Source organism: Acinetobacter higginsii (genome assembly GCF_000369845.1).
GTDB lineage: Bacteria > Pseudomonadota > Gammaproteobacteria > Pseudomonadales > Moraxellaceae > Acinetobacter > Acinetobacter higginsii.
On sequence record NZ_KB850214.1, the window covers coordinates 21,363 to 136,705 of the forward strand.

Annotated in this window: 112 protein-coding genes and 1 pseudogene (1 of these 113 only partly in view); 42 read left to right on the plus strand and 71 right to left on the minus strand. The window is 40.4% G+C overall.

Translation table 11 applies throughout. The features are described from left to right. Positions 1 to 444: 444 nt before the first annotated feature. From F885_RS12295 to F885_RS12260, 8 genes are all read right to left on the minus strand, one after another. On the minus strand, positions 445 to 1,866 hold the full coding sequence (locus F885_RS12295) for a P-loop NTPase family protein (RefSeq protein WP_005315449.1): 1,422 nt from the start codon (positions 1,864 to 1,866) through the stop codon (positions 445 to 447). Between the two features lies 1 nt (position 1,867). After that, positions 1,868 to 2,155 (minus strand): DUF2523 family protein, encoded by a 288-nt coding sequence (locus tag F885_RS12290; RefSeq protein WP_005315451.1) that lies wholly within the window; start codon positions 2,153 to 2,155, stop codon positions 1,868 to 1,870. Further along, positions 2,148 to 3,692 (minus strand): virulence factor TspB C-terminal domain-related protein, encoded by a 1,545-nt coding sequence (locus F885_RS12285; protein WP_005315452.1) that lies wholly within the window; start codon positions 3,690 to 3,692, stop codon positions 2,148 to 2,150. The genes F885_RS12290 and F885_RS12285 overlap by 8 nt, the downstream gene beginning before the upstream one ends. Positions 3,693 to 3,846: 154 nt before the next feature. Next, positions 3,847 to 4,122 (minus strand): hypothetical protein, encoded by a 276-nt coding sequence (locus tag F885_RS12280; protein ID WP_005315462.1) that lies wholly within the window; start codon positions 4,120 to 4,122, stop codon positions 3,847 to 3,849. 20 nt (positions 4,123 to 4,142) lie between these two features. Next, a complete protein-coding gene (locus F885_RS12275; protein WP_005315463.1) occupies positions 4,143 to 4,346 on the minus strand; it encodes a hypothetical protein in 204 nt (67 codons plus the stop codon). Between the two features lie 411 nt (positions 4,347 to 4,757). Next, positions 4,758 to 5,075, minus strand: a complete 318-nt coding sequence (locus tag F885_RS12270) for a hypothetical protein (protein WP_005315467.1) — start codon at positions 5,073 to 5,075, stop codon at positions 4,758 to 4,760. Then, positions 5,075 to 6,214: a replication initiation factor domain-containing protein gene (locus F885_RS12265; RefSeq protein WP_050560231.1), complete on the minus strand. Its 1,140-nt coding sequence runs from the start codon at positions 6,212 to 6,214 to the stop codon at positions 5,075 to 5,077. Before F885_RS12265 ends, F885_RS12270 begins: the two co-directional genes overlap by 1 nt. 116 nt (positions 6,215 to 6,330) lie before the next feature. Further along, entirely contained in the window at positions 6,331 to 6,549 is a 219-nt protein-coding gene (locus F885_RS12260; protein ID WP_005315471.1) for a hypothetical protein, read from the minus strand. A 108-nt stretch (positions 6,550 to 6,657) separates the two neighbouring features. On the opposite strand from F885_RS12260, the gene F885_RS12255 reads away from it, so the two are divergent. From F885_RS12255 to F885_RS12220, 8 genes are all read left to right on the plus strand, one after another. Next, entirely contained in the window at positions 6,658 to 6,864 is a 207-nt protein-coding gene (locus F885_RS12255) for a hypothetical protein (RefSeq protein WP_005315474.1), read from the plus strand. A gap of 34 nt (positions 6,865 to 6,898) precedes the next feature. After that, complete coding sequence (locus tag F885_RS12250) at positions 6,899 to 7,153, plus strand: hypothetical protein (protein ID WP_005315483.1); 255 nt, start codon at positions 6,899 to 6,901, stop codon at positions 7,151 to 7,153. Between the two features lie 252 nt (positions 7,154 to 7,405). Beyond that, the gene (locus F885_RS12245; protein ID WP_005315487.1) at positions 7,406 to 8,041 is read left to right on the plus strand and encodes a CDP-alcohol phosphatidyltransferase family protein; all 636 of its coding nucleotides are present in this window, start codon (positions 7,406 to 7,408) and stop codon (positions 8,039 to 8,041) included. 10 nt (positions 8,042 to 8,051) lie between these two features. Beyond that, positions 8,052 to 9,800: a bifunctional alpha/beta hydrolase/class I SAM-dependent methyltransferase gene (locus F885_RS12240; RefSeq protein ID WP_005315490.1), complete on the plus strand. Its 1,749-nt coding sequence runs from the start codon at positions 8,052 to 8,054 to the stop codon at positions 9,798 to 9,800. A 13-nt stretch (positions 9,801 to 9,813) separates the two neighbouring features. Then, positions 9,814 to 11,181 (plus strand): phosphatase PAP2/dual specificity phosphatase family protein, encoded by a 1,368-nt coding sequence (locus F885_RS12235; RefSeq protein ID WP_005315493.1) that lies wholly within the window; start codon positions 9,814 to 9,816, stop codon positions 11,179 to 11,181. Further along, positions 11,178 to 11,600 (plus strand): hypothetical protein, encoded by a 423-nt coding sequence (locus F885_RS12230; RefSeq protein WP_005315495.1) that lies wholly within the window; start codon positions 11,178 to 11,180, stop codon positions 11,598 to 11,600. The genes F885_RS12235 and F885_RS12230 overlap by 4 nt, the downstream gene beginning before the upstream one ends. Positions 11,601 to 11,607: 7 nt before the next feature. Then, the gene (locus F885_RS12225; RefSeq protein ID WP_005315503.1) at positions 11,608 to 12,258 is read left to right on the plus strand and encodes a lysophospholipid acyltransferase family protein; all 651 of its coding nucleotides are present in this window, start codon (positions 11,608 to 11,610) and stop codon (positions 12,256 to 12,258) included. Continuing rightward, positions 12,255 to 13,199, plus strand: a complete 945-nt coding sequence (locus F885_RS12220) for a phosphatidate cytidylyltransferase (RefSeq protein WP_005203555.1) — start codon at positions 12,255 to 12,257, stop codon at positions 13,197 to 13,199. Before F885_RS12225 ends, F885_RS12220 begins: the two co-directional genes overlap by 4 nt. A gap of 6 nt (positions 13,200 to 13,205) precedes the next feature. Here F885_RS12220 and F885_RS12215 read toward each other — a convergent pair whose 3' ends face one another. Further along, positions 13,206 to 14,228 carry a helix-turn-helix domain-containing protein gene (locus tag F885_RS12215; protein WP_005315511.1) on the minus strand — a complete coding sequence of 341 codons (1,023 nt, stop codon included), beginning with the start codon at positions 14,226 to 14,228 and terminating at the stop codon, positions 13,206 to 13,208. Positions 14,229 to 14,357: 129 nt separating this feature from the next. On the opposite strand from F885_RS12215, the gene F885_RS12210 reads away from it, so the two are divergent. Then, positions 14,358 to 15,056, plus strand: a complete 699-nt coding sequence (locus F885_RS12210) for an NAD(P)H-dependent oxidoreductase (protein ID WP_005315522.1) — start codon at positions 14,358 to 14,360, stop codon at positions 15,054 to 15,056. Positions 15,057 to 15,103: 47 nt separating this feature from the next. Here F885_RS12210 and F885_RS12205 read toward each other — a convergent pair whose 3' ends face one another. The 3 genes from F885_RS12205 to F885_RS12195 all read right to left on the minus strand — a co-directional run bounded on the left by F885_RS12205 (position 15,104) and on the right by F885_RS12195 (position 19,481). Then, positions 15,104 to 17,794: a TonB-dependent receptor gene (locus F885_RS12205; protein WP_005315536.1), complete on the minus strand. Its 2,691-nt coding sequence runs from the start codon at positions 17,792 to 17,794 to the stop codon at positions 15,104 to 15,106. A gap of 231 nt (positions 17,795 to 18,025) precedes the next feature. Continuing rightward, positions 18,026 to 18,988 (minus strand): FecR domain-containing protein, encoded by a 963-nt coding sequence (locus tag F885_RS12200; RefSeq protein ID WP_005315537.1) that lies wholly within the window; start codon positions 18,986 to 18,988, stop codon positions 18,026 to 18,028. 7 nt (positions 18,989 to 18,995) lie between these two features. Next, positions 18,996 to 19,481 (minus strand): sigma-70 family RNA polymerase sigma factor, encoded by a 486-nt coding sequence (locus F885_RS12195; protein WP_005315538.1) that lies wholly within the window; start codon positions 19,479 to 19,481, stop codon positions 18,996 to 18,998. Positions 19,482 to 19,650: 169 nt separating this feature from the next. Between F885_RS12195 and F885_RS12190 the strand changes: the two genes are divergently transcribed. Further along, a complete protein-coding gene (locus F885_RS12190) occupies positions 19,651 to 19,875 on the plus strand; it encodes a hypothetical protein (RefSeq protein WP_005315539.1) in 225 nt (74 codons plus the stop codon). 31 nt (positions 19,876 to 19,906) lie between these two features. Continuing rightward, complete coding sequence (locus tag F885_RS12185; RefSeq protein ID WP_005315540.1) at positions 19,907 to 22,135, plus strand: phosphocholine-specific phospholipase C; 2,229 nt, start codon at positions 19,907 to 19,909, stop codon at positions 22,133 to 22,135. A 101-nt stretch (positions 22,136 to 22,236) separates the two neighbouring features. On the opposite strand, the gene F885_RS12180 is transcribed toward F885_RS12185, so the two are convergent. Continuing rightward, the gene (locus F885_RS12180) at positions 22,237 to 22,983 is read right to left on the minus strand and encodes an iron-containing redox enzyme family protein (protein WP_005315543.1); all 747 of its coding nucleotides are present in this window, start codon (positions 22,981 to 22,983) and stop codon (positions 22,237 to 22,239) included. Positions 22,984 to 23,277: 294 nt separating this feature from the next. Between F885_RS12180 and F885_RS12175 the strand changes: the two genes are divergently transcribed. After that, entirely contained in the window at positions 23,278 to 24,507 is a 1,230-nt protein-coding gene (locus F885_RS12175; protein ID WP_005315547.1) for a GGDEF domain-containing protein, read from the plus strand. 107 nt (positions 24,508 to 24,614) lie between these two features. On the opposite strand, the gene aroC is transcribed toward F885_RS12175, so the two are convergent. From aroC to F885_RS12120, 11 genes are all read right to left on the minus strand, one after another. Further along, positions 24,615 to 25,706, minus strand: a complete 1,092-nt coding sequence (gene aroC, locus F885_RS12170; RefSeq protein WP_005315548.1) for a chorismate synthase — start codon at positions 25,704 to 25,706, stop codon at positions 24,615 to 24,617. Between the two features lie 11 nt (positions 25,707 to 25,717). Then, positions 25,718 to 26,728: a 50S ribosomal protein L3 N(5)-glutamine methyltransferase gene (prmB, locus tag F885_RS12165; RefSeq protein ID WP_005315552.1), complete on the minus strand. Its 1,011-nt coding sequence runs from the start codon at positions 26,726 to 26,728 to the stop codon at positions 25,718 to 25,720. Positions 26,729 to 26,853: 125 nt separating this feature from the next. Beyond that, positions 26,854 to 28,059 (minus strand): tryptophan synthase subunit beta, encoded by a 1,206-nt coding sequence (gene trpB / locus F885_RS12160; RefSeq protein WP_005315555.1) that lies wholly within the window; start codon positions 28,057 to 28,059, stop codon positions 26,854 to 26,856. A 37-nt stretch (positions 28,060 to 28,096) separates the two neighbouring features. Continuing rightward, positions 28,097 to 29,284, minus strand: a complete 1,188-nt coding sequence (locus tag F885_RS12155; RefSeq protein WP_004653418.1) for a vWA domain-containing protein — start codon at positions 29,282 to 29,284, stop codon at positions 28,097 to 28,099. Positions 29,285 to 29,296: 12 nt separating this feature from the next. Next, positions 29,297 to 30,148, minus strand: a complete 852-nt coding sequence (locus F885_RS12150) for an AAA family ATPase (protein WP_004653417.1) — start codon at positions 30,146 to 30,148, stop codon at positions 29,297 to 29,299. Between the two features lie 35 nt (positions 30,149 to 30,183). Then, a complete protein-coding gene (locus F885_RS12145; RefSeq protein ID WP_032859243.1) occupies positions 30,184 to 30,570 on the minus strand; it encodes a hypothetical protein in 387 nt (128 codons plus the stop codon). Next, positions 30,563 to 30,868: a YcgL domain-containing protein gene (locus tag F885_RS12140; protein WP_004653415.1), complete on the minus strand. Its 306-nt coding sequence runs from the start codon at positions 30,866 to 30,868 to the stop codon at positions 30,563 to 30,565. Before F885_RS12140 ends, F885_RS12145 begins: the two co-directional genes overlap by 8 nt. A 179-nt stretch (positions 30,869 to 31,047) precedes the next feature. Beyond that, positions 31,048 to 32,190 carry a ribonuclease D gene (locus tag F885_RS12135; protein ID WP_005315565.1) on the minus strand — a complete coding sequence of 381 codons (1,143 nt, stop codon included), beginning with the start codon at positions 32,188 to 32,190 and terminating at the stop codon, positions 31,048 to 31,050. 286 nt (positions 32,191 to 32,476) lie between these two features. Then, positions 32,477 to 33,073, minus strand: coding sequence for a recombination mediator RecR (gene recR, locus F885_RS12130; protein WP_004653413.1), 597 nt, complete (start codon positions 33,071 to 33,073; stop codon positions 32,477 to 32,479). A 104-nt stretch (positions 33,074 to 33,177) separates the two neighbouring features. Further along, positions 33,178 to 33,507 carry a YbaB/EbfC family nucleoid-associated protein gene (locus F885_RS12125; RefSeq protein ID WP_004653412.1) on the minus strand — a complete coding sequence of 110 codons (330 nt, stop codon included), beginning with the start codon at positions 33,505 to 33,507 and terminating at the stop codon, positions 33,178 to 33,180. 12 nt (positions 33,508 to 33,519) lie between these two features. After that, entirely contained in the window at positions 33,520 to 34,707 is a 1,188-nt protein-coding gene (locus tag F885_RS12120) for an O-succinylhomoserine sulfhydrylase (RefSeq protein ID WP_005315581.1), read from the minus strand. A 135-nt stretch (positions 34,708 to 34,842) separates the two neighbouring features. On the opposite strand from F885_RS12120, the gene F885_RS12115 reads away from it, so the two are divergent. Then, entirely contained in the window at positions 34,843 to 35,928 is a 1,086-nt protein-coding gene (locus F885_RS12115; RefSeq protein ID WP_005315584.1) for an alpha/beta fold hydrolase, read from the plus strand. Between the two features lie 3 nt (positions 35,929 to 35,931). After that, on the plus strand, positions 35,932 to 36,804 hold the full coding sequence (locus F885_RS12110) for an NAD(P)-dependent oxidoreductase (protein WP_005315588.1): 873 nt from the start codon (positions 35,932 to 35,934) through the stop codon (positions 36,802 to 36,804). A gap of 98 nt (positions 36,805 to 36,902) precedes the next feature. On the opposite strand, the gene F885_RS12105 is transcribed toward F885_RS12110, so the two are convergent. From F885_RS12105 to F885_RS12095, 4 genes are all read right to left on the minus strand, one after another. Beyond that, positions 36,903 to 37,433 (minus strand): isochorismatase family protein, encoded by a 531-nt coding sequence (locus tag F885_RS12105; protein ID WP_050560230.1) that lies wholly within the window; start codon positions 37,431 to 37,433, stop codon positions 36,903 to 36,905. Positions 37,434 to 37,508: 75 nt separating this feature from the next. Then, positions 37,509 to 37,685: a hypothetical protein gene (locus tag F885_RS21010; RefSeq protein ID WP_171068197.1), complete on the minus strand. Its 177-nt coding sequence runs from the start codon at positions 37,683 to 37,685 to the stop codon at positions 37,509 to 37,511. Between the two features lie 380 nt (positions 37,686 to 38,065). After that, positions 38,066 to 38,275 carry a hypothetical protein gene (locus tag F885_RS12100; protein WP_004807234.1) on the minus strand — a complete coding sequence of 70 codons (210 nt, stop codon included), beginning with the start codon at positions 38,273 to 38,275 and terminating at the stop codon, positions 38,066 to 38,068. Positions 38,276 to 38,323: 48 nt separating this feature from the next. Further along, complete coding sequence (locus F885_RS12095) at positions 38,324 to 38,917, minus strand: LysE family translocator (protein ID WP_005315593.1); 594 nt, start codon at positions 38,915 to 38,917, stop codon at positions 38,324 to 38,326. 365 nt (positions 38,918 to 39,282) lie between these two features. Here F885_RS12095 and F885_RS12090 point away from each other — a divergent pair, with 365 nt between their 5' ends. Then, on the plus strand, positions 39,283 to 39,726 hold the full coding sequence (locus F885_RS12090; RefSeq protein ID WP_026057554.1) for a BLUF domain-containing protein: 444 nt from the start codon (positions 39,283 to 39,285) through the stop codon (positions 39,724 to 39,726). 199 nt (positions 39,727 to 39,925) lie between these two features. Then, complete coding sequence (locus F885_RS12085) at positions 39,926 to 40,243, plus strand: DMT family transporter (RefSeq protein WP_005315596.1); 318 nt, start codon at positions 39,926 to 39,928, stop codon at positions 40,241 to 40,243. A gap of 307 nt (positions 40,244 to 40,550) precedes the next feature. Here the strand turns inward: F885_RS12085 and F885_RS12080 are convergent, their stop codons facing one another. The 3 genes and pseudogenes from F885_RS12080 to F885_RS21215 form a co-directional block, all read right to left on the minus strand. Beyond that, positions 40,551 to 41,138, minus strand: coding sequence for a lysozyme (locus tag F885_RS12080; RefSeq protein WP_005315598.1), 588 nt, complete (start codon positions 41,136 to 41,138; stop codon positions 40,551 to 40,553). Between the two features lie 920 nt (positions 41,139 to 42,058). Next, positions 42,059 to 42,521 (minus strand): annotated as a pseudogene (locus tag F885_RS12075) (hypothetical protein). A 92-nt stretch (positions 42,522 to 42,613) separates the two neighbouring features. Further along, positions 42,614 to 42,895, minus strand: coding sequence for a hypothetical protein (locus F885_RS21215; protein ID WP_005315605.1), 282 nt, complete (start codon positions 42,893 to 42,895; stop codon positions 42,614 to 42,616). Between the two features lie 808 nt (positions 42,896 to 43,703). Between F885_RS21215 and F885_RS12060 the strand changes: the two genes are divergently transcribed. The 3 genes from F885_RS12060 (at position 43,704) to F885_RS12050 (ending at position 45,839) form a co-directional block, all read left to right on the plus strand. Beyond that, entirely contained in the window at positions 43,704 to 43,973 is a 270-nt protein-coding gene (locus tag F885_RS12060; protein ID WP_004807247.1) for a YARHG domain-containing protein, read from the plus strand. A 97-nt stretch (positions 43,974 to 44,070) separates the two neighbouring features. Further along, positions 44,071 to 44,484, plus strand: a complete 414-nt coding sequence (locus F885_RS12055) for an HIT family protein (protein ID WP_005315619.1) — start codon at positions 44,071 to 44,073, stop codon at positions 44,482 to 44,484. 254 nt (positions 44,485 to 44,738) lie between these two features. Next, positions 44,739 to 45,839: a porin gene (locus tag F885_RS12050; protein WP_004807251.1), complete on the plus strand. Its 1,101-nt coding sequence runs from the start codon at positions 44,739 to 44,741 to the stop codon at positions 45,837 to 45,839. A 107-nt stretch (positions 45,840 to 45,946) separates the two neighbouring features. Here F885_RS12050 and F885_RS12045 read toward each other — a convergent pair whose 3' ends face one another. Further along, on the minus strand, positions 45,947 to 46,825 hold the full coding sequence (locus tag F885_RS12045; protein WP_004807253.1) for a LysR family transcriptional regulator: 879 nt from the start codon (positions 46,823 to 46,825) through the stop codon (positions 45,947 to 45,949). 146 nt (positions 46,826 to 46,971) lie between these two features. Here F885_RS12045 and speB point away from each other — a divergent pair, with 146 nt between their 5' ends. Genes speB through F885_RS12030 form a run of 3 tightly spaced genes read left to right on the plus strand, consistent with a single transcriptional unit; the run spans position 46,972 to position 50,866 of the window. Beyond that, positions 46,972 to 47,934 carry an agmatinase gene (speB, locus tag F885_RS12040; RefSeq protein ID WP_005315626.1) on the plus strand — a complete coding sequence of 321 codons (963 nt, stop codon included), beginning with the start codon at positions 46,972 to 46,974 and terminating at the stop codon, positions 47,932 to 47,934. Positions 47,935 to 47,986: 52 nt separating this feature from the next. Continuing rightward, entirely contained in the window at positions 47,987 to 49,303 is a 1,317-nt protein-coding gene (locus F885_RS12035) for an MFS transporter (protein ID WP_005315629.1), read from the plus strand. A gap of 57 nt (positions 49,304 to 49,360) precedes the next feature. Then, positions 49,361 to 50,866 (plus strand): purine-cytosine permease family protein, encoded by a 1,506-nt coding sequence (locus tag F885_RS12030; protein WP_005315634.1) that lies wholly within the window; start codon positions 49,361 to 49,363, stop codon positions 50,864 to 50,866. A 68-nt stretch (positions 50,867 to 50,934) separates the two neighbouring features. On the opposite strand, the gene F885_RS12025 is transcribed toward F885_RS12030, so the two are convergent. Together F885_RS12025 and F885_RS12020 are read right to left on the minus strand one after the other, a co-directional pair. Beyond that, the gene (locus F885_RS12025) at positions 50,935 to 51,549 is read right to left on the minus strand and encodes a YidB family protein (protein WP_005315636.1); all 615 of its coding nucleotides are present in this window, start codon (positions 51,547 to 51,549) and stop codon (positions 50,935 to 50,937) included. Between the two features lie 118 nt (positions 51,550 to 51,667). Then, complete coding sequence (locus F885_RS12020; RefSeq protein WP_005315638.1) at positions 51,668 to 52,129, minus strand: DUF6231 family protein; 462 nt, start codon at positions 52,127 to 52,129, stop codon at positions 51,668 to 51,670. 37 nt (positions 52,130 to 52,166) lie between these two features. On the opposite strand from F885_RS12020, the gene F885_RS12015 reads away from it, so the two are divergent. Continuing rightward, on the plus strand, positions 52,167 to 53,036 hold the full coding sequence (locus F885_RS12015) for a DUF2797 domain-containing protein (RefSeq protein WP_004653389.1): 870 nt from the start codon (positions 52,167 to 52,169) through the stop codon (positions 53,034 to 53,036). Between the two features lie 43 nt (positions 53,037 to 53,079). Here F885_RS12015 and lpxB read toward each other — a convergent pair whose 3' ends face one another. Further along, on the minus strand, positions 53,080 to 54,258 hold the full coding sequence (lpxB, locus tag F885_RS12010; RefSeq protein WP_171068198.1) for a lipid-A-disaccharide synthase: 1,179 nt from the start codon (positions 54,256 to 54,258) through the stop codon (positions 53,080 to 53,082). 248 nt (positions 54,259 to 54,506) lie between these two features. Between lpxB and F885_RS12005 the strand changes: the two genes are divergently transcribed. Genes F885_RS12005 through F885_RS11995 form a run of 3 tightly spaced genes read left to right on the plus strand, consistent with a single transcriptional unit; the run spans position 54,507 to position 56,634 of the window. Then, positions 54,507 to 54,800 (plus strand): hypothetical protein, encoded by a 294-nt coding sequence (locus F885_RS12005; RefSeq protein ID WP_004807271.1) that lies wholly within the window; start codon positions 54,507 to 54,509, stop codon positions 54,798 to 54,800. Positions 54,801 to 54,802: 2 nt separating this feature from the next. Further along, entirely contained in the window at positions 54,803 to 56,359 is a 1,557-nt protein-coding gene (locus F885_RS12000; RefSeq protein ID WP_032859254.1) for a PepSY-associated TM helix domain-containing protein, read from the plus strand. After that, positions 56,356 to 56,634, plus strand: coding sequence for a hypothetical protein (locus tag F885_RS11995; protein WP_005315645.1), 279 nt, complete (start codon positions 56,356 to 56,358; stop codon positions 56,632 to 56,634). Before F885_RS12000 ends, F885_RS11995 begins: the two co-directional genes overlap by 4 nt. A 56-nt stretch (positions 56,635 to 56,690) precedes the next feature. Here the strand turns inward: F885_RS11995 and F885_RS11990 are convergent, their stop codons facing one another. Together F885_RS11990 and F885_RS11985 are read right to left on the minus strand one after the other, a co-directional pair. Further along, positions 56,691 to 56,882 (minus strand): hypothetical protein, encoded by a 192-nt coding sequence (locus F885_RS11990; RefSeq protein WP_005315648.1) that lies wholly within the window; start codon positions 56,880 to 56,882, stop codon positions 56,691 to 56,693. Between the two features lie 36 nt (positions 56,883 to 56,918). Then, a complete protein-coding gene (locus tag F885_RS11985) occupies positions 56,919 to 57,287 on the minus strand; it encodes a hypothetical protein (protein ID WP_005315651.1) in 369 nt (122 codons plus the stop codon). 217 nt (positions 57,288 to 57,504) lie between these two features. On the opposite strand from F885_RS11985, the gene F885_RS11980 reads away from it, so the two are divergent. The 3 genes from F885_RS11980 (at position 57,505) to F885_RS11970 (ending at position 60,354) form a co-directional block, all read left to right on the plus strand. Further along, positions 57,505 to 58,392 carry a sulfite exporter TauE/SafE family protein gene (locus F885_RS11980; RefSeq protein WP_005315653.1) on the plus strand — a complete coding sequence of 296 codons (888 nt, stop codon included), beginning with the start codon at positions 57,505 to 57,507 and terminating at the stop codon, positions 58,390 to 58,392. 118 nt (positions 58,393 to 58,510) lie between these two features. Beyond that, the gene (locus F885_RS11975) at positions 58,511 to 59,602 is read left to right on the plus strand and encodes a 3-deoxy-7-phosphoheptulonate synthase (protein WP_004653380.1); all 1,092 of its coding nucleotides are present in this window, start codon (positions 58,511 to 58,513) and stop codon (positions 59,600 to 59,602) included. 149 nt (positions 59,603 to 59,751) lie between these two features. Beyond that, entirely contained in the window at positions 59,752 to 60,354 is a 603-nt protein-coding gene (locus tag F885_RS11970; RefSeq protein WP_005315656.1) for a LysE family translocator, read from the plus strand. A 24-nt stretch (positions 60,355 to 60,378) separates the two neighbouring features. Here the strand turns inward: F885_RS11970 and F885_RS11965 are convergent, their stop codons facing one another. Continuing rightward, complete coding sequence (locus F885_RS11965; protein WP_005315657.1) at positions 60,379 to 61,197, minus strand: AraC family transcriptional regulator; 819 nt, start codon at positions 61,195 to 61,197, stop codon at positions 60,379 to 60,381. Positions 61,198 to 61,316: 119 nt separating this feature from the next. Between F885_RS11965 and F885_RS11960 the strand changes: the two genes are divergently transcribed. The 3 genes from F885_RS11960 (at position 61,317) to F885_RS11950 (ending at position 65,472) form a co-directional block, all read left to right on the plus strand. Further along, positions 61,317 to 61,820 (plus strand): hypothetical protein, encoded by a 504-nt coding sequence (locus tag F885_RS11960; protein ID WP_005315659.1) that lies wholly within the window; start codon positions 61,317 to 61,319, stop codon positions 61,818 to 61,820. Between the two features lie 73 nt (positions 61,821 to 61,893). Continuing rightward, the gene (locus F885_RS11955; RefSeq protein WP_005315661.1) at positions 61,894 to 64,005 is read left to right on the plus strand and encodes a TonB-dependent receptor; all 2,112 of its coding nucleotides are present in this window, start codon (positions 61,894 to 61,896) and stop codon (positions 64,003 to 64,005) included. A 3-nt stretch (positions 64,006 to 64,008) separates the two neighbouring features. Further along, a complete protein-coding gene (locus F885_RS11950) occupies positions 64,009 to 65,472 on the plus strand; it encodes a PepSY domain-containing protein (protein ID WP_005315663.1) in 1,464 nt (487 codons plus the stop codon). 60 nt (positions 65,473 to 65,532) lie between these two features. On the opposite strand, the gene F885_RS11945 is transcribed toward F885_RS11950, so the two are convergent. The 16 genes from F885_RS11945 to ybaK all read right to left on the minus strand — a co-directional run bounded on the left by F885_RS11945 (position 65,533) and on the right by ybaK (position 85,023). Then, positions 65,533 to 66,276: an adenosylcobinamide-GDP ribazoletransferase gene (locus F885_RS11945; RefSeq protein WP_005315665.1), complete on the minus strand. Its 744-nt coding sequence runs from the start codon at positions 66,274 to 66,276 to the stop codon at positions 65,533 to 65,535. A 100-nt stretch (positions 66,277 to 66,376) separates the two neighbouring features. Continuing rightward, entirely contained in the window at positions 66,377 to 67,963 is a 1,587-nt protein-coding gene (locus F885_RS11940; protein ID WP_005315666.1) for a histidine-type phosphatase, read from the minus strand. Positions 67,964 to 68,075: 112 nt separating this feature from the next. Beyond that, positions 68,076 to 68,687: a histidine phosphatase family protein gene (locus F885_RS11935; protein WP_005315668.1), complete on the minus strand. Its 612-nt coding sequence runs from the start codon at positions 68,685 to 68,687 to the stop codon at positions 68,076 to 68,078. Next, complete coding sequence (gene cobT / locus F885_RS11930; protein ID WP_005315671.1) at positions 68,677 to 69,747, minus strand: nicotinate-nucleotide--dimethylbenzimidazole phosphoribosyltransferase; 1,071 nt, start codon at positions 69,745 to 69,747, stop codon at positions 68,677 to 68,679. Before cobT ends, F885_RS11935 begins: the two co-directional genes overlap by 11 nt. A gap of 1 nt (position 69,748) precedes the next feature. After that, the gene (gene cobU, locus F885_RS11925; protein ID WP_005315673.1) at positions 69,749 to 70,267 is read right to left on the minus strand and encodes a bifunctional adenosylcobinamide kinase/adenosylcobinamide-phosphate guanylyltransferase; all 519 of its coding nucleotides are present in this window, start codon (positions 70,265 to 70,267) and stop codon (positions 69,749 to 69,751) included. 2 nt (positions 70,268 to 70,269) lie between these two features. After that, positions 70,270 to 70,893 carry a 2'-5' RNA ligase family protein gene (locus F885_RS11920; RefSeq protein WP_005315676.1) on the minus strand — a complete coding sequence of 208 codons (624 nt, stop codon included), beginning with the start codon at positions 70,891 to 70,893 and terminating at the stop codon, positions 70,270 to 70,272. A gap of 84 nt (positions 70,894 to 70,977) precedes the next feature. Further along, positions 70,978 to 73,101: a bifunctional mannitol-1-phosphate dehydrogenase/phosphatase gene (gene mtlD / locus F885_RS11915; RefSeq protein WP_005315680.1), complete on the minus strand. Its 2,124-nt coding sequence runs from the start codon at positions 73,099 to 73,101 to the stop codon at positions 70,978 to 70,980. A 200-nt stretch (positions 73,102 to 73,301) separates the two neighbouring features. Beyond that, positions 73,302 to 74,558: an MFS transporter gene (locus F885_RS11910; RefSeq protein ID WP_005315681.1), complete on the minus strand. Its 1,257-nt coding sequence runs from the start codon at positions 74,556 to 74,558 to the stop codon at positions 73,302 to 73,304. A gap of 25 nt (positions 74,559 to 74,583) precedes the next feature. Further along, positions 74,584 to 76,854: a TonB-dependent receptor gene (locus F885_RS11905; RefSeq protein WP_005315682.1), complete on the minus strand. Its 2,271-nt coding sequence runs from the start codon at positions 76,852 to 76,854 to the stop codon at positions 74,584 to 74,586. A 9-nt stretch (positions 76,855 to 76,863) separates the two neighbouring features. Beyond that, positions 76,864 to 78,114, minus strand: a complete 1,251-nt coding sequence (locus F885_RS11900) for an MFS transporter (RefSeq protein ID WP_005315683.1) — start codon at positions 78,112 to 78,114, stop codon at positions 76,864 to 76,866. Beyond that, the gene (locus F885_RS11895; protein ID WP_005315684.1) at positions 78,111 to 78,482 is read right to left on the minus strand and encodes a hypothetical protein; all 372 of its coding nucleotides are present in this window, start codon (positions 78,480 to 78,482) and stop codon (positions 78,111 to 78,113) included. Before F885_RS11895 ends, F885_RS11900 begins: the two co-directional genes overlap by 4 nt. Beyond that, the gene (gene acbD / locus F885_RS11890; RefSeq protein WP_004807319.1) at positions 78,479 to 79,117 is read right to left on the minus strand and encodes an acinetoferrin biosynthesis acetyltransferase AcbD; all 639 of its coding nucleotides are present in this window, start codon (positions 79,115 to 79,117) and stop codon (positions 78,479 to 78,481) included. The genes F885_RS11895 and acbD overlap by 4 nt, the downstream gene beginning before the upstream one ends. Positions 79,118 to 79,146: 29 nt before the next feature. Further along, complete coding sequence (locus tag F885_RS11885) at positions 79,147 to 80,964, minus strand: IucA/IucC family protein (RefSeq protein WP_005315685.1); 1,818 nt, start codon at positions 80,962 to 80,964, stop codon at positions 79,147 to 79,149. Continuing rightward, positions 80,961 to 82,442 (minus strand): lysine N(6)-hydroxylase/L-ornithine N(5)-oxygenase family protein, encoded by a 1,482-nt coding sequence (locus tag F885_RS11880; RefSeq protein WP_005315687.1) that lies wholly within the window; start codon positions 82,440 to 82,442, stop codon positions 80,961 to 80,963. Before F885_RS11880 ends, F885_RS11885 begins: the two co-directional genes overlap by 4 nt. Beyond that, positions 82,435 to 84,219 carry an IucA/IucC family protein gene (locus F885_RS11875; protein ID WP_005315691.1) on the minus strand — a complete coding sequence of 595 codons (1,785 nt, stop codon included), beginning with the start codon at positions 84,217 to 84,219 and terminating at the stop codon, positions 82,435 to 82,437. The genes F885_RS11880 and F885_RS11875 overlap by 8 nt, the downstream gene beginning before the upstream one ends. Before the next feature lie 339 nt (positions 84,220 to 84,558). Further along, a complete protein-coding gene (gene ybaK, locus F885_RS11870; protein ID WP_005315694.1) occupies positions 84,559 to 85,023 on the minus strand; it encodes a Cys-tRNA(Pro) deacylase in 465 nt (154 codons plus the stop codon). 165 nt (positions 85,024 to 85,188) lie between these two features. On the opposite strand from ybaK, the gene F885_RS11865 reads away from it, so the two are divergent. Beyond that, positions 85,189 to 85,494, plus strand: a complete 306-nt coding sequence (locus F885_RS11865) for a hypothetical protein (protein WP_004807329.1) — start codon at positions 85,189 to 85,191, stop codon at positions 85,492 to 85,494. 183 nt (positions 85,495 to 85,677) lie between these two features. Continuing rightward, positions 85,678 to 87,054 carry an ABC1 kinase family protein gene (locus tag F885_RS11860; protein ID WP_005315698.1) on the plus strand — a complete coding sequence of 459 codons (1,377 nt, stop codon included), beginning with the start codon at positions 85,678 to 85,680 and terminating at the stop codon, positions 87,052 to 87,054. Between the two features lie 74 nt (positions 87,055 to 87,128). On the opposite strand, the gene pobA is transcribed toward F885_RS11860, so the two are convergent. Further along, positions 87,129 to 88,340 (minus strand): 4-hydroxybenzoate 3-monooxygenase, encoded by a 1,212-nt coding sequence (gene pobA, locus F885_RS11855; RefSeq protein WP_005315701.1) that lies wholly within the window; start codon positions 88,338 to 88,340, stop codon positions 87,129 to 87,131. A 139-nt stretch (positions 88,341 to 88,479) separates the two neighbouring features. Between pobA and pobR the strand changes: the two genes are divergently transcribed. Next, positions 88,480 to 89,295, plus strand: a complete 816-nt coding sequence (pobR, locus tag F885_RS11850) for an IclR family transcriptional regulator PobR (protein WP_005315704.1) — start codon at positions 88,480 to 88,482, stop codon at positions 89,293 to 89,295. A 55-nt stretch (positions 89,296 to 89,350) separates the two neighbouring features. On the opposite strand, the gene F885_RS11845 is transcribed toward pobR, so the two are convergent. From F885_RS11845 to paaA, 13 genes are all read right to left on the minus strand, one after another. Then, positions 89,351 to 90,805 (minus strand): benzaldehyde dehydrogenase, encoded by a 1,455-nt coding sequence (locus tag F885_RS11845; protein WP_005315707.1) that lies wholly within the window; start codon positions 90,803 to 90,805, stop codon positions 89,351 to 89,353. 213 nt (positions 90,806 to 91,018) lie between these two features. Continuing rightward, a complete protein-coding gene (locus tag F885_RS11840; protein ID WP_005315711.1) occupies positions 91,019 to 91,621 on the minus strand; it encodes a hypothetical protein in 603 nt (200 codons plus the stop codon). Continuing rightward, positions 91,608 to 92,567, minus strand: a complete 960-nt coding sequence (locus F885_RS11835) for a PaaX family transcriptional regulator (protein ID WP_004807343.1) — start codon at positions 92,565 to 92,567, stop codon at positions 91,608 to 91,610. Before F885_RS11835 ends, F885_RS11840 begins: the two co-directional genes overlap by 14 nt. A 62-nt stretch (positions 92,568 to 92,629) precedes the next feature. Continuing rightward, positions 92,630 to 93,919: a phenylacetate--CoA ligase PaaK gene (gene paaK / locus F885_RS11830; protein WP_005315713.1), complete on the minus strand. Its 1,290-nt coding sequence runs from the start codon at positions 93,917 to 93,919 to the stop codon at positions 92,630 to 92,632. Between the two features lie 47 nt (positions 93,920 to 93,966). Then, on the minus strand, positions 93,967 to 95,178 hold the full coding sequence (gene pcaF / locus F885_RS11825) for a 3-oxoadipyl-CoA thiolase (protein WP_005315715.1): 1,212 nt from the start codon (positions 95,176 to 95,178) through the stop codon (positions 93,967 to 93,969). Positions 95,179 to 95,190: 12 nt separating this feature from the next. Further along, entirely contained in the window at positions 95,191 to 96,729 is a 1,539-nt protein-coding gene (locus tag F885_RS11820) for a 3-hydroxyacyl-CoA dehydrogenase (protein WP_005315717.1), read from the minus strand. Between the two features lie 2 nt (positions 96,730 to 96,731). Further along, complete coding sequence (gene paaG, locus F885_RS11815) at positions 96,732 to 97,523, minus strand: 2-(1,2-epoxy-1,2-dihydrophenyl)acetyl-CoA isomerase PaaG (protein WP_005315719.1); 792 nt, start codon at positions 97,521 to 97,523, stop codon at positions 96,732 to 96,734. After that, complete coding sequence (locus tag F885_RS11810; RefSeq protein WP_005315722.1) at positions 97,523 to 98,296, minus strand: enoyl-CoA hydratase-related protein; 774 nt, start codon at positions 98,294 to 98,296, stop codon at positions 97,523 to 97,525. The genes paaG and F885_RS11810 overlap by 1 nt, the downstream gene beginning before the upstream one ends. 13 nt (positions 98,297 to 98,309) lie before the next feature. Then, entirely contained in the window at positions 98,310 to 99,371 is a 1,062-nt protein-coding gene (locus tag F885_RS11805) for a 2Fe-2S iron-sulfur cluster-binding protein (protein WP_005315724.1), read from the minus strand. A 23-nt stretch (positions 99,372 to 99,394) separates the two neighbouring features. Continuing rightward, positions 99,395 to 99,895 (minus strand): 1,2-phenylacetyl-CoA epoxidase subunit PaaD, encoded by a 501-nt coding sequence (gene paaD / locus F885_RS11800; RefSeq protein ID WP_004653335.1) that lies wholly within the window; start codon positions 99,893 to 99,895, stop codon positions 99,395 to 99,397. A gap of 16 nt (positions 99,896 to 99,911) precedes the next feature. Beyond that, on the minus strand, positions 99,912 to 100,667 hold the full coding sequence (gene paaC, locus F885_RS11795) for a 1,2-phenylacetyl-CoA epoxidase subunit PaaC (protein ID WP_005315725.1): 756 nt from the start codon (positions 100,665 to 100,667) through the stop codon (positions 99,912 to 99,914). Between the two features lie 12 nt (positions 100,668 to 100,679). Continuing rightward, positions 100,680 to 100,970, minus strand: coding sequence for a 1,2-phenylacetyl-CoA epoxidase subunit PaaB (gene paaB, locus F885_RS11790; protein ID WP_004807366.1), 291 nt, complete (start codon positions 100,968 to 100,970; stop codon positions 100,680 to 100,682). A gap of 33 nt (positions 100,971 to 101,003) precedes the next feature. Continuing rightward, positions 101,004 to 101,942: a 1,2-phenylacetyl-CoA epoxidase subunit PaaA gene (paaA, locus tag F885_RS11785; protein ID WP_005315726.1), complete on the minus strand. Its 939-nt coding sequence runs from the start codon at positions 101,940 to 101,942 to the stop codon at positions 101,004 to 101,006. Between the two features lie 266 nt (positions 101,943 to 102,208). On the opposite strand from paaA, the gene paaZ reads away from it, so the two are divergent. The 6 genes from paaZ to F885_RS11755 all read left to right on the plus strand — a co-directional run bounded on the left by paaZ (position 102,209) and on the right by F885_RS11755 (position 110,673). Next, positions 102,209 to 104,311: a phenylacetic acid degradation bifunctional protein PaaZ gene (paaZ, locus tag F885_RS11780; RefSeq protein WP_005315728.1), complete on the plus strand. Its 2,103-nt coding sequence runs from the start codon at positions 102,209 to 102,211 to the stop codon at positions 104,309 to 104,311. 87 nt (positions 104,312 to 104,398) lie between these two features. Then, a complete protein-coding gene (locus F885_RS11775; RefSeq protein WP_005315731.1) occupies positions 104,399 to 104,689 on the plus strand; it encodes a DUF1330 domain-containing protein in 291 nt (96 codons plus the stop codon). A 414-nt stretch (positions 104,690 to 105,103) separates the two neighbouring features. Beyond that, a complete protein-coding gene (locus F885_RS11770) occupies positions 105,104 to 106,516 on the plus strand; it encodes a spinster family MFS transporter (protein ID WP_005315734.1) in 1,413 nt (470 codons plus the stop codon). Between the two features lie 103 nt (positions 106,517 to 106,619). After that, positions 106,620 to 107,888, plus strand: coding sequence for an OprD family outer membrane porin (locus F885_RS11765; RefSeq protein WP_005315737.1), 1,269 nt, complete (start codon positions 106,620 to 106,622; stop codon positions 107,886 to 107,888). Between the two features lie 276 nt (positions 107,889 to 108,164). Continuing rightward, on the plus strand, positions 108,165 to 109,451 hold the full coding sequence (locus F885_RS11760; protein WP_171068202.1) for an acyl-CoA dehydrogenase family protein: 1,287 nt from the start codon (positions 108,165 to 108,167) through the stop codon (positions 109,449 to 109,451). 22 nt (positions 109,452 to 109,473) lie between these two features. Beyond that, a complete protein-coding gene (locus F885_RS11755) occupies positions 109,474 to 110,673 on the plus strand; it encodes an acyl-CoA dehydrogenase family protein (protein WP_005315742.1) in 1,200 nt (399 codons plus the stop codon). A gap of 64 nt (positions 110,674 to 110,737) precedes the next feature. On the opposite strand, the gene gorA is transcribed toward F885_RS11755, so the two are convergent. Next, positions 110,738 to 112,090, minus strand: coding sequence for a glutathione-disulfide reductase (gene gorA, locus F885_RS11750; protein WP_005315745.1), 1,353 nt, complete (start codon positions 112,088 to 112,090; stop codon positions 110,738 to 110,740). 158 nt (positions 112,091 to 112,248) lie between these two features. After that, positions 112,249 to 113,493, minus strand: coding sequence for an alkane 1-monooxygenase (locus F885_RS11745; RefSeq protein WP_005315748.1), 1,245 nt, complete (start codon positions 113,491 to 113,493; stop codon positions 112,249 to 112,251). A gap of 189 nt (positions 113,494 to 113,682) precedes the next feature. Between F885_RS11745 and F885_RS11740 the strand changes: the two genes are divergently transcribed. Beyond that, on the plus strand, positions 113,683 to 114,615 hold the full coding sequence (locus tag F885_RS11740; RefSeq protein ID WP_005315751.1) for an AraC family transcriptional regulator: 933 nt from the start codon (positions 113,683 to 113,685) through the stop codon (positions 114,613 to 114,615). A gap of 49 nt (positions 114,616 to 114,664) precedes the next feature. Here the strand turns inward: F885_RS11740 and lpxA are convergent, their stop codons facing one another. Further along, positions 114,665 to 115,343, minus strand: the 3' portion of a protein-coding gene (lpxA, locus tag F885_RS11735; RefSeq protein WP_004807397.1) for an acyl-ACP--UDP-N-acetylglucosamine O-acyltransferase. Its footprint extends 110 nt past the window's final position; the window shows 679 of its 789 coding nt (coding positions 111-789); its start codon lies beyond the right edge, outside the window; the stop codon is at positions 114,665 to 114,667.

Below are 115,343 nucleotides of genomic sequence, written 5' to 3' on the forward strand. Positions count from 1 at the left end.
ATGCAGATTAATGTTAAATAACGCTGATTTGCAAATTATAAAATATTCTTGCAAATCAGCTATGTAACATAATCTGTCGTCACATTATGCGAAATCTCAGCATTAAAAAAACTGATCCACATCAACTGAAAAAAACCAAATAGCAAAAGGGCTAAAAACTGTAAAAAAGCCCTGATAGTTCTGTATAACAGAGAATCTAAATTCTGTAATATTTTGTATGAAAAATTCTTGTATGTCTTGTCTGCTGTGAATATAACATTGTACGCCCACAATAACGACATTCAACGTATCTCGATGTGTAGTCTTGCAAAAATCCGTAGACTACGCCTTGCGACCCTTCCGCACTGCTACAGGGACTCGCAATTCCCCTGAACGGCTTTTTTGGGTTACTTCTACGGTAGAACATATTGATGCCTTTAGTAATCAAAGAGAAATGCTTTCAAATCAAATCAGCCCTTGTCTACGTGCTTCCTGAACTTTTGCTATGTATTCAGCATCAAAATCGTTCACAGAACGCTGATTTTGCATCATAGGCTGTGATTGAGAAGGCATAGGTGCAAATTGTCTCTGTTGCTCTTTAGCAAAGTAATCAAAAGGTCTATCACCTGAAACATAACGCCTACAATCCTTCTGACTCATATCAATCTTAGTTGCTTGCTGTGTATAGCATGAACAACTTGATTTGGATGCTATACAACCTGCTAAACGTGGACGCTGCTGTAATTCATACATCACCGGAGGATTAAAGTCATATGGCTTACTTACATCATATTCAAACTGCTGTGTCTTATTCTCTCCAGCAGCTGCATATTGCGTACCTAAAGGTTGTGATGCTGCACGTTCTTGGTCTAAAGGTACATTATCTGTTTTCTGTGATTCTGTTGGTTTAACACCTGTTTTTAATTGATCCAAAGCATTTGTTTCTTGTCCTGTCATCTGCTTAATAGCCGTGACAGCATAACTAAATATTGGAATCTTAGTTACACCAACAACCGTAATCAGAACAATAGCGACAAATAAAAGAATATATCCAAATACTTTCCATGAAATATTGAACTTCATTGAGCTGTGTGATGAGGCGCTCACATACATTCTTTGAAATTTCTTACGATATGGCAAATAGATATGTTCTATGTATTTCTTTGGATCACGTGTTGAATCAGCAGCAGCCCTTGGATCGGAAAGATACTTATCAAAAACATAGATACCACATGCTTGTACCTTTTGAGGTGGTCGCTTAACAAAGTAAAGTTTATCTACCAGTTTTCGTAATGAATAGTTTAAATCCTCAGAATCCTGAGTAATCAAAAATACGTTTTTATCCGTATGTCGAACTTTAGACATACCCTTAACTAATCGATGCTCTGAATATTTACGACCATCCCAGTTGTATGGTGGGCAATCACGAACCTCATCAATAAAATGGTCTGATCCCCAAGGTGTACGAATCCAGTCAAGATCAGGAAATGGAAGCACACCATCAATTTTTAATCCGTTAATATTTGCATATAACTGGCGAACTGGAAGAATTGCCGTTAGCTTTAATTGTTCTTCAGTATAAATCTGCTCAATATATTTGTTATAGAAAAAGTAGTATTCAAAATAATCCTCAAATTGTACGCCATCCTCTAACTTGTCAAAATATGAATGATTACAAGTCTTTGTAAATTTCTCATTGCCGATTTCATAAGTAAATGTGTAATCCTTGGATAACAAGTCGCGCTCTTCGAGCAGCGTCCTGTTTTCATCAAAAATTGGCACATTCTTTTTTATATTTTCTAAATTAATTTGCTGTAAATCATATATTTTAGTGACTGCATAATATGACTTACCTTCTCCAGGCTTTCCAATAATTGCATATAGCATTTTATATCTTCCTCAAGCTAAGCTTGCCCGCGTTCATCGTTAAACGAATCGAAATACCCGATAAGATGTAACTAATAGCCACATCCAAGCCACATATATCAATTAAGTAAAAAAGTGCTGAAAGCATCGAAAAACTATCTTTGACATAGTTAAGCAAAATTGAATAAACACCTTGAGTGATGCCAAATGTCACAAGACCTAGGCCAGCACCTAAGAGTAATTTTTTAAATGCAAAACTGAGTACCTTTTCAGCAAGATAAGGCAGCAACAAACTTAATAACCTAAGCATCTGAGCCACCCTTGTATTGACCAGTAACGATCAAGAAAGCAATCAACATCCCAACAAATATGACCCACGGACGAGCTAAAGAAGCGCCATAGCAAAAGTTTTCATAGCTAAAAGAAATTTCATGTGCTTGGAGTAAATTGTACCTAATCACCATTGGTGGTGGGCATTGAGCTGATGCATTAATAATATTGCCATCAAAGTTTGTATCAATTTCACGCTGTAAAACATCAACTTTTCCATCAGGAAAAGAACCGCCTAAATCATCCTCAGTACATTCACGATATTTACCAGTACTCTTATCCAAACATTTAGTTTGTGAATCAATTGAATCCTTAATGTCATAAAGTGTTCTATTTTCTTCACCTAAAGCTTCACTGGCAGCAATAGTTGCATCTTCGATATTGTCTAAATGTTCATTTGATTTATCTAATTTTTCATTTGTTTTATCTATTTTAGTGTTTAAATCTTTTCCATTTTTATCAATAGAATCTAAAGACAGATTAGCTTTATCAGAATTTTCCTTAATATTTTTTAAATGTTCATTTGATTTATCTAACTTTGTGTTTGTTGCATCAAGCTTAGTATTAGTTATGCCCAATGTATCAGTAACTGATTTAAAACCAGTTGATAAAGTAGAGTTAATTGAACTTACCGCACTTGAAATAGCAGAAGTTAATGCAGAAGTCTGTTGAGATATAGCACTGGTAATAGCAGATGTTTGTGAACTAATTGCGTTTACAATCTGACTAACATCAAATTCATAATTATTTGTATTACAGTTATTTGTCCCATTGCACTTACCATCCCCACCACCGTTATCAGGTGGATTATTCGGATCATAGGGCGTGTTAGGATCATTCGGATTTGGATTATTTGGCGAGTTTTTTATACAAATTGCCTTGCCGTTAAAACTACCTTGTTTATAACCATCGGGACAATTCTTACTAGGTTCTTTATCACAATATGCTTTTGTACATTCAGATTTTGGCTTGCCTGAACCAGTCAATGACTCGTTTGGAGAAGTGTTACCAGAAGTACAAGATTCTGTTGATTTAACATACTTCCCTTTAAAAACAATAGGGCCAGTATCAGGATCACCATCACCCGACAAAAAATCATATTTAAATTTACAAGAGTTAGAACAAACATAAGTATTTTGAAATTTTAAAGTTGCCTGATCAGTTAATGAGACATATTCAGCATCATTAGCCCAATCTGAAACAGTAACACTACCAGAATACACAGCTGAACCGTCCGCGGTACATGTTCTATTAACAAATTTTGAGTAAATTAAATAACTAGAATTATTGCCTTGATGATTTTTAAAACTACAATAACCGCCCTCAGGATTTTTATTTGTTATTCCCAAATATGTATAATTTGACTGCAATCCTGCCTGACATGCTTGTTCTTGAGTATCAAATTCAACATTGGGTTTTGTGCCGTCAATCATGTAATAAACACGAACATTAGCTGCAAATGAACTAACTGAAATTAATGTTAAAAATATAAAGAATAAATATTTGAAGAATCTCATAAAAATTCCCCGTCTATTTAAACAAGATGATTGCAGGAACTATCCAGCAAAGTAGATAAAAGTAAGGAAATAATTCAGACATATTAGACACCACACAAAAAAATTCGACCTGCGCGCCCTCGGTCGCAATTTTTTCGTGTGGCGCGCTATTTGATTAGAATGCTGCGCGAATCGCTTTAATACCCTTAGCAGCAAGTGGAATCATTAACCACGCAGTACCAACGACACCTACAGCAACAACAATAAGACCCAAATAAGTCAAAATATCAGTTGTTGCAGGTGCCTCTGGAGCAGCAGCATTAGCCACATTCATAAGCGCCATTGGAGCAGTAACAGCTAAGCTATACTTCGCTGAAGTACGGAAACGCTGAAACCATGTTTTTTGATGAAGATTTTTTTCTTCGATACGTTCTACATTTTTTAAACCCATGACGGTTCTCCTTTAAATAATTAACGTAGAGTTTTTATAAAGTCTGCTAACTCTCTATAGCCCTTAGCAACAACACAAATGAGCCAGAAACCACCGCCCATGACCGTAGCCTCTTCGATGGTTAAAGGGGGCAAAATGGAAGTAGAAACGACTACCCATTCCATGCATTGTTGGATGCCGTTAGCATCAGGTTGTGAAAACTGACTACATCCAAAAATTTGCATTCTTTTTATCTCTTTTGAAAACGTTCAATAAACCACTTGATCAGACAAGTGACTGCATAAGAATTTGCTAGCAATCCAACTACAAGCAAATACCAGATGATGTATATAGCTACCTGATTCATAATCAATCCTTATCTCGATGCACATATAGACCAATAAAGAAACCGACCAAAGCAGCCACAATAAGACCAATAAAAAGCCAAGAGCTATTCATTACTCACCCCTTGCACTTAGACATGTGAAAGTACAAATATTGCTTATGAAAAAAAGACAAACACTTAGGACATTCAACTTGATTATCCCCCATGATAGCTGTTATATTCATACTTAAAATTCTCTAAGTTATTGATTTTATTAACATATTATACATTATACGAAAGGCTGTATTTCAAGCCTTTGATATATAAGAACTTATACTGTTGTCTTAGGTACTTGTGGCAGCTCAACATCACAAACAACGTATTTCACGCCTTTACCACTGGTAACCATGTCAAAAGTGATTTTTGCTTCAAGTGGAAAATCAGCCTGTTTAAATTTACGAAGCAAAGCGATGTTTGCTGAATCTTGCCAGTTGAAAGTCTCACAACCGTTGCCGATCGCATTACCTTGAGATAAATCCATTGGGATTTGGCAAAATAGCTGTACATGATCGTAATGACGACCAGAGCCATCTGTAGGCTTAAAATCGACAGCTTTAGCACCTAAGATTTTTACAGTTGATGTATGCATTACATTCTCCGAGCAGTTATAAGCACGTGATCGAGTCGCTTGGGAAATGCAAGCGGATCAGAGCAACAAATTAAATTGATGAGTTCTTCAGGTTCGAATACGTCTTTAAAGACGTTGATGTATTTCCCGTATTGATGCTTCATATTTTCGATAGCATTCTGGAAATTGATTTGAGCCGTTTTCGTAATGGTTTCAATACGTTCAGGCTGTATATGTTCTGCTAAATCACGGAAACAAGGATAAGCACCTATGAAATATTCAGACGGTGCAAGTAGCATGTCGAACGGTAAAACACGATCAATTGACTTAAATTCAACTTCAGCACGTTGCCAATTGTCGTCAGGATCACCTTCGGCACGTCCTTTTTCGTATATTCTCAAGTACTTGCCAGAATCACGGCTACCGATACAAAGTGTACGTCCTTTACCGTTTGGTCTACGCCAGTTGCCTTTATGTTCAATGTTTGGCGCACGATTGCCAAGCTGAAAGCCACCTAGCCCATCTTGCATATTGCCCCAATCAACACTGACATGTTTACCTTGGAAATCATCATGAGCAATGTCTACACGGGTTAATTTCGCACGTTTAGCTTGTGTAACTAAGAAGTTATAAAGTCTTAATTCCCAACCACTTTTAGCAAAGTTACAACCACGGCCATTGATCATGATCAGGATTGTATTTCGTTGACCACCAATGCAGACAAAGCCAAAGTCTTCGCCCAGCACATAGCTTTGCTTATAAAAATTGAGACCATTGTTACGACAGTGAGTCGTTGAAAATCCGAATATGTGCTCTAAAGTCTCGTTTAATTCTTCTACAGCAGCCGACCACATATGCGTATCTAAAATATATTCTTCCTCAGCTTCATACTTTGAAGTGACAAAGCCTGATGCATGCTCGATGGTGCCAAGTGTCTCAATGCCACATGTAAAGTTGACCCAGTCAATAACTGAAATCTCATTATCAGCAGGCATTCTATATTCGACATGCTTCACGCCATCATTGGTCATGATCATGTGAGTATGAGGAATTGTGTACAACGGGTTGTGTTGATACGGGAGATCGGCAGATTGTGGACGAGTATCGAATTTCTTTACCCCCATCTTATTAATGGGGGTTCCAACTGCCTTATTTTCCATTCCCCCCGATAAGACAGTGGGTATTGGTTGTTTTTTATACTGAATCTCAGTGCGTGTAGATTTATCGCCATCCTTCGGATAAGTGCGATCAAGACTACCCTTTTTATACTTGTCCATTAGCAAATCCCCATAGCTCTAAAATTATCGTTCTCAGCTTTTATAGCGTCACAGTAAGCAGCGACTTTAGGGTTCTTAAAGCCCCACTGGATCATTGTTGATTCAATATAAAAAAGGACAAATTCAGTCTCAAATGCAGGATTACCACCGACAATAAGTTCGACACCCCTGTCGTGAACGATCTTGGCTACAGTCTCAAAAGCTAATTCTTTTTCCATGCAACAACATCACACGTAACAATTTGACAGAAATATAACAGAATTGCATGCAACATCGCAACGTGTGACACAATAATGTTGTTGCATGAAACAATGTTAGGACATCACATGAAAAAATCAGACTTATCAAAAACTTATAGAATACGCGGGGAATTCGTGGAATCGATCAAAGAAAAATCACTTGATTTCATTATCGAAACGAAGGAAAGAATTGAAGAAGCTGACATAATTAATGCTTTAATTTATAAACACTTAGGCAGCATTACATCTAAAGATGTAACAAAATATATCGAGGAGATAAAAAAAGCAGATTAATTATATTTGTGGACCCCGACTACTAGGAGAAAAAATGAAAAAAATAATTATCTGGAGCTTGCTAACGTTAGCAAGCATCCAAAGTCATGCAGAAGAAATCACAGCACATGTTGTCTTTAGCAACGAACAGAAAAAAATTATTGCAATAGTTGTCAACTCAAAAGATCAAGAAAAAAGACTTAAATGTGAAGAAATAATTATAAGCAATGATGGACGAGAGATAATAAAAAAACAGGCGGAAAAAATAAATCAAAGAGTTTTAAAATTGACATTCACATGCAATCTATAACTACCCTCTTCAACTTCGCATAATGCAGATTAATGTTAAATAACGCTGATTTGCAAATTATAAAATATTCTTGCAAATCAGCTATGTAACATAATCTGTCGTCACATTATGCGAAATAATTTAATTATCAATAATATGATGTTTAGCAACTACTGTAATTACCATTTTTCTGCTATCCCAATGTCTGTTGACATACATTAGAAAGTTACACACAATGCTATTCACTATATAAATATGCATATATCAATAACAATGCCTTCGATTTATCAGTTAAAACCAGCATTTCAGAATTTACTTCGCCCATTTGTACAATGGCTTTACTCTAAAAAGATTACAGCGAATCAAGTTACGCTTTTAGCAATGTTAATCTCTGTCGCTTTAGCAATTGCACTTTACAGCCTGCATCTTTACCAACAGCCTTTAATCCTATTTTTATTCTTTCCTGTATGGATGTTGGTTCGTATGGGCTTTAATGCAATTGATGGCATGCTCGCACGTGAGTTTAATCAACAATCAAAACTTGGTGCATATTTAAATGAAATCTGTGATGTCATCTCCGATTCAGCGCTTTATCTATGTTTTTTAGGTTTAGCTTTTATCAACCCATTCCTGTTGGGTTTAGTTGTCTTTCTAGCGATTCTGAGTGAATATGCTGGTGTTATGGCACCATTAATTGGTCAGGAACGCCGTTATGATGGTCCTATGGGTAAAAGTGATCGTGCATTTTGGTTTAGTTTAATTGCGTTATGTGTCAGTTTTAGCCCGTATTTAATAGAAAATAATTACATAAATTCAATAATTTACTTCTGCAATGGACTGCTTATTTTCATTGCAGCACTATTGGTTTTGACAATTTATAACCGTATTAAAAACAGTATTCAACTTTAAGGAAAATCAGATGCAAAGCTCACAAAAACATGTATTTACCAGTCATGATGATACCCAATTAGCCTATCAACATTGGCCAGCAGCTACAGAAAAAGAGACAAAAAAAGCAATTATCTTATTCCATCGTGGTCATGAACACTCTGGACGTATGGCGCATTTGGTCAATGAGCTCAACCTACCAGAATTTGATTTCTTTGCGTGGGATGCACGCGGACATGGAGATTCACCAGGTTTACGTGGCGATGCACCAAGTTTCTCTGCATGTGTGAAAGATATTCAATCTTTTGTACAACATATTGAATCGACGTATAACATTGTATCAACCAATATCGCCGTCATTGGTCAAAGTGTCGGTGCAGTTTTGGCAGCCACATGGGTACATGATTATGCACCAAAAATCAGAGCCTTATGCTTAGCTTCACCCGCATTTGATATCAGACTGTATGTACCATTTGCAAAAGCAGGTTTAACAGTTTTAAGTAAACTCAAAGGTAATTTCTTTATTACCAGCTATGTCAAAGCCAATATGCTGACACATGATGTTGATCGTGCGAAAACTTATGATACAGATCCACAAATTGCCAAAGCTATTTCTGTACGAATGCTTTTGGGCTTATATGCAGCGTCAGAACGTATCGTTAATGATGCACAAAATATCTTTGTTCCTACACAAGTTTTATGCTCTGGATCAGATTTTGTGGTATTCCGTAAGCCACAACAACAATTTTATGAAAAGCTTCCTCATCCACGAAAAGAGTTCCATGTACTAGATGGTTTTTATCACGATACTTTAGGTGAAAAAGATCGTCATATTGCTATCGAAAAAATCCGTCGTTTTATCTTGCAAAGCTTTGCAGAAGATTATCAAGCACCAGATGTACTGAATGCCGATAAAATTGGTTCAAGCTGTGCAACTGCTGAGCAATTGAGTAGCCCACTTCCCGCTTCTTCAATCAAGAATTTGTTCTGGAACTTAACCAAACGTAATTTAAAACTCGGCAGTAAATTCTCCCGCGGCCTTAAAATTGGTGAAGATACCGGTTATGACTCAGGCAGCACCTTAGATTTTGTCTATCGAAATCAAGGTGAAAGTAGAAATATTCTTGGCAATATTATTGATCAGCAATATTTAAATGCGATTGGCTGGCGTGGAATTCGTGTGCGTAAACAACATATTGAGCAGTTATTGGCAAAGTATGCGAAAGTACTGACCAAGCAACGTAAAGATGTTCGCATCCTAGATATTGCAGCGGGTCATGGGCGTTATATTCTAGATGCTGTAAGTGAACTTGCAACACCACCAAAATCAGTACTCTTAAGAGATTATAGCCAGCTAAATGTTGATTCTGGTTCTGTATTAATTCAGCAAAGAAATCTTGAAAACATTGCTCAATTTGAATTAGGTGATGCCTTTGATACAGCATCACTAGCCAAAGTTAAACCAAAACCAAATTTAGTCATTGTTTCTGGGCTTTATGAACTATTTAGCGATAACGATTTATTAAGACAATCCCTCTCAGGTATTCATCAAGCCATGCTACAAGGCGGCTTCCTGATTTACACGGGACAAATTTGGCACCCACAACAAGAGTTTATTGCACGTGCGCTTACCTCACATCGTCAAGGTGATGCTTGGGTGATGCGTTTACGCTCCCAAGCCGAAATGGATGCACTGGTTGAACAAGCAGGCTTTAAAAAAGTGGATCAATGTATTGATGAATTTGGAATTTTTACAGTTTCGGTTGCTCAAAAAATTTAAATAAAGACTTTGTATGCAAAATAATATTCTAGATCGTCAATCAGGTACTTGGAAATGGGGACTACTCTGCCTAGTCCTTTTAGCGCCCTTTTTCTTTTTAACCTATGGTTTTGCAAATCAATATGCATCCAGCCTCAGCAATGTTCCGAGTATTGTTTTTGAATGGGAGCATCATATCCCGCTTTGGGCATGGACCATTGTGCCGTATTGGTCGATTGACCTATTTTATGGCTTGTCGTTATTGTTATGTTGGAATAGATTTGAATTAAAACAACATTCGCTTAGGCTATTTGCTGCTCAGGTTATTTCAATCAGTTGTTTTTTAATCTTTCCGTTAAAATTCAGTTTTGAACGTGCTGAATTACATGGTTTCTTTGGATTATGGTTTGATGTATTGATGGGTTTTGATAAACCTTTTAATCAAGCACCTTCATTACACATTGTTTTATTAGTCATTCTCTGGGATTTTTACCGTCGGCATATCCAAGCAAACTACCGTTGGCTGGTACATCTATGGTCTTTTCTGATTGGACTCTCTGTCTTAACCACCTGGCAACATCACTTTATTGATATTCCTTTGGGGCTATTGGTTGGTGCATTCTGTTTATGGCTATTTCCACTCACAGTTAAAGCACCTTATCAAAAAAATGGCTTGCAGCGATTGGCGAGCAAACATTTAAAATTAGGGTGTTTTTATTTAATTGGAGCCTTAGTTTGTACATCGCTTGCATTTTTATTTAAAGGTGCATGGCTATGGATGTTATATCCAGCGATCAGTCTTTTCTTAGTGGCTTTAGCATACTTTTTGGTTAGACCTCATTTTTTCCAAAAGCAAGAAAATGGTCAAATGACTGTCGCTGCATGGTTATTGTTCGCACCTTATTCTCTAGTTGCATGGATAAATAGTCGTATTTGGACCTATCGACATCCTGAAGACTCATTGATTTTGCAATTAAACGGCGTTGATCTGTATCTAGGCCGTATCCCAACAACCGAACATAGTAAGCAATATCATGGTGTATTTGATTGTTGCGCTGAATTGCCAGCAAACAACGTTCATCATTATGAAAAATACAGTACGCTTGATTTAATTCCGATCCAAAGCGCACAATTATTAGAAGCAACAAAAAAGTTTGATCACTTTATTCAACCTTTAATACAGGCAAATGAACCACAACAAGTATTGATTTTTTGTGCGCTTGGCTATTCACGCAGTTGTAGTGTATTGATTGCATGGCTATTACAACACGGCTATGTGAATACCTCAGAGGAAGCTGTTGGCTTGATTCAAAAGTCACGACCTTGGATCGTTTTGAGTGAGACACATATTGCTGAAATTAAACATTTCCAACAGCTGCTCACTCAGGAGAAGCAGCTATGAAAATGAATTTTGTCGTAGTGAACCAATTGCTAAAGCAAAGTCAGAGTATTTTAAAGTCAGGATATTTAGCCTTTGTTTTATCAATTGTAAGCTTATTTTTATTTTCAAGTATCCCGATCTTGATCCCTCTTTCACTGGTAACTGCTTTATTGGCGATTCACCATTACCTATTTATTCGGATTGAATTTGATCGTGGCCTGTTACAGCATATGGTTGACCAACCTGAGGACCTAGAAAGTCTTACTCAGCAATTGGATCAATCATTGTTAAATTTAAAGTTGATTCCATCTTGTAAAACGGGTCGTGATTGGTCGATACGCTTCAAAGGCTGTTTAAGACTCTTAAAAATACAGATCGTCATTGTCTTAATACAGTATTCTGTATTTATTGTACTTTTTTATAAATTAGCGCATAGATGAAGGTTGAATGAAAAAAAATATAATCACGCAATCCGTTGCCCGTTTTATTGCATTCTTAACCCGTCGTGGTGCACGCTTGTTAACTGGCGCACGAAGTTTATGGGTCGGCTGTGAACCTGAACTTAAGCAACGGATCTATTATGCCAACCATAATAGCCATATTGATTTCATTTTATTATGGTCTTCTTTACCCACTCACATCCGTCGCAAAACACGACCAATTGCAGCATCAGATTATTGGCTTAAAGATGGACTTAGACGCTTTTTGATTCAAGATACTTTTTCAGGTGTTACCATTCAACGGAACCGTAGTGATCAACAAGATCCATTACAGCCAGTAAAAGACGTCTTGGCAGAAGGCTATTCCATTATTTTCTTCCCTGAGGGAACACGTAATTTAAATGATGATGTCGAGATGCTGCAGTTTAAAAGCGGTCTTTATCATCTCAGTCAGCAGTTCCCTGACGTTGAAGTTGTGCCTGTTTGGATTTCTAATTTAAAACGAGTCATGCCTAAAGGTGCATTTATCCCCTTGCCGCTACTCTCGACGGTCATCTTTGGTAAACCCCTAGCACTTGATCAACTCACGGGCAAAGATCAATTCTTGCAGCATGCTCAGCAGCAATTATTGAAATTAAAAGAGGCCGAGAACCAATGAGTTTAGACAACCTACAACAAACTTATCTATTGTTTGGCATCTTTGCAGTCATTTTGATTATTGCCTCAAGTATTGGCTTTATCCTCAAACAAAAGGCAGGTACAGCCCCTTCTCCTGTTATTGATAACCTGAATGCGCGTATCAATGCGTGGTGGATCATGCTGATAGTCTTAGCAGCCGCCATTCTATTGGGAAAAACTGCTTTTATTGTCCTGTTTGGCCTTATTTCATTTTTTGCATTACGTGAATTTATTAGTTTATTGCCAACACGGCGTGGTGACTATCTGCCATTACTGATTGCGTTCTATTTTGTTATTCCCTATCAATATTATTTGGTCTATACCAATTGGTATGGGTTATTTTCGATTTTCATTCCACTGTATGTGTTCTTGCTCATCCCCATCGCCAGTTTAAAGCTGGAAGATACCACACACTTCTTGGAAAGAAGTGCAAAAATCCAATGGGGTTTAATGGTCAGCGTATTCTGTATCTCGCATGTTCCAGCCCTGTTAAATCTGGATTTACCCCAATTTAAAGGGGAAAAAATTTGGTTGGCGATTTGGCTGATTATGGTAGTACAAGCCTCAGATGTGCTGCAATACGTATGTGGTAAACTTTTTGGAAAACATAAAGTTGCCCCTACACTTTCCCCATCAAAAACCGTAGAAGGACTGATTGGCGGCATTGTTCTCGCAACCGCACTCGGTGTATTGATGTCATCACTCACCCCATTCAATTACTGGCAAGCGGCTCTGATCGGCTTAATTGTTTGTATTTTTGGTTTCTTTGGTGGACTGGTAATGTCTGCGATCAAACGCGATCGTGGTGTGAAAGATTGGGGACAACTTATTCAAGGTCATGGCGGTATGTTAGATCGTATCGACTCTATCTGTTTCTCTGCACCAATCTTCTTCCATATCCTTCGATATTGGTGGAGCTAATCTCTATCAAGAAAGTCGACCAATGCTGACTTCACGGAAAAACTTAGGCGTCACATTGGTCCACTTTTTAAATGCCCGTGAAAAATGGGAAATATCGGCATAACCCAACCGTTCTGCAATTTGCTCAATCGAAAGCTTGGACTGTTTTAATAATTGCTCCGCCTGGTTCCTGCGTACTTCGGCCACAAGACTCTGGAAAGACGTTTGCTTATTACTTAACTGTCGCTGTAGGGTTCGCTCTGAGAGATGGAGTTTTTCAGCAACCTGTTTCAGCGATAAGAAGCCAACATCTTCATCATATAGCAAGGCTTTGACTTTTGAATCCAAGCGATTTTTTTGATCCCTTTTCAGTGCAAGCTTATCAGCATCTTGTTCGCATTGTTGTTTGCTAAGGCGAGCCAATAAGGCATCTGCTGTCTTTAACGGGCGTAATAGCGATGCCTTATGAAAGCTTAAACAATCTTTTTCACACTCGAAACTGATATTTGAATAATTGAATTTATGAGTATTTTTATAAAAATCTGGTTTGTCTTGTTGAAACTTAAAGTGGATTCCAAGTTTATTTTGGGCTAAGTTTTCCAAAATTTGTGAAAACCCCAAGATCAAAAACATCATTCCATGTCGATTCAACTTAAATTTTTGTGAAGGTTGGTTGAAATACAAATAAGCCAAGTCACCTTCTATCTTTAGTTTAGGTTTAAACACAGAACAATGTAAGCCAATAAATTGCTCTAGAATTTTGATTGCATCACCTAATGTGTCAGAGGCTGTTGCGGCAATGCCGACATGACCATAGCAAGAGACTCGCATTTCCTCTGCAAGATAAAGACTAATCGCAGGTTCATGCGTCAGTAAGGCTGCTTTATCCAATAAATGATTGAAAATATCGAAATCTACATACCAAAATGGCGCAGTTAGAGTGTGTGCAGAAATCCCAGTTCCAGACAAAAGCTGTTCTGACGATACATTCCATTTTTGTATGACATCTACTAATAGATTGACATAAGTACCGGGTAATTCTGGATTCATGCAGTCTCCATGAAACAGTGAAAATTTGGCGTAAAATGGTAAATATTGGCGGTTAATGAACTATGACATCTTTCTCGGTTTAAGCATAGTAGCTCTATCAAAAAACTCAGCTTTTAAACTGGTGAAATCATGCATATTTTGATCGTTCATGCACATCCTGAACAGCAGTCATTTACCTCTGCGCTTAAGAATACAGCACAGCAAACCTTTGAACAGCAAGGTCATACTGTCGAGGTTTCCGATCTCTATGAAATGAACTTTAACCCTGTTGCTTCTAAAGATGATTTTGGCAGCCTGAATCAACCTGATTATTTTAATTATGCTTTGGAACAGCGTCATGCATTTAAACAGCAGCAATTTTCAGCAGATATCCAAGCTGAAATTGAAAAAGTTCAACGTGCTGATCTGGTTATATTTAGCTTTCCTTTGTATTGGACCTCTGTACCAGCCATCTTAAAAGGTTGGATTGACCGTGTATTTGTCTCTGGTCTTTTTTACGGCGGTAAACGCTTTTATAACCATGGTGGCATGACAGGGAAAAAAGCCATGTTATGTTTAACACTTGGCGGTCGTGAACATATGTTTGGTGAAGGTTCTGTACATGGGCCAATAGAGCATTATTTATCATCATTGCAACGTGGCACATTTGCCTATGCCGGCTTTGAAGTACTACCTCCATTTATTGCCTATCATGTGCCTTATATCAGCCAACAAGATAGACAAAAGATTGTGAGTGATTTCGAGCACTATTTACAAAACATAGATGATTTACAAGCCTTAGCATTTCCGTTACTGGAAAATTTTGACGATAGAATGAATCCACTGTAATAAAACAACGATAAGGCTCTAGGCTAAGAACCTTATCGTTTTATCTCTTAGAACTTCATTTCAATGCCTGCTTTGATGGTACGTCCTGGAAGCGGCATACCAATCACCGTACCAGGATCAAAGTTATAGCGATTTGTTAAGTTATCGACATTAAATGACAAGGCAACATTTGGATTCCACTTATAGCTTGCAAACAGATCAATTAAAGTTTCAGAAGAAATTTCAGTCACAGCTCGTCCACTTACACCTGTACCAGCCAACCAACCTTTAGGGTTTGTCTTTTCCGAGTGGTACTTAGCACGAGCACCGACAACCAGTTTATTTTCAAATAGGTTTTTGCCTACCGTAATATTAAAAATCTTACGCGGTGGCAAACGGGTAGAGATCAGACTCCAAGAATCACCCACTTCATTACATTCCGCTTTACTTGCAGGACAGACTTTAGGTGCTTGATATAAAGTTCCATTCAAACTGGTAAAGAAACTCGGATGATTATAGGAAAGATCAAACTCCAAGCCCTTCATTACAACTTGATTGTAATTAACGAATGTATAAGAGCTTGTATAGGGAAGAATAAAGTCAGGTGTAATTTGGTTCGGAATATCTTTTCTTTGTACGCCCTGTGTCAGAAAATCTTTCGTTTGATTGCGGAAATAATTCAGGTTAAATTTCAAATAGTCATCTTGAGCAAACACGTTTTCACGCTCACCGATAAATCCTAACTCAATAAGACGTGAATTTTCAGGTTTAACTGGCAGGTCTGGATCATAACTAAAGGTTTGACCTGAAACAGTTGATTCAAACAGACTTGGGCTACGATGTGTATTGGAGAGTTTTCCATAAAGATCAATACCGTCCCATAACTTATAGTTGAGTTGAGACATCCAATCGATGTTCCCTCCAAAGTCACGTACAGCATAACCCTTGCTATTTAAATCTGAATGCGCCACAGGTGTCATTGGTCGATACTGATCACCATAGTCTTTCACTTTGGCTTGATGCCATTTACTCCCTAAACTTAAACTAAAGTCATTAAAAACATAGTCGCCATTGAGGAAAACTGAGGACTCTTTGCGTAATCCATCCCGTGCAATTTCATGATCAACTAGATTACGCGGCTTCATACGCTGTTCATCGTAGGTTAAACCATAATTCAATGTGACCTGATCAAATTTACTGGTATTTTCAAGGTTTAAACCACTACGATAATCTTGGAAACTCCCCCAATATTGGTCTCCATAACTGGAATTTTTCATCCCAATCATGCCATTGTGCTGGTGATATTTAGCGTTGGTATGCCAAACACCTAATTCGAGATCTACCAAAGGGTTATGTTTCGGCTTATAAGTATAACTGGTGCTGAATGCATTAACGGCTGCTGAACCTAGAGACCACTGTGGCATGGTATAGGCATCTTCTATATATCGTGGCTCAACATACTCGTCATCGATATATCCGTATGATGGTGAATTAGGATCAATCACTTTAGATCGACTCCAATAAAAGGCCATGACTTCACCCGCTTTTTGGATATGACGTCGCAAATTTACTTCGACACGATGTTCATCAGTGATATTCATTCCAGCTTTAATAATGCCTGAATCACTTTCATAACTGGTATTCACCACCTCTTGGCCTGGACCAACATCGACAATATCCCGCTTTTCGTAATACTCAATACCATGTTTTCCAGCATAGAAATTACCAACTTCTCGCTTACTATACGCAGCGACTAAGTCAAACATATCGTTCCGATAAGCCAGTGCCAATGTGCCAGCACCATTTTGAAAATTATTAGATGAAATTTTATTGTGCAGCAAATAAGACATTTGCTCCTTTTCATTATCTGAGGTTTGAGGCGTTCTGTTATTGTTATAAAAACTTCCTTTGAGCATGACACCTGCATTTTGATTCGGCAATAAAATGTCATTGGCACTTAGGGTTCGCATTTTTACAATCCCCCCTATTCCGCCTACGCTAAACTTAGCTCGAGATGCACCTTTTTCAACCTCGATTTGGCTGATCAAATCCATATCGATATAAGTACGGTCACTCTCGCCCTGATAACCTCGGAAGGTATGACTGGACTGTAAACTACCGTCAATGATCACTGGAACACGCCCTTCACCCTGCATACCACGGATTCCGATATCTATTGCACCTGCCTCATTACGTAAGCTGTTGACCTGTACCCCTGCAATATCGGAAAACACATCCCCATTACCCGTTCCTCTAAATCGGCTAATCTGTTCCCGATCAAGATGAGTGGTATTCACCTTTTGCTTTTGTGGTTCGGCATTCACTTTTATTTCTGGCATGACCACAATAGCTTTAGCATCCTGCTTTAAGTGTAAATGCGTATTTGCATGAGAAGTCAGTGTTTCCGCATGGCTGAGCATGGAACTGTTTTTGGGAACTAAGAGATAGGTTTGCCCTTGTTTGATGACTTGATAAGGTTGATCCGCCAAGAGATAGTCAAAACCGTACTGAACTGAATACTTTCCTGATATTCCCTTACTTTTCAGACCTTTTAGCTGCTCAGAATCATAACTTAAGACGATACCAGACTGCGCTGCAAAGCTTGACAGCACGTAGCCCAATTGGTTCTCTGCAATTTGATAGGTTCTGTCTACAGCTGGCTTGTCTAATACCTGAATAGATGTATGTATTTCTGCATAAGCCCCACTGATACAAAAACAGTGTATGAGTATTGCTAATGTTTGCTTTTTAAATTTCATTGGAATATCCACACTTAGTAATGATTTTCATTTTCAATAATCATTACCAAGTGATTTCCAAAAATATGACACTAAATTTCAATTTTTTCTGCTTTGTTTCATCTCAGCGGAAAAAAACACTTTCTAAATATACGGCCAAACTGTAGTGCAAAGGTCATTACGATAAGGTTTTGTCAGTTTATTTGGTTTAACTGTATTACTCGTCAAAAGCCCCAAAGCTGACCGAAATTCTCAATTATTTTCTCTTTTAGCCCGAATTGTGATAACACGATTACCTAAATGCCGCTCCATTTTAAGCGGATAACTTAATTCCAAAGCAGACTGTAAATGGGCTAAGTTATTTGCTGGATAAGAACCAGAGACTTTTAATCCTCTTAATTGAGGATCGAGATCAACATATTGATGCTGATAACGCCCAATCTCTTGAAATAGCTGCTCTAAAGGCATTTCAAATGCCATAATCATTTGATTTTTCCAAACCAATACATTCGGATCAAGCTGTCCCAACGCTTTAAAGTCAGTATCATCAAAGCATAATTGCTCACCTGCTCGCACAACTGTCATTTTTTTAGATTGATTCAGCGTGACCTTGACCGCACTTTCAATCACACCTAAACAGGTTTGCTGTTGTTTATTTTTGAGATACTGCACATTAAAGATTGTTCCTAATGCTTGTAAATGCGCGTTTTCTGTCTCGACAAAGAATGGACGATAGCTTTGAAGCTCTTTAGCAGTATGAATCTGTATTTCGCCGTAGTGCAATCGCAGCGTTCGTTGATGCGGTGTATAGCGAACATCAAGTGCTGTACTGGTGTTTAATTTAAGTTGTGTGCCATCTTTAAGTATTACATTCTTCTGTTGACCAATCGCCGTACTGTAATCAGACAACCACAAATATTTATAATCAGAATTCCATGCAATGACACTGCCCAAGCATGCTATACAAGCCACAACAAGGTGTTTGCTCCACTGAAACCCTGCAGCTTGATTACCCTTTTTAATGATTTCATGGCCATTTTCCGGAAAATGTTCAAAACTGTTCAGTAAATACTCTGCTTTAAGCCATGCGGTTTGATGTGCTTCACTTTGATTTTTCCACACTTCAAATTCGATCTGTTGAGCATCGGTTAATGCTGATGCCTGAATCAGCACAATCCATTCAGCTGCCTCTTTTAAAATTTGTGTTTGAGACATTTAAGTATCAATCCATGATCGCTAAACATTGAGTCAGTACAGCAACCAAATCTCGCATAACCGTTCGTGTAGAAATATTCAAACGATTCGCAATCTCTTGCTGGGTAAGCCCCTCAAGTTGAGACCAGATAAACACCTGCTGTTGACGTTCAGGCATTTGATTTAAAAGTTGGTTAATCAAATAAAGTGATTCAATTGCTGATATTTTTTGCTCAGGACTAATCTCATCATATTCAGGTCGACCACTCAGTGCTTCCAAATAGGCTTTTTCTATTGACTTACGCTGGTACCAATTAATTAATATGCCTTTGGCAACTGTGGTTAAGAGCGCACGAGGCTGATCAAAATACAATTGATCTTTACGCTTTAAAATACGAATAAAGGTATCGTGAGCTAAATCTGCTGCATCTTCACTATGATTGAGGCGTCGTTTAAGCCATTGGTACAGCCAAGAATGATGTTGACGATAGAGCGTATTGATTGGATCAGACATTTAAAAAGATAATGAGAATCATTAATAATATCTTAGCAAAAAATAAGCGAATGATCACCTCTGTTTTCTGCCTGAATCGAAATCCACTTGATAGTTAATTGAATTTTTTAAACTAATTTTTACAGTAATCAATTTGCGCGCTTTACACCCACTTTCATATGAAACGTCAATGAATGGTCATAAAGATGACACTGAGCTGTCACACGGTCTGTCTAGTGTGTTGACATCTTTGTTATGGATGAAGCAAATGTTGAAAAAAACCAAACGATGGTTGGCATGTCTTTATGTTTTCCCCTTTTTATTCGCACTCACAGCGTGTAATGACTCAAACGACGATCAGGTCGCAGCGAAACCTGATGACAGCAAAAAACCAGTCATGCGCTGTGCACCATAAGCATAAGAACAACTAGATAGGGAAAAATATCGTGATTAATCGTCGTCAATTTTTAGCAAATACACTTAAAACGGGCTTTGGCGCTGCCGCTTTGACCACCTTTCCAGCCAGCATTCAAAAAGCTTTAGCCATTCCTGCCAATAATAAAACAGGCACCATTCAAGATGTTGAGCATGTCGTGATTCTCATGCAGGAAAACCGCTCATTTGACCATTATTTTGGAACTTTAAAAGGCGTTCGTGGTTTTGCTGATCGTTTCACCATTCCTTTACAAAATGGACGCAGCGTTTGGCAGCAACAACGTGGTAATGGAGCTTTACTCACACCATTTCATCTAGATGGCTCAAGTAATAATGCCCAACGTGCACCTGGTACCAATCACACTTGGGTAGATAGCCAAAAAGCATGGGACAATGGCCGTATGTCAAACTGGCCTACCTATAAAACAGATTATGCGATGGGGTATTTCAAGGAACAGGAAATCCCTTATCAATTTGCATTGGCCAATGCATTTACCATTTGTGATGCTTATCACTGCGCTATGCATACTGGTACAGATGCCAATCGTTCATTCCACTTAACCGGAACCAATGGTGCAGTGCCGACCAGTACCGCATTTGTGAATAATGAATGGGACTGGATTGATGGAGATCCCAAAACGGTAGATGTTGGTTATACATGGAAAACCTATGCTGAACGCCTAGAAGAAGCAGGAATCAATTGGATTTGTTATCAAAATATGCCCGATGAATGGGGCGATAACATGCTAGGTGCCTTCCGCACTTTTAGAAAAGCCAATATCGATTCAGGTTATCCTGTCTCAAGTGGTGGAGCACCAAACAGTCCCTATAACGCAGCCGCACAAAAGCTGCCTTACAAAGCCTATGATGCAACCACGGATAATGCCAAAAATCCGCTTTATAAAGGCATTGCCAATACCTTACCCGGTAATAAACCGGAAGAATTCCTAGATGCATTTAAAAATGATATCAAAACTGGCAAATTGCCACAGGTATCATGGATCAATGCACCTTCCATTTACTGTGAACATCCTGGTCCATCAAGTCCCGTACAAGGCTCATGGTTTATTCAAGAAATCTTAGATGCGTTAACAGCCGTGCCTGAAGTTTGGAGCAAAACTGTTTTCTTAATCAATTTTGATGAAAATGATGGTTATTTTGACCATGTTCCTTCTCCATCAGCACCAACATTGCAACCAGATAATACGTATGCAGGCAAATCAACCCTCAGCCCAGCGGATATGCGTCATGAATACTATGTACATGATGCACCTCTAGGCAGTACCAGCCAACCTAAGAAGGACAATGCTGTTTATGGTCCTGGTCCCCGCGTTCCCTTATTTGTGATTTCACCTTGGAGTCGTGGGGGGATAGTCAACTCTCAAGTCTTTGATCATACCTCGGTATTGATGTTCCTCGAAAAACGTTTTGGCGTTAAAGAAAGCAATATCAGTCCTTATCGCCGTACCGTATGTGGAGATCTGACCTCTGCATTTAACTTTAAAACACCGAATGAAGATGTACTGCCAACACTAAACGGTAAACAAACCCGTGAGCAAGCGGATCAATTACGTAGCTCACAGCAAAAGTTACCCAATGTTCCAATTCCAAACAATTTGCAGTTGCCTATTCAAGCCAGCGGTATCCGTCGTTCAAAAGCTCTGCCTTATGAATTGCATACCAGTGCACGCTGCCTGAATGACGGAACCGTCAAACTGCTATTTTCAAATACAGGGACACAAGGTGCGGTGTTTCATGTCTACGACAAATTAAATTTAAGTCGAGTTCCACGTCGTTACATTGTAGAGGCAGGAAAAACACTCGATGATGTATGGAATGCGCAGAAAGACAATCAAGGCTTATACGACCTTTGGGTGATGGGACCGAATGGCTTTCATCGACATTTCAAGGGTGATCTGAACCGTAATCAAGATCTGCAAATCAATCCTGAGATTCGTGTTTGCTATGATATTGCCAATGGTAATGTTTATGCCGATCTAAACAATACGGGTGCTAAAGATATTGAGTTGGTGATCACCCCAGTGATTTATAGAACTGACGCTCCACTGAAACTAACCGTAAAAGCAGGACAAAGCGCCACTCAGCATTGGGAGTTGAAAGATGCTTGGCAATGGTATGATTTTGCTGTGACGTGTACTCAAGATGCTAAGTTTTATCGTCGCTTTGCAGGTCGTGTAGAAACAGGTGAAGACTCTGTGAGTGACCCTGCGATGGTTTAAGATTTAAACAGAATAAGCACTCAAGTCTCCTTGGTTCCAAAACCAAGGAGACTTTTATCACATACATAGATCAGATCTAATTCAGACTGAATAACGAATCCTTAATTTTTATGCTGTAGCTTATAGCACTCATCTAAGGCGAGTTCATAATATTCAAGCCCTTCCTTTGCCGCTAGGAAAGCTTTTCTTTGCTGCTCAGGGTCTTTATCACACAGGCGTTTAATCAGCTCCATCGCTTCATAGGGATGTAGATCATCATAATGTGCATGTGCTCTTAACCATGCTAGAGAACGCTTATTGATGTTTACTTCAGGATGTTGAGTATAGGTTTGAATCCCTTTATAGACTTGAATGGTCCAGTCACCTGTCGCCCACTCTATCGCAAGATTGGTCGCTGCAATACTCTCTGCTAGACTTCCACGAAAATTAACATCCCACAGGAAGTGATTCACTGCATTCATTGCAACAGGTGGCTTCACGTTATTCAACATTTCAACTGTTAGACCAAAGCCCCCCGCCCAGTCCTGATACCAGTTCAAATGCCGCTCCTCAACTTTGATGTTTTGAATCAACCAGTCTCGGGTTTCGGTTACCCCATCCAGTGAAAAAGCAGTCGCTTTTGCTAGCGATCCCGCCATATAGGAAGGAAAATGTGCGACCAGTGGATAAAAATTCAGTAAGGCTGAACGAAAGCATTCAAGGCTTAAACAGCCATTGGCCATATCTAAGAATAACGGATGTTTACTCACTCGTTCTTTTGAGGGTAATAATTCATCCCAGAATCGTTGCGCCCAACCCGAATGGGGTGTAATTTCTAATTTTGTTCCATATTGATTCATAGCAGTCATTGCGATGCATCCTATTTCGTATGACTTAATCCAATCATCTTCGATGATTGCTGCTTTTTTATAAATTGTATCCTAATACCGTAAAGATACAATCGTTTGTGATTTAGTTTGTAACAGTTTTTATTTCTTGAATCTAATTTAAACTTGAATCATTATATTAGGCAATGACCCTTATATAAAAATTAATATTTTTTTATAATCTAATACACATTCTATTTAAATCAGTGTAACGTAGTAAAAAAATAATCCCTATTTTGACATTTATAACAACATTTGGGAGTGGTGAGAGATAAGATGAAGTTGAAAGCTTCCAATATTTTGGGACAAGAACAAATCGACTTGTTAATTTCTCGCGGGCTAAATTTAGTTTGGTTTCCTAAAGAATTAGAAGTGATCTATCGAGATCAGTACAGAAATGAGGCTGCGCATGAGTTCCGCTATCGCGCCCCTATTATTTTAGGTTTATATCTATTTCTAAGCTTCGGTATTTATCAGGTTTTACCTACAGACCTACGTATTACTTGGATGGCAACCTACGGTTGGGTGGGTATCATCATTACATTGGCATGGTTACTTTCGTTCCTGCCAAGCATGAATAAGTGGTTCGATTACTATGTTTGTATCGGCTCAACTGGTGCCGTTGCAATCTCTTTCACCATCATTAACGTATTGGAGCAAGGGCAAAATAATGTCCTGTTCCATGCCGCGATGATGTATGCGGTGGTCATCATCTATGCTTTTGTAGGAATGCGTTTCTACACAGCCATCATTGCTGGTTGGGTTGGCGGATTGATTGGTATTGCGGCGAGTACATGGTTTAGCGGTGCAATTGACTGGACCTTCCTCAACCGTACTTATACCTTCAGTAGTTTTCTAGGTATGGCACTTGCTTATGCAACTGATCGCCAGCACCGTGAGAACTATTTACAGAACTGTATGATTGAACTCAATCGTTTAGAATTGATGCGACAAGCACAACAGTTGTCTATTTTATCCCAGCAAGATGCTTTAACTGGTCTTGCCAACCGACGCTACCTAGATGAAGTATTGGAAAATGAGTGGAAAAGAGCAACACGCCATGAAATGCCGATTACCATCATGATGATTGATATCGACTTCTTTAAGCTCTACAACGATACTTTAGGACATATTCAAGGCGATCAATGCCTGAGACGTATTGCCATCATGTTGGGCTCTATCGCCTCGCGTAGTGGTGATCTGGCTGCACGTTATGGTGGAGAAGAGTTTCTACTACTCTTTTCAATGACTGACCGTGATCAAGCCATTACTCAGGTACAAAGACTGATGGAGTTAGTACGTAATATTGGAATTTTGCACCCACGTAGCAATGTTTCAAAACATGTGACCATTAGCGTAGGTGTTGCAACAATGGTTCCCTGTGTAGGTGACAGTCTTTCTGAGTTTGTTGCACAGGCGGATCATGCATTATATATCGCAAAAAGTAATGGTCGTAATCAATATCATATTGCAACATCAGATAATATGATTTCTGAAGCATTATAATTCATTAATGATTATTAAATGAATATTAAACTAATTTAATCTAAGTATTTTAAAATGTGACACAAGCCGCAGATATAATAAATTATATGTGCGGCTTAATATTTTTATTATGGTTCGATTGGTTTAAATGGAGCAACAACATCTGCATTTTGTGCACGATGTCTTAAAAAATGATCCATTAACACGATCGCAAGCATTGCTTCAGCAATTGGTGTTGCACGTACACCGACACACGGATCATGACGACCTTTGGTCAATACATCGGTATTTTCTCGCTCAATCGTAATCGTTTTACCTGGCGTAGTAATACTTGCAGTTGGTTTCAGTGCAATCGCCACACGAATGTTTTGACCACTTGAAATCCCACCCAAGATGCCACCTGCATGATTGGCAAGGAAGCCATCTGTCGTCAGTTCGTCACGAGTTTCATGGCCAAATTGTCCCGCTACTGCAAAACCATCACCAATTTCAACACCTTTAACCGCATTGATGCTCATCATGGCGTGGGCAATATCAGCATCTAAACGATCAAATACAGGCTCACCCCAACCGACAGGTACTCTTTCAGCAACAATTTCAAGTTTTGCGCCACAACTGGTCCCTTGCTCACGTAAAGCAGTGACCAACTGTTCAAAACGCGGAACCGCATCCACATCACCGCAGAAGAATGGATTGTTTGGCACTTCTGCCCAATCCAGTTTTTCAGCGACTTCATTACCGATTTGTGTGACATGTCCACGAATATCAATACCAAACTTTTCAGCAAGATATTTTTTGGCAATTGCACCTGCCGCAACACGCATCGCCGTTTCACGCGCACTTGAGCGACCACCGCCACGATAGTCACGGAAACCGTATTTTTGCGTATAAGTGTAATCTGCATGGCCTGGACGGAAAGTTTGAGCAATATTGCCGTAGTCTTTTGATTTCTGATCTGTATTACGGATCAATAAACCAATCGATGTTCCTGTGGTTTTACCTTCGAAAATACCTGAGATAATCTCAACTTGATCTGGTTCTTTACGTTGCGTTGCAAACTTCGATGTTCCCGGTTTACGGCGATCTAAGTCTTTTTGCAGATCGGCTTCACAAAGCTCAAGACCTGGCGGCACGCCATCGACAATCGCCATCAAGCCCGCACCATGTGACTCGCCACAGGTTGTTACTCGAAACAGTTGCCCAATACTATTCCCTGCCATGCTTTAACCCCTTAGTTTTGAACTGATTGCTGAAAGACTTCTTTATAACGGCGGCATTGTTCAGCAGTTAAAGCAAAAATACCAGAACCGCCTTTTTGGAAAGTGAGCCAATGGAAGTCAACTGTATTGAAGTTCTGACGCATTGCCCATTCAGAATTACCCACTTCAATCACAATCAAGCCATCTTCCGTTAAATAATCAGCAGCTTGGGCTAACATTTTACGGACTAAATCTAAGCCATCTTGACCCGCAGCCAGTGCAAGCTCAGGCTCATGTAAGAATTCTTCTGGTAAATCTGCCATATCTTCTGCATCCACATACGGTGGATTACTGACGATCAAGTCATATTGGTTTTCAGCAGGAATTTTTGAGAACAAGTCAGATTCAAGTAAAGCCACTTGATACTGTTTATCATGGTGCTCAGTGTTGATTGAAGCCACTTCCAATGCTTCTTTTGAAATATCAGTCGCATCGACTTCTGATTCTGGAAAAGCATAAGCTAACGCAATCGCAATACAACCTGAACCCGTACACATATCCAAGATACGTTGTGGTGTTTTTGGATTGTTATTTTCAGGCAAGTTGTTTAATGCTTCTAACATACGGCCATTTTCATCTAGGCAGTACGGTGCAAAACGTTGTTCAATCAACTCAGCAATCGGTGAACGTGGAATCAAGACACGCTCATCTACATAGAATGGCTTATTGAAGAAATAGGCCAAGTTCAATAAATATGACGTTGGAATACGATCATTGATACGACGTTCTAACAAGCTGAGAAATTCTGCTTTTTCGCTTGGTAAAAGTTTAGCATCCAGAATTTCAGCATCTGCTTTCCATTCCAGCGATAGCGTTTGTAGTACCAATGCAGAACTCTCTGCAAAATAATCTTGAGTACCTTGACCTAAGTGCGCGTCATATTGACGCAGTGCGGTTACCCCAAAACGAACAAAATCTCGAATGGTTACTAGGTTTTCAGCCGCTTCTTGTATATGTTCAGGGCTGATTGTAGGTCGCTCCACTTAGGCGTCTCCAAAAGTGCTAATTGCAAAACGCTTTATTCTAACGGGATTAAGGTCGTTTTAACAATAAAAAAACCGCCTCTCTATAAGAAGCGGTCGATTAAAACAAGATATTGGCTAAGAACTTATAAACCTAGCTTTTCAGCCACATAATCTGAGTCTTTATCACCACGACCAGAAAGATTCACCACAATCTTAATGTTCTTATCCATTTTAGGTGCTTCACGTAATGCCCAAGCCACAGCATGTGAACTTTCTAAGGCAGGTACAATGCCTTCCACACGTGAAAGTGTCATAAAGGCATCCAAACATTCCTGATCCGTCGCAGTTTCATACTGCACACGACCTAACTCTTTCAGGAAACTATGCTGTGGCCCGACACCCGGATAATCCAAGCCTGAAGCAATCGAATGTACTGGCAACGGCTCACCGTTATCATCTTCCAACACATAACAAGCCATACCATGAATCTGGCCCGGCTTACCCAAAGTCAAAGTGGCTGAGTGCTTATCGGTATCTAGACCATGACCAGCAGGTTCGACACCGACTAATTGAACTTCAGGCGTATTTAAAAATGCGGTGAATGCACCTATCGCATTCGATCCACCACCAACACAGGCAACCACATAATCAGGATTCTGACCAAAACGGCTATTAGACTGAGTTTTGATTTCATTGCCGATAATCGATTGAAAATCACGAACCATTTTCGGGAATGGATGTGGACCAACCACCGAACCAATGGCATAGATATAGTTTTTAGGATCTTTTAAATATTCTTCAAAGGCACTATCCACTGCATCTTTTAAGGTCGCAGTACCTTGTGTCACCGAAACCAGTTTCGCACCCAAGATTTTCATCTTCACAACATTCGGATGTTCTTTTTCGATATCAACCTGCCCCATATGGATTTCACATGGAATACCGACCAGAGCACATGCTGTTGCCAAAGCCACGCCGTGTTGCCCAGCACCCGTCTCAGCAATCACTTTGCTTTTGCCCATATATTTGGCAAGTAACGCTTCCCCCAAACAATGGTTAATCTTATGCGCACCGGTATGGTTTAGATCTTCACGTTTCAGATAAATCTGTGCACCGCCCAATTGATCAGACAAACGTTTGGCATGGAACAATGGACTTGGACGGCCAACATAGTTTTTGAATAAGTCATTCAACTCATCCTGAAACTCAGCGGTATGACGAATCTCTTCATAGGCTGCATTAATTTCGTCCATGGCTTCTTTTAAATGCGGTGGAATGAACTGACCACCAAAGTTGCCAAAGAAACCTGCTTCATTGGGCAAAGCAACGCCATTAATTTGATGTTCCATGTCTTTTCCTGTTCTTATAAAGTCTTAATATAAAGTTTTAACGCGATAGGTAGCGTGTCATGTCCTCAAGCCCCTTCAAGGTCATTGGAAACATGTGATTCTCAAAAATTTCTTTGATCCAGTTAATGGTTTGGGTGTAATGCCAGTAACCTTCCATTTCAGGGTTCAACCAAGCGGTTTTGTCGAAATGCTGACGTAAACGTCTAAGCCACACTTCACCCGACTCTTCATTCATATATTCAACTGAGCCACCCGCAGATTTTAATTCATACGGCGCCATACTGGCATCACCAACCACGATGACCCGATAATCACGTCCATAAGTATGGAACAGATCCCAAGTATTCATACGGGTTGAACTACGGCGATGGTTATCCTTCCACACATGATCATACAGACAGTTATGGAAATAGAAATATTCGAGGGTTTTAAACTCAGATTTGGCCGCACTGAATAGCTTTTCACACTCAGCGATATAGGCATCCATCGAACCACCAACATCAAACAGCATGAGCACTTTAATGCGGTTACGACGCTCTGGAACCAGTTGCACATCCAAAATGCCTTGTTTTGCTGTCTCGCGAATAGTGCCATCGACATCGAGCTCTTCAGCAGCACCTTGACGTGCAAATTTACGCAAACGACGTAAGGCAATTTGCATTTGACGGGTTCCCAAAACCTGATCATCATCCAGATTTTGGTATTTACGTTGTTCCCAAACTTTAACCGCCGAACGTTTACGCCCTGGCCCACCAATACGAACACCTTCAGGATGATCACCAAACGCACCAAAAGGTGAAGTTCCCCCAGTGCCAATCATACGATTGCCACCCTGATGTTTTTTATGCTGTTCACGTAAGCGTTCTTCCAGCATTTTCATCAATTCTTCGAGAGAACCCGCTTTTTGCAATTCTGCACGTTGCTCAGGCGTAAGATGCTTCTCTAACAGCTCAAGATCAAACCAGTCTTTAGGTAACTTGTGAACTTGTTTCAGCAGTTCGTCTAAATCAAAAGTTTCGATGCCGTCAAAATAATCTTTCATGGCACGATCGAACTTATCAAAAAAGCGCTCATCTTTGACTAAAACCGTTTTAGCCAATTGATAGAACTGTTCCTGATCTGCAAACACAAGACCTGACGCTACCGCCTGATTAAGATCAATGAGCTCACGTGTTGTTACAGGTACGCCATATTTGCGTAAGGTGTAAAACAGTCGCACAAACATTTTTAAACACTCTTAGCGGCGTGACATAAAGGCTAAACGTTCAAGCAATTGCACATCTTGTTCATTTTTAATCAGTGCGCCATACAATGGTGGAATCGCTTTGGATTTATCATGATTACGCAGCACTTCTTCTGGCATATCATCTGCCATCAACAGGCTTAACCAATCAATGAGTTCTGATGTTGACGGTGGTTTCTTTAAATTCGGAACTTCACGTAATTTAAAGAACACCTGTAAGGCTTCACTCACCAAGGTATTTGAAATATTCGGGAAATGGACCGCAATGATGTCACGCATGGTTGCATCATCAGGGAATTCGATATAATGGAAGAAACAGCGACGCAAGAACGCATCTGGCAGTTCCTTCTCATTATTCGAGGTAATGATCACGATCGGGCGTTGTGTTGCAGTAATGGTCTCACCGGTCTCATAAACATAAAACGACATTTTGTCGAGTTCATGCAATAAGTCATTTGGAAATTCGATATCCGCCTTGTCGATTTCATCAATCAACAATACACAACGCTCTTCGCTGGTAAATGCTTCCCACAATTTACCGGGTTTAATATAGTTTTTAATGTCATAGACACGATCATCACCTAACTGGCTATCACGCAAACGTGAAACAGCATCATATTCATACAGACCTTGCTGGGCTTTGGTGGTTGATTTGATATGCCACGTAATCAGCTTCAAACCCAAGCTTTCAGCCACTTGCTCTGCAAGTAGTGTTTTACCAGTACCTGGCTCACCTTTCACCAATAATGGTTTTTGTAAAGCACGAGCAGCTTTCACTGCAAGTTTCAGGCTATCGGTCGCAATATATTGATCTGTACCAGTGAAGTGTTGTGTATCAGCAGACATTTTAAAACCTTATTTTTCTATATTTAACATCGTATCTAAACTGAACGTGCAGTTTTATTTGCAGTGTATTTTGACCAGCAGAAGCCGATCAGTAACCCCGTACCAATGACAAATAAAATCAATGATAAGTTAGACCAGACTAAGACATGTTCTTTGGTGAGGACACCAAAAAGCAAACCAAAAATGGCTGGTGCTAAGGCCGAGTTTGGACCTTCTGAAATTGTTGGAGTCGCAAGAACGGCAAAAGCGACAATCCAGAGGATGCCACCAATTGGATTGGGTAAGCGTGACATCAAACGATACCAACACCACAATGCAATGAGCGTCCCTGTAACATAAACAATGATCGCAACATTTTCTTCTGGAAATTGATCCAGAACCGAAAGAATGTTAGACCATATCGCTGTTAAAGTCTCAAGCACCACGTAAGCCCTCTGGTTCTACCGCATTCGGATTAATTAATCCTTCTGGTGGCATCTGAATAAAAAAGCCTTTGGTATTTAATGAATCTAACACATGTAAAACGTTAGCACGTGCAAGTTTACGCTCATTATGAAGTTCTAAATGCATGACAAAGGTCGCTTTGCCGAATGCTTGTAGAACTGTTTCTGGAACACCTTCAAATGGGTTTTCTTGTTCCTTGTCATCAGGATAATTTGGACGAGCAATATACATATACATTTCATCTTTTTTGCTCGATCTATAAATATCGCAGTGCATGTTTACTCACATCTATTAACAATCAAAGACAGCATACATGAAAATAAAAATGGATACATTAACGATTGTTAACGCTGGAGTCGTGTTTTTGCACGGTTTAAATGGCAAGTACAGAACGAAAAGACAAAACGATGTATCAAAATAAAAAAAGAGCGAATCATTGATTCACTCTTTGCTGTTTATCGTACCACTTTCATTTGTGTGGAAAGATATTCAATATCTTCTTTTAATAACGCAATCAATGGTTGTGTCAGAATGTCATAGCGCCAACCCATTAAATAACTTGGTAAGGACTGCTCATCTAAATGAAAGACCACATGTTCATAGATCGCATTCATCCATTTTTTACGTAGTAATACTTCTTTTGGTATCCCAGTTTTTAAGACTACACTTTCAATCAACGCATCAATTTTGGGTGCAACTTCTTTAGAATTACTCTTGATCGGTTTAGCCATGCGCAATGGCCATTCATCCTCTGGCGGTAAGAACTTGAGTAAATCAAGAATCATTTTGCCATGTTCGCGTACAATGTGCGGACGAATATCTTTAATTCGTGCCAACTGAAAATTATTGCGAGGATTCTTTTCCACCAAATCAATCATGGTGGAGTTTCTCAGAATAAAGCTACGCGGCTGATTCAGCGCCTTGGTAATCTGCTCTCGCCAAATGCTGAGTTGTTGCAATTGCATCAACTCACGGCGCGAATGGCGATAATTACCAATATCAGTGTACAACTCTGCCAATGGTGTTTCCATCGCAATCTCTTTGGTGAGATTCTGACAATCTTCCAATACGTATTGATACAGCCCTTTTGCTTTTAGATCTGTTTTCAATGCATCTGCAAGTTTGCTTAAATAGATTACATCATTTGCCGCATAGCACATCTGCTCTTGCGTTAATGGTCTAGCAAGCCAATCCGAACGAGTCTGATCTTTTTCAATCTCAATATTCAAACAGGTTTTAAGCGCATTTTGATAACTAACTTGAAGCCCATGGCCTAGAAATGCCAACGCAACTTGGGTATCGAATACATTATTTAATGGTTTTTGGTCAGCATAATGATAGATCAGATCAATATCTTCGCCACAGGCATGAAAAATATTCTGTTGTGCAGCAAAAATTTTCGGCCAAAAATTGCTGAGATCCAATGCGGTGCCATCAAGCAATAGAATTTGACCATTCAAATTGATTTGGCAGACACCAAGTTTAGGATATAAGGTATCGACCTTAATAAACTCGGTATCAAGGGCGTAGACAGAACACTGTTCCATCTGCTTGAGGAGAACAGCTAAATCTTGTTGCTGTTGGATAAACTGAAACATGTGTGCTCAAGTAAAATAATAAAGAACCATGTGCAATAAAACTGCCCAATGTCAGTCATTGCTCAACTGAAAAATACAAAAAAATTAATTGGTATTCCACATGCAAGACATGAAATTACTCCTCTTCCATTCATCAAAAAACGAAAATCCTTTTCGCCCGTCAATAGTGCCACAAATCACAATAAATAGATCTACGATAATGTTAGACAATATGTAAAATTTAATTATTTGTTTAAATTAACAGCATGAATTTAATATAAATATATAAAAATGCGAATGAACTCAGCTATTTCATTCGCATACGGTTATGTACAGCTTGACTTAAGGTATGACTATCTACATATTCCAGTTCACCACCTTGTGGCACACCTTGCGCAATTCGAGTCATGTGAATCGGTAAATGCTTGGTTGCTTCAACTAAATAATGTGCAGTCGCTTGCCCTTCTACCGTCGCATTAGTGGCTAAAATCACCTCTTGAATCTGCCCTGCGCTGAGCCGCTGAATCAAGTATGGAATTCCGATCTCTTCCGGGCCGATACCATCCAATGGAGAAAGGTGTCCTCCGAGAACATGGTACTTCCCACGAAAACTGCCACTCTGCTCAATTGCCATCACATCTGCTGGTGATTCAACTACACAAAGCAATTGTTCATCTCGCTCTACTGAAGCACAAATATCACAGATTTCATTTTCTGTTAATGAATGACAAATATGGCACTCATGAATATGGCTCGATGCTTCATGTAAAGCATGAGAAAGCGCAAATGCACCTTCACGGTTTTTCATTAACAAATGTAATGCCATACGCTGTGCTGATTTGGGACCAACACTTGGCAATATACGTAATGCTTGAACTAATTGTTCAAATCGTTCACTAAACACAAATCAACTCTCATAATCTCCCTTGCGGAGCTACAACCGCTCCTCACCCATCTTTAATAACGAGGGGTACTCCTCCCTTTTTTTAAAGGGAGGCCGGGAGGGATTTAAAATAAACCAGATAAGCCAGGTGGTAAGCCCATACCAGTGTTCGCACCTTTTAACTTCTCTTCAGAAATGGCTTCTGCTTGACGTGCGGCATCATTCATCGCAGCAGCAATCAAATCTTCAATCATATCTGCTTCGTCTTGTAATAAATCAGGACTAATTTCGATACGCTTAACCACATTACGGCAAGTCATGGTTACTTTAACTAAACCACCGCCAGCTTCCGCATGAACTTCAGTTTTTGCAAGCTCTTCTTTGGCTTTTTTAAGATTTGATTCCATATCTTTTTGCATGCGCTGAGCTTGCTGCATGAGCATATTAATGTTCATAAGTTTCTCTCGTTAAATTAAATCTAAACCGCGTGATATGTCGCGAATAATATCATCAATGTCTTCTAAACCAACAGACACACGAATCAAACCTTCTTCAATTCCTGCAGCTTGTTTAGCTTCGGCCGACATTCTACCATGCGAGGTCGTTGCTGGATGCGTAATTGTTGACTTAACATCACCTAGATTACTGGTAATCGACAAGAAACGGGTGTTATCGATCACGGTCCAAGCGCCTTCACGTTGGCCTTTCACCACAAAAGATACAACACCACCAAAACCTTTTTGTTGTTTTTTCGCCAACTCATGTCCAGGATGATCGACCAAACCTGCGTAGTACACCTTTTCAACTTTTTCATGTTGATGCAGCCATTCCGCTAATTTTTGTGCACTTTCGCAATGGGCTTTCATACGAATGCTCAGTGTTTCCAAGCCTTTCAAGAAAATCCATGCATTGAATGGACTCATTGAGTTACCCAAAGTACGAATTACACCATTTACTTCTTCAAGCAAGTCATTTTTACCAACAACTGCACCACCAAGCGCACGACCTTGACCATCGATATATTTTGTTGCTGAATAAAGTACTAAATCCGCACCAAACTTCATCGGTTGCTGTAATACTGGCGTACAGAAGCAGTTATCGACTGCAAATAAAGCACCATTGGCATGGGCGATATCTGCAATGGCCTGCATATCACCCACTTGTGCCAATGGATTTGACGGCGTTTCAATAAAGAGAATACGCGTGTTTGGACGAATCGCCTGTTTCCAGCCTTCAAGATCATCTAAATCGACAAAAGTCACTTCAACGGCAAATTTCGCGACATATTTTTCAAATAATGCAATGATTGAACCGAATACCGCACGAGAACAAATGACATGGTCGCCCGCTTTTAAATAGGCCATACACATTGCATGTACCGCAGCCATACCAGAACTGGTCGCGACTGCACGTTCTGCGCCATCCAGTACCGCTAAACGCTTTTCAAAAGCCTGTACGGTTGGATTGGTATAACGTGAATAGGTATTACCAGCGATTTGCCCAGAGAATTTTGCTGCAGCATCAGCCGCACTTTCGCACACAAATGATGAGGTCAGGAAAATTGGCTCACTATGCTCACCTTCAGAGGTACGATCATGCCCTGTGCGAATTGCCAGTGTCTCTAGTTGGTATTCTAAATCATCGCTTGGATTCATCGTTCTGTATGCCTTATGATCATAATGAAGAAATATGCCAATATTTTGAGCGCCTAAGGTATTTAAGGTCAAGGCGTAAGATGAAATTATCGCTTAGACTTCGTGCAATCTTGACTCATGATGAGACTTTCTAAGATGAAATCGCTTGTGGAACAGCAAAAAATAAATTTTAAACATCTGGCTATGCGTGTCTTCGATGCCGACAAACTGGTTTTGTCTCAATCGACACCCTATCAAGTGATTGCACAATTCAAACAAACCCGTGTCCGTTTCTATGCTTCAGAGAAAAAACTCTATAAAGAACCACTGGTGTTCGTTGCACCTTTAGCAATCAATATGGATATCTATGACCTGTATCCTTACCGTTCATTGGTCAAACACTTTCAGGAAAGCGGTTTTGATGTGTATCTAATTGATTGGGGTAAACTGACTTATAAAAATTATCAGATTAACTTTCTATCTTTTATTGATAACTTTATTCCTAAATGTATTGAAGCCATTCAACAACATTCTAAATCTGAAAAAATTTCACTACATGGTTGGAGTATGGCGGGGATTTTCGTCACGCTTTATACCGCACGCCATCAGCCGAGTGTAGTGAAAAATCTTGTGGTCTTAGGTAGTCCGATCGACAGCTATGCTTCGGGTTATATTGGCAAGTTATATAAAACTTTGGCTTATCTGACTAACCGTAACCCCACCATTAAAGATTACATCTATAACCGTTTACCGAAGTTAATGATTCATTCACCAGGCTTCCTAAACTCGCTTGGATTCAAACTGTTAGATCCTAAAGGCTGGATTGATGGCAATATCCAGTTATTGAAAAACTTGGATAATCTAAAGTTGGTACAAGAAGATGCGACGCTTAGCCACTTCTTAAATAACATGATTGATTATCCGGGTGGTGTGAATCAGGACATGCTATTTAATGTCTGGTTGCAGAATCCTTTAAAAAATGGCGCAATTCAGCTCAAGAACAAAACTATTGAACTCAAAAACATCAATTGTTCTCTATTCGTGGGTGCAGGTAAAGGCGATCAACTGGTGACTTCTGAGTCCGCATTCCCGCTGACCCAGTTGACAAGCAGCCAAGATGTCACGTTTACTCTTATCCCTGGCGGGCACTTAGGTTTAATGTCCAGTCAAAACAGTTCCATTGAGTTCTGGCCAACACTGGCGACATGGTTAGCCGAACGATCAACACAAATAAAAAGGTAAAGTATGACTCAATCTGTTGCATTCATTGGTTTAGGCGCTATGGGCTATCGTATGGCGGCGCATCTTCCTAAATATTTCGAAAACGTTTATGTCTGGAATCGAAATTTTAGTAAAGCAGAACAGCATGCAACAGAATATGGAACTCAAGCCGTTGAACTTGCTCAAGCGGTTCAGGCCGATATTATCTTTTCTTGTTTACCGACCAGCGATGATGTTGAAGCATTAATCGAAGGTATTGAAATTAAGTCGGGCTCGATCTGGATTGACTGCACCAGTGGAGTGCCCGAAGCAGCACGCCGTCTGGCTGAGAAATTAAAAGCTCAAGATGTGGACTTTTTGGATGCACCCGTCAGTGGGCAAACGGTTGGCGCTGAAAATGCAACCTTAACCGTCATGGTGGGCGGCGATGTCAATGCTTTTGAACGTGCTTACCCAGCAATGGCAGCCGTCGGAAAATTAATTCAACATGTCGGTGAATCTGGTGCTGGCTTTGCGGTAAAAGCCATTAACAATATGTTGCTCGCTGTGAATTTATGGTCTGTTGCCGAAGGATTTAGTACCTTAAAAGCACATGGTGTCAATCTGGATGCCGCACTGAACTGTATTAATGCTTCTAGCGGCAAAAGTCTAGTTACCGAAACCATTTTCCCGCAGCGCGTATTAAGTCGTGAGTTTCCTGTGACGTTTGGATTACCTTTACTGGCGAAAGATACAGGCATCGCGCTTGATCTCGTCAAGGATGCCAAGCTCCCTGCTCCGATTTTGTCGTTAACGCAAAGTTTGATTCAAGCAGCGAATTTAACTGCTGAGCCCAATAGTGACTTCTCTGCAGCCGTTAAATTGTATGAGTCGTGGAGTAAAATTACCCTGAAATAAGAGAATTTTAGTGTAAAAGTCTTTTTAAAACATCAAAACCGCTCTATTGAGCGGTTTTTTAAAACATATAAAAAATTGTTATTTATAAACTTTATATATCAGACTCTCTTGAAAACCACCTCATTCACTGATGCACAAATCCTAATTTCATCACCAAGCGACCACTCTGCTGCTCTCGCCGCCATCGCAGCAGGTACACCATGCGATCCTGGCCCTGCTGGCACATCATATGTTGCATGGGCGTCATGTGGTAACAATACGTCATAACCAAGCTCTAATGCAGCACGTGCAGTTGCTGCAACACACATCTCGGATAGAACACCACATATTGCGAAAGACTTAATCTCGTGATCGTCCAATATCTGTTGAAGTAGGGTTCCATTAAAACCATTATCTTGATTTTTTCTTATGATAAATTCATGAGATTGTGGCGGAAAAAATAGCTCCCAACCAGCTTGGCATGGTTCATCTAAAGCCCCTATATCTCCATCATTTTGCAAGAAGATCACGGGAGTCTTAGTCAAGCGAGCTTTAGCAAGTAAAATACTGATCGATGAAGTGAGTTGTTTAGAGTCAGGCACAGCACCACGTCCTAATACAAAAGCATTTTGCATATCTACTACAATCAGTGCATCTACTACATTTAGTTGAGTTGAGATAAGTATCTCCTTATGTTTAAAGTTTAATTCGGTTAAAGATCTCGATCATTTATTATTCACAGCAATTTCAAAAAACCTTTCATCACAGATTAAAACAGCATATATCCGCATATCTATCTCATATACATATTCAGTCGCTTCACATAAGCGACGACCTTCTTTATGTATAAAGTATCTTGGAGAGGTTTTACCCATTTTTCTAAGCAAATCTCTTTCACCCATGTGAATAAATTCGTAGGATGAATGCGTTGAATAAATCCAGCCGTGCTAGAAATTCTATAACTTAAAATAAGAAAACCCTCATATATAATGAGGGCTTCCTTGATAATTCTGATCTAAATTATCCGTATTTTTTTGCAAACTCTTCATCACTTGAGCATAGATAAATGATGAATTCAATAAATGCGATAAGTGAAGGAATAAAAGTCCAACAAAAGATTAGATATAAAAATCCTTGCCCACACGCACAGAAAAATTTCCGTTTGACTCATTAATTTATTCCAATCTTTTATTTATTGCGTCGAGGTTCTCTCTACTATTAGGGGATACAAAAAACCCACGTCTAAACGTGGGTCAATGTCTTCAAGCAATAGCGAATAAATCTACACAGCCCCAACATATCGATAAATACTGCCGTCTTTGGGATTTTCAAAGAGTAAATCCATATTTGGTAGAAGAATCTCCCCTTCAACTTCAATGTGCTCAATTCGTTTAAAGAAGGGAATTTCTTGATCATTGACAGCTTTTACTTTGGCTGTCGCGATCTTCTCGGCCTCAAATTGATCCTTTACCTTAATTTTTATAGTGTTCATTAAAAACTCCAATTTTTTAAATTTTAAATACAACAGCGAAACGAAAATTTAGAACGATGAAATAGCTGAGTAAGCCAACGGCATCGCAAAGAAAGTTAAAACAAATGCTGCTGAACGTTGTAAGTTACGTTGATTCAGCCAAGAGATTTTGTTGGAAATTAAAATAGATCCAAATGCAATCCATAAAAAAGCAATTGGAGTGATCAGTGCTAAGAACGTTCCCATATGAACAACATATTCATGTAGGTTGAGCCAAGCAGTGTGTGGAAAAATAGCTGAAGCAAATAATAAAGCTTTAGGATTAAGTAAGGTTGCTACAAACAAAGCCTTAGAGGTAATCAAAGGTTGATCCAAATCTAACTCTTTTGTTGAAGTAATCCATAACTTAATTGCCAAATAGATAATAAAAGTCGCACTCAGTAACTTAATGAGCGGTGGTAGCCAAGGCACAACGTGTGAAACAGACTCAAGTAAAAAGCCCCATGTCGTAATGGCAATAAAATAACCAACAACCTCTGCGGGGATCAATTTCAGTGAACCTTTAATACCCGTTTGGATTCCAGACGAAGCCAATAATGTATTCGTTGGACCAGGTGTTAGTAAGATCGTAATGATCAAACCAATAAATAGAAATGACACCATAGACAAATACCTTTGCTAAGTTTCGCAAACGCAATATGGCAAACTAAATCTAGTCTTGTCGACAAATTGGTTGTAACCAAAAATATTGTTTTCATTTTTTTACATTATAAATCAGTGTCTTATTTTATTAAAAATTAAATTCAGAACTTAATCAACTTCGCATAAAAACGAGATTAAAATCACATTTTCTTAATAATTCCATGTAGATAGCCCAACCCTAGTTTACATAATATTTCAATTCTCAATAAAAGTTCATAGATAAAATAAAAGTATGAAGTCTGCGTACTTGGTTACAGACTAAAGTATACAAAGTATTGTTTTTTCTATATAACATGAGTTCAACCTTCAAAATGAGCGTACCCATGATGAAGTCTGTAAGGCTTTTATACGTAAGTAAAATTAAGAATATTGACTCGAACTTAAAAAAAGATTTGATTAAAATCCTCGATGAAGCTGTAGACTTTAATTATCGTAATGATATTAGAGGTGTTTTATATTATGGTCATGGCTATTTTGTACAATGCTTAGAAGGTCAAAAGAGCATCGTTGATGATTTATTTTATAACAAAATTGTGAAAGATAAACGCCATATCAATTGTGAAATTCTCTATTACACTGAGTGTGAGAATCAATTTTTTTCACAATGGTCTATGAAATTTTCACCAGTCAACCAGAATATTTCAGACTTTTTCATGAAGTACCATTTAGAAGAATTCAACCCTTACCTGCTAACGGCTGAAACCGTTGAGAAATTTGTTTCTGTTTTAGCTGGTGAACCTGAATATGATGTACAAGCATATGTTTCGTGAGTGAATAAATTATTCATTGAAATTAAATGTCTAAAAGTACCCTTACCAGATAAATTTTACCAATCGGAATAAAATTTAACAAAAAAAAATTGAATGAATTGCCCATTAGTGCTTATATATATTGCGAAGAGGACGACCTCTTTGTTCAATTTTTCAAGCTTTGGGACGACCTAAAAAATATTATTAATGAGGTGTCGAAATGGCTTGGGCTTATTTAATTTTAGCTGGTATTTTTGAAATCGTATGGGCATATTCTATGAAAATGTCTGACGGTTTTACCAAGCTCACCCCTAGCATCATTACCATTGTATTCATGATTTTGAGTTTCGGTTTACTGGCTGTCTCTATGAAGACCTTGCCTTTAGGCACTGCTTATACGATTTGGGTCGGAATCGGAGCTGTTGGTGCCTTCCTGATTGGAATATTCTTCTTACATGAACCTATGGGTTTTTTACGCCTATTAGCAGCAGCATCTATTGTATTCGGTGTGGTATTGATGAAAGTGACAACACCTTAGTTTTCAATTGTATAATGCCCTCAATTGAGGGCTTTATACTACAGAGTTCAATGCTAATTTTTATTTATTTTAATAGATATAAAATAAGCAATATCCAAATTAGAAAACCAACTGTAAGAATGTAAAGTGCTGTTGTATCAAATTTAGGATTCCTATCTGCGGGCATACATAGATTTGAGCTAGTAATGAATTCGGATGCACAATTAGAACACGCCCTTAATCCAATGGAACGCCAAACTTCGTAAACCCTAGCTGGTATTTCGAACCCAGAACATTCTTCAAATATCTATTATTGCTTTATATGGCCTTAACCTCTTTTTAGAAACAGCTTTCTCTCAGCCTCCCGACGGCGAACTAATCCTTTTAAAACCTTACCACCACCTTTATTCCAAACCAAAAACTGGTCTGCCGCATCTTGGTACGCTAGTGCATTCAAATACTTTAGCAATGTCGAATTTTTAAAAGCATTGCTGCCGATGTTATATGCTAATGAAACCAGAGCATCAAATTGATTCTGAGAAAGTGGAACAGTGACAGCTTCATTTATAGCCTTTTGAAAGTACTTTAAATCATGTTGAAAAAAAGACTTTGCTTGCTCTAATGTACAATAATCCCCTTGCTTAACTCGAACACCCGTTGGATAAACTGTGGTGCCAAATCCAATAGACCACACACCAACCCCATCGTCATAGGCATGTAGCTTTAAATCCTCAAAGCTTGTGATAAGATTGATACCATGAGCACTTATAGACATTTCAAAATCAAAGGCTGTACCTAACATATCGCCAGTATCATAAGCCGTTGCAACATTCATTTGCTTATCTTTAGCATCATTCCGTTTTTGAGGGGGCCTAACATCAATGAGCTTGCGGAAGTAATCCAAGATAGTCTTCATGATTCCTCACTTACCATTTTTTCACATCATTCCATCTAACCAAATAAATCCACAATATCATTCATAAAGATTGAAAACCGTATATTAACGCTAAATACATCAAAGCACTGACAATCCTTAACGTTCAACATTTGCATTACATCATCTCTAACCAACCGATCAAAACCTATTGAATGTAACAATATGCTGAATAATCACAATGTCTCTTTAATCGACATTTATCAAAGCCTACCAATTAATCTTCATTCAATTGCCTTCAGCCAACATACTAGCTAAAATTACGCTTGCAGGAGCGAGGACTTCCCGATGGATGTATTCATACTTCACAGGGTTCCTGCCGTTGGGCCAATTTTAACCGGGTCTGCTTCCGCAAAGGTAACGCCTTGGGAAGCCTAAAGAACGAAGGACGCCGCCCCTAACAGTTTCCTTTGAAACTGAGTAGGATAAAAGAATCATGGTCACAGTGAAGTCTTTATTAAGAGCCCAAACTATGGGCTTTTATTTTGTAATCCTTAATAATTTTGTTTTATCATTCAATTTGAGGCAACAGACTCTCCCTTCTAGCTCCACTTTCCATACTTTAAACTGCATAGTAAATTCAGGGTTATATACAATTAAAAAGCCCACTCAATGAGTGGGCTTCCCCTTAATTCTTTTTGCGCTGAATGAAGGTTATTGTTGTTTAGTTATTATCAAACAACAAGGCAAATATAGATAAAAGTGTGATGTAAATCAACAAATTTATGCTTATTTTAAGAAAATTTTAAAGCTGAGCTACATAATGAGCTATTGTTGCTCAGTTTAGGCAAAACTCATTTCTTCTTGTTGAACTTGGCTATCAGCACAAGAGAAGCATTAGCTAATCATAAGCACTAGAGCTAAAAAGCCCACCTTTCGATGAGCATTTAAACGAACTGAATTTATTCTCCAACTGGAACTGATAATTTAAGCTGATTATTTTTTTTGCTCTAAAGGCATATGATTTTGCTGGGTAATTTTTTGTTGATAATCTTGGTCTGATATGACGCCTCTATTTCGAGCCTTCTGCAGTGAATTTAATTGTTGCTCATATTCATACGCATTTAAAGCACGAGTATCATTGTTTTTTAGAAGATATTGAGATCGTTCAAATGGGCTCATATTAGATGTATTTGACCGAGTTTCATACATCTTCGCCGCATTTACATCACGCTGATTTAGACGATCTTGTTCTTGTTGCTTTGCTGACTCAAAGAAATCAACATGCTCACGACTTTTGATCTCATATTCAGGTATGTCATTTTTTAAGATTAAAAGTGATGGAGGCTTATTAAACAAATCATCAGCACTATACACAGAAACAGTCACAACTGAATTTATTAGAAATATTAATATTTTTTTCATTAAGTATACTCAATATAAAATAAATAAAGACAAGGATATATTTTATAATTTCTACACAATTCTTTCAAATTTAAACACTAAAGACCAACACATCAAGAATCTTGTCGGTAAGTAATTTTATCCATTCTATTGGTACAATACTTGTATTTCTCCTCTTTATTTTCAATACCGACCGTATGAACACATGAACAAAAAAGTAGTACTTTGTTATGCTCAATGTTGCTTGGTACATCTACCCCATAACATTTACTGTCAATTTCGCTTAGTCGGGGCGCCATAATCCATTTACCTGAGTAAAAGGGATAGCCGAGTCCCCCTATAACAATAATGATCAAGATAAGGATAGCAAGGTTAGTTTTAATATATTTCAGCATTTTTCATATTCTTGTTAAAAAACTTAGCTTTCAATGGCGTTTAGATAATAAATCAAAAAATTAATTTAAAAAACTACATAAATATCAATCAATTATATTTAAATCTAAGACGCTTCGCAATCAAAAGATTAGAATTACTTCCAATGCAAGTCCTGTATTCACTATAATAGCCGTGCAGGAGCAAGGACTTCCCGATGGTTGTGTTGATACTTCACAGGGTTCCTGCCGTTGGGTCAGTAATTTTACTCCCGTTACCAGAACCAGTAACCAGCCTGTGGGTAGCCGAAAGAACGAAGGACGCCACCCTAAAGGCTCACTATTTAGTGAGCCTTTATTTTTTAATCCGCGTTGAATCTTATCTTACTCATTCTCAATATTCTGAACAAAGCATTCACGATCCAATTTTTATGATTTCAAATCCATTTACAATCTTCATTGTTTATTCTGCAATTGAACAAAATACAACCCAGAATATCATGTACATTTTATTTTGTTAAAACTCATATAACAGCAATCAATATATAAATAAACCTTTAAAAAGAGCGAAATACCATAAAACAAGCAATTTAATGCACAATAAAAATCATCTTAATCAGTTGTTTTATATAAAATTATAATAAAGCTCTTGATATATAAGGCTTTTCCATATTATAAGGATAAATTATGGAGTAAACTTACACTCGTACCATACAGTTTCATTGAAATTTCATTAATAAACCTTATATTGGTATATGCGTAGCGATCAAGCGCCATATGGATCTATTTCATACAGCATTGATTTATACTTTTTTGATTAGAGGAACACCTCATGAATAAGTTAATGGTTGCGGTTTTTGCTGGCTTAATTACCCTCACAGGTTTTAGTGTACAAGCTGCAACACCAGAACAAGAATGTAAAAAGTTACAGGATGACTCGAACCTGATCTATGCATCTAAAGGATTCTGTTTTAAAGACGCTGATGCTAAAGCGAAGTTTGGTAACGAAAATTGCCATACGACTAAGCCAAAGTTTTCTGATAAAGAACAACAACGTCTTGATGAAATCAAAGCTCGTCAAAAAGAGCTTAACTGCAAATAAGCAGCCAAATATCGTGTTTTAAACACTCCAATTCACTCTCTGATCACGGAGAGTGGATGCTATTATTGAAAAAATAAGCCTATCTAAAGGATGAATCATGGCATACGATGACCAAAATATTTTTGCACGAATCCTTCGTGGTGAATTACCTGCAATCAAAATCTATGAAGATGATCAGGTTCTCGCGTTTATGGATATCATGCCCCAAGCAGATGGTCATGCTTTAGTGATTCCAAAGACACCAGCAGTTACCTTATTGGACCTCCCTGCCGATGCGGCTGCATATACCATCCAGATCGTGCAGAAAATTGCCAAAGCAATGGAAACTGCCTTAGATGCCAAAGGTATCGTACTTATGCAGCTTTCTGGTGCAGCAGCGGGACAAACCGTCCCTCATGTGCATTTCCATCTGATCCCTAGTTCAGTGCATGAACTTGGTCGCCATGCGGCAAAAATGGGTGATCAAGAAAAAATTACAGCACTCGCTGAAAAAATCAAAGCTGCACTTTAAGTTCTTATTTTTATAAAGACGGAGTTTTTACTCCGTTTTTTTTTGTTTGCTAATTATATAAAAAATAATAAGAAATATATTTATTACTAAATATGAATCGTCATCAAACTGTCATTTTTCTTTCACTTCTCTGTCACAAAGTTTACCGATACTGCATACAAGTCAGTGAGCTATGTAACTTTATGTACATAAGCAAGCTCATAACAGTAACTAAGGCATCAGCCATTTACAAAAAGTGTTTTGGAGAAATCTCAATGAAAAAATTGCTTCTTGCTGCTACTGTAGCAACTTTAGCCATGAATGCAGCGCAAGCAGCACCAACATTGTATGGTAAGCTCAATGTGACTTTAGATCAAATTGATAAGAATGGCTTTAAAGACGAAAGCGTAACTAAAGTAAACTCAAACGCTTCTCGTATCGGGGTAAAAGGTGAAGAAAAACTGACTGATAACCTTTCAGCAGTTTACTTAATTGAATGGCAAATCAGTGCAGATGGTGACGGTGATGTATTCAGTAACCGTAACCGTTATGTCGGTATTAAGTCAGATGGTATCGGTACTTTAAAAGTAGGCCAATATGACTCTTACTTTAAAAATGCTGCTGGCAACAACCAAGATATTTTTAACGATCACAATGAGTTAGATATGACAGCTATCCTAGCTGGCGAAGATCGCTTAAAGAATGTGATTGGTTTCGAAACAGATAAGAAATTACTCGGTGGTTTAGCATTCAACATCATGTTCCAACAAGGTGAAGAATCGTCTACTGTATCGAACAATGCAAAAGGCCAAAAAGGCAGCCGTGATAGCTTTGGTGATGGTGTTTCAACCTCAATCACTTATGAAAACAAAGACTTCGGTTTAGCTGCAGCTGTTGCAGGTAACTTTGGTGTTGCATCTAAATACAATGCTTATAACAGCGAATTAGGTGGAAACATTTACTCTGATGCAATCCGTGTAACAGGTTCTTTAGACTTAACACCAGCAGGTGTTGATGGCCTAGTGTTTGGTGCATTATGGCAAACAACTCAACCAACTGATGACACAGTAATTACGACAAGCGGTACTCCTGCTGTTGTAACGTCTTATAAAGGCTTGCAAGAAGATGCTTACGGCGTAACTGCTGCATACGTAATTCCATCAACGCCAATTAAGTTAAAAGCAGAATATATCTCTGCAACAACTGAAGTAAATGGCCGTGATGATCGTAAACAAGACCTTTATGGTGTAGGTGCTGATTACCAAATCAATAAACAAACACGTTTCTACGGTGTTGTAGGTCAACAAAAACGTGATTGGTTAGTGAAAGATGATAAGAAAACAACCATCGGTTTAGGTATGGAATATAACTTCTAATTTGAAGCTACCTCCTATCTTATAAGAAAAAGGGCGATCTTGATCAGCCCTTTTTCTTTTGTATTACACTCACAATACTTTGATTTTTCCTAACTCGGGAGCTCCCATCAAAAAAAGCCTTTGATAATTTTACGGAAACTCTGAATAACAGGATCTTTAGTTCTGCCTCGTCTAAAAATAAGCGAAAATGGTGCTGTATAACCAAATGTTGCTGGAAGTAGTACTTTTAAGCGTTGTTGTTCCACCCAATATTGAGCAAAATGCTCTGGCAAATAACCAATATATTGCCCTGATAAAATAAGTACCAATTGTGCTTCCATCGAATCAACTGTAGCAAAAGAATGCTTAAATCCTTGTTTGGCCAATTCGGTATGACTCCAATAACCACGACTGACCATTTTTTCACGTCGAATAATTTCTGCCGTTAGACCTTGCTGTTTATATAAGGGGTGCGTATCACTACAAAATAACCATTGCTGTTCTTTGTGCAAAGCTTGATACATCACGCCATTCATTTTCAGAAAAAAAGATCCAATCGCAACATCAAAACGATTTTCCAAAATCCCCATCTGCAACTCATAGGGAGATTGCACCTGCAATTTAATATAAACATTTGGATTCTGTTCTGAAAACTGTTGGATGATTTGATCTAAAGGGATATTTCGATCTGTCACCATCGAATCCAGCATCCCTATTTTAATGGTACCCGTCAGTTCGCCCTTGATCTGTGCAGTGTGCCTAGAAAAATTTTCTAACTCATTCAGTATGCGCTTGGCTTCCTGAAAAAACATTTCACCTTTTTGAGTGATTGCAAAACCACCACGTCCACGTTCACATAACTTGAAACCGACCATATGTTCCAATTGATTCATATAGGTACTAATGGCCGAGGTTGATAGGTTGAGCTCTTGCTGGGCATTTGCAAACCCTTGATTCTTTACAATACTGACAAAAATTCGAACTAACTTGATATCCATATGCGTCATGGCTTTTATCTCAATTTTCCCTCTGCCTCACTTCATCTTAAAACATTCTTGTAAAACTTAGTTTAGAAAAATCAAAACTAAGTTTTTAAAAAATAAGATTTAACCCTGTTCCGAGCTGATCAATAAATAAGAAAAAGGAGAAGCAAATGAACAAGCGCTTAAATCAACCGCTCGGTGGTAATGAAATGCCGCGTTTTGGTGGCATTGCCTCAATGTTACGCCTACCAGTTGTCGATAATGATGCAGGTTTGGCCGAACTGGATGCGGCTTTTATTGGGATCCCTCTAGATATTGGTACATCTTTGCGCTCAGGCACGCGTTTTGGCCCGCGGCAAATTCGTGCCGAATCGGTCATGATTCGCCCATATAACATGGCAACTGGCGCAGCACCATTTGATTCACTCAATGTGGCTGATATTGGTGATGTCCCGATCAACACCTTTAATTTGACAGAAGCGGTACGCATTATTGAAGAACATTATGATCGCGTACTGGCCCATCCGATTATTCCGCTCACGATTGGTGGTGATCACACGCTGACTCTTCCAATCCTACGTGCGATCCATAAAAAACATGGGCCTGTTGGTTTGGTTCATATCGATGCGCATGCAGACGTCAATGATGAGATGTTTGGTGAAAAAGTCGCACATGGCACCACCTTTCGACGTGCTGCTGAAGAAGGACTACTTGATTGTCAACGCGTTGTGCAAATTGGTTTACGGGCTCAAGGCTATAGTGCAGATGACTTCAATTGGAGTCGACGACAAGGCTTTCGGGTCGTTCAAGCTGAAGAATGCTGGCATAAATCGCTCGCTCCCTTAATGGAGGAAGTGAGAGCACAAGTTGCTGGCGGGCCTGTGTATTTATCCTTTGATATTGATGGGATTGATCCTGCTTGGGCACCAGGGACAGGAACACCAGAGATCGGCGGTTTGACAACCATTCAAGCCATGGAAATTATCCGCGGCTGTCAGGGTCTAGATCTGATCGGCTGTGATTTGGTTGAAGTCTCACCACCTTATGACACGACAGGCAATACCTCATTGCTTGGCGCGAATCTGCTGTATGAAATGTTATGCGTCCTCCCTGGGGTAAAAATACGTAAATAACGTCCCACGATAAAACAAGAAAAACACATGGATAAAAATAGGTCGAGATGGAATGAAAAAAGATCAATCAAAACGGGCTGCTGCCGCGGCCTTCGTTGGAACAACAATCGAGTTTTATGACTTCTATGTTTATGCCACGGCTGCAGCTCTCGTGCTCGGCTTGGTATTTTTCCCTGAAACCGATCCTGTAACAGGGACATTAGCGGCTTTTGCAACCTTTGCTGTCGGTTTTATTGCCAGACCGATTGCTGCCGTTATTTTCGGGCATTTAGGCGATAAATTAGGTCGCAAAAAAATGCTGCTATTTACCATGCTGCTGATGGGACTGGCCACCACTGGAATTGGCTTGATTCCCAGCTATGCGCATATTGGGATTTGGGCCCCTGTTCTTCTAATCGTACTACGCTTTTTGCAAGGCTTGTCAGTCGGTGGTGAATGGGGTGGAGCAGTACTCATGGCCAGCGAACATGCTCCTACCCATAAAAAAACTTTTTTCGCCTCTTTTGCCCAAATGGGCAGCCCAGCAGGTCTGATTCTGTGCCTTTTAGTCTTTAAAGGTATTACGTCTTTGGATGAACAAGCCTTACTGAGTTGGGGCTGGCGTATACCCTTTTTACTCAGCTTTGTATTTATGCTCATTGGCCTAGCCATCCGTCTAGGTGTAGAAGAATCCCCTGAATTTAAACAGATGCAAGCCAAACAAGAAATAGCCAAATACCCAGTAAAAGAGTTGCTTAAAAACTATTGGCCTCAAGTGGTTTTTGCTGGACTGGCGATTACCATTGGGACAGCGGGTTTCTTTTTCACCAATACCTTCATGATTAGCTATGTCACCCAATATATGGGGATCAGCCGCCCCACGATTTTAGATGCTTTGTTTTGGGTCACCCTATTTGAATTTCTAGCCATGCCAATTGCAGCTTGGTATGCCAGTAAAGTGGGGACACATCGTTTTCTGTTCTGGGCTGCAATCCTCTGTATCGCCATTCCATATCCAATGTTTATGCTGGTGAGTACCCAAAATATCTATTACATCGTGTTGGGGATTACGCTTGCGGTCATTGCGCTGTCTTCTTTATATGCCGTTGTCGCTGGCTTTATGGCGGAAGCTTTTCCTGCACATGTCCGTTATTCAGGGATTTCCATTTCCTATCAAATGATTGCGGCAATCACCAGTGGAACCACACCCATCATTGGCACTTTGTTGGCTCAACATTATGCAGGCCAATGGTTACCTTTGGCGTTCTTATTTAGTTTTCTCTCGCTGCTGTCCCTCATTGGCATTTGTGGCATTACCCGACTAAGAAAAAAGCAACTTTCTCAGGAACAGGCTGAACAAAAGCACGTCAGCCCCAAACAAGCCGCTTAATGGATGAACCAACAAGCAAACCTGAACCTGATAAATGGATATTAAGAGTAGCGCATTATGCATAGAGATCGTTCTAAACAGATTACAACAATCGAAAGTTATGGTATCGAAGAGATACCTGCACATGCCCGTACAGCAAGCCCTTTTGATCTATTTCGTTTAAGTTTTGGTGGCGCTAATACCTTTTCGACCTGTGTCTTAGGCAGCTTCCCGATTGTATTTGGCCTTTCTTTTCAAGCTGGATTCTGGGCAATCTTGTGTGGGGTTATCTTGGGGGCCTGTATCTTAGCGCCAATGGGAATTTTTGGTGCACGTACGGGAACCAACAACGCCGTGGCTTCTGGCGCCCATTTTGGCGTGCATGGCAGAGTTGTCGGCTCATTTTTATCCTTACTTACCGCCATCGCATTTTTTTCGCTCTCCGTGTGGAGTTCTGGCGATGCACTGATTGGTGCAACTCAACGTCTATTTGACAGCTCTTATCAAAGTAACTGGCTATATGGATTGGTCTATAGTGGCTTTGCCTTATTGGTGCTTACGATTTGTATCTATGGCTTTCGCTTTATGCTACTGGTGAACCGAGTGGCCGTGATTGCATCAAGTCTATTATTCTTTTTAGGTCTGTTTGCTTTTTCCAAGCAATTTGATTCAACTTACGCAGGACAAATTCAACTCGGACAAGCTGGATTTTGGGCAGCTTTCACTGGTGCAGCCTTGATTGCATTCAGTAACCCAATTTCCTTTGGTACTTTCCTTGGTGGCTGGTCGCGCTATATTCCTAAAGAAACCGCCTCCCATAAAATCATGGCAGCCGTATTTGCTTCACAGCTTGCAACCTTAATTCCCTTTCTGTTTGGTCTAGTCACCGCCAGCATTGTTGCTCGCAGTGCTCCCGTGTTTATTGAACAAAATAATTACATCGCTGGACTGATTCAAATTGCGCCAGCTTGGTACTTTATTCCATTGTGTTTAATTGCACTGATTGGTGGTTTATCTACTGGAACTACAGCCTTGTACGGTACGGGTTTGGACATGTCGAGTCTTTTTCCAAAATCACTCACACGTGTTAAAGCCACGATCTGGGTTGGTCTATTGTCCATCCTGTTTATATTTCTAGGTCGTTTTGCAGCGAATCTGACTCAAAGCGTCATGACTTTTGCCACTCTAATAGTGGTGTGTACCAGTCCATGGATCATCATTATGATTATCGGATTTATCACACGGAAAGGTTACTATAAAAATGATGATTTACAGGTGTTTGCAAATGGCCTAAAAGGCGGCGCTTACTGGTTTCATCATGGTTGGAATTGGCGTGGCATCATCGCATGGATACCCAGTGCACTTATCGGCCTTTGCTTTGTGCATTTACCAGATCAGTTTATTGGTATCTGGGGGCATTTATTCAACGGTCTTGATTTGAGTTTACCGATCAGTATTACACTTGCAGCATTGCTTTATATTTCACTGCTCAAACTGTTCCCTGAGCCAAGTAATGTATACAAAGCAACATCTAGCGCGAAAAAGACCAAGCAGCAATGTCATAGATCATTGGTGTCAGAATAGCAATGATGCAGATATATAACTTAGAAAAAAGCCTGCTCAAGTGAACAGGCTTTTCCGCATCGAATTTTTTACTTTTTAAGGAAACCACTCACCAAATTCAACACTTGCTGGATATCTTGGTTGGCTTCTTGTGGATTGGTACTACTGCCTTGCGGTGTTAAAGAATCAATCACTTGCGGTAATACTGAAGCAATTGCACCATAGATGGCTTGTTTCGGTGCTTGAGTTTGTTGTGCAACTTGTTCTACATCTTGGTCATCAAATAAACTTTGAATATTTTGCTCTGGCACATCTTGTGCATTTTGTTGCTGTGGATCTACCCAGCTTTGCACTTGATTCGATAAACCGGCATTTTTTAGTTTATCCAATGCACCTTGTAGACCGCCTTGTTTTTGAATCCAAGCTAACACCAATGGTAAAACTGCAATCAATAAAGTTTGTGCGGTATTACCACCAGTTGCATTACTTTGGGTTGAAGTATTTCCGCCACCCAATTGCCCTAAAACTGAACCCAATATACCACCCAAGCCACCTTGCTGGCTTTGGGTATTTTGCTGTTGGCCACCAAGTTGACCTAAAACAGAACCTAAAATTCCACCTAAACCACCCGTTTGGCCTGATTGTTGCTGACCGCCTAAAGCTTGCTTTGCTAAAATTTCAACAATGTTGGTTAAATCAGTCATGACTTAAACTTTCCTTTGGAATTATTTATGCAAAAAGCATACGCTGCTTTGAAAGCACAAAACAAAGTTAAATTGTTAAATTTTGCAAGAACTTGCAACTCTTTCCAGCCTGATTATTTTACCAGCGGAATTTATTCCAATTCTCAGGATTCGCCCAAAACTTGGAGTTAAACCAGTCAGGTACATGCTTATAAGTCAAAATATTAAATTGCCATAAAGCAAAATCACTGCCGTGTGTGGTTTTATCAATCAATTGAGTAAAGCCAAGCGAACGCAATAATTTTTCATCGCCCAGTTTACTGACCACGACAATTCGTTTGGCCATCAGGTCACGCAACTTCACCAACAGCTGTGATTTTTGCGTTTCGCTGATATTTTGCATTTCTTCTGTATCAAATAATACAAAACCTAAATCATAACGCTGCGTAAATGGCAGACTTAAAAAGTCAGTTACGCTAAAATAATGCCATTGAATTGAAGCATTTTGGTCAATCTGCTGACCTATACAAAGTGCAGTATGAATGGGCTGTTCTTGAGATAAATCGTCTAGCATAGAAGTGATGACATTTTGTTCAGCCATAACTGCAACCCTTGATTGAAAAGATGAGAGTTTATTAATGGAACTACAAGGCATTTGTCATAAAATGCATGCAGCGCTCAAAACGCATAGTGTAACTGATCAATCAACAAGCAAGGCAAATGTTGAATATAAATTTATATTAGATCGTTCAGAAACTGACCTTCCTTTTGTTTTAGGTCAAGAAATTGAGATCGAATGGACTGGCAATATCTTTTGTACCTCTTGTGGTGCAAAAACACCGAAGTCTTATTCGCAGGGTCATTGTTTTAAATGTTTTAAAACCAAGGCCGAATGTGACCTGTGCATTATGAAACCTGAAACCTGCCATTATCACTTGGGAACCTGTCGTGAAGACCAGTTCGCACATGATGTTTGTTTCCAGCCACATATTGTGTATTTGGCCAATTCAAGTGCCTTGAAGATCGGGATTACCCGTATCGTCAATATGCCGACCCGTTGGTTAGATCAAGGGGCAACCCAAGCTTTACCCATTATGAAAGTCGGTTCACGTCGTTTGTCTGGGCATTTGGAAACGTTAATTGGTACACAAATCGCAGATAAAACCGACTGGCGCAAATTGCTGAAAGGTGAAGCTGAACCTTTAAATCTGCTCGAGCAACGTGATCAAATTCTTGAAGAATTCGCTCCGAAAATTCAAAGCATCCGTGAAGAATTCAATCAGAACCTTGAATTTAACGAAAGCTTGGAATTCTTGGAAGATGAAACGCCACGTGAATTTATTTATCCCGTTGAACATTATCCTGAAAAGATTAAATCACTGAATTTGGATAAAACCCCAAAAATTCGCGGTGTGTTGCAAGGAATCAAAGGCCAATACTTATTATTCGATATTGGTGTGATTAATATCCGTAAATATACAGGTTACGAACTAATCCTTCGTGCCTGAAGCATATGCATAAAAAAGGTGGCTTAATCGCCACCTTTTTTATTTAGCCTGCATTTAAACAATTGAGAATCGCTTGTACTGGATCTTCGGTATTACCCGAGATCAACTGTTTATGCATGCTCAAATGTTGCATCATTTGAATATGCGCCGTTTCATGATCCATTAATTTTTCGATTTCAGTGGCTAAATGCTGAGGCGTTGCATCGGCCTGAATCAGTTCCTCAATTACTTTCTTGCCTGCAATGATATTCGGCAATGAGTAGTATGGAATTTTGACCATGAATTTCGCAATCAGATAGGTCAGCCAGTTCAATTTATAAAAAGTCACCATTGGACGGTGCAGTAACATTGCTTCAAGAGTCGCGGTACCAGAAGCCAAAGCCACAATATCACTGGCATTCATCACCATACGGCCAATTTTTGACTCGGCATCGCTATTTTCCAGAACATGAATTTTAGATTTCAGGCTGGTATCTAGATTTTGAATGCCCTGTTCAATCTGATGCTTGCGCGCATCATTAATTGCGGGGATTAAAAACTCCAGATCAGGATGCTTCCGATGAAGAATTTCAGCAGCACCCGTGAGCAGTGGCAGCAATCGTTCAATTTCACTACGGCGACTTCCTGGTAATAAAGCAATATGGGTTTTATGTGCTGACAAGCCCAATTGATGCTTGGCTTCAGTAATCGGATTTTTTAAAGGTAATTGTTTTGCCAATGGATGCCCAACAAAGGCCGCGGCAACCTCATAATTTTCATAAAAGGTTTTTTCAAATGGAAATAAACACAGAACCAAATCGATACTGCGTTTAATACCATGAACGCGACCTTGACGCCATGCCCACACCGATGGGCTGACATATTGCACGGTTTTTATCGGTAACTGTTTTTCTTTAATGGTTTTAGAGAGACGTAAATTAAAATCGGGTGCATCAATACCAATGAAGATATCAACGGGATGCTCTGTCCAGCGTTCAACTAAACCGTCACGCACAGCAAACAGTTTTTTTAAATCTTTAAGGACTTCAACAATTCCCATCACTGAAAGAATTTCCATCGGATAATAACTGTGAAATCCTTCAGCAATCATTTGTGGACCACCAATACCCTCAAATTCAGCATCGATGCCTTGTTCGCGAAAACTGCGCATGAGTTTCACTCCTAGAGTATCTCCAGAAACTTCCCCCACCACGATACCAATTTTTAGTTTTTGCTTTAACAAGACCCACGCCCCACAGAAATGTTTAAATGATTCTAACAGAATGATTTTACATCGAATCACCCTATACCGCGCAAATTGTTCATGATTGGTGAACATTAGTTCTGATCTAAGATGACATTTATTATTCAAAATACAATCTAGATTTACGATGAATGAAGAATTGATTGAGATTCCGCTAAGATTTAATATAAACAAGAATCATTTCCATATGTGATTTATTTCTCCCTCCTTTTGCTTCAAGACCCTTTATGGCTAAATCTGCATCTATTTCGCTTGTCTATCGACTGAGCATTTTTTATCGCTTTGTGCTGAGTTTTGTTGTTGGCTACGTGTGCATGATGTATTTGAGCCTTGGACTCGGTTCATTGTTTAGCCATTTATTAGACAAGGCAGAGGCTATTTACCTTGCAGCATTTATTTCAATTCTCTTTTATCTGGCCTTTATCATTATGAGTTTTTGCGCACATTCACTGTGGAAACTCAGCTTGACCAGTCTGGTTTTGACAGGCGCTTTGTTTGGCTTATCTGTGGGTTTAAATTAAAAATGCAAAATAAAGGCGTTCGCCAATCAATGGCATGGTTGCATGCGTGGACAGGCTTAATTTTTGGCTGGCTTTTATTTGCCATTTTCCTAATGGGCACCAGCTCCTACTATCGTCATCAGATTAACCTATGGATGCAACCACAGCTGGCGCAATATCAAGTTAATCAAGATACTGCTATTCATACAGCAACGGATTATTTAGCTAAAAATGCGACTGATGCCAAATCTTGGTATCTCAATATTGCCAATCATGAAGAACCGGTCAATAAAATGTATTGGCAACAAGCCAGCGGTGGCTATGAAAGTCGTAGCTTAGATGCCAATACGGGGCAAGAGCTAAAACTCTCAGCGACTCAAGGCGGAGATTTCTTTTATAACTTTCATTTTCAGCTTTATGGTGTTCCCATCATGGTCGGACGGCTGATTGCCTGTCTCGCTGCCTTTATTATGCTGATTGCTTTGGTCTCTGGGATTATCACGCATAAGAAGATCTTTACCGATTTCTTTACCCTCAGAACCTTTAAATCGCAACGCTCATGGTTGGACTTCCATAATGTCTCCTCTGTACTGGCCTTGCCCTTTTTCCTGACCATTACTTTTACAGGATTGGCGATTTTCTTCTATCTGTACTTGCCTTGGGGCATGCAAAAGCTTTATCCAGAGAACCCTTTTCAATATTTTACTGAAATCAGAACTACTGAAAAAAGCACAACGCATCAAGCTGAACCTAAAAAAGCAGAAATGTTGCCGATTGGCAGCTTATTAGAAAAAGTAAAACAACAATGGGGAGATCAAGCCTTAGCTTCAATTGAAGTTAAAAACCCCAATACAGACCAAGCCATCATTACCTTTAAACAATTAGAAGATCGATCGATCACATTAAATCAGGCACAAATTACCTTTGATGGTACAGGAAAAATTCTCGGAAATACCCGTAATAATAGTGCAGTTGCAACTCTACACTCGGGTGTTTATGGCCTACATATGGCAACTTTTGCAAAGCCGATACTTCGCTTCGCTTTCTTTTGTTCGGGAATTCTAGGTTGCTTAATGATTGCTTCTGGCCTATTGCTTTGGAGCTTAAAACGTCAGATTCAAAACAAATCTGATCAATTCCACTTTGGCTATTATTTGGTGGATCGTTTAAATGTTGCTGCCTTTATCGGCCTTCCTATGGCAATGCTCGGCTATCTATTCGCAAATCGATTTGTACATGTAACCGAAACCACACCCAACTATGAAATCTATACATTTTTCTGCGTATGGGGACTGAGTTTTATCCTCGCTTTATTGACGAAAAAGCAATATTTATGGAAATCACAGATCTGTATTTTCGGCTTGATTGCTTTGGCTCTACCTGTCTATAACTTGGTGTACTTAATTCAACATCAGCTCATCACCGATTTATACAGCTATTGGATATTCTTGCGAATCGATTTGTTCCTACTGGTCTGTGCCCTGTTTGCCGTGTTTATTTTTAGAAATATTCAGCCGATTCAAGTGAAATCTGCTCAGAAAATCAAAGCGAAATTAGCCAAAAATGAGGTTAAAGCATGATTATTTTGAATCTTATACTGACGTTGATCGGGATGCTGTTGCTGTATAAATGCAGTTCCAAACAGATCAACAAAGCCAAACAACAAGCTTTTATTCACTATCAAACCCAGTTGAGAGTCTTAGCATATTTCTGCTTCTTGCTTGCGGGCAGCCTGCTTTGTTTAGAATATGGTAATTCCATTGGATTCATTAGTTGGTGGATTTTTGCTACGCCTGTAACCTTTATATTGGTGTTATCAGTGAATGAGCTTAAACCCACTAAAAAACTAAAATGATTTTGCGACAACAGCTATCCTCAACTTCTGTCAAGGATAGCTTGATTACTTAAAAATTAATGTCCGTGATGGCTATGGTCTTCCTGTGAAGCCGTTTTACCTTTGTCATCACAACATTTCATCTTTTTTTCACAGCACTCTTTTTTTGTGGTGGCCTCTTTTTCTTTACAGCAATCACTTGCAGCAAAAGCAGGTACCGTTGTGGCCAATAAAAGCGTTGAAAGCAATACAGTTTTAATATTAAACATAATCATGTCCTTTAAATAGAAATAAGAAATTTGAATTTATAAAAACAGGACATGATTTGGAGGACGATAAGGTAACTGATAAATGCCTAAAGTCAGTTGATCTACATAAGCTGAATTTGCTGTTTTAATTGATTCTATGCTTCGTTCAATGGAATGATGACTATGTTCAAAAGTTGCAGCGACACAGCACAGACTCTTTTGACAGTGTGATGTATCCATTTTGCCACTGTCCATAGGGTCATGCTTCGTCATCGTAGGCATTCCACAATCAGACATAGCAGCATGATTTGAAATGACGTGCTCTACTACAGGTTGATTCACTTCAGACACAGCCATTGCATAGCTATTGGTGATAAAACACATAGCAATAAGCAATGAAATGAGGCTTCGAATGAAAATAGACATAAGGTGAAACGATCAGACATACAATCCGTGTATAAATCTCAAAATAAACCAATCACAGCGCATAAAGCAAGCTAATCTGAATAAAATACGATCTAAAAAGCCGCAAATTTGGTTCTCTTTAGCTTTTTTTTGCATAAGTAAATCACTATTCATCACAACGAGTTATCTAAAAAAAGCATAAGATATGCTGATTTTTGCATAATTAGGCATATTGTCGATGTTTGGTCCTATAGAATTTATTATGGCTGGGGTATTGGTTGGCTTCTGTGTCGGTATTACAGGTGTCGGTGGCGGTTCATTGATGACCCCAATCCTGATTAGTCTATTTAAGATCGAACCACATATCGCCATTGGTACTGATCTACTTTATGCCTCGATTTCTAAATTCTGTGGTTCAGTCGTTCATGCCAAAAAACTGAATATTGTGTGGCCAATTGTACTTTGGCTGTCTTTGGGCAGTATTCCTGCTTCATTTGCAACCTCTTGGGTACTTGAGCATTATCTCAGTCAATCTACCCATTATAAAGCGGTATTGACCATGGTCTTGGGCTTTATGTTGACCTTGACCGGTATCTCAATTGTGTTCCGTGCGCAAATTGAAAAGTTCTTTGACAAGTTCCGTAACCGTGAACAAGCGGATATGGAAAGTGAACAGCATGCATTGCAACACAAACGTCATTACATTGTCATTATGGGTGTTGTACTCGGTATCTTTGTGACTTTGTCTTCTGTGGGTGCAGGTGCTTTCGGTATCATGGCCTTAGTGCTTATGTTCCCAAACCTTCCTATGATCCGTATCATTGGTTCAGACGTGGTACATGCGGTATTACTGACAGCAGTTGCTGGCCTAAGCCATATGTCTTCAGGTAATGTCGACTTTACCTTGTTGATGTGGCTGTTGGTGGGTTCAATTCCTGCAATTATTGTCGGTACACTCATCAGCTCACGTATGCCAGAACGACTAATCCGTAAAATTCTAGGCATTACCCTATTTGCTTTGGGTGTGAACTTCATGGTGAACCCAATTAAGGCGAAGCCAAAGCCAGTTGAAACACATCAAGCAGTTGTGATTCAGCAAACAAAGCACGTAACAACAACTGTTTAAGCGTTGTAATGCCGATTATTTCTACATAAATTATGCTTTTCGCTAGTTAATCAATCGGCATTTCATGCTATATTCGTAGACAAAATAACCTTTTCTTTCGATTGAATTTGTGACAGCAATGAATACTCTACAGTCAAATCCAGTTTCTCAGCCAGATATCGACGACGTTAATATTAAAAGCATTCAAACTTTGATTACCCCAGCAGAACTGAAAGCTGACCTCCCTTTATCTGATGCTGCTTCTCAAACTGTGTTACAAGGACGTGCAACTGTACGTAACATTTTAGATGGCAACGACAAACGTTTGTTTGTGGTGATTGGTCCTTGTTCGATTCACGATCCTAAAGCTGCACATGAATATGCTGATCGCCTCAAGGTTCTCAGCGAAAAAGTAAAAGATACCTTATATTTGGTGATGCGTGTTTATTTTGAAAAACCACGTACCACAGTCGGTTGGAAAGGTTTAATCAATGACCCTGACATGAATGACTCTTTCAATATTGAAAAAGGTTTACATATCGGCCGTGGATTATTAATTGATTTGAATGAAAAAGGTTTGCCATGTGCGACTGAAGCACTTGATCCAAACTCACCACAATACTATCAAGACTTGATTTCATGGTCTGCGATTGGTGCACGTACCACGGAAAGCCAAACTCACCGTGAAATGTCATCAGGCTTATCATCTCCTGTTGGCTTTAAAAATGGTACCGATGGTGGTTTAACCGTTGCGACCAATGCGATGCAATCTGTTAAACATGGTCACAGCTTCTTAGGCCTGAATGAAAATGGTCAAGTTGCGATTATCAATACCAAAGGCAACCCTTATGCGCACGTGGTATTACGTGGTGGTAATGGCAAGCCAAACTATGATGCAACTTCAGTTGCTGAAGCTGAAGCAGCTTTGGCAAAAGCTAAAGTCAGCAACAAGATCATGATTGATACTAGTCATGCCAACTCAAACAAAGACCCGTACTTACAACCTTTGGTTTTGAAAAACATCACGGAACAAATCCTTGATGGTAACAAATCAATCGTTGGGATCATGGTAGAGAGTCACTTAAAAGGTGGTCGTCAGGATATTCCTGAAAACCTGTGTGATCTTGAATACGGTAAGTCAGTGACTGATGGCTGTATCGATTGGGAAACCACAGAAAAAGCATTACTCGAAATGCATGAAGCATTGAAAGACGTCTTACCAACACGTTAATTCGATCTTTTAACTGCGATGAAAACAGGCTCTTATGAGCCTGTTTTTTTTGTTCGTCAATTCGGCTAGCTTGCACAAACGTACAATACAGCCCATAGTACTTTGCCCTATTTTGATCATCCTTTGTTATTGATTCATTTAGGTTGGTCATGGAAATTTTTCTTTATACCTTAAGTGTGATGTACAGCCCAGGTCCAGTGAACTTTATGGGATTAAATGCTGGGCTAACAGGACAATTCTCCAGAACATTAGGCTTTTTTGCAGGTGTGGGCTGCTCCATGCTGATGCTATTTGTTGTATTTGGTTATGCAGGTGCGGCACTGATTCCCCATGCGTATTTGCATTTTATTGCCTTGATCGGGGCGCTTTATACCTTTTATATCGCCTATAAAATGATGACAGCGCATACCGAATTAAAAACAGATCAAACCCTATACAAAAGCCTCAGCTTTTGGAATGGTTTCTGGATTCAAAGCTTGAATCCGAAAGCGATTTTGGTGATTTTACCTGTGACCACCATTATGTACCCTGCAGCACATATCACTGGTAGCTTGATTCTGATTGTTTCATTACTCATTTCTCTCGGTGCAGCGGGTGCTCCGTTGCTTTATTCATTTGCTGGAACAGTAATTGGCAAAAAATTGAGTAATCCAATTTGGCTCAATCATCTAAATAAAATACTGGGTATCTTTTTAATTATTTCAGGTCTATTTATGTTGAGTGATTTCTTAAAAGGTATGCATCTTATTTAAAGCTTTTTTAGTTGCAAGCACAGCTTATTTCTGATGTGTATAAATCTCTTTCCATCTTGCTGGGGTAATTCCAAAGGCTTTGCTAAAGTGCCGAGTCATATGGCTTTGGTCAAAAAAACCAGCAATGATGGCGGCCTGAGTCAGCGACTCTCCATACATCAAACACCTTTTCACGATATCTAGCCGACGCATGGTCATATAACGATGTGGACTGGTACCAAATAGCAGTCTAAAATCACGAGAAAGACTCCAACGATCACGTTGGATATTCTGTTCTAAATCATCCAAACTGATGTTCTGACCCAGTGAAGCGTGTATAAACTCTCTAGCACGCTCCGCCGCAATATAATCATAGCGTTGCCGCACATGTACTGGCTGACCTGCAACTTCATACAAGGTTGTCGCCAAATCATACAAAGCATCTTCTTCTTCTAAAATATCCAATGGATCCTGCATATTTTGCAAAAGTGTATGGGTAACACGATAAAGCCGTGGATCATCACTCAGCCCATGTTTGAAAAAAGGCAGTGGCTTACCTTTCATGATCTTTTGAATCAACGCAGGTTCAACGTACATCATTCGGTAGTGGAAACCTTCTTGAGTTCCTGCACTACCATCATGTTTTTCATCTGGATGCAACACCATGGTCATACCATGCTGACTATGTCTTATTTCACCACGATAATGAAAGCTTTGCACACCCGATAAGGTTCGACCAATCGCGAAGGTATCATGTTGATGCGGCTCATATGCATGATCAGAGAAGAAAGCTTCAATCCTTTCCAAGCGATCACTATCAGAAGCCCGCACAATCCAATCCGAATGATTTGCTATTTTTGACACGCTGATCTGCCTATAAAAAATTGAATTCAGCAGTCTCAGAATACCTTAATTTTGCTTTGATCTATAAGTCATTTTTTGATTATACTGCTGCCACATTTCTCCTACGACGTATCGCTGATATGAAGTCCAGTTTTCGTCAACATTTGCTTAAGTGGCGTGCCTATTTTGGCGCGGTGACTTTGCTATGTTTACTCTGGCATATCTTCTTACCAACGATGGTCCATACAGGCATCGTACCTGCACTTTATGCAATGCCAAGCCATTGCCAAGTCACAGAGATTCAAAATGTCTCGTTGATGTCACAGACACATTCAAGTCATCATCAACATAGCATGCACGACATGCATCACGGACCGCAGCTACAACACGCCAAACATGCTCAGCTGAGTGAATATGCACAACAAGTATATGCACTGGCGGGCCAAATCATGAAGCATTGTCCTTTATGCTCACATGGTTTAGATGCCGCTGCGATCGTCCCGCTGATTGCATTCATTATTATATTTCTACTGGCTTGGTTCAGTCGCGTTCGCTGCCTGTGCCATACGTGGACAGAAGATCTGCACATCACCCGCATCTTCTATATTTTTCCAATCAAACAAGCCCCGCCACTCGCTTTATAAATCGCAAATTTTACTTCGTGCCCCGTAAATAACGTTGGTACGTCCTTAGTTCTTGCTTTTTATAGAGTTCAAAATGAATACTCAATTCCGTTTGTCTGTATTAACGGCTGCGTGTCTCTCTGTTGGCTATAGTTCCGCTGCTTTTGCTGAAACTGCACCTTCTGATACCACCAAAACCTTAGCCACCATTGTTGTCACCGCCAGTCGTGAAGGTGAATCGATTAATAATACCCCTGCTGCGATTAGTAAAATTAACAGCAAAGACATTGAAGATAAACATGCAACCTTTATTGGACAGGTGCTGAATCAAACCCCAGGCGTGTTAATGAATGACTTGGGCAATGAACAGCATATGATGTCCATTCGCCAACCGATTACCACAGCAGCCGTTTATCAATATTTAGAAGATGGTATTTCGATTCGTCCTGTGGGTGTGTTTAACCACAATGCCTTATATGAAATGAATTTAGCGGGTATTGATAGCATTGAAATTTTACGTGGCCCTGCCAGTAGCTTATATGGCAGCAATGCGATTGGTGGAACCATTAATTTTCTCACCAAAGCACCGAGTACTACACCCACAGCCGATCTTGGCATCAGTGCCAGTTCTGAAGGATATCGCCGTGTCGATGTCGGTGCATCGAATAGCTTTGATAGCGAATGGGGCGAGCATGGGTTAAGACTTTCTGCCTATGCCAGTGATCGTGGTGATAGCTGGCAAGACCATGCTGAAAGCAATAAACAGAGTGTGACGCTCAGACATGACTGGCGAATCTCAGATGCCACACAAATCAAAAATATTGTCAGTTATAACCATTTAAAAGCGGATATGACCGGTAGCTTAAATCTGGACGATTATCGCAAACGTCCTGGATACAGCTACCAAACCTTTACCTATCGTGAAGTTGATGCCACACGGCTTTCTTCTCAAATTAGCCATCAATGGAATGATCAGCAACAAAGCCAAGTTACCTTGTATTATCGTGACAATACCACCGAGCAAAACCCAAGTTATAACATCCGCACCGATGTTAAAAATGGCACACCGACTGGCACTTATAGCGGACAAACCACCTATAACGCCTTTCAATCTTATGGTTTAAATGCGCAGCATTCTGCTACATTTGATCAGGTCAAACTGATTGTCGGGGCGATGGCTGACCATTCTCCCAACCAAGCCAAAACCAATGATATTCAGGTGTTCCGAGACCCGAATAGCTTGGTCTATACCGGTTATCAACAACGCCAGCGCTTACGCGACTTTAATGTTGACGTCAATAACCAAGCCGTCTATGCACAAGCCAATTGGCAAGTGTTACCGACTTTAAATTTAGTCGGTGGTGCACGTTATGACTGGATTAGTTATGACTATGAAAACAAATTAACCCCATCAAAAACCACAGGCGCACCGAATGAAAAACGTGATTTTCATAAAGTCAGCCCTCAAGTCGGTTTTGTCTGGAACATCACGCCAGCAATTGATCTTTATAGTAATTGGTCACAGGGTTTTGTACCGCCAGAAGTCAGCAGTTTATACGGTGCAAATTTGGTGACACCTGACTTGAAAGAAGCCACATTTAATAATATCGATGCGGGTCTGCGCTTTAAATTATTCGATGATCGATTAGACGGTGAAATCACCCTATATCGCTTAGAAGGCGAAGATGAAGTTATTAGCTATACCAAGCCAGATAACACACGCGAGCCACGCAATGCAGGTAAAACCTTACATCAGGGAATTGAAATTGGGGGAACATGGAAACTCAGTGATTTATATGATCAGCGCTTAAAACTCTCAGGTAGTGTGGCCAAACATGAATATCAGCAGTTTCAACCTTCGAGTGTTTTAGATTATAGCGGCAACACCATGCCAAGTGCCCCTAAAACATTTGGTACGCTTGAATACCAGATTAAACCAATACCTGAGCTATTACTTTCTGCAGAAGCGGTTTATGTCGGCGCTTACTGGATTAACGATGCCAATACGGAAAAGTATGATGGCCATACTTTGCTGAACCTACGTGCTAACTACAGTAAAAATGCTTATGAAATCTATGGGCAAATCCTGAATGCCACAGATCAACATTATGCGGAAAGTACTTCGTTTAGTAATAACCAAGTTAGTTATACCCCCGCTGCACCACGAACCTATTTATTAGGTTTACGTTACCATTTTGGGAAATAAGCAATGAATGCCAAACAACTGAAAAAACTACTGTCTTTACACCGTAGTTTTGGGATGGTGTTGGGCGTTCTCGTTTTACTTTGGTCTTTAACAGGTGTGTTGCATCCGATGATGAGTGCAACACAACCTCAGCCTGTGAAACGGATACCTCCATCTCAACAACTGGATTTAACACATGCCTTAGCGGCAACAGATGTTCTCAAGCGACATCAAATCGCGCAATTTTCAGCCTTACAGGTGGTTGAATTAGCACCTCAGCATATTGCCTATCGCATATTACTGCCCAATCAAAAGATTGCTGAATACTATGATAGTCAGACTGGTCAATTGCTGGTTAATGCTGAACAACAAGATGCCGAGCGTTTAGCGCGCTGGTACACGGGCCTCTCTCAACAAGAAATCGTATCTAGTCAAATCATCACCGCATTCAGTGATGATTATCCAAGCGTGAATCGTTTACTACCTGTTTGGCGTGTTGATTTTCAAAATGGTTTACGTGCCTATGTGGATCCTTCACAAGCACGACTGGCCACGCTGTCTAATGATCAAAAGATGTGGATGGCAAAAATATTCCGCTTAGGTCATACCTGGACGTGGGGTGATCAAGTTTGGACAGGTCAAACTATTCTCATGCAAATGGCTTTGATTGGCATACTGTGCATGCTTTTTATGGGGATTGGCTTATTCTTTAAGATTCATAATCGGCGCAATCACCGTCTAGGGCAAAAACCGATCCAATTTCTACATCGCTATTTAGGTATCAGTTTAAGTGTCTTTATTCTGCTTTGGGTGTTCAGTGGTTTCTATCATATCTGGCAAAAAAAGCCCGATATAAAAAATATTCAACCTGTTTTCCATACGGCTGATTTAAGTACCAAAGCATGGCAGCAGGTCACTCAGCAGCCCATTCAGCGTCTGGATCTTGTGCCCACTACCTTTAGCCAGACACATACTCGTGCTGCATGGATGATTCAAGCTATCGGACAACCTCCTTTGCAAGGCAGCATGACGGCGGCAAACAAAGCGCATGATCATCACGTGACCAAAACAGCAGCTCCCGCGATTCAGTTTATAGATGCTGGTAATGGCGAACCACTTGATATTCTTAAACAAAGCAAACAATTAGCTGCTAGCTACTTAGATTTAAAGCCAGAGCAGATTCAACAGGCCTCATGGGTGACAAGTTTTGGAGGAGAATATGGGTTTATCAACAAACGCTTACCCGTGATCAAGGTTGAGACCCTGTTAGAGAATCAACTCAGACTATATATAGAACCGAGCAGCGGTGTGATTGCAGCTCAGGTCACGCAACAAGATGCCTTAGAAGGATTTAGTTTTGCTTATTTGCATAAATGGACATGGCTACCAATAGATAAAACACTTCGAGATATCATTCTGGCTACAGTTGCAGCACTGGTAGCCTTACTCGCTGTGTTGGGTTTCTTGGTTCAATTGCGTAAACGTTAAAATCGTTAAAGTGATCCTTCTTTTTGCAGGAGGATCACTACTACCTAAGCAATCAATTTTTTAAATAATATAGAATGAAGCAATCACAGCACTGAGAAGCACGCCAGTTTCAGCCAGCTCAATTGCAGCGCCTATAGTATCCCCAGTAATCCCGCCAATTCTTTTAATAAACAATGATCGCATATAAAAAAGCATCACTAAAAAAACCAGTAAGGCAATTAACCCAAGCCATTTAAACATACAAAGCAATGCTATTGTAATGACAAAAACCATCCAAAGTTGTTTTTTAGGCATAAAATCTGTCATAGAACGGCCTAAGCCTTGAGCACGTACATAAGGTGTTGTGACGAATAAAAACAGTGGCACGCTGCGCCCAAGCATAGGCAGAATCACTAAAAAGGCAGCCATTTGTTGTTCAAGCAAAACATATAAAGCCACAAATTTCAGCAAGCAGACGACAACTAAACTCAGTACCCCGATTGGACCACATGCAGGGTCTTTCATGATTTTCAAAGTTCGTTCAGGATCACCAAATCCACCGACCCATGCGTCTGCTGTATCCGCTAAACCATCGAGGTGTAATCCACCCGTCAGCCAAATCCATAGTACAAGGATCAGCGCTGTACTCAAGATGATCGGAAGCTTTGCCAATAGCATGGCAGATGTAAACAAAATCAGCCCAAGTAATAAACCCACCAAAGGATAAAACAGCATGGCCTGAGCATTCTGTTTTGCGCTTGGCATCGTTTTGAGTTCAATTGGTAAAACAGTCAAAAACTGCAAGGCAATCCAAAAAGGTGTCATGCAACCTCTCAATGACAACGGGTTTATCATGCATGGATTATGAAGAAATAAAATTGGGAATAGCAAGCTATTCCCAAATGAAAAGGCTGAATATCTTAGTTTATTGAATTTGATAACATTGTTTAAGCTTTAAATAATCATAATAAAAACTGTTCGTACTATAACGTGCGTAGTTACAACTCGACTTAAACAACGTTTCTTTCTCGTTATAGAACATTTTTACCAAGGTTGTGCCTTGCTTGTCTTGATAAATATCCCATTGTAGATTCGCTGCCATGGGTGACACCACCTCACCTCGCCAAGTGCTGCTGTTGTAGCTATAAGTTTGACGTAATGGTAAAGGTTGCATCATATTGTGCAACTCTAAACTGGTCGCCAATGGAATGATAATTTCGGCATGAGCAAAACGTAATACCGCACGATGTTCTTGCTGCTGATCTACAATCGCATCGACTTGTTTAAATAAGTCCTGCTTTAGGCCTTGAGCAATTGCACTGGTGACGTTCTTCGATTCAGTGAAACTTGGCCCTTTGCTATAAAAATCATTGGCATCGTTAAATTCAGCATAGAATTTTGCAGCATCTACAGGCATATACTGATCAAAATCAACACCTTTCAATTCAGTTTTCATACCGCCTGATATTGAATATAACTCATAGACATAGGCCGCCGCATCCACAGCACTGGCAATGCTATTTTTACCCTTGCCTTTTTCAGTGATAGTTTCACCTTTTGGAGAAGTGACACTATATGAACCGGTATTGCTAAATACATAGCCTGTGCTTCCCAACTTTTGAATAAACTCTGCTTTGAACAGTGGATTTAATACGCTCTTCGCCACTTGTTCAGCACGACTATTTTTCGCAAGCTCATTTAACTTATTGACCAGATCTGCATCCTCTTCTTCAAAATGCTGATAGGATTGGCTGGCATCGTAAATCGCCTGTTGTTGTGCGGATAAGGGCTGTGCTAAATCTTGCTCTTTATTTAAACTATGAAAATAAAGCTTAAAACGATCCACCCCGCCATCTTCAATCGATGGCACACTGCTACTGGCTAAACTGGTGTATGAAATTGGGGTGATGTGTGTCTTTAATTGTGGTTGCTGTTGGATCAATTCAGCAGTGAAAAATTTGGCACTATCCACCGCACGGTCTACCCCCGAACTTTGCACTAAAATTGATGTCGGTTGTTGTGCTGCGGTTTGAAATAAATTTGGAAGTCGCTGCAATAAACGATCAGCAATACCACGATGCTCTTGAATACCTTGCATGGTTTCATTGCCATAACCAAACTGACGGATGCCATCCACACCATAACCCAAAAGAATATTGGCTTTCATCATGCTTTCTAAATCTGCCCCCAGTTTTTCACCTAAAGGTGTGAGTGCATTTTCAGCTTTGGCTTGTTTCCAAAGGTTATACAACGCTAAATCATATTTGATGCTGGATAAACCGCGCGAACCATGACGTGCAACCAATTCAGTAAATACAGGCTGAAATCCTTGTGGAATAGCTTCATATTTTTTGAGATCTTGTTGTGGTTGGTACGGAGTTTTAGTCTGATAATATTTTGATACCGCGTTATTTTCTGCTGGGGTTGTTTTCGATTCTGAGTGATCGTCGTTATTACATGCCGCTAATAAAATGCTTGCGCATAACACACTGCTTTTCAATAATATATTCATAATTGATTTGATTATAGGTCAAGAAATTGACCTGTATCATAGGCAGTGGTAATGACAGTTCGATTACATCGATATGACTCTCATGAATACTGAAAAATAAAACGATCTTTTATCATTTTCCATTCGCAGATTTTTCTACAAATTGAATCTCATCATAGTGATAAGTCAGCTCAAGTGAATATAATTTTCCAAGCTCGGCAGGCATGGTTAATAGGTCATCCAGCCTTTGCTGACGTGCCAAACAAGTCAGCAATTTAATCACCCCGCCATGCGTCACAATCAATGCCTTATTCCAATTGTGCCGCTGCATTTGAACATAAATTTCATTAAAACCATGCATGACACGTTGTTGGAATTGATGCAACGACTCCCCATTCGGTGCATGATATTGTGTTGGAAATTGCCAGAAATTTGCCAATAACTCAGGCTCATTTTCATAAATAGTTTGAGTGGACATGCCTTCCCAATCACCAAAATACATTTCCTTGATTTCAGCATTGAGTAATAAGGGCAATTCGTGTTGTTTGGCTAATGCTGCCGCAAAGTTTTGGCAGCGTTGCAAGGGCGAGCTGATAATCACATCCCACTGTACCTGAGTATCAAGATACTGCTGAATGGTGGATTGCATTTGCAACCAACCATGTTCAGTCAAGGCATCATCAAGATGCCCACGCAAAGTATGGCTGAGTGTCGTTTCACCATGCCGCAGCAAATCAAGGTGCAACTTTATCACCTGTTACAGCAGCTTCAGCAAAGGTAGCCATTTGGTTATGCAGCACGCAAGCAAGTTGCAGCATCGACAATGCAGCCCCTGCACCACTTCCTTCACCAAGACGCAAATTCATATTTAAAATAGGCTGAGCTTCTAAGGCTTTTAGCACACGCTGATGGCCATATTCAGCCGATTGATGTCCAAACAGCATCCATTCACGACTTTGTGGCTGAATGCGTACCGTGCATAAAGCGGCAACCGAGCTAATAAAACCATCCACCACGACTGGCAAACCAAGTTGTGCACAGCGGATATAAGCGCCCGTCATTGCAGCAATTTCCAAACCACCAACAGCAGCCAAGATTTTTAAAGCATCGTCAGCAACATCTGCTTGATGTCTTTTCACTGCTTGATCAATAACAGAGATCTTGTGTTGCAGCTGTTGATTATTAATTCCTGTCCCCACACCCGTCATTTGTGCGGCATCTTCATTCAACAACAAACATGCCAGTGCTGAAGCTGAACAGGTATTACCAATCCCCATTTCACCTGCAATAAACATATCGGCAGCTTGAGCTTTGGCGCGATCAACACTGTCTTTACCCAGTTGTAAAGCCGCCAAGCATTCCTGTTCCGTCATTGCTGCTTGTTGAGCAAAATTGGCTGTACCTGCACGAATGCAATGGCGCTCAACCCCTACATAATCATAGGCCTCACCCACTGTTCCGCAATCCACCACTTGTAAATGTGCATGATGATGTTTGGCAATCACACTGATGGCTGCACCGCCTGAAGCAAAATTTTGCAGCATTTGACGGGTCACGGCTTGCGGATAAGCCGAAATATTTTCTGCAACCACCCCATGATCGCCTGCAAAAATGGTAATCCAAGGTTGTTGAATCTGAGGATGTACTGTGCCCTGTAAGCTCGCCAATTGAATGGCTAGCTGCTCAAGTTGCCCCAAAGCCCCTGTAGGTTTGGTCAATTGCAGTTGACGTTGTTCAGCTTGTTGTTTGGCATCTAAATCTGGTTGTTGTACTGCAGCTAAAAACCATTGTGCTTGTTCAGTCATGTTATTTCTCATCTTTTAAAATCATTGGAAAGCCTGCTACACAAAACATGACTTTATTGGCAAGTTGCCCTAAGGTCTGATGCAAACGCCCTGCTTCATCCACAAAACGACGGCTGATTTCCCCCATCGGTACAACTCCAAGCCCAGTTTCATTACTGACCAGAATAATTTGAGAGTGTAGTTGAGGTAATACTTCGAATAGTTTTTGCATTTGTTGTTGCTGCAAGGCTGGGTCTTCAGCCAATAACAGATTACTGAGCCACAAGGTTAAGCAATCAACCAAAATCAGCTGATTGGCTTGATCGCATTGCAAGAGTCGATCTGCCAGATAAATCGGTTCTTCAAGCACTTGCCAATGGGCTGGACGTTGCTGTTGATGATGCTCAATACGCTGCTGCATTTCTGCATCTAAGGCCTGCGCCGTTGCAATATAAATGACCGATAAACCTGTGTCTTTGGCGGTTTGTTCTGCCAAACGACTTTTACCTGAGCGTGCCCCACCTAAAATCAGTTGCAACATATCTAACCTAGTTCAATTTGCTGATAAGGATACAGTAATCCTTGTAAAATCTGTGCCTTATAATAGCCAAAAGTCAGTTTTTTGACCTGAATCTTTATGGTTTTTGGCGGAAGTTGTTGTATCCGCTGCAATACCATAGCACTCGACCAAGCTTCACCATACAAACCTAAAGTAATATGCGGACAATATTCAAGTGCTGCGATCTCTTCTGATACATGGGAAAATTGCTGCCGAATTTCTGCTAGTACACCCTGCTGATCTTTAATGTGTAGGAACAAAGCACTACTAAAGCTATCGATCTGTGTGATTTCAAGCTCAAAAGTTTTGAGCTGTAATACTTCAATTAGCTTGATCTGCTGCTGTAATTGTTGAATCTGAAAATCATCGTCGTATTGCTTGACGGCAGACTGCAAGAAACCACACACAAATAAAGTAATGTGATATTGGCGTTGCTGTTCAGGAAGCAATAGATTTGAAAATTGTGCTTGGATTTCATCTAAATATTGAATCAATTCAGGTTGGTCAATCTCTATATACCAAAGCCCATAATCTGAACGACCCTTGTGCCATTCGGGATAATCACGCATTTCGGTCGCAATCAACTGGGTCTCTGCTTGTAATAACACAACTTCAGCATTCTGTTTAACGTTGTGTTATTCAAACATAAACCCATATAGAAGTTAAGGTGCTTTCACTGTGATCATTGCCACTTATGCAGTTAGAGGTTTCAATTCCTCCAACTGTGACACGAATGCATTATCATTGAATTCCGCCTGAATCCCGTGATAGAGCTGGTTTAATAAGGCTTTCTTCTGATTTTCAGTGATGTCCATATGCTCAATATTGGTCTGGACATGTTTTACAATCTTAATCTCGTCCAGCTCAAGCATTTTCAGCGCATAGGCATAGCCATAAATTGCACCTTGCATTAACTTCTGGTAAGGAAGTTGTTGCTGCACATGAGATTCTAAACTGCCTAAAACACGCTCATTCAGATTGAGTTTTCTAAGCGGATCACGAGCTACACGCTCACATGGATCTTTATAGGCGGCTCGGCAAGAATGCAGAAAACTTTCCGCCATACGGTCCAGTTCTTTGGCTTGGTTGGGAATCATATTGGCCAAACCCAATTTAACTTCGTTGACCACCTGCTCTGCATATTTCATGATTTTGGAATCGGCCATAGCGATACCAATGGTTTCATGTCCAAGTGCACTGGCATACCACGCCAACATGGCATGACAGCCATTCCATAGCCGATTTTTAATGATTTGAATCTCAGAAATCTGATCAACTAAAATCATTTGACGCATTTTGCTCAACAATGGACTGCGATTTTCCACGTAAATCGGCATATCCATTTCACTATGGAATAGGATCAAATCCATATTTTGTAAGAATTGCCCTGTTTGAAACTGCCCACGCATATCTTCTAAACAATGGGTAATCTGCTGTTCTTGCTTTTCAGTCAGAGCGGTTTCCTCTGAAAGTTCAATCGTTTCTGGATTGAGATCATTTTGATATTGTTTAAATAAATTGTGCTTGATATTGAGCTGACGATATAAGGCCTGATCCGTCAGTTTTGACACCATTCGATTGACCACGGTATCGCAAAAATAATGTTCACTTAAAATATGTTCTGCAATATCTTCATCCGTCATGGAAAGTAAGGCTTCACGGATATGTTTTAAGACCAAATACTTTGCGCACACTTTATTCAGAATAATTAAAAAGGTAATGGGCTCATTATTGTCTGCATCTGCTGACATAAAACGGGCCAATAGTCCCTTCGCAATCGTTTTCGCCTCGGACTCAATTGCCTGTTCTGGCAAACACAGTGCGATCAGGCTAGATTGCATATACATCTCTAACATCTGCTGTTCATTGTCAGCATCAATCACTGTGAGATTATCAATACGCTCATCATATGAAGACTGGCCATATCGGATACTATAGCTGCCAAAACTATTCACTGATTCCAAATAAAGACGATTTCGGGTTGATGCCAGAATCCGTTTTGGGCGTGTGTAACCATCCCAATAAGACAGAATCTGTGCTACATATCCCCCACCAATGGCACCAAAGCCATGGATCCCAACAGTCAATTGATTGACACTTTGCGGAAATAATTCTTGTAATTGTGGCATACCCATTTCAGGGATATATTGATCCAAAGCATTCAGGCACTCATACATGTCCTGATAATAGAAATTTGCTTTAGAGAACATATGATCATTGGGTTCTTTAATATCTTTGAATAAAATCGTGATACCGCCAGCATCATAGGCTGAACAAATCCCGTTTTCCGAATCTTCAAACATTAGACATTGTTGTGGTTGTAAATTTAGTTTTTGTGCCGCTTTTAAAAAGATTTCTGGATGCGGTTTACCTTTTTCAACTTCATCCCCACAAACCAACAAATCAAAAAATTTATAAACATTGGCATTAATTAGATATTCTTCTGCAATTGCTCGACGACTTGAGGTCGCAACTGCCATTTTTAGACCAGACTTTCTTAAACGTTCTAAAACTTGAACCAAACCTTTTTTAATCGGCACACCATTTTTACGTACAGACTCCAATTCCACCTCATCTGCACGTTTGCGAATGGCAGTATAAGGAACATCTGTACCATAAAACTTTTGTGCCAGTTGCTCCGATGCTTTGGCACTTAAGCCGAGACACTGCATCAAATATTCATCAGAAAATTCCTGTCCAATCAGCTCTTTTGATGCCTGTTTCAATGTCTGGAAGCGCAGGCGCTCGGTATCAAACATTGTTCCATCCATGTCAAAAAGTGCGCCTTGAACAGGATAATCATGAAAAATAAGCATCTTTACTCCTTTATCTATCTTGTTATGACGTTTTATAGGGTACATAAAAAATCCCGTTAAAATCCAAAACGTCAATAAATGAAATAAATTTGATTAAAAAATAAACATAAAGGCGACTCATCATAGCAATATATGACTGAAACAGTCGGAATACTTGCATTATGAGGAAAAAGATGAGTCATTTTTAACCAAAATCCCTTTTATTCATCAAGTAGCAATGCAGTTTCACCTTCTTTTCGAATCAACATCCAACTAAAATAAAGGCCAATCGATAGGGTTAAGAACAGTAATAAATAGAATGGGAAATGGGTATTAAAACGGTACAGGAATGTACTGAGTAAGGGGCCAACAATTAAACCTAATGCCTGTGTCGCCGTACAAAAACTTGCCATCTTAACCTGTGACTGTTGTGATACAGCCTGAGCAGCGCCTGTGGTAAATGCAGGTAATAAGCACGCCACAGAAATACCATAAAAAATATAACTGGCCTGAAATACAAAAATTGTAGGTGCGTAGAGTGAAAGTAATAGACCAAAACACATTGTGACCAAACCAATAATCACCAAACTATTTAATTTAAGCTGTAAAACTTTCACAATTAAAAGCTGAGTTAGCACCAAACAGACCCCAACAACCAACATGCATTGAGAAAAATAAACGGCACTCTGTTGGCTACTGAGATAAAACTTATCCTGAATATAAAAACCTGCCGTCATATTTAAAGTCACAATTGCAACATAAGTGACAAAACCTAGAGTTAACCAGATCAGACTTTGCTTCAGAATTGGCTCATTCACTCGTGCATTATCTTTATCTTGTTGCGGATTGAATGACTCAGCCTGAACTTGCGGACTTTTACTAAACAGGATGCCGAGTGCAATACTGACTAAGCCAAGTAAAGCCACAGCAATCCACATCGGGTAAAGCAAACCACCAAACAATAAAACTGAGGTTGCAAACGGGCCGATAATCATCCCAAAACTATTCATCGCACCAAACATCGCCATTTGCTTGCTACGATCAGCGGCTTCACTCGCATGTGTCATTACATAGCTTTGCAGACCAATTTGTGGCAAAGCCATAAAAATACCTGTAGAAGCACGACTCAATACCAGTAAGATAAAAATCAATAACGTGGGTAAAATCGCTTGTGTTCCAAAGTACAGAATTAAGGTGAAAATAGCCCAAGTAAAGGTCATTCCCCAAAAGCCATAATTGACGAGCTGGTTGGGAGATAGCTGACGTTTCTTTTTCGCAATCCAGATCGAGGCAATTGCCATACAGATTGCCCCTGCTGAAACAATCACACCACCTTGGAATTCAGATAAATGTAATTGTCGTGTCAATGGGGCAAGTAAAGGGAGAATCATGGAAAAACAAGTTCCATTGATCAAAGCAGCCAGTGCTAAAAACTTTAAATTATTGTTCATCATGAAAATCATCAAAAGAAAAGGCATCTAAACAGATGCCTTTTTGATTAGATTAGTATTTGAGGGTATAACTCAAACCATAAGTACGACCTTGTGCAGCTAGACTAGAAATATCGCCATACACTGTCGAAACTGCTTGGCTATATACAGACTTATAATCTGTATTCCAAACGTTATAAACACCAAATCCTAATGTACCTGGACCGGCTTTCGCATTGGCAATCACATCCATCACTGCAAAACCTTTAATTTCTGCTGGTGGTCGGCTTCCATACTCAATTGCATCTTTACGCGCTTTATCTGTACCGCCAACTGCAAGAGTTTGAACGCGTAAACCTAGACCATCATTAAATTGCCAATCTGAATAGAGAGTCCCTTTTAAGGGTGCAACACGAATCGCATCTAACTCTTGCCATTTACCACTGGTATTTTTAAATTGACCACGAGTATAAGCCAAAGTACCACCGACATTCCATGCATCAGTCACCGCATACTTCACATTACCTTCTAGACCATAAACACGTTCATCGGTATCAATCACTTCGATTGCAAAATTTGGTGGACCAAATTTCAATGATTTATCCGACTTGTTATAGAACGCAGTAAGCCCTGTGGTTAGAGCATTGTCTTGTAGACGCCAACCTAGCTCAAAACTATTCACTTTAATTGGATCAATGGTTTGATTGCTTACAACAAAGTTTGCAGGTACATCTCGCAACATACGTTGTACGTCAGGTAAGTTTGCTCCTTGAGAGAAATTGGCAAAGACTTGTTGAGCATCTGTTAAATGATAAACAGCACCTAAGTTAAATAAAGTAGCATCATGCTTGACCGAACCACCATTTAAAGTTTTAGGACTATATCCTGAGACAAGGTCTGCAACCATCGCTTCTGAATAAGGAACAGAGTCCTGTACTTGGCTATCAATACGCTCATGTCGAACGCCTGCTTGAAGGTTTAAACGATCAGTGACTTCAAATTGGCTCTGCAAGAAGAAACCTAACTTCTCCGTATCAACATCAGGACCAAAAGCATAATTTTTTAAAGGCTTGAACTTCAGACCATTACTACTCATAAAAGTATTTAGATCATAAAGTTGCGCGGTTTGCTTACCTTTTTCTTTATCATAATCTACGCCATAAGTTAAATTTAAAGCCCGTTCTGCAAGGTTTAATTTGCTTTGTAAAGCTAATCGTGCACCAAATACGTCAATATCTGTTTCAGACTGGGTGACGATATATGTTCCTCCACCTCGAATGGATGTATGTGCTAAAGCATTTGCACTCGGATAAAACCGACCTTTTTCTGTACGATAGTATGCTTCTGCATTTAAAGTCTGACCAAGAAAATCTTGGTTTTCATATTGTGCATTTACAGCTGCACGTTTCGTTCTTGGCTGAGTATTAAGTTCCAAACCTTTGACTGCTTTCTGGCTTGGTTTTGCACCTTTAACCAATAAAACAGCTAAGCCTGGACCGTAATCTGCCCCATAGTCACTGTCTTGTTCATCATTATAATATTGCGCACCAACACTAATACTTTGCTTGTCAGCAAACTGCCAACCTAAACGGCCATTAACATCGATAGTTTCCGTATCTTGACGATCCGTTTGTGCAACTTCAGGCCCAATTCGGTCACCGTGGCTGTCTTGAATCTCACCGCGTTTGGTATAGCTTGCTCCTAAGAAACCATTCCAATCGCCTTGTTTAAACGCAGCAGATTGATACGCTTCATAAGCCAAAGCATCATTTTTAAAGTTATCGCCTGACGTTACACCAAGTTTTGATTCAAAATGAACACCCTCAGTCGACCCTTTTTTAGTAATGATATTGATGATCCCGCCTGTTGCACCAGAGCCATAAATACTACTAGCTCCAGACACAACTTCAACACGCTCAATCATATCTGGGCTAATACTATTTAATTGACGTGAACTATCACGCGAACCCGTTTGTGGTACACCATCAATCATATACTGGACTGTACGGCCACGCATGGTCATTCCATAGTTACTGGTTGTGCCAGAACTTGGTGTTAGCGATGGAACGAGTAAACCTAAAATATCTGCTGTGCTTTTACCTGCGGCGGCTTGTTTTGCAATATCTTCTTGTTCAATGCGATACACCGTACCGGCAATTTCAGCAATACTTTGTGCTGAACGCGATGCAGTCACCACAATAGGTGCAAGTTGGGTTGGTTTCTGACTTGTTACAGCAGCAGTCGTTTGAACAGATGCATCTGTTTCAACTGTTTGAGCATATAGCTGAGTACTGATTGCTAAGCTTAACAGCGTTAATGATGTCGAAAGTGAACGTACTTTCATAAATTACCCCTAGGTGAGTTGTTCCGTTTGTTTTGCTTTGTGGATTAACACTTGGCTGAGCAAGACGCTCAACACAGATGCTGCTGCGAGAATGAGATAGAAATTTCCATAACCAAATGCTTTGGCCAAGAAGCCAGACATTGCACCGCCAATGAAATAAACCAAGAGTTCAAAACAGACCAAAATAGTGAAGTCTGTTCCAGCTTGTTCCTTAGAGCTGGTATGCATGAAGTGCGCATATAAAGCAGTCATCGCGATATAACGAATCGCCAAAATAACCACAACAAATAGCCCCAATAACATGTGCCACTGATTAAACCAGCTGAGTAAAACCGCGATGCCCAGTAAGGCATAGACCAAACTGCGTCCCCAACCAGCCCAAATCAGTAATTGTGTTGCTGCTATTTTTTTTAGCAGAAAGGCAGCTGTCACTGCTGCCAATAACCCAATGCCCGCGCCAATCACAGACATCAGTACACCAATCTCTGCCAATGACCATTTTTGATCGATCAACATCGGATTCAGCATGGCCATGGCTGGGGCTTCAACCACGCGATAACAGACAATCAAAGCCAAGGCCCAAAGCATCTCAGGGCGCTTAAAGGCTCGCATCAGACTCGGTGCTTGCTTGGCAATTTTTTCAGTATTGGTTTTTTCTTTGATTTGAAACACTGCAAGCATGGTCAGTGCTGTCATTGCAGCTAAACAAATCAGCGCGGTTTGCCAACCATACAATTGATAAAGCCACAAAGTTGCAGCGCCACCTATCATACTGCCCAGTGCCACGCCTATACTTTGCGCCATACTGCCTAATCGGTATTCAGATTCGGAAAATGTTTCAACCGTATAGCCATCAATCGCAATATCTTGGGTTGCGGCAAAGGTTGAAATCCATAAACCGACAATGACAAATACACTTAGACCATAATCGAATTGAGTCAACGCTAAGGCAATGACACCGAATACCAAGGCGATTTGAGTGAATAAAAGCCAAGTTTTGCGTTTACCAAGTGCCTTAAAATAAAAACGATCAATTAAGGGTGCCCAAAAAAACTTAAATGCCCATGGGATATATAGCAGCGACAACATGCCAATCCAGCGTAGATCGACCCCTTGATGACGTAGAATCGCAGGTAAGGCAACATTGTAAAAGTACAGCGGCAATGCATGTGCAAGGTACAACACCACCACCACAGATAAGCTCAGCGCAGAGACTGTTTTGATTGGAAAATCTTGGTCAGGTTTTATTTGTTGATTCATAAGTACCTCTGCATCGCCCATTGCACGGCAGCGGTCTTTTCTAAACTGACAAAATAAGGAACATGCCAAGCTTTTTGCAAAGCTGGCGTGTCTAATCGAATACGATCTGCCTCATCTTGGGCAATTCGAGCAAGGCCTAAACAATACTGGTAAAAATCTTGTTTATATTGTTTGTACCATTGCCCCTGAATCACCCGATATTCTTCGGGAAATTCAGTGTTTGGCTCGGTTTGCATAATCAGCACAAAACTTCTTTTTTGTTCGAAATATTGTTGAATATGCATTAACCATTGCTCAAATTCTGCCACTGAGACATGCGCGGCAAAGCGCATGTCCAAGATGTGCATCTCATTGATAGATAGGCTCATGTAACACTCAGGATTTTGGCTGGCTGATTGGCTAGCTGTTGTTGTGACGTTTGGTAATATTCACCAAACTTGTTATAAAAAGTTTCTCTAAAGCAGTAATACAACATTGCCGTTTTTTCTGGCATAGGAATTAAACGTTGAGTTTCGTAGCAGAGTTCTGCAACCACAGCGGCATAAGGTTTAACCGTATGATCAGGCTCACCCACAATTTTCTTGGCTTGTGAATGTTCAAAAATATAGAAGCTGAGCAAACGAATGGTTGGACGTAAAAAGCCCTTACCAAACACAGATTTATCACCAAATAGCAAATGCCAACCGAGATCATTGTCATCACCTTCGTAATAACGACCTAAACGATCACGCTTACCTTCATAGATCTCGGTATAGCCCACATCTTTGCCATCCACACCCACAATCAATAAACGTTGATGGTCATCCGCCAGCATCTTGTCGAAGTAAACCTGTAAATCCAGTTCTGACTTATTCAATTGCCACTGTGGAATGACATGTGGCTCATGCATCCATTGATGTAGCAAAGGAATATCTTGTGGGTATTGCACTTGGCGTAAGTAGTATTGTGTGCCATCTTCGTGGTATTCAAAATAATCTGGTAATTGCTGAGAAATAGTTTTCATATCGAACCTTTATAAATTTAGAAAAAGACTTAACCCGCTTTAGATTCAGCTTGTTGAGCTGACCATTCAGCCAATGTTTCAGGGCTCACGGGATTTGCAATTGGATCAAGGAAAACAGGCACAGGACGCTCTGCTTCATCGTTATAACTGGTGGTAAATAAACGAACACGGTTTAAACAAATTTTGGTGTACGTTGGGCGCAGCATGGCAAATTTTTCAGCTCGTTCAGCCAGTTCTGGATGTTGTTGGTTAAACGCAACAATGGTGTTGGAAATGGTCTGCCAGAAATCGAGTTCTGAATATTCTGGATAATCTTGTAAGAACACATTACAGATATAACGGTAATGCACCATGAACAGCCCAGTGAAAATGAAATGACTTAAATCTGTTGCTTCATGACGTAATAACAAACCGCCTTCAGATGGCAATTGAGCCAATTCAGGGAAATCTTCATCCACTAAATTGATGTCATCAATGAAGTCTTTTAATACCAAGGCTTTTGGCACACCATTTTCATGTACCAACATGGTATTTTCACCATGCGGTGAAAAAGCCAAGCCGTAGCGATACAGGCAAAGCAGTAACGGACTGAGGCAGACTTGAGCAAATTGTGCTAACCAAGCCAGAGGACTCAAACCAGACGCTTGAATCAGTACACTTAGGATCGATTGACCTGAAATATCTCGGTGTAATAGTGCTGCTTGGGAAAGCACTTGTTGTGATGGATCAACATAGCGATCGACACTTTCACGCCACAAGCAACCAAACAATTCTTTAAATTGATAAGGTGCACCTTCAATTCGGTCAAAACAAGGTTGGTGAATGGTTAAGCTCGCCACTTCACCCAAGAAAATCACGCCAGTTTTTTGTAAGTCTTGATCTTGCTGATGGATTTGCTTTAACCACGCGGTTACAGCTGGGGCTGCAAGATTACGTTTTGATGGGAGTCCACGATAAACAGCGGTATTGAAAATACTAACAGGCAGTTTAATGTAATGACGTTGTAGGTTTGATGTGTTGCATAATGTCCGAATAGACTGCATTGGCACATAGCTGTCTTGGCTAATGTTCAGCTCAATAATTTTTTGGTCAACAATTTCATTGGCATAAGTTGGAACCAGCCATTGATGCCATTGCCAAGCATGTACAGGAATCAAAAAGTAATTTTGCGGATCTAAATTCTTTTCTTTCAAAATTTGGATGAACTGTTGCAGCTCATTAGCATCAAATTCATGTTGATATAAACCACAAGCATCCCACTGCTTTGTACTACGGAACTCAGCCAAATCACGATGTACGGCCAACCATAATACTTTGACTTCTGGTGATAGCTCTGGTGCAGCACTTAAATAATCGTCATAACCAAAGCCCATGCGGCCTTTGCTCATAATCAACCAAGGGTGACCACGTAGCATGCCTTCAACTTTATAGTGCGGTTCAGTCAGCACGGCTGTGCTTGGTAAACGCGCTTCATTAAATAAATGCGCTTCTGCCAACCAAGTATTATTCATTTCCTTAATCAAATACGCTTTGGTGAATGGCTTTACGTTTGCCTTGTCAGACATTGCGACAATAAACTCATGTAAATTCCAAGCAGGCTGATCACTGTGCTGACCGTTGCTTACATCACGTACTGAGCCTTCCTGAATATTCCAGTGTCCAAGCAAATATGGGTGGCCTTGGAATTCATAATGACGATTGCCTAAATCTAACTGATAACGTCCTGTTGATAAGGCTTTAACTTCAATAATTTCTTCATATAGAAACTCTGCAATCGCCATTTCAATGAGACGCTGTCCAGCGGCACGCCATTGCTGCTGATTAATTTTTAAAGTTGCAAAGTTCATATCAATTTCTCATAAGTTGAATGTACAGACACAGTTTGTGTACGTGTATTTGCACAACGACTACCTGCATGCGTTGTAATCGTGCTCTGTTCTGTTTTCTTTAAAATAGACTGGTTTTGGCTCACAGCTTTTTCAGAAACACCCTCGACTGAAAGTGCTTGGTCATCTGCCATTTGGATTTTAGGATTCTGATTGAGCTCAAAATGCTGGAAGGTCTGCGCCTGCTGATCGAGTTCATAAAGCGACTCACCAAGCAACTGGTTAATAATCGTCGCTGCACGATAAGCGCCAAGCCCTAAGTCTGGTGTACCGACCCCATGGCTATGCATTTCCTGATTCTGGACAAAAATATGACCATTTAGATGATGTACAACACGATAGTCTTCAGTGATTTGCCAACGCTGTTTATGATCAAATTCAATATAAGGTTTCAGCAACTGCATAAAACCAAAATCAGGGGTAAAGTAACCTGTTGCAGCAACCAGGAAATCACAATCTAAATGGAAAGCCTGTGTCGTGGAACGATGTTGGAAATGCAGTCGAATTTTTTGCGTATCTAAGACTTCTGCATCTTTCAAATCACATTGGCTATGTAAATGTGTCTGCAAACTTTGACCCGCAATGCTACGGTGATAAAGTTTTTGATAGATTTCACGGATGGTCTTTGCACTAATGCCCTTGTATAACAAAGACTGCTGCTGCAATTGTTGCTCTTTCTTTTCAGCTGGCAAAGCATAAAAATGCTGTGCATAGTCTGGGCTAAAATGTTCCAGCCCCAATGGTGCATATTCCATTGGAAAGAAGCCCTGAGAACGAGTAAACCAGTGTAGGTCGAACTGATGATTGGCTGTATCTTGCTGCTCATCAAACAGATCAATAAAGACTTCGGCTGCGGATTGTCCTGAACCAAGTACCACAACATCGCCGTGTAAATCTGTATCGGCATGCGTCATGTATTGCGCAGAATGCAGACATTTTTGTGGCTGTTGTTGCTGCACTTTAGCCAAACATTCAGGCAAGTAAGGCACATTACCGCTTCCGATAACCAGATGACGGCATAAATAACTGTGCTGAACACCCTCCGATTCCACCACAACTTTAAAGCCAATGGTTTGAGGTTCGATCTTCAAAACACGAGATTGATATTCGATACAATCAAGTTGTTCTGCAACCCATTGACAGTAATGGTTATACTCACAACGTGGAATATGCGGTTGTTCTAAAAAGTAAAATTTATATAAACGTTGCTGATGGCGCAGATAATTCAAAAAGCTAAATGGGCTGGTTGGATCAACCATTGAGACCAGATCCGCCATGAACGGCACTTGCAATACCGTATTGGGTAACTGCATTCCTGCATGCCAGTCAAACTGGGCTTTCTGCTCAAAAATTGCATAGTTCAGTGTGCTTTTATTATGCAGCAGGCTGGCCAGACTCAGATTAAATGGCCCTAGACCAATTCCAATAAAATCAAGCATAACTGACATCCTTCTGTGAAATACGCAGCGGATTTGGCAGTTCGACATAGACAGATTGGTTCTCGACAGGCGCAATCAGCTCATCTAATTCATGTAAACGTGTGAGCAAATTACCTTTATAAGGCAAGGTTGCATTGAACAATAATCCCTGTAATAAGGTACTGTCTGGATATTGCTGCAATTGTTCCTGCAAGAAACTTGTTAGATGCCCAAGTAATTCATCTTCAGTAATATAGCCTGTTGCGCCAATCGCATTAATAATGCCAAACAAGGTATTGCCAAAGAAATAATAACTAAAACGTTCATCCACGAAATCTTTAGGCCCGACGGCAAACGCTTTTTCTTTCAGCTCAGGCAGCGCTTGCAGAATTTCAGTGGCGAACTCTTCGATATAATAAAAACCTTGGTTATCACGTAGCCATAAGCTTTTTGGGAAATGATTCTCTAGTTCCAACAGCACATTTTGCTGATGCGATTCAAATGCCATACCATGGCGATGATAGACATACATCAACGGTTGCAAACTGACTTCAAGGAAACGATTAAACCAATCCAGAGCAATTTCTGAGAAATCAGTTTCATGATGTGCTTTTGCAATTTTTGCGAATAAAGCATTAAAACGATTTAGAGGTTTATTTGGATGATCCTGACATAAGGATGCAATACATGTAACTTGCTGTTGAGGATGGAATGGCTGATCGCGGAAAATACAGATACTTTCATTCACGACCTCATCATCAATTTTCAAAGCAATCCATGCTGGATCATTCACTGCTTTTAAGCTTGGGCACTGCTTTAAAATATTCTGACCAAATTCACTGTGCCATAGACGATGAGTGAGTTCACCACGGTGGCATTCTTTCGCTAAATTGACTCGGATAGAGTTGGTGATCATCACCGAAAGTGACGGCTTTACCATCCAAGGTGCATTAAAACTCGCCAGTGTTCGGATCGAAGTGGTTGGAGAAAATTGCCAGCCACGTAAGCCTACATCAATTAACTGCCCCGTTTGTTTTAAACGCTCAAACCAAGGCTTACTTTGCAAATAGCGGGCTTGCCAAGGATGTAATGGGAGTAATTTATATGCTGTGTGGGTCTTGAGCAGATTGAGATCATTTTCAGACAAATACCACTGTAACGCTGTTTTTAATTGAGCTGAAATACTTTCATCCGTAGCGCTGCCTTCTGAGATATAGTCCTGATGAACCAGCCAATAATGTAGTTGCGTCTTGCCTTTATGTTCAGGTGAAAACTTTAACCAGTCTTCATGTACAAAACCTGTTCTACTTTTCGGCGCTGGATGCATGCTATGCCCTAGAATCAGTGCCTGTTCGGTTTCAATAAAATTCTGGCCTGCTTTTACCAAGTCGTCGAAATCAGCTTCGCGCTGCGCTAAAAACTGTTGTAATGCATCACGACTCTGAATCCACTTCTCCAGCAAAGAAGCTGCATCTAATGGAATAGAGGACTCAAAAACCAATTCCTCAAGCAATAGCCCGACAATTGCAACAGTACTAAATGGTTTGACTTGTCCATGGATAATAATTTGTGGAAGATCTGCTAAACGATGTCGCCCGACTCGACTGACATAAGATAAAGGGAAATTACATTGCGCTTGAATAGAATGGATAGGGATTGATAACAGCGTCAAACCTTGGCTAAACGCTTGTTGTTGTGGACTTTGCTGACTGTTATCTAGCAAGTGACCTTTGCCAGTTTCTTGCGTATATGCATTGACGAAATGTTGCATCGCCAACCGATTGGCAAGTGATTGCATCTGACGGTATCCTCTTTCAAGAGAGTTAATTTGTTTTTCGAAATGTTTTAGGCCTGAAACACATCTTAAGCACAAGGGAGTTTGCGATTAAGATAGAACTAATGATAATTATTATCATTTACTATTTCAATTCCATAAAAGAACCTGAAAAATGCGATCTAATTTATTGAATTAATTTGTTTTAAATATTAATTTAGCTTAATAAAGATACAAAAAGATAATAATAATTCTCATTAAATAAAATGATAACTTTTTAATTGCTAATTGCTTTTGTAGATTCTTAAAAAAAATAGATATAACAATAATTTATAAAAAACATTGTCTGTAAAAATTATTTTTCTAGTCTAAAACATCAAAAAATTCAGCACTCAGTAATTTTGCGAGGTCCTGTGGATTAAGACCAATATCCAGTCCCCGTTTCCCACCACTGACATAAATTTTATTGAATGTTTGCGCCGTTGCATCAATAACCGTCTTTAGTCGCTTCTTCTGCCCCAATGGACTAATCCCCCCCACAAGATAACCTGTTAAGCGCTCCGCATCTTTAGGATTCGCCATTTGTAGTTTCTTACAGCCTACTGCTGTCGCCACTTTTTTTAGATTAAGTTGATGGTGTACAGGTAAGATTGCAATGAAATAATTCTTTTCATCGGTCACCATTAAGGTTTTAAAAACTTCTTCCACCTTTAAGTTGAGTTTTTCTGCAGCTTCTAACCCGAAACTTTTTGCATTCACATCATGTTCATATTCATGAATAGAAAATTGTATTTTATTTTTTTCCAATAGTTTACAAGCAGGTGTCATAACAATTCTGTATTTTTGTCTAATGTTGGTCGTGTGATAAGTGTAGCATTTTTAAATAAAGGTTTAAATTTGCTTAGGCTATTTTTGATATAAATCTATTCTTGATAAATACTCTAACAACCTCATATATTGGCTAACGGTGGAATAAACAGGCTCAATGGTTATATGAGTTATAAGCATAATAATTTGATGGCGATGCGTCAGAATTATTGGGATGATGAATCATCCAGCACAGTACAAGCTGAAAAACAATTTCTCAGAGAGATACTTGTTAAAGAAGGCGTTTTCAAAGATGCGACTTTAGACGACACCAAGTATTTTTTCTTTACGCTGCCAAGTATTATTATCGTTAAAGCGTATGCAGTTGGGTTTCACCACAGTCAAGTAAAACAGATGCTAGTGAAACATATTCACAGCAATCGTGCTGCGTTGATGAGGAAATCTTCACTTAAGATTCAGTTTAAAATTTAGAACATTTGTATAGTAAATAGCAAATTTCTACTTAGGCTATTTTTATGAAGATACCCTATTGCACAAATTTAGACTGATAATTCAAGAGATTGAACTATTTTAATACGTTCAAAAGCGGTAATATCCGCTACAATTCAAGTCTCGGCTTTCAACCCTCCGATTTCAGCATAGGACTTTTCTTTCATGTCAGATCAGAACGATAAGCTTAAGAATCTAAAAACCTCATCGGTGGATCGTCGCTTATCTATTGCAAAAGCTTCTCTACTTGCTGGAACACGCTGGGCGACAGCAAGTGCCACTTCTATATTCTCGAGCGAAGAAGAAAAAGAGAAGAAACGAAAAAAGGCCATGGCTGAGCAGGCACACTATTTAGTTTCTGAAATTGGTAAATTAAAAGGTTCAATTGTTAAGATTGGACAAATGATGGCTTTATACGGTGAACATTTTTTACCTGAAGAAATAACACAAGCCTTAAACACATTGAATAATCAAACAGTTGCACTGGCTTGGCCTGCAATCAAAACACATTTGCAAGAACAACTGGGCTCAAAATTAAATGATCTCACTATTGATCATGAGCCAATTGGAACAGCATCACTTGCTCAAGTACATCGTGCTACACGTAAGTCAGATGGTTTAGAGCTGGTCCTAAAAATCCAGTATCCTGGTGTTGCTGAAGCCATTGATTCGGACATGAATCTGTTCAAAAACATGCTGAAACTAACACGCATGGTGCCTCAAACCCGTGAATTTGATCAGTGGTTTGATGAAGTCCGTGAAATGATGCATCGTGAAGTAGATTATGGCATTGAAGCGGCAACCACACGTCGTTTTGCTGAGCGATTGAAAAATGATCCACGCTATGTAGTACCTGAAATTATTGAGGAATTTTGCGCTGAAAAAGTGTTGTGCATGACCTTTGAGCGTGGCGTACCAGTCAATAGTCCAGTGATGCTTTCCCTACCTCAAGAACGTCGCAACCAACTCGGTGAAGCGTCTTTAGAAATTGCGGTACGTGAGCTATTTGAATGGGGTGAAATGCAGACCGACCCGAATTTTGGTAATTACTTGGTTCGTTTAGGCAATGGTGATGACGTTAAAGATAAAATTGTGCTCCTCGATTTTGGTGCGATTCGACAATTCGACAATAACTTGCTCACGGTTGCACGCAATCTGATCCATGCGGGTTATGACCATGATAAGAATGCCATGGTCAAAGCCATGACAGGTTATGAATTCTTTGATGCCATGCCTGAAAATGTTAAACCAGGTATGGCAGATGTTTTCCTGATTGCAACAGAAGCATTTAGCTGCCCGAGCAACAATCCTGATATGCCAGCTGGTATTATGGATGATCAGGACCGTTATGACTGGAAAAAGAGCCAATTGCATAATCGAGTGATGCAACAGGCTGGTCAATCGATGGCTTCACGCTATTTCTCGGTTCCACCTAAAGAGTTTATGTTCATTAGCCGTAAATTTATTGGTGCTTATACTTTTATGACCGTGATTGATGCGAAAACCAATGTACGGAAAATGATTCCGCAGTTTGCTGAATAACTTACCTATGCTGTATTTAAAAGGCCTGTCTAACTGATTAGACAGGCCTTTTTTATTTGCTTTACAGAACCGACTTAGGCACGAACTTCTTCAGTACTATTTTTTATTTCATAAGGCAAGCCGACATAATTTTCTGCCAAAGTCGTCTTGCCCGCCGTAGAGCCAAGAATATAGCTAAGTTCGGCTTGTTTAATCTTATGTTCAAACTCACTTTCTGTTTCAAAGCGATGCAACAAATGCGTCATCCACCAAGAAAAACGCTCGGCCTTCCAGACCCGTTGTAAACATTTTTCTGAATATTCCTGAATGCCCTGATCTGAACCTTCGACATAATATTGAATCAATGCCCTGGAGAGATAAGCAATATCTGAGGCTGCCAGATTCAACCCTTTTGCACCCGTTGGTGGAACAATATGTGCAGCATCACCTGCTAAAAATAGCTTGCCGAATCGCATGGGTTCAGTCACAAAACTGCGTAGCGGTGCAATACTTTTTTCGATTGATGGGCCTATTACCAACTTTTCTCGGCTTTCAGCATCTAAACGCAATTTCAGCTCTTCCCAAAATCTCTCATCGGACCAATCTTCAACTCGATCATTAAGCGGCACTTGCAAGTAATAGCGGCTACGTGTTTCTGAACGCATACTACATAAAGCAAAACCACGTTCTGATTGGACGTAAATCAATTCATCGGCTACAGGTGGTACATCGGCTAACACGCCTAACCAGCCAAATGGATACACTTTTTCATAAGTCTTGATTTTATCCTGAGGCACACTGGCTCGGCATATTCCATGATAGCCATCACAGCCTGCAATAAAGTCACAGTGAATTTGAAATACCTGCCCTTGATGTTCAAATTGCACTTTAGGTGTTTGATAAAAATCGCTAACCTGTACATTGTGTGCTTCATAAAATGATTTAAGTTGTGCGGCCTCACGTGCCATCATCAAATCTTTGGTCACTTCTGTTTGACCATAAACCGTGACTTGCTTTCCACCTGTCAATGCAGATAAATCAACGCGGTGCTTCTGTCCATTGGTGAGTATCTCAATGCCTGAATGCGGCAATCCTTTCTCGTTTAGATGTTGATCTACACCGGCCTGCTTAAGTAAATCAACAGATACTTGTTCCAAGATGCCAGCACGTATTCGCGAAGCGACATAATCTGCACTACGTTGTTCAATAATAATATGCTCAATACCTGCTTGATATAAAAGCTGCCCAAGTAGCAATCCAGCTGGACCCGCACCAATAATCGCAACCTGCGTTGTTAAAATTTCCATGACATCTTCCTTGTGATCTCCTGTCATTTAACTTACTGCTTTTAAGTTTTGTACACGATATAGCCAAGTCGAAAAGAACCGTTTATCATTTTATTTGTCCGGATAGCGGACAAAACATCACAATAACAGGAATGGAAGCATGGTTAAGGTTGATGCTGTGTTAGAGCACCCCAATTCGCATGAACAGATTCGTCAGGAAGACTACATTGCAGGCTTAGCAAAGGGTTTAGTTTTACTGGAGGCTTTTGGGGTTGATCGACAACGTTTAAATGTCACTCAAGTGGCTGAACGGACTGGAATTAGCCGAACAGCAGCACGGCGTTATCTTAAAACTTTAAAATATTTAGGCTATTTAGACACAGATGAACATTATTATTGGCTCACCCATCGTGTGTTACGTTTCTCAAGTTCTTATTTAAGTTCAGCACACCTGCCTAAAGTTGCCCAATCCTTCCTTAATCTTTTATCTGCACAAACGTCATTGACCTTTTCCTTGGTGGTCTTAGATGATAACGAGGTGGTGCCGATCGCCCGTAGCTATCTGCCTCAACAAGATAATCTCAGGGTGAGCCCTTATGGCATGCATTTAGGCAATCGTCTACCTGCACACGCAACGTCAACAGGGAAAGTCTTATTGGCTGCCCAATCAGAGACAGCTCAACACGACTGGATTAAAAGGTTTGGTTTAAAACGTTTAACCCCTTTTACAATAACGGATGAAAATAAGTTCTTTGAGGTGCTGAAAGGTATTTCACAAGCAGATTATTGCCTTTCTAAAGAAGAACATGAACTCGGTGTCATCGCAATTGCAGTACCTGTGATCAATGCTCAAGGAAAAGCGATTGCCGCTGTAAACTGCATGTCACAGACCAATCGTGTACAAGAAGATTATTTAGTGCAACAGATTTTACCGCTACTACGCAACACCGCCAACGAACTGCGTAATGTGATTTAGCAGCATTTGTCCCTAGAGTTTTAGGGACAAATCACAAGGAATTTGTTAACCCTACTTAAAATGGATAATGTGGTGCTTGCGCCTGAATGGTCATCCATTGCCATTGGGTAAACTCATCCGCATTTGCAGGCCCACCAATCCGTGTAGCATTGCCTGATGAACCAAAGCCGCCAAAAGGATTCACAGTTTCATCATTTACGGTTTGATCATTGATATGCAATAAACCTACATTCAATTGTTGGCCAAGCTGCATGCCGCGCCCAACATTGGCAGTAATAATCCCCGCTGAAAGCCCATAGTCACCATCATTTGCAAGTTCAATTGCCTGTTCATCCGTGCTAAAAGGAATCAGAACGGCAACAGGACCGAAAATCTCTTCTGTAAAAATCGGATTGCCCTGTGTTACATCAGCTAAGACCGTTGGTTCAAAGAAAACACCATTGGCTTGTCCACCAACTTCAAGTTTTGCACCATGCACAATCGCATCCTTAACCAGCTGTTCGACCCGTTGCGATTGCTTGGCATTAATCAGTGGGCCAATCGTGACATCACTTTGCAAAGGATTACCCACCACAAATTTTTTGACCTTCTCAAGCACACGTTGTTTGACTTGAGGATAAATCTTCTCCTGAATCAGGATTTTTCCAGAAGTCATACAAATTTGACCCGAATGCAAAAAAGCACCCCACGCGATATTCTCTGCTGCAAGCTCAATATCAGCATCATCCAGAATAATCAGTGAGTTTTTACCGCCTAACTCAAGCGATACTTTTTTCAGTGTTTTAGCCGCATTGGCACCGACAATACGACCTACATGGGTTGAACCAGTAAACTGGATACTGGCAATATTTTTATCCAAGGTCAGGGCCTCACCCACTTCAGCACCACCAGGCAGTACATGTAATAGCCCTTGTGGTAAACCAGCCAATTCAAAAATACGGGCAATTGCATAACCGCTACAGACTGCAGTGCGTTCATCAGGTTTTAGTACTACTGCATTTCCGAGTGCTAAGGCTGGTGCAACCGCACGCAACGCAAGATATAAAGGAAAATTAAACGGCGAAATCACACCAACTACACCTAAAGGCACTCGCTTGGCTAAACTCAGTTTACCTGCCGTAGTTGGCAATAATGTGCCCTGATCAGCCGCGGGTAATCCAATACAATGCTTTAATATCTGTATCGAGATATTAATCTCAAAACCTGCTTTTAATTGTAGCGAACCGCTTTCTTTCACCAGCCACTCGATAATTTCAGCCTGATGCTCCGTTAGGATCTGAACTGCGCGCTCAAAAACCATCTGACGCTCTTGATAACTGAGCGCCCACCATTGCTTTTGTGCAATCTTGGCTTGCTGAGCTGCATCGACCACATCGGATGTATCTGCATATCCAATCTGCCCTAAGGACTCACCTGTCGCAACTTCAACCACTTGATAACCGTTTTTGGCAGATTGCCATGTACCACGAAATAATTTTTGATCCCAAATTTCTTTTGTTAAAATAGACATCATTAACCTCGTTGTATTTCCTTAAATAGAGTATTCACTTTTAGGCGGGTTTATATCTAAAAATGTACGGGCAAATGCTTGCCTGCATTTTTCTGACGAAGGAGTAGAAAAACTTAGACTCCATCATCAACTAATATTTAAAAACAAACTGTTGTTTTTGATGTCTTGTTATCGCAAATGTTCAAAAGAAATTGATCAGCTCAAATGGTCTATTTATGCCGTTGTTGGCTTGATTTGGTGATCAGACTGAAAATCTTGATAGGTCTTACGATCATGTGAATTTTCAATCAAAGGCAGGACTTCTGTCATACTGTTTAAACAACGCTGTGCAAGCTCAATATATTCTTGAGTGCCCTTTATTTTCCATGCGCGTTCTTGTTCTGTTAAATCTCGCACAACTTTTGCTGGGCTCCCCATTGCCAGTACATTGGCTGGAATTTGATCTTTGGTTTTGACCAAACTATTTGCGCCAATTATGCTATTTTCACCAATCTCGGCATAATCCAAAATGACGCTATTCATACCAATCAACACATTTTTACCGATACGGCAACCATGTAAAGTCGCAGCATGACCAATATGTCCCATTTCTTCAACAAGGGTGACACTTTGCGGAAAGCCATGAATGATGCAACTGTCCTGTACATTGGCATTTGCTTTGATATGAATACGGCCAAAATCCGCACGCAATGAGGCAAATGGCCCAATATAAGCTCCAGCTTCAATAATCACATCACCAATTAAAACCGCAGTGGGATGAACAAATGCACTGGGGTGAACCACAGGAATCACCCCATCAATGCTATAGCAAGGCATGACTCAATCTCTCATTACTTTGGGTTAAGCCGCCAAAACGACGCCAGAAAGGTGCTGTTGCATTTGGCATTGGCCCTTCCGATGTTGCCGCAACCGATAAGAAATAGTCATCAGCCGCTTCAAAGACTTTTTTGTAGATGTTCATGGATAATGTGCGGGCATTGACTGCAGGCCAATCCGCGGATAATAGTTCCAAGGGCAATGCAGGATCTTTCAGTAAAATACGACGATAGTAATGAATCAATAAGGTCCGAATCTGGAAGGCTTGAATCGGTTCAATACTTTCGTCATCCTGCATCAAAATCACGCCAATCTCTCGAAACATATCCAGAAATTGCAGATAACGTTGACGTAACTCATCAATCGGCCAATTGGTTTCTAACATACGACCAATCGTTTCGGTTGAGTTATTAAACAGCTGTAAGGTCTCGGCCTTAAACACTACCACCTGTTCACTCATATTTAAGTCAACCAACAGCTTTTGTAGCTGCAAGCGGTTTGAACCTGGATAAGCCATCAGATTGGTAGAAATATTAGCAAAACCCAACCATTCCAGTTCTTTCTTTAAAAATGCCTTATTGTCTGTATCCAGACTCGACATCAAAATCAGATCCCAAGAATGATCCCACTCTTTCATCTGATCATTATAAATCCGTTGCTCAGCCTGCAAATATTTGGAACGACTGGCATCGGTAATGCGGTAGAAACTGGTTCTGCCAATTTTATCTGAACCAAGCCAATCACTTTTAACCAAACGAAAAACAGAAGTTCGTACAGCACGATCATTAAAATCAAACAACTCCATTAACTGAATCAAGCTGGCAAGACTGATATTTCCACCTCGATGCAGCACTGAATCGCCAAAAATAGTCGAAATCAATGAGGTACCACTTAAGGGTTCATTCTGAATAATTGAATCAATAATTTGCTGTAACTTTACACTCATACTTTTATCTTGGCATTTAGATTCAGGATATAGGGAATACTATACCCTGAATGGTTATAATGTTAAGCAATCTGACGCATATCAATGACGCGTTTTGCTTTACCTTCGGATCGTGGCAAGGTCAATTCATTCACCACTTCTACCGTAACAGAAATCCCAATCATGGTTTTAATCCGCTGCATCAACTGTTGAGCCAATTGCTGCGCCTGCTTGTCACAGTTATGGCACATTTCGGTACGGATATGCAAAGTATCCATATGCCCTTTCTTTGCCACCAGAATTTCATAATTCGGTACCAGACTCGGCACTTGTAAAATCTGTTCTTCGATCTGTGTCGGGAATACATTGACACCGCGAATAATCAACATGTCGTCACTACGCCCCACAATCTTGTCCATACGACGCATCGCCAGATTCTGACCTGCCAATAAACGGGTTAAATCACGGGTACGATAGCGGATAATCGGCAAACCTTCTTTGGTGATGGTGGTGAATACCAGTTCGCCCAATTCACCATCTTTACATACTTCACCTGTTTCAGGATTGATGATCTCAGGATAAAAATGATCTTCCCAAATGGTTAAGCCTTCACCTTCGCCCAGACACTGCATCGCAACCCCTGGCCCCATAATCTCCGATAAACCATAAATATCCAGCGCTTTGATATTTAAACGCTCTTCAATTTCACGGCGTAACTCGTTGGTCCAAGGCTCAGCACCAAAAATCCCGACTTTTAACGAGGTATTACGGGCACTGCCTAATTGCTGCTCCAGTTTTTCAATAATGCTGACACAATATGATGGCGTCACCATAATTGCCGTCGGTTTAAAATCCTGAATCAGTTGCACCTGTTTTTCCGTCTGCCCACCTGACATTGGAATCACAGTTGCACCTAAGCGTTCAGCGCCATAATGTGCGCCTAAACCGCCTGTAAACAGACCATAACCATAAGCAACCTGAATCATATCTTTGGCGCTTAAACCTGCCATACGTAAACAACGCGCTACGATATCCGACCAAGTATGAATATCTTTTTGGGTATATCCAACTACGGTGGGTTTCCCTGTGGTACCTGAAGAAGCATGTAAACGAACAATTTGTTCCTGCGGCACAGCAAACATACCAAAGGGATAGTTATCTCTTAAATCCTGTTTAGTGGTAAATGGAAACTTGGCCAGATCATCCAAGTTGACGAAATCATCGGGATGTACACCTGCATCGTCAAACTTTTTCTTATAGACAGGGCTATTGGCATAAACATATGTCAAGGTGTCTTTTAAGCGTTTGGTTTGTAGCACTCGTAACTCCGCAAGCGTCATTTTTTCTACATCTTGTGTTATCAGGCTATCCACTGCCGTCTCTCCTATGTCGTTATATTATTCAAACCGTTTCAATTGCTTTAAGCTAAATTTTCTAAGATCAGGGCGACACCTTGCCCAACACCAACACACATGGTGCACAGTGCATATTTCCCTTGGCGTCTTTTTAGTTCTCTGGTGGCAGTCATCACCAAACGTGTCCCGCTCATCCCGAGTGGATGACCCAATGCAATTGCACCACCATTCGGGTTGACACGAGCATCATCATCCTTGAGACCTAACTCACGCATACAGGCCAATGACTGTGCTGCAAAAGCTTCGTTCAGCTCAATCACATCCATTTGATCTAAACTGAGGCCCGTTTGTTTTAATAGTTTTTGTACCGCAGGTACTGGGCCAATACCCATATATTTCGGTTCAACACCAGCACTGGCCATCGCCACCACACGTGCTAATGGGGTTAAACCATGGATATCTGCAAACTGACGATTGGTCAGCAACACACAAGCCGAACCATCGTTCACTCCCGAAGCATTACCCGCCGTCACCGAGCCACCTTCTTTACGGAACGGTGCTTTCAATTTTGCAAGGCTATCTAGACTGGTATCAGCACGTGGATGCTCATCCTGTGAAAAGACAGTGACATTCTTTTTACGATCAACTAGCTCAACGGGTAAAATTTCCCCCTCAAAAAAGCCTGCTTGTTGTGCCGCTGCCACTTTTTGTTGGCTACGAATCGCAAACGTATCCTGATCTTGTCGGCTAATCTGGTATTTCTCAGCCACATTTTCAGCTGTTTCGGGCATGCTGTCGGTGCCATGGTCAGCTTTCATTTTTTTATTGATGAAACGCCAACCAATCGTGGTATCAAATATTTCAGGACTGCGTCCAAATGCCTCTGTTGGCTTGGCCTGAACAAAGGGTGCCCGACTCATTGACTCGACCCCGCCAGCCAATACAAATTGTGACTCGCCAGCCTTAATTGAACGTGCCGCCAATCCGACAGCATCTAAACCAGATGCACATAAACGGTTCACCGTCATTGCAGGAACTGCCTCAGGTAAACCCGCTAATAAGGTTGCCATACGTGCCACATTACGGTTATCTTCACCCGCTTGATTGGCACAGCCTAAATAGACTTCATCTAAATCTTGCCAAGGTAGATGCGCATGTTTTTCTTTTAAATGTTTGATTGGCAATGCCGCAAGATCATCAGTACGCACCGAACTCAATGACCCTGCATAACGTCCAATTGGGGTACGAATAAAATCACAAATTAAAACGTCTTCCATGATCGCTCCTGCTTATGCACATTCTGTTAATTTTTTTGAATCGTCAGCAATCACACTTTGCTGCTTTGCCACGTATTGCTTGAGATAAAGACTTGCACGATATTTTTCTTCGCCATAGATGGCATATAAATTGTTTAACGTTGCCAAAACATATTCAGCGCCCAATTGCATCATCCATTGATACGGCCCTTTAGGATAATTGACACCATATCTCATGGCATTATCAATATCTTCCATAGTGGCAATCCCATGCAGACTGACCTCACAGGCTTCATTGATCAACAAGACAATGGTACGTAAAGTTAACAGTGCGGGATGATCGCTAATCCAAAGTACCTTGATCTGTTGTTGAGCAAAAAATGCTTCGATTTTTGCCAGATCTTCAGCTTGGCAAAGGTGGTTATGACTAAGAACCACCGCCTGTGCCTGCTCAAAATGATGATGCCAATCCATCAATACCGTTTTACAATTTGGATAATCGATATTGGCAGATTCTCCCTGACTTAGACGCAAATCAATATCATCAATTTGGATGATATTTTCATTGCTTGCTAAAGCATGAGTTAGGCCCAGACGTTCTAATACATGCGGACATTGAGCCCATGTACCTTTGACTTGAACATCAGCATGAAAAGACGACTTAGTAATAAGCTGAGGCTGAAAAGTCACATACTGATTTTTTTCATCATAGCTGTAAAAACCTTGTTTAGACTTACGCCCCCATGTACCCGCATCCACCAACTCTTTCTGAATCAGGCTTGGACGATAACGCGGCTCATAAAAGAAGGCTTCATAAACACTCTTGGTGACTGAGAAGTTGACATCTTGCCCGATTAAATCGGTTAACTCACACGGCCCCATCGCAAAACCACCACACTGCTTTAAGGCATAATCCAGTTGCTCATAGGTTGTGACCTGTTCTTGCAAGGCACGAAATGCTTCTGCATAAAAAGGACGGGCAATACGATTGACGATAAAGCCTGGAGTAGATTTGGTTAACACAGGAATTTTGTTCCAAGCCAGCATCAAGGCTTTTAAGACCTGACATAAATCAATTGGCGTTTTTAAGCCTTGTACAATCTCCACCAGTTTCATCACTGGTGCAGGATTAAAGAAATGCAGTCCAACTACACGCTCAGGATGTGGAATAGCAGATGCAATTGCAGTCACTGAAATAGATGAGGTATTGGTGGCAAAAAAGGTTTGTTCAGCACAAATAGCGGCAAGCTGCTTAAACAAAGCCTGTTTCACTTCCAGCTTTTCAACCACAGCCTCAATCACCAAATTCACATCAACTAAATCGTCTATACCATCAGCAATGCTCAAACGTGAAAGGGCTTGCTCCATCTGCGCTTGTGTCAGTTTGCCTTTTTCAACCAACTTGGTAAAAGTCTGGCACAATCCTTCAACGGCCTGTTTGGTCTTTTCACGGTCAAGATCATAGAGCACCGTAGAATGACCATTGATCATTGCCAATTGGGCAATCCCAATTCCCATGGTGCCCGAGCCAATCACGGCAATTTGGGCATGGGATAAATCAAAACTGATCATGCTTAGCGCCCCTGAAAATTTGGCTCACGCTTATTCATAAAGGCTTGGACGCCTTCACGATAATCTTCCGAACGCCCAGCAATACGCTGAAAATCTCGTTCTAAATGCATCTGTTCGTCAAAACTATGGTTACTGGATTGATGCATGGCTTTTTTGATCAGCGACAGGCCAAAAGTCGGTTGCTTGGCGAGTCGTTCAGCCAGTTCTGTGACCTTGGTTTTTAATTCGCTATCTTCAGCAACATCCCAGATCATGCCCCATTCTTTGGCTGTTTCAGCAGGCAATTTATCACCCAGTAACGCCAGCCCCATGGCACGTGCATGACCTACAGCACGTGGTAAGAACCAAGTTCCACCTGAGTCAGGTACTAAACCTAAACGACAGAAGGCCTGTACAAAGTTGGCAGATTTAGCTGCAATCACCAGATCACAGGCCAAGGCAATATTGGCACCTGCGCCTGCAGCTACTCCGTTCACCGCACAAATCACGGGCTTCGGCATATTCACAATGGTTCTAATCAACGGGTTATAGTAAGTTTCAATCGAGTAACCTAAATCAGGCGCCGCAGCATTTGGATCAACCACACGGTCTCCAAGATCTTGACCTGCACAGAAACCACGGCCTTCGCCACTGATCACGATGCAGCGAACCTCTTGTTTCTTGCTCCAAAGATTCAGAACCTCAGCGACCTCACGGTGCATCTCCACATTGAAACTATTCAATGCTTGGGGACGATTAAAGGTTAAATAACCCACCGCATTTTTTTCTTCCACGATAATATTTTTATAGTCCATCACTCACCTCTAAAGATTGGTTTTCTTTTTTCAAAGAATGCATGAATGCCTTCGTTTCGATCTTTGGTTGCTGCCAACCAGACAAAATTTTGTCGTTCTAATTTCAGTCCCTGACTCAATGTGGTTTCATGAATACTTTTGATTGATTGTTTGATCACTCGGATTGCCAAAGGCGCTTGTTTGGCAATTTTGCTTGCCAACTGGACTGCATATTCCACTGTCAGTGCTGTTGGCACCACTTCACTACAAATCCCATATTGCTGCGCTTGCTTGGCTGAAATCATTTCCCCTGTCATTGCCCAGCGCATGGTCAATTGCTGGCCCACCAGACGTGCCAGACGTTGGGTACCACCCGCACCAGGTAACATACCTAGACCAATCTCAGGCAAGGCAAATTTGGCATTGTCACCACAAATCACCATGTCTGAATGCAACACCAGCTCAAAACCTGCCCCCAATGCATAACCATTCACTGCTGCAATAATGGGTTTAGTAAAACCGTCGATCTTCTGCCATAGCTTTGGACGGACATCGAGCTGTAAGGCCACGGCATCCATTTCTGCCAATTCGCTTAGATCTGCACCCGCAGCAAAGCAATTGCGATTGCCTGTCAGCACAACCGCTTTCACGGCAGGATTCTGTTCTGCTTGTTCCAGCAGATCAGATAGACACTGTAAAGTGGCATTATTTAAAGCATTACGTTTCTCTGGACGGTTTAAGCTGAGTAGCATGACCCCATCTATTGGCGTTTCAACCTGAATCAAGGTTTGCATGGCTATCTCACCTCTACTCATCAAAACTCAAACGCACATTTGCGCCTTTCGGTAAAGTCTGGCAGCTCAGCACATAACCTTTTTCCACCTCATCATCTTCAAGGCTATAGTTCAGGAACATATCCACTTCACCTGAAAGCACCTTGCAGCGACAAGTGGCACAGACACCACCTTTACAGGCATAAGGCAAATCTGCGCCTGCACGTAAAGCAGCATCCAGAATACTTTCATCCTCTTGTCCCACAGCAACGATCAACTCTCGCCCATCCAACACAATATTGACTTTTTCTTCTTTACGGTTGGCATCGCTTTCCGCTGAACGTTTACGCACATGTCCCGTGTTAAAACGTTCGGTATGAATCTTATCTTTAGTCAAACCATACACAGGAAACAGGCGTTCAACGGTGTCCATCATTTCATCTGGACCGCAGGCAAATACATGGTCAAAGTTGGGTTCTAATAGCTCATGTTCAAATAATTGCTTCAGCTTGTTCTCATCAATACGACCATTCAATAACTCACTGTCATTGAATTCGCGTGAGAAAATATTGATGAGCTGAAAGCGTTCTTTAAACTGGTCTTTTAAATCCATAATCTGCTCGGAAAACATGGTTTGTTTCCAAGAACGATTGCCATACAACAAAGTAAAATTTGCCGAGTTTTGCTCAAACAACACCTGTTTTATGATGGAAAGAATCGGGGTGATGCCACTTCCAGCAGCAATACCTAAATAAGCTTGCCCACCTGTTCTGGCTGCTTTCTGAAAAAACACGCCCTGTGGTGGCATCACGTCCAGTACATCACCAACCTTTAAATGTTCATTAGCCCAATGGGAAAATTGGCCCTGATCAATCTTTTTCACCGCAATACTGATATCTTCTTTTGGTGCATAACTACAGATCGAATAACAACGGCGAATTTCACCCGCTTCGGTTAAATGGCGAATCGTCAGATGCTGGCCTGGCTGAAATTGGAACTGTTGCTGTTGTTCAGGCACTAGATCAAAAGCAATACAGATCGCCTGATCGGTCTGAGGTGTAATTGTTTTTACTTTTAATGGAATAAATTGGCTCATGGCTGATTTCCTTATCCAAGGCTTTAAATACATTTAAAATAATCAAAGGGTTCAAGGCAGTCCCGACATTTGTACAGCGCTTTGCAGGCAGTCGAACTAAACTCGGTCAGCAATCGAGTGTCACGGCTTTTACAGTGCGGACACACCACACCATCACTCAGATGCACATGCGTTCCGCATAGCTGTGCAGTCCCTTCTGGTGGCGCAATCCCATAGGCTTGCAATTTCTGCTTACCTGCATCCGACATCCAGTCCGTGGTCCATGCTTCAGATAAATCAATCATGACTTTTGCCGGAATTAGATCTTCCGCTGCCAATGCTTCGACAATCTGTGTTTTTAATAAGTCAGTCGCTGGACAACCGCTATAGGTCGGGGTCAATCGAACAATAATTTCTTGTTGTTCATTCAACTCAACACCGCGAATCATGCCCAGATCCACAACGGACAATACAGGAATTTCTGGATCACTGACTTTCTGTAGAACATCCCAGCATTGGTCAATACAATGGCGAATCATTTGCATGGCTACACTCCTTGTGTTACCAAGTCATCTCAGGATAACTACGCTGAATGGATTGCATTTCAGCCAACAAATATCCTAAATGTTCGGTATGCAAGCCTTGTTTGGCCCCACGACGGTAAGCACCATTCACAGGAATGCTCAGCTCAAAGCGCTTCAGCTCCGCAGTAACGGTTTGCTCCCATTGCGCCTTTTCAGTCGAAAAATCAGCAATGATGCCTTGCTCAACCAATGTCTGTTCTTCGGCAGTCAATTCGAACAGTTCAGCACTAAAACGCCATAAACTGTCCAACGCCTGCTGCACACGTTGATGCGCTTCGGTTGTACTCAGGCTTAAACGCTCCATCCAGCTGGTGGAGAAACGAATATGGTACTTGGCTTCTTTTAAAGATTTCACCGCCAATGCAGCGACTTCTGGCGTTGCTGATTGAGTTAAAGCGGTTAATAACAACACATGGTAATGATCCATCAACCACTGACGCACAATAGTCTGTGCAAAATCAGCATTCGGTTGTTCACATAGCAATAAATTGAAAAACTCACGTTCATTGCGGAAATAAGCCAGTTGATCTTCATCACGTTTTTCAGCTTCGTATTGTCCTGCCAAAGTCAGGAAATTTCGGGATTGCCCCAGTAAATCCAGACCAATATTGGCCAAAGCAATATCAATTTCCAGCTCTGGCGCATGACCACACCATTCAGCCAAACGTTGCGCCAATACCAGCTGGCTATCACCGATATGTAATAAGAACTTAGACAAAGCGATATTATTCATTTGCATACTCCCTTACATGTGCTCAATGCCATCAGGGATATGATAGAAAGTCGGATGACGATAGACTTTGTCCAATGCAGGTTCAAAAAACTCCGCTTTTTCATCAGGCTGTGATGATTTGATCAATTCTGAACGAACCACCCAGATGCTGATGCCTTCATTACGGCGGGTATAGACATCACGTGCGTGTTGCAGCGCAATTTCATCATCAGGTGCTCTTAAACTGCCGACATGACGGTGGCTTAAACCTTGTTTACTGCGCACAAACACTTCATAAAGCGACCAGTTGTTGTTATTTTCCATTGCATTATCCTCAAATTTTTCCGTAAATTTTGCTTAAGCAACTTTATCGGCTTGGGCTTGCTGCTTTTTGGCATACGCCACAGCGGCATCACGTACCCACTTGCCATTTTCCCAAGCCTTACGACGTGCTTCGATCCGTTCATGATTACAAGGCCCGCGACCCGCTATCACCTCATTAAATTCTTGCCAGTCAATTTCGCCATAGCTGTAATGACCTGTTGCCTCATTCCACTGCAAATCAGCATCTGGTACAGTTAAACCAAGCTGCAACACCTGTGGCACAGTGTTATCGACAAACTTTTGACGCAATTCATCATTACTAAAGCGTTTGATTCCCCATGCCATGCTTTGTGCACTATTAGGAGAATGATCATCACTTGGGCCAAACATCATCAATGCAGGCCACCAAAAACGATTCACCGCATCTTGCGCCATTTGTTTTTGTTCGGGTGAACCAGCCGCCAATGTCATCATGGCTTCAAAACCTTGACGTTGATGGAAACTTTCTTCTTTGCAAATCCGTACCATGGCACGTGCATAAGGACCATAAGAGGTACGGCATAAAGCCACTTGATTCACAATCGCAGCACCATCAACCAGCCAGCCAATCGCCGCGACATCAGCCCAACTAATGGTTGGATAATTGAAGATGGATGAATATTTCATTTTTCCATCAATCAATTTTTCCATCATCTCATCACGGTCCGCACCCAAGGTTTCTGCGGCACTGTAAAGATAGAGACCATGCCCTGCCTCATCCTGAACTTTTGCCAATAGCACGGCTTTGCGCTTCAAGGTCGGTGCACGGGTAATCCAGTTGCCTTCTGGCAGCATACCGACAATTTCTGAATGACCATGTTGCCCAATCTGACGAATCAAGGTTTTGCGATACGCTTCCGGCATTTCATCTTTGGCTTCGATGGTGATGTCATTGGCGATATTGTGCTCAAATTTCTGATACTTATTTTCCATTTGTAGATTCCCTTGAGAACTCCGTCCATGAATCTATTTTTCGATACACAAAAAATAAAGTCAATCAATATTTTTGTATCAAATTAAAATCAACCAACAATCTCAGATTAAATAATTGTTTTAATTATATTTAATAAAATAAATAAAAATTAATTTGGATTTTTAAAACAAATTTAGATTGACTTTTAGCCCAATCAGGATGAAATTATGAATCATATTTTAAGTATTTTTATAATTGATGTATCACATAAAAATGGAGTTTGATCATGCTTGAACAAGCACAACGTGAAGAAACAGCACAGGACACTACATACCAAAACCCGACTCAGCAGCTGACACAACTGCCTTCTTATGTCTATGGAACGTGGCACTCAAGCCATCAAGATTTACGTAGCGTTATGCATGCCATTACTGGCGAGCCAATCTATACTGTCAGCAGTCACGGCATCGACATGCAACAGGTGGTTAAGTATGCCAAGAAGAATGGTACCGAGCTGGCAAACTGGACTTTTCATCAACGTGCCAATGCCTTAAAACAAATCGCTCAACACTTACTGGAACAAAAAGAACAGTTCTATGCGCTTGCCTATGCCACTGGTGCAACACGAAAAGATGCATGGATTGATATCGAAGGCGGTGTTCAAACCTTATTTGCTTATTCAAGTCTGGTACGTCGTGAGCTCAATGATGAAAAAATCATCACTGAGGATAGCTGGATTCAGCTCTCTAAAAATGGCACATTTGGGGCCAAGCATATTCTCAGTCCGAAAGCGGGTGTGGCTGTACACATTAATGCCTTTAACTTCCCAATTTGGGGCATGCTGGAAAAAATTGCACCGACGTTATTGGCGGGTGTGCCTTGTATCGTCAAGCCAGCCACTGATGGTGCTCAACTGACTCAAGCCGTGGTTGAAGGCATTATCTCGACTGGAATCCTACCAAAAGGTTCTCTACAACTGATTTGCGGACAAATTGATGATTTGTTTGATTACTTGGGTCCTCAAGACAGCGTGACCTTTACAGGCTCAGCCTATACTGGGCAAAAGCTTCGCAACCATCACCATCTGAACAAATATTCAATTCCATTCAGCATGGAAGCAGATTCAGTAAACAGTGCGATTCTCAGCCCATCGGCAAATGAAGCCACGATTGATCTGTTTGTACGTGAAGTGTTTCGTGAAATGACCACCAAAGCAGGACAAAAATGTACCGCGATTCGTCGTGCCTTTGTACCGCAAGCACTTCTTGAACAAGTCCAACAAAAACTGAGCGCTAAACTGGCAAAAGTCGTGGTTGGTGATCCACAAAAACAAGATACCACCATGGGTGCACTCGCCAGCCCTAAACAAAAACTGGATGTGGCAGCTAAAGTTGCTGAACTGGCGAAAGAAGCCAAAATTGTATTTGGTGACGAGATAACATTTAAAATCAATGCTGACCATCCTGAGAAAGGTGCATTCTTCCCACCGACCTTGTTACTGTGTGAGCAACCACTACAAGCAAACTTGGTACATACCACTGAAGCCTTTGGTCCTGTGTGTACCTTGATGCCGTATCAATCAATAGACGAACTTGCCGATCTTGTGGCTCGTGGTGAAGGCAGTCTGGTCGCCTCTGTGATAAAGAACAGTGATGAGAATATCGAACTGATCATTCAAAAAATTGCGCCATGGCATGGTCGTGTTCATATTCTGGATGAAGAATCAGCCAAAGAAAGTACAGGTCATGGTTCACCACTGCCACATCTCGTTCACGGCGGCCCAGGCCGTGCCGGTGGCGGTGAAGAACTGGGTGGCATTCGCGCAGTCAAACACTATATGCAACGGACTGCGATTCAAGGTTCACCAAATAGTTTGACTCAAATTACCCATTCATGGACCGCAGGTTCAAACATCAATCAAGACCGCGTCCATCCATTTAAAAAATCATTTGATGAATTAGTGATTGGTGAGCGTTTATTGACTGCACGTCGTACCGTGACCGAAGCCGATATTGTCAATTTTGCCTGCTTAAGTGGTGACTATTTCTATGCCCATACCGACAAAATCGCTGCCGCTGATTCTTTCTTCGGTGAGCGTGTGGCACATGGTTATTTCATCGTTTCAGCAGCAGCAGGTTTATTTGTCGATGCCGCTCAAGGCCCTGTGATTGCCAACTATGGTATGGATAATTTACGTTTTGTTGAGCCTGTGAAAATTGGTGATTCGATTCGTGTTGAACTCACTTGCAAGCAGAAAACACCAAAACCACAAAAAGATCCTTCTCAGCCTGAACATGGGGTCGTGGTTTGGGATATCAAAGTCAAAAATCAGCGTGATGAACTGGTCGCAACCTATGATATTTTAACTTTGGTTGCCCGCGCAGCATAAAGTGAGTGCATTGATGGATACAATCAGGTATCCATCAATGCCTTGAAAATTTGGCCAGTTAAAAATAAATTCAATTCAGGAAAAGCCATGAGTGCCTATATCATTCTGATTCGTACGCAATTAAAAAACCAAACTGAAATGAAAACCTACACCACTTTGGCACGCCAAGCGAGCCAAGGTTTTTCAGCTGAACCCATTGTGTTTTATGGTCAGTCGATTGCTTTGGAAAATATCGAAAGCGACGGCGTTGCCATCATTAAATTTAGCAGTATGCAGGAAGCACAGAATTGGTATCACAGTGATGCCTATCAACAAGCCAAAAAGCATCGTGATTTGGCAGGTGAATATATGGTCATTCTGACAGAAGGGTTAGACTAGAAAATTCAAACGACATTAAATTACATATTTTTATAACTTATATAATTTAAGAATCACTTAAAAAATTATTTTAACAATAATATAAATAGTCACGCCTATACATTTTTAAATTAAAAATCTCTTACAGACAATGCAATGTTTATTTACATTTTATAAAAAAATGAAAATTCAATAAAATAATTTTAATATATTCAATGACAAAAATATAAAAACAAAAACAATTTCAAATATAGATTTCTTATTTTTTGTAAAAAACATTTTATTTTTTCAATCAAATTAAAAAAATTAAGCTTTATTTAAGAATAACTATTGAATCAAATCCACAAAATAAAATAGACTAAAAATAACACTAAATTATAAAAATAAAATTTATTTAGTATCATTTAATCCACAGTCATCATAGGAAGATGCAGAATGAATGATAACCACCCAGAAAGTATGCTCAGGAATGAGCAAAAGGCAGAGCTATCGCCTGAACAAGTGATTCATATACATCCAGAGCCGCATTCAGAACGCGAACATTATGGCTACCAATGGTATGTCGTCGTGATTTGTATGCTGGCTTATATTCTTTCGTTTGTAGATCGTCAAATTTTATCCTTGATGATCGAACCAATTAAACATGACCTAATGCTGTCTGACACTCAATTTAGTCTATTGCAAGGTTTGGCTTTTTCTTTGTTCTATGCCTTTATGGGCATCCCGATTGCCGCACTCGCTGATAAGAAATCACGGATTAAGATTATTTCGATTGGCATTGCATTCTGGAGCTTAGCAACAGCCGCATGTGGCTTAAGTAAAAATTTTGCTCAGATGTTTCTCGCACGATTAGGTGTAGGTGCTGGTGAAGCTGCATTATCCCCCGCTTTTTACTCCATCGTGACCGATTTATTCCCCAAAGAGAAACTAGGCCGTGCGTTAGGGCTATATGCGATTGGTGCTTTTATTGGCTCTGGTTTGGCTTTTTTAATTGGCGGTTATGTGATTAGTCTTTTAAAAAATGTTGATTCAGTCGTCCTGCCAGTCATTGGTCAATTAAAAACATGGCAACTCACTTTCTTTATTGTCGGGCTTCCAGGCGTTTTACTCGCTTTAGTTATGATTTTAACGGTAAAAGAACCGACACGAAAAGGCTTAAAAGTTGATCAAAATGGGCAGGTAATCCAAGCATCATTTAAAAACTCTATTGCCTTTATCAAAACCCATAAAAAGACCTTCTTTTGTCACTTTATTGGTTTCTCGTTCTATACCATGATGTTGTATTCACTGCTTGGATGGGCACCTGCATTTTACATGCGACACTTTGGCCTAGATGCCAGCCAAACAGGCTATATCCTCGGCAGTATTATTTTGGTTGCAAACACGGCTGGAGCACTATTTTGCGGATGGCTCATCGATCATTTCTCTAAAAAGGGTTATAGCGATGCAGCGATTCGAGCAGGAATGATCGGCTGTGCTGCACTTATTATTCCAAGCGTGCTGTTTACCCAAGTCGATAATATGTATTTATCCTTTGCCTTAATTTTTGTGGCTATGTTTTTCTCGACCTTTCCAATTCCTGCATCGGCTGCTGCAACTCAAATGCTTACCCCAAACCAATTACGTGCTCAGGTCTCAGCGAAATTTCTACTGGTTTCAAATTTGATTGCTTTAGGTGTAGGCACAACCGCTGTTGCGCTATTAACGGATAAATATTTTCAAAATACATTGATGGTGGGTAACTCCATCTCAATTGTAAATGCAGTTGCAGGCTTACTCGGTGTATTTCTGCTCTACAAAGGCTGCAAATATTATCGTGAAAGTATCCAACACGAACAACTCGGCTAAAAATTGTTACCTCCCTTCCTTCAAGTTGTATGAAGGAAGGTGCTCAATCTGAATTTTAAAATAATAGCGCCGAGGGATGGCGTACTAAAATTGGATATGGATTATGAATCACGTACATAAATTTAACCCGCTATACTTAAGAGCAGCAATTTTATTCGTCATGCTTGGATTCTCCAGCCCGATAGTTGTTGCAGCTGAAAACGGCAAATCTACTCAGGAAGAGTGGAAATTTACCCTGAAAAATGCCTATATCAACCGCGACTATGACAACCCAAACCTTAAAGATACAGGCAGTTGGTCACAGGCAGCTTCGTTATTTTATACATCTCAACTACATGACACACCGCTACAAATCGCAGATAAGCCTATCACGATTGGTGCAGATGCTTCTGTTCAATATGCAGTGCGTTTAAGTAAAGACAAGCATGTAGCTGATACCGTCTTACCATTTGAAACACAAACTCAATCACAAGCGTCTGACTTTTTAAAATATGGAGCAACACTTAAACTTGGTTATGACAAAACCTTGTTAAGTATTGGTGAACTGTGGCTTGATCTACCTGTAACCGCAGTTGACAACAGCCGCCAGTTACTCGCTTCCTATTGGGGCGCTAACTTAAAGTCACAACTTTCTGATCAGCTCTATGCCGAAATAGGCCGAGTAACCAAAGTATCTCCTCGCAATGAAGAAGATTTTCGCAAGTTCTCCTTTACTGCCAATGGCAAAACCGAATATTCCGATGGTTTAAATTACCTGGATTTACGCTATCAGTTCACCCCATCCCTTAAAGCAGAATATTACTTTGCTAATTTAGAAGACTTATACAACAAGCACTATCTAGGCTTAGACCACACATGGAAGCAACCAAATTTCAGCCTTAACTCCAAGTTCAAGTATTTCAATGCCAAAAATGATAGCAATAACTTTGATATTGATGCCCAAAATATTGGAATTCTGGAAATGCTCAAAGTTAAAAATCAATCCTTTGGTTTAGGTTATCAGCAGATTATGGGTGAGTCCGCTTATCCGCTACCTGACGGTTTTCTACCTGAAACCTATTTTATTAACTGGAATGCTACAGGCTTCTTTAAAAAGAATGAAAAGTCTTATCACCTGATGTATGGCTATGATTTTAAGGACTATGTGCCTGGGCTAAATGCGATGGTGAAATATGTTTATGGTCATGATTTTAAAGCAGCCAATGGTGAGAAAAATCATGAGACTGAATCCAATCTCATTCTGAATTACGCCTTTCAACAACCCTATCTCAAAGGCTTTGCACTGCAATACATCCGCATTGACTATGATGTGAAACACGGTAATGACTTTGGCGAGGACCGTTTATTCGTGAACTATAGTAAACGCTTCTAAGATGAAACTATGATCACTGGCAGTCATTCCGATATGACCCAGTGATCATACAACGATTCAATACCATCAGCACTCTGTCAGTTTGGTCAATTTTTTTTAATTTCATTTTTTGTTATTTTTTAAAAGTCATTAAAAAACAAATTGATAATATAGTATAGTTAGTCAAATTACCCTTTATCTTTCTCCAATCGGCATGTCAAACAAGACATAGTCTTTTTCATTGGAGCATGTCAGCATAATTTTACAACCATCCTCTAGGATAAAACCATGTCGAATATGATGAATAAAGCTCAGGGATTTGGGCTATCTTTGATCACAAAAATCGCAGGAAGCGAAGTACTTGATCAACTCAAATTAAGAAAATTTGTAGAGAAATCATTATATCAAGGTTCAAAAACCGGCTTTAAAGTGCTTACAAAAACACAAAAAGCATTTAAGCCACAAGCGATCGATAAACAACGTCTCCCAAATCAGGTCAATAAAAATCTGTTTGATCTCAGTCTGACTGAAGAACAACAAATGACCGTTGACGCGATGTCACAATTTGCTGAAGAAGTTTTATATGCTTTGGCGCATGATGCAGACCATAATGCCCAGTTTCCAGAACAACTTTGGCAGCACCTAGTCGATTTAGGCTTGAATTATTACGCTTTACCAGAAGCTTTAGGTGGTGTTGCAGCCGAACAAAATATTGTCAGTAATATCTTGATTGCCGAAAGTCTTGCCAAGGGCGATTTTAGTTTAACCGCTGGCCTACTGAGCAGTTTCAGTGTAATTAATGCGATTACGCGTTGGGGTTCAACCCAAGTCCAATCGATGTATTTACCTGTGTTTGCGGAGGATACCGATGTCACCGCAAGCTTTGCCTTTCAGGAAGCAACACCTGCCTTCAATCCATTCCAGTTAAAAACTACAGCAACTGAAACCAATGGACAATTCTATATCACCGGTGAAAAAACCTTAGTGGTTCTAGGTGATACTGCGGATGTATTCCTTGTGAGTGCAGAGTTTAATGGCCAGCCTGATATTTTCGTGGTGCAATGCAATGAAAGTATCTCCATTAAAGCCAACCCTGCAATGGGATTAAAGGCTGCAGAAACCGCAACACTGCAATTCAATCAGACCCCCGCTTTACGTTTAGGTGACAGCGATTTTGATTACACTGCATTTGTTGATCTTGGCAATCTGATGTGGTGTGCCATGGCTGTTGGGACCTGCGAAGCCATCAAAGCCTACTGTATCAAATATGCCAATGAACGTACTGCCTTTGGTGAACCAATCTCGCACCGTCAAAGTGTCGCCTTTATGATTGCGGATATGGCCATTGAAATCGATGCCATGCGTATGTTGGTGTTAAATGCAGCAAGCTTGGCAGAAGTAGGCAAACCGTTTCATCGAGAAGCCTATTTAGCCCGCCTGCTCTGTGCAGAAAAATCAATGAAAATCGGTACAGATGGTGTGCAGATCTTAGGTGGTCATGGCTTTACCAAAGAACATCCTGTTGAGCGCTGGTACCGCGATCTACGTGCAACTGCTGTTTTACATTCTGGCTTACATGCTTAATTGACGACCCTAGGAGAATACAATGAACTTACAAAGTCCTAAAAAATTCAAAATGATGGTCGATCAAGCACATGAAGTTGCATTGAATGTACTACGCCCAATCTCACGCAAATATGATAAAGCCGAACATGCCTATCCAAAAGAACTCGATATGCTTGCTTCTTTGATTGATGGTATGAACGAAGGCGGTGAAGGTATTAATGCTGGTGCAGCAGTGGGCAAACGAGGTGAAACTGAATCTGGCAATAAAAATGGCAATAATATGTCAACCGCACTGGGTGTGATTGAAATGTGCTATGGCGATACAGGCCTGTTACTTACTATGCCGCGCCAAGGTTTAGGAAATTCAGCGATTGCTGCGGTTGCCAATGATGAACAACTAGAGCGTTTTAAAAATACATGGGCTGCCATGGCAATTACCGAGCCTGGTTGTGGCTCTGATTCTGCGGCAATTCGCACCACCGCCACTAAAGATGGCGATGAATACATCCTCAACGGTGAGAAAATCTTTGTCACTTCAGGTGAGCGTGCAGACTCTGTGGTAGTTTGGGCAACTTTGGATAAAAAACTAGGTCGTGCTGCAATCAAGTCTTTTGTTGTGCCAAAAGGTACAGCAGGAATGAAAGTCGAACGTCTTGAACACAAACTGGGAATTAAAGCCTCGGATACTGCCGTAATTAGCTTTATCGATTGCCGCGTTCCTGCTGCCAATTTATTGGGTAATGCAGAGATCGATGTTGCCAAAGGCTTTGCAGGCGTGATGGAAACTTTTGATAATACCCGCCCACTGGTTGCAGCAATGGCCATTGGTTGTGCTAAAGCCTCTTTGGAACGTATCAAAGAAATCTTTAAAGATCAGCTTGATGCAGACTACAAAACGCCGTATTTGCAGACCTCAAACCTTGCCTCACAGATTTACCGTATGGAAGCTGAATGGGAAGCTGCCCGCTTGTTAACGATCAAAGCAACTTGGATGGCAGACAATAAAAAGCCAAACTCTAAAGAAGCTTCAATTGCTAAGGCAAAAGCGGGTCGTGTATGCAATGAGATCACACTCAAATGTGTCGAGCTAGCGGCAAGTGTTGGCTATAGTGAAGATGAATTATTGGAAAAATGGGCACGTGACTCAAAAATTCTGGATATTTTTGAAGGCACCCAACAAATTCAACAATTGATCATTGCTCGCCGTGAATTAGGTAAATCATCAAGTGAGTTAAAGTAAAAAATTGATAAGTCAAATAAAAAGGACGTTTTCATAACGTCCTTTTTTATACCCTAACCATCACTTAACGCATGGTCACAAACTCTTCCGCAGAAGTTGGATGAATCGCAACCGTATTATCAAAGTCTTTCTTGGTTGCTCCCATTTTTAAAGCCACAGCAAAACCTTGTAAAATCTCATCCATGCCAAAACCAATCCCGTGAATACCAACAATTTTTTCATTTTCACCCACACAGACCAGTTTCATCTTGGTTGGCTGGCGATGTTGCGTAATGGCACTATACATAGCAGTGAACGAAGAGTTATAGACCTTAACCGCCCCCTGACCATATTGCTCAATGGCTTCTTGCTCAGTAATTCCCACCGTTCCGATTGGAGGGTGGCTAAAGACTACAGTTGGAATATTGTTGTAATCTAAATGTTCATCTGACTTATGATTAAAGAGTCGTTCGGACAATCTTCGCCCTGCTGCAACAGCCACAGGTGTGAGCTCCATTTTCCCCGTAATATCGCCCACAGCATACACTCCTTGCTGTGAGGTGTTCTGGAATTTATCAACTTGAATATAGCCCCGTTCATCCAACTGGACATTGGCTTTCTCCAAATTCAAACTCGCAGTATTTGGCTCTCGACCTGTTGCCCAAATCAGACAATCCACTTTATGCGTTTCGCCATTTTCCAAATACAGTACAACACTACCATCTGTATTTTTTGTAACCTTTTGAGGAACAGCTTGGGTATGTACAGCAATACCATCTGTTCGCATCACTTCGACTAAGGTCTCACTTAAAAAAGAATCAAAGCGTCTTACAGGTAAATCCTTACGAATGAACAATCCAACCTGAGAACCCAAAGCATTGAGCACACCTGCCAATTCCACTGCAATATAGCCCGAACCAATCACAGCGGTGGTTTTTGGTAAAGCACTTAACTCAAAGAAGCCATTCGAATCTATGCCATATTCCACTCCATCTATCTTAGGAAGTGAGGGCTGTGTACCTGTTGCAATCAGGATATGATCTGCCGTAAAGCGATCACCATTAACCTCAATGGTATTTTTATCGATGAAATAAGCTGCACCCTGAATAAGATCGACTTGATTTTTACTTAGGCTATTTTGATAAGATTGATGAATGCGATCAATATAAGCCTGCCGATTCTTAATTAAAACCTGCCAATCAAATGCTTCGACTTTAGTATTAAAACCATAATCAGGACCATATTTTTGAATCGATTCAGCAACATGCGCGGCATACCACATCACTTTTTTAGGAACACAACCAACATTGACGCAAGTCCCGCCTATTTCAGATTTTTCAATCAAGGCACATTTTTTTCCATACATCGCAGCACGATTGACTGATGCAATCCCGCCACTACCGCCACCAATCGCAATATAATCATAATGTTTTGTCATCATCGCCTCATAAAATCAATTGCAAGATTCTTGTTTGTTCTCACCTATAGATATACAACAACAAAGTATAAAAGCCGTTGTTTTTTAATTTTTTTATACAAGAAAATAAAAAGGCACTGATGATGACTCATCAGTGCCTCACTTTGGGAAAGCCTTGATTATTCAGCAGTCACAGCTTCAATCTGAACCTGTTCTAAAGACTGATCAACCACACCAAATTTCTTAAAGATTTTGGCACGACGTTTTGGATAAATATTGGCTTTATTCAAATCACCTTTGTAGTGATTAAATACACGCTTATCCATCATTTTCGACCATAGTGGTGGAATTAATGCGGGTAATAGCATACTTGCATAGCCACTTGGTAATTCAGGTGCTTCATCAAAATGACGTAAAGCTTGGAACGGACGCGTTGGGTAAGCATGATGATCCGAATGACGTTGTAACTGATACAAGAATAAGTTGGTCACAATATTATTATTGTTCCAGCTATGTTCTGGCATGGTACGCTCATACTTACCATTCTTGTCTTTTTGACGTTTTAAACCATAGTGCTCGATATAGTTAATAATCTCAAACAAGCTAATTCCATAGAATGCTTGAGTCGCTAAATATGGAATAACGCCTTTACCAAACAAACCGACCATCGACGCATGAAAAGCAGCACTCATGCCCCAACCTTGCAACAATTCATTTTCAGTTGACCAGAATTCTTTACCTTTACGTTTTAGACGATTGGTTTCAATCTCAATTGCAGATTTAAACGAACCAATCACGGTACGTGGCCAGAACTCATAGAATGTTTCACCCATTTGTGAAGATGCTGGATCTTCAGGTGTTGCAGCACGTTTATGGTGGCCATAAGGATGTTCAATTCGGAAATGGTTATACCCTGTTGGCACAAGCGCTAAATGCGACAGAATGTGGTCAATACGATCATGTTTATGACTCAATTCATGTGCGGTATTGATCGCAATCCCGTTGATGGCACCCATCGAAATACCAAGAAAAATCTTATCAATGAATGATGTTTCTTTACGACTGGTTAAATAACACGCATAGACATTAGCTGCATATTGTAGGGGAATAAAGCTTTTCACCAAGCGAGAGTAATACGGATCTTTTTCAAGCAGTCGAATATCTTCATCGGTTGGATTATTGGCATCTTTACCAATAATCGTATCAATCGTTGGAATGATGATATGTAAAACAATTGGTCCACCTAAAGCGAAGATTTTCTTCAATGGACGTGGTGCAAATTGATAACCTGCTAAAATACCAATTCCGATTGCAGGTAAAGCCGGGCTAATGGCCCATAAATAACGTTTACGATCCAACTGAGTTTTTGACTTTGGAATGCTTACTGGCGTAAGTTCTTGCTCAACATTTACTGGCGCATTCATCATCGAATCCATGTCTTTGTATATATACGTATATTTTGAGGAATTATGAAATTCATGACAGTTGCAAGCGTCCAAAAAAGCTATGTCAAAGTCTTTGGCATCATCCACCCTGTTTTTGTCCTATAAACACATATTGAGTTATTGGCGCAGCTCTCTATAATTTAAATGAATACATCGTTAAAAAATCATATGGATGCTTTAAGTAAAATATTTGCTGATATTCATTTAAATCACACTGAATATATCTACTTGAAAACTCAAGGAGAATGGAGTTTTATCTGCCAAGATCAAACCGCCTTAATTGTTCATATTGTTTTAGTTGGTTCTGTTTTTATTCAAATTGACGCACAAAATAGTTTAACTGCACATGCGGGTGAAATTGTGGTGATCCCGTCAGGAAAAGCACATACAGGCGCAGATAATACGATTACTAAACTGGTCGATGCCGTTGATATTTCAAAGCTGTTCGATGGCCATAAAGAAGATGCTATCGAATTCGGTACTCAGTCATCTGAGAAAAATCTAATTTTGACCGTGCGTTGCCAGATTGATACGATTATGGCTCGTCCGTTTATTCAGGCTCTACCTCCAATCATCCATCTCCAGCATGGCGATACCAATGCACCTGAATGGCTGCAAATCGGCTTACACTTTCTGGCCTTAGAAACGCAGAATATTCAGGCAGGCCGCGATATTATTATCGATCATCTCGTGAATATCTTACTCATTAAATGTATTCGCGATCATATTCAACAAATCTCAAGTCAACATGGTTGGCTCAGCGCTTTAAATCATCCCGAACTGAGCAATAGCTTAGCTGCAATTCACAATCATCCTGAAGATGCTTGGACCGTTGAATCATTGGCAGAACAATGCTGCATGTCACGCTCGAAATTTGCCAGTCTATTTCACGAAGTGATTGGCGAATCGCCCCTCGCTTATTTACAGCAACATCGCATGCGCTTAGCAAGCCAATATTTGCGTAAAAGTAATTTTTCAGTCCAACAAATCGCCAATAAAGTTGGCTACTCTTCAGAAACTGCGTTTAGTCAGGCATTTAAGCGAACCTTTGAACACTCTCCGAAGCAATATCGTCAGCAGTTTGTTGAGCAAGAAAGTTAAAGTTATAAAAAAAGACACCGCGGTGTCTTTTTTCTTTTCTGCTCAGTGATTAACGCACAATACCGCGTGTTGATTGCTCTAACGAATCAATAAACAACTGTGCTTCAGGCGTTTTAACTAGAATTTCATTACGAATCTTTTCAATTGCCTGCTCTGTCGTTAAACCTGATTTATAGATCAGCTTATAGGCTTCTCTTAAACCTTGAATGGTATCTCTAGACCAGCCCTTACGACGCATTCCTTCGATATTCATACCAAAGGCACGTGCTGGATTACCAGAAGCCATGATATAAGCAGGTACATCTTTAAGAATTAAAGCAGCACCGCCGATCATGCTATAAGAGTCAATCTTACAGAATTGATGAATGCCAGCATTACCGCCAACAATCACATGATCACCAACATGAACATGCCCAGCAATACCCACATTATTGGCAAAAATATTATGATTGCCAATGACACAGTCATGCGCAATATGTGTATTCACCATTAATAGGTTATGGCTACCAATCTTAGTCAAGCTATGATCCTGAACTGTACCTCTATGCAAAGTACAATGTTCACGAATCGAATTATGATCACCTATCTCTAACCATGTTTCTTCGCCTTGATATTTCAGATCTTGGCAAATTTCCCCAATGCTTGAGAATTGGAAAATATCGTTATTTTTACCAATTCTGGTAAAACCACCAATAACAACATGTGAATGTAATTTTGTACCAGAGTCA

Bases quoted from the DNA above. Each gene is read 5' to 3' on its own strand.
- F885_RS12230 (WP_005315495.1), top strand. From the start codon at position 11,178: ATGAAAATGAATTTTGTCGTAGTGAACCAATTGCTAAAGCAAAGTCAG.
- F885_RS12140 (WP_004653415.1), bottom strand. From the start codon at position 30,868: ATGCACTGCGATATTTATAGATCGAGCAAAAAAGATGAAATGTATATG.
- F885_RS12205 (WP_005315536.1), bottom strand. From the start codon at position 17,794: ATGAAATTTAAAAAGCAAACATTAGCAATACTCATACACTGTTTTTGT.
- F885_RS11910 (WP_005315681.1), bottom strand. From the start codon at position 74,558: ATGCCTTTTCTTTTGATGATTTTCATGATGAACAATAATTTAAAGTTT.
- F885_RS12255 (WP_005315474.1), top strand. From the start codon at position 6,658: ATGAAAAAATCAGACTTATCAAAAACTTATAGAATACGCGGGGAATTC.
- F885_RS12020 (WP_005315638.1), bottom strand. From the start codon at position 52,129: ATGGCTGAACAAAATGTCATCACTTCTATGCTAGACGATTTATCTCAA.
- F885_RS11895 (WP_005315684.1), bottom strand. From the start codon at position 78,482: ATGAGCCTATCTATCAATGAGATGCACATCTTGGACATGCGCTTTGCC.
- F885_RS12180 (WP_005315543.1), bottom strand. From the start codon at position 22,983: ATGACTGCTATGAATCAATATGGAACAAAATTAGAAATTACACCCCAT.
- F885_RS11820 (WP_005315717.1), bottom strand. From the start codon at position 96,729: ATGATCAGTTTTGATTTATCCCATGCCCAAATTGCCGTGATTGGCTCG.
- F885_RS12275 (WP_005315463.1), bottom strand. From the start codon at position 4,346: ATGCAAATTTTTGGATGTAGTCAGTTTTCACAACCTGATGCTAACGGC.
- F885_RS11980 (WP_005315653.1), top strand. From the start codon at position 57,505: ATGTTTGGTCCTATAGAATTTATTATGGCTGGGGTATTGGTTGGCTTC.
- F885_RS12095 (WP_005315593.1), bottom strand. From the start codon at position 38,917: ATGGTGTCATTTCTATTTATTGGTTTGATCATTACGATCTTACTAACA.
- F885_RS12265 (WP_050560231.1), bottom strand. From the start codon at position 6,214: ATGGAAAATAAGGCAGTTGGAACCCCCATTAATAAGATGGGGGTAAAG.
- F885_RS12200 (WP_005315537.1), bottom strand. From the start codon at position 18,988: ATGTCTCAAACACAAATTTTAAAAGAGGCAGCTGAATGGATTGTGCTG.
- F885_RS12190 (WP_005315539.1), top strand. From the start codon at position 19,651: ATGAATGGTCATAAAGATGACACTGAGCTGTCACACGGTCTGTCTAGT.
- F885_RS11905 (WP_005315682.1), bottom strand. From the start codon at position 76,854: ATGAAAGTACGTTCACTTTCGACATCATTAACGCTGTTAAGCTTAGCA.
- F885_RS11885 (WP_005315685.1), bottom strand. From the start codon at position 80,964: ATGAACTTTGCAACTTTAAAAATTAATCAGCAGCAATGGCGTGCCGCT.
- F885_RS11865 (WP_004807329.1), top strand. From the start codon at position 85,189: ATGAGTTATAAGCATAATAATTTGATGGCGATGCGTCAGAATTATTGG.
- F885_RS12085 (WP_005315596.1), top strand. From the start codon at position 39,926: ATGGCTTGGGCTTATTTAATTTTAGCTGGTATTTTTGAAATCGTATGG.
- F885_RS12120 (WP_005315581.1), bottom strand. From the start codon at position 34,707: ATGAATCCAAGCGATGATTTAGAATACCAACTAGAGACACTGGCAATT.
- paaD (WP_004653335.1), bottom strand. From the start codon at position 99,895: ATGCAAATGATTCGCCATTGTATTGACCAATGCTGGGATGTTCTACAG.
- F885_RS21215 (WP_005315605.1), bottom strand. From the start codon at position 42,895: ATGCTGAAATATATTAAAACTAACCTTGCTATCCTTATCTTGATCATT.
- F885_RS11960 (WP_005315659.1), top strand. From the start codon at position 61,317: ATGAAGTCCAGTTTTCGTCAACATTTGCTTAAGTGGCGTGCCTATTTT.
- F885_RS11970 (WP_005315656.1), top strand. From the start codon at position 59,752: ATGGAAATTTTTCTTTATACCTTAAGTGTGATGTACAGCCCAGGTCCA.
- F885_RS12150 (WP_004653417.1), bottom strand. From the start codon at position 30,148: ATGTCTGCTGATACACAACACTTCACTGGTACAGATCAATATATTGCG.
- F885_RS12210 (WP_005315522.1), top strand. From the start codon at position 14,358: ATGCATATTTTGATCGTTCATGCACATCCTGAACAGCAGTCATTTACC.
- F885_RS12060 (WP_004807247.1), top strand. From the start codon at position 43,704: ATGAATAAGTTAATGGTTGCGGTTTTTGCTGGCTTAATTACCCTCACA.
- F885_RS11840 (WP_005315711.1), bottom strand. From the start codon at position 91,621: ATGCCTTGCTATAGCATTGATGGGGTGATTCCTGTGGTTCACCCCAGT.
- F885_RS12280 (WP_005315462.1), bottom strand. From the start codon at position 4,122: ATGGGTTTAAAAAATGTAGAACGTATCGAAGAAAAAAATCTTCATCAA.
- paaC (WP_005315725.1), bottom strand. From the start codon at position 100,667: ATGAATAATATCGCTTTGTCTAAGTTCTTATTACATATCGGTGATAGC.
- F885_RS11985 (WP_005315651.1), bottom strand. From the start codon at position 57,287: ATGTCTATTTTCATTCGAAGCCTCATTTCATTGCTTATTGCTATGTGT.
- F885_RS11900 (WP_005315683.1), bottom strand. From the start codon at position 78,114: ATGAATCAACAAATAAAACCTGACCAAGATTTTCCAATCAAAACAGTC.
- cobU (WP_005315673.1), bottom strand. From the start codon at position 70,267: ATGTTGCAACTGATTTTAGGTGGGGCACGCTCAGGTAAAAGTCGTTTG.
- F885_RS12080 (WP_005315598.1), bottom strand. From the start codon at position 41,138: ATGAAGACTATCTTGGATTACTTCCGCAAGCTCATTGATGTTAGGCCC.
- F885_RS12000 (WP_032859254.1), top strand. From the start codon at position 54,803: ATGCAAAATAAAGGCGTTCGCCAATCAATGGCATGGTTGCATGCGTGG.
- aroC (WP_005315548.1), bottom strand. From the start codon at position 25,706: ATGGCAGGGAATAGTATTGGGCAACTGTTTCGAGTAACAACCTGTGGC.
- F885_RS11845 (WP_005315707.1), bottom strand. From the start codon at position 90,805: ATGTCTATTTTAACAAAAGAAATTTGGGATCAAAAATTATTTCGTGGT.
- F885_RS12030 (WP_005315634.1), top strand. From the start codon at position 49,361: ATGCATAGAGATCGTTCTAAACAGATTACAACAATCGAAAGTTATGGT.
- F885_RS12195 (WP_005315538.1), bottom strand. From the start codon at position 19,481: ATGTCTGATCCAATCAATACGCTCTATCGTCAACATCATTCTTGGCTG.
- F885_RS12235 (WP_005315493.1), top strand. From the start codon at position 9,814: ATGCAAAATAATATTCTAGATCGTCAATCAGGTACTTGGAAATGGGGA.
- speB (WP_005315626.1), top strand. From the start codon at position 46,972: ATGAACAAGCGCTTAAATCAACCGCTCGGTGGTAATGAAATGCCGCGT.
- F885_RS11975 (WP_004653380.1), top strand. From the start codon at position 58,511: ATGAATACTCTACAGTCAAATCCAGTTTCTCAGCCAGATATCGACGAC.
- F885_RS12025 (WP_005315636.1), bottom strand. From the start codon at position 51,549: ATGACTGATTTAACCAACATTGTTGAAATTTTAGCAAAGCAAGCTTTA.
- trpB (WP_005315555.1), bottom strand. From the start codon at position 28,059: ATGGAACATCAAATTAATGGCGTTGCTTTGCCCAATGAAGCAGGTTTC.
- F885_RS12295 (WP_005315449.1), bottom strand. From the start codon at position 1,866: ATGCTATATGCAATTATTGGAAAGCCTGGAGAAGGTAAGTCATATTAT.
- F885_RS12240 (WP_005315490.1), top strand. From the start codon at position 8,052: ATGCAAAGCTCACAAAAACATGTATTTACCAGTCATGATGATACCCAA.
- paaA (WP_005315726.1), bottom strand. From the start codon at position 101,942: ATGGAAAATAAGTATCAGAAATTTGAGCACAATATCGCCAATGACATC.
- F885_RS12250 (WP_005315483.1), top strand. From the start codon at position 6,899: ATGAAAAAAATAATTATCTGGAGCTTGCTAACGTTAGCAAGCATCCAA.
- F885_RS11945 (WP_005315665.1), bottom strand. From the start codon at position 66,276: ATGACACCTTTTTGGATTGCCTTGCAGTTTTTGACTGTTTTACCAATT.
- acbD (WP_004807319.1), bottom strand. From the start codon at position 79,117: ATGAAAACTATTTCTCAGCAATTACCAGATTATTTTGAATACCACGAA.
- F885_RS11775 (WP_005315731.1), top strand. From the start codon at position 104,399: ATGAGTGCCTATATCATTCTGATTCGTACGCAATTAAAAAACCAAACT.
- F885_RS12260 (WP_005315471.1), bottom strand. From the start codon at position 6,549: ATGGAAAAAGAATTAGCTTTTGAGACTGTAGCCAAGATCGTTCACGAC.
- F885_RS11810 (WP_005315722.1), bottom strand. From the start codon at position 98,296: ATGCAAACCTTGATTCAGGTTGAAACGCCAATAGATGGGGTCATGCTA.
- F885_RS12175 (WP_005315547.1), top strand. From the start codon at position 23,278: ATGAAGTTGAAAGCTTCCAATATTTTGGGACAAGAACAAATCGACTTG.
- F885_RS11940 (WP_005315666.1), bottom strand. From the start codon at position 67,963: ATGAATATATTATTGAAAAGCAGTGTGTTATGCGCAAGCATTTTATTA.
- F885_RS12270 (WP_005315467.1), bottom strand. From the start codon at position 5,075: ATGCATACATCAACTGTAAAAATCTTAGGTGCTAAAGCTGTCGATTTT.
- F885_RS12155 (WP_004653418.1), bottom strand. From the start codon at position 29,284: ATGTTTGTGCGACTGTTTTACACCTTACGCAAATATGGCGTACCTGTA.
- F885_RS12035 (WP_005315629.1), top strand. From the start codon at position 47,987: ATGAAAAAAGATCAATCAAAACGGGCTGCTGCCGCGGCCTTCGTTGGA.
- F885_RS12220 (WP_005203555.1), top strand. From the start codon at position 12,255: ATGAGTTTAGACAACCTACAACAAACTTATCTATTGTTTGGCATCTTT.
- F885_RS11740 (WP_005315751.1), top strand. From the start codon at position 113,683: ATGGATGCTTTAAGTAAAATATTTGCTGATATTCATTTAAATCACACT.
- F885_RS12045 (WP_004807253.1), bottom strand. From the start codon at position 46,825: ATGACGCATATGGATATCAAGTTAGTTCGAATTTTTGTCAGTATTGTA.
- F885_RS12015 (WP_004653389.1), top strand. From the start codon at position 52,167: ATGGAACTACAAGGCATTTGTCATAAAATGCATGCAGCGCTCAAAACG.
- F885_RS12290 (WP_005315451.1), bottom strand. From the start codon at position 2,155: ATGCTTAGGTTATTAAGTTTGTTGCTGCCTTATCTTGCTGAAAAGGTA.
- mtlD (WP_005315680.1), bottom strand. From the start codon at position 73,101: ATGCTTATTTTTCATGATTATCCTGTTCAAGGCGCACTTTTTGACATG.
- paaB (WP_004807366.1), bottom strand. From the start codon at position 100,970: ATGGAAAATAACAACAACTGGTCGCTTTATGAAGTGTTTGTGCGCAGT.
- F885_RS11805 (WP_005315724.1), bottom strand. From the start codon at position 99,371: ATGAGCCAATTTATTCCATTAAAAGTAAAAACAATTACACCTCAGACC.
- F885_RS12225 (WP_005315503.1), top strand. From the start codon at position 11,608: ATGAAAAAAAATATAATCACGCAATCCGTTGCCCGTTTTATTGCATTC.
- F885_RS11995 (WP_005315645.1), top strand. From the start codon at position 56,356: ATGATTATTTTGAATCTTATACTGACGTTGATCGGGATGCTGTTGCTG.
- F885_RS12215 (WP_005315511.1), bottom strand. From the start codon at position 14,228: ATGAATCCAGAATTACCCGGTACTTATGTCAATCTATTAGTAGATGTC.
- F885_RS21010 (WP_171068197.1), bottom strand. From the start codon at position 37,685: ATGGGTGAAAGAGATTTGCTTAGAAAAATGGGTAAAACCTCTCCAAGA.
- F885_RS11860 (WP_005315698.1), top strand. From the start codon at position 85,678: ATGTCAGATCAGAACGATAAGCTTAAGAATCTAAAAACCTCATCGGTG.
- F885_RS12110 (WP_005315588.1), top strand. From the start codon at position 35,932: ATGACTCAATCTGTTGCATTCATTGGTTTAGGCGCTATGGGCTATCGT.
- F885_RS12090 (WP_026057554.1), top strand. From the start codon at position 39,283: ATGAAGTCTGTAAGGCTTTTATACGTAAGTAAAATTAAGAATATTGAC.
- F885_RS12285 (WP_005315452.1), bottom strand. From the start codon at position 3,692: ATGAGATTCTTCAAATATTTATTCTTTATATTTTTAACATTAATTTCA.
- F885_RS12245 (WP_005315487.1), top strand. From the start codon at position 7,406: ATGCCTTCGATTTATCAGTTAAAACCAGCATTTCAGAATTTACTTCGC.
- pcaF (WP_005315715.1), bottom strand. From the start codon at position 95,178: ATGGAAGACGTTTTAATTTGTGATTTTATTCGTACCCCAATTGGACGT.
- F885_RS11880 (WP_005315687.1), bottom strand. From the start codon at position 82,442: ATGCTTGATTTTATTGGAATTGGTCTAGGGCCATTTAATCTGAGTCTG.
- F885_RS11955 (WP_005315661.1), top strand. From the start codon at position 61,894: ATGAATACTCAATTCCGTTTGTCTGTATTAACGGCTGCGTGTCTCTCT.
- F885_RS11760 (WP_171068202.1), top strand. From the start codon at position 108,165: ATGATGAATAAAGCTCAGGGATTTGGGCTATCTTTGATCACAAAAATC.
- gorA (WP_005315745.1), bottom strand. From the start codon at position 112,090: ATGACAAAACATTATGATTATATTGCGATTGGTGGCGGTAGTGGCGGG.
- pobR (WP_005315704.1), top strand. From the start codon at position 88,480: ATGGTTAAGGTTGATGCTGTGTTAGAGCACCCCAATTCGCATGAACAG.
- F885_RS11875 (WP_005315691.1), bottom strand. From the start codon at position 84,219: ATGCAATCACTTGCCAATCGGTTGGCGATGCAACATTTCGTCAATGCA.
- F885_RS11835 (WP_004807343.1), bottom strand. From the start codon at position 92,567: ATGAGTGTAAAGTTACAGCAAATTATTGATTCAATTATTCAGAATGAA.
- F885_RS12135 (WP_005315565.1), bottom strand. From the start codon at position 32,190: ATGTTTCAGTTTATCCAACAGCAACAAGATTTAGCTGTTCTCCTCAAG.
- pobA (WP_005315701.1), bottom strand. From the start codon at position 88,340: ATGGAAATTTTAACAACGCAGGTTGCGATTATTGGTGCGGGTCCAGCT.
- cobT (WP_005315671.1), bottom strand. From the start codon at position 69,747: ATGACTGAACAAGCACAATGGTTTTTAGCTGCAGTACAACAACCAGAT.
- F885_RS12050 (WP_004807251.1), top strand. From the start codon at position 44,739: ATGAAAAAATTGCTTCTTGCTGCTACTGTAGCAACTTTAGCCATGAAT.
- paaZ (WP_005315728.1), top strand. From the start codon at position 102,209: ATGCTTGAACAAGCACAACGTGAAGAAACAGCACAGGACACTACATAC.
- F885_RS12115 (WP_005315584.1), top strand. From the start codon at position 34,843: ATGAAATCGCTTGTGGAACAGCAAAAAATAAATTTTAAACATCTGGCT.
- F885_RS12100 (WP_004807234.1), bottom strand. From the start codon at position 38,275: ATGAACACTATAAAAATTAAGGTAAAGGATCAATTTGAGGCCGAGAAG.
- F885_RS11765 (WP_005315737.1), top strand. From the start codon at position 106,620: ATGAATCACGTACATAAATTTAACCCGCTATACTTAAGAGCAGCAATT.
- F885_RS11950 (WP_005315663.1), top strand. From the start codon at position 64,009: ATGAATGCCAAACAACTGAAAAAACTACTGTCTTTACACCGTAGTTTT.
- F885_RS11755 (WP_005315742.1), top strand. From the start codon at position 109,474: ATGAACTTACAAAGTCCTAAAAAATTCAAAATGATGGTCGATCAAGCA.
- F885_RS12005 (WP_004807271.1), top strand. From the start codon at position 54,507: ATGGCTAAATCTGCATCTATTTCGCTTGTCTATCGACTGAGCATTTTT.
- ybaK (WP_005315694.1), bottom strand. From the start codon at position 85,023: ATGACACCTGCTTGTAAACTATTGGAAAAAAATAAAATACAATTTTCT.
- F885_RS11745 (WP_005315748.1), bottom strand. From the start codon at position 113,493: ATGAATGCGCCAGTAAATGTTGAGCAAGAACTTACGCCAGTAAGCATT.
- F885_RS12125 (WP_004653412.1), bottom strand. From the start codon at position 33,507: ATGAACATTAATATGCTCATGCAGCAAGCTCAGCGCATGCAAAAAGAT.
- paaG (WP_005315719.1), bottom strand. From the start codon at position 97,523: ATGGACTATAAAAATATTATCGTGGAAGAAAAAAATGCGGTGGGTTAT.
- F885_RS12055 (WP_005315619.1), top strand. From the start codon at position 44,071: ATGGCATACGATGACCAAAATATTTTTGCACGAATCCTTCGTGGTGAA.
- F885_RS11770 (WP_005315734.1), top strand. From the start codon at position 105,104: ATGAATGATAACCACCCAGAAAGTATGCTCAGGAATGAGCAAAAGGCA.
- F885_RS11990 (WP_005315648.1), bottom strand. From the start codon at position 56,882: ATGTTTAATATTAAAACTGTATTGCTTTCAACGCTTTTATTGGCCACA.